This window comes from Paenibacillus sp. Z3-2, assembly GCF_054161325.1.
Genome location: NZ_CP096397.1, coordinates 3,228,554 through 3,343,896, shown reverse-complemented (window position 1 = coordinate 3,343,896; position 115,343 = coordinate 3,228,554). Strand labels below are relative to the sequence as shown.

100 protein-coding genes and 3 pseudogenes (2 of these 103 running past the window's edge) are annotated in these 115,343 nt (G+C 44.1%); 15 read left to right on the top strand and 88 right to left on the bottom strand.

Annotated elements, in window-relative coordinates:
- The 11 genes from M1D71_RS14985 to M1D71_RS14935 all read right to left on the bottom strand — a co-directional run.
- On the bottom strand, positions 1-2,682 hold the start of the coding sequence (locus M1D71_RS14985) for an SDR family NAD(P)-dependent oxidoreductase (protein ID WP_458122605.1). Its footprint begins 14,988 nt before the window's first position; only the first 2,682 of its 17,670 coding nucleotides appear in the window; the start codon lies at positions 2,680-2,682; the stop codon falls past the left edge of the window.
- 41 nt (positions 2,683-2,723) lie between these two features.
- Positions 2,724-8,603 (bottom strand): SDR family NAD(P)-dependent oxidoreductase, encoded by a 5,880-nt coding sequence (locus tag M1D71_RS14980; RefSeq protein ID WP_458122604.1) that lies wholly within the window; start codon positions 8,601-8,603, stop codon positions 2,724-2,726.
- 35 nt (positions 8,604-8,638) lie between these two features.
- On the bottom strand, positions 8,639-13,906 hold the full coding sequence (locus tag M1D71_RS14975) for an SDR family NAD(P)-dependent oxidoreductase (RefSeq protein WP_458122603.1): 5,268 nt from the start codon (positions 13,904-13,906) through the stop codon (positions 8,639-8,641).
- A 43-nt stretch (positions 13,907-13,949) separates the two neighbouring features.
- Positions 13,950-15,191 carry an FAD-dependent oxidoreductase gene (locus M1D71_RS14970; protein WP_458122602.1) on the bottom strand — a complete coding sequence of 414 codons (1,242 nt, stop codon included), beginning with the start codon at positions 15,189-15,191 and terminating at the stop codon, positions 13,950-13,952.
- Between the two features lie 54 nt (positions 15,192-15,245).
- Entirely contained in the window at positions 15,246-18,494 is a 3,249-nt protein-coding gene (fabD, locus tag M1D71_RS14965; RefSeq protein WP_458122601.1) for an ACP S-malonyltransferase, read from the bottom strand.
- A gap of 507 nt (positions 18,495-19,001) precedes the next feature.
- Complete coding sequence (locus M1D71_RS14960; protein WP_458122600.1) at positions 19,002-19,172, bottom strand: hypothetical protein; 171 nt, start codon at positions 19,170-19,172, stop codon at positions 19,002-19,004.
- Between the two features lie 223 nt (positions 19,173-19,395).
- Positions 19,396-20,166, bottom strand: coding sequence for an ABC transporter permease (locus M1D71_RS14955; protein WP_458122599.1), 771 nt, complete (start codon positions 20,164-20,166; stop codon positions 19,396-19,398).
- Positions 20,166-20,924 carry an ABC transporter ATP-binding protein gene (locus tag M1D71_RS14950; RefSeq protein ID WP_458122598.1) on the bottom strand — a complete coding sequence of 253 codons (759 nt, stop codon included), beginning with the start codon at positions 20,922-20,924 and terminating at the stop codon, positions 20,166-20,168. The genes M1D71_RS14955 and M1D71_RS14950 overlap by 1 nt, the downstream gene beginning before the upstream one ends.
- A 15-nt stretch (positions 20,925-20,939) precedes the next feature.
- On the bottom strand, positions 20,940-21,290 hold the full coding sequence (locus M1D71_RS14945; protein WP_458122597.1) for a DUF1048 domain-containing protein: 351 nt from the start codon (positions 21,288-21,290) through the stop codon (positions 20,940-20,942).
- Between the two features lie 12 nt (positions 21,291-21,302).
- The gene (locus M1D71_RS14940; protein WP_458122596.1) at positions 21,303-21,650 is read right to left on the bottom strand and encodes a DUF1048 domain-containing protein; all 348 of its coding nucleotides are present in this window, start codon (positions 21,648-21,650) and stop codon (positions 21,303-21,305) included.
- Positions 21,647-21,955, bottom strand: a complete 309-nt coding sequence (locus M1D71_RS14935; protein WP_458127258.1) for a PadR family transcriptional regulator — start codon at positions 21,953-21,955, stop codon at positions 21,647-21,649. Before M1D71_RS14935 ends, M1D71_RS14940 begins: the two co-directional genes overlap by 4 nt.
- 616 nt (positions 21,956-22,571) lie before the next feature.
- On the opposite strand from M1D71_RS14935, the gene M1D71_RS14930 reads away from it, so the two are divergent.
- Both M1D71_RS14930 and M1D71_RS14925 read left to right on the top strand, forming a co-directional pair.
- Positions 22,572-24,332 (top strand): ABC transporter ATP-binding protein, encoded by a 1,761-nt coding sequence (locus tag M1D71_RS14930; protein ID WP_458127120.1) that lies wholly within the window; start codon positions 22,572-22,574, stop codon positions 24,330-24,332.
- Entirely contained in the window at positions 24,325-26,088 is a 1,764-nt protein-coding gene (locus M1D71_RS14925) for an ABC transporter ATP-binding protein (RefSeq protein WP_458127119.1), read from the top strand. Before M1D71_RS14930 ends, M1D71_RS14925 begins: the two co-directional genes overlap by 8 nt.
- A 263-nt stretch (positions 26,089-26,351) precedes the next feature.
- On the opposite strand, the gene cntA is transcribed toward M1D71_RS14925, so the two are convergent.
- The 5 genes from cntA to M1D71_RS14900 form a co-directional block, all read right to left on the bottom strand.
- Positions 26,352-27,959: a staphylopine-dependent metal ABC transporter substrate-binding lipoprotein gene (gene cntA, locus M1D71_RS14920; RefSeq protein WP_458127118.1), complete on the bottom strand. Its 1,608-nt coding sequence runs from the start codon at positions 27,957-27,959 to the stop codon at positions 26,352-26,354.
- Between the two features lie 422 nt (positions 27,960-28,381).
- Positions 28,382-29,308: a GTP cyclohydrolase FolE2 gene (folE2, locus tag M1D71_RS14915; protein ID WP_458127117.1), complete on the bottom strand. Its 927-nt coding sequence runs from the start codon at positions 29,306-29,308 to the stop codon at positions 28,382-28,384.
- A 242-nt stretch (positions 29,309-29,550) separates the two neighbouring features.
- On the bottom strand, positions 29,551-29,820 hold the full coding sequence (gene rpsN, locus M1D71_RS14910) for a 30S ribosomal protein S14 (protein WP_063566651.1): 270 nt from the start codon (positions 29,818-29,820) through the stop codon (positions 29,551-29,553).
- Between the two features lie 292 nt (positions 29,821-30,112).
- On the bottom strand, positions 30,113-30,808 hold the full coding sequence (locus M1D71_RS14905) for an MBL fold metallo-hydrolase (protein ID WP_458127116.1): 696 nt from the start codon (positions 30,806-30,808) through the stop codon (positions 30,113-30,115).
- A gap of 105 nt (positions 30,809-30,913) precedes the next feature.
- A complete protein-coding gene (locus M1D71_RS14900) occupies positions 30,914-31,297 on the bottom strand; it encodes a Fur family transcriptional regulator (RefSeq protein WP_458127257.1) in 384 nt (127 codons plus the stop codon).
- A 337-nt stretch (positions 31,298-31,634) separates the two neighbouring features.
- On the opposite strand from M1D71_RS14900, the gene M1D71_RS14895 reads away from it, so the two are divergent.
- Positions 31,635-32,636 carry a CobW family GTP-binding protein gene (locus M1D71_RS14895; protein WP_458127115.1) on the top strand — a complete coding sequence of 334 codons (1,002 nt, stop codon included), beginning with the start codon at positions 31,635-31,637 and terminating at the stop codon, positions 32,634-32,636.
- A gap of 99 nt (positions 32,637-32,735) precedes the next feature.
- Here M1D71_RS14895 and M1D71_RS14890 read toward each other — a convergent pair whose 3' ends face one another.
- Positions 32,736-33,773, bottom strand: a complete 1,038-nt coding sequence (locus M1D71_RS14890; RefSeq protein ID WP_458127114.1) for a CobW family GTP-binding protein — start codon at positions 33,771-33,773, stop codon at positions 32,736-32,738.
- A gap of 144 nt (positions 33,774-33,917) precedes the next feature.
- Between M1D71_RS14890 and M1D71_RS14885 the strand changes: the two genes are divergently transcribed.
- Positions 33,918-34,649 (top strand): class I SAM-dependent methyltransferase, encoded by a 732-nt coding sequence (locus M1D71_RS14885; RefSeq protein WP_458127113.1) that lies wholly within the window; start codon positions 33,918-33,920, stop codon positions 34,647-34,649.
- A gap of 222 nt (positions 34,650-34,871) precedes the next feature.
- Here M1D71_RS14885 and M1D71_RS14880 read toward each other — a convergent pair whose 3' ends face one another.
- The 9 genes from M1D71_RS14880 to M1D71_RS14840 all read right to left on the bottom strand — a co-directional run bounded on the left by M1D71_RS14880 (position 34,872) and on the right by M1D71_RS14840 (position 46,057).
- A complete protein-coding gene (locus M1D71_RS14880) occupies positions 34,872-35,246 on the bottom strand; it encodes a (2Fe-2S) ferredoxin domain-containing protein (protein ID WP_458127112.1) in 375 nt (124 codons plus the stop codon).
- 427 nt (positions 35,247-35,673) lie between these two features.
- Complete coding sequence (locus M1D71_RS14875) at positions 35,674-36,795, bottom strand: acyltransferase family protein (protein ID WP_458127111.1); 1,122 nt, start codon at positions 36,793-36,795, stop codon at positions 35,674-35,676.
- A 245-nt stretch (positions 36,796-37,040) separates the two neighbouring features.
- A complete protein-coding gene (locus M1D71_RS14870) occupies positions 37,041-37,358 on the bottom strand; it encodes an NUDIX hydrolase (protein ID WP_458127256.1) in 318 nt (105 codons plus the stop codon).
- A 344-nt stretch (positions 37,359-37,702) separates the two neighbouring features.
- Positions 37,703-41,512: a GH32 C-terminal domain-containing protein gene (locus tag M1D71_RS14865; RefSeq protein ID WP_458127110.1), complete on the bottom strand. Its 3,810-nt coding sequence runs from the start codon at positions 41,510-41,512 to the stop codon at positions 37,703-37,705.
- Positions 41,513-41,527: 15 nt separating this feature from the next.
- Positions 41,528-41,941, bottom strand: coding sequence for a GH32 C-terminal domain-containing protein (locus tag M1D71_RS14860; protein WP_458127109.1), 414 nt, complete (start codon positions 41,939-41,941; stop codon positions 41,528-41,530).
- Positions 41,859-42,911 carry a glycoside hydrolase family 32 protein gene (locus tag M1D71_RS14855; RefSeq protein ID WP_458127108.1) on the bottom strand — a complete coding sequence of 351 codons (1,053 nt, stop codon included), beginning with the start codon at positions 42,909-42,911 and terminating at the stop codon, positions 41,859-41,861. Before M1D71_RS14855 ends, M1D71_RS14860 begins: the two co-directional genes overlap by 83 nt.
- 698 nt (positions 42,912-43,609) lie before the next feature.
- Complete coding sequence (locus M1D71_RS14850) at positions 43,610-44,041, bottom strand: universal stress protein (protein ID WP_458127107.1); 432 nt, start codon at positions 44,039-44,041, stop codon at positions 43,610-43,612.
- 5 nt (positions 44,042-44,046) lie between these two features.
- Positions 44,047-45,273, bottom strand: coding sequence for a CynX/NimT family MFS transporter (locus M1D71_RS14845; protein ID WP_458127106.1), 1,227 nt, complete (start codon positions 45,271-45,273; stop codon positions 44,047-44,049).
- A gap of 223 nt (positions 45,274-45,496) precedes the next feature.
- Positions 45,497-46,057 carry a helix-turn-helix domain-containing protein gene (locus M1D71_RS14840; RefSeq protein WP_458127105.1) on the bottom strand — a complete coding sequence of 187 codons (561 nt, stop codon included), beginning with the start codon at positions 46,055-46,057 and terminating at the stop codon, positions 45,497-45,499.
- A 95-nt stretch (positions 46,058-46,152) separates the two neighbouring features.
- On the opposite strand from M1D71_RS14840, the pseudogene M1D71_RS14835 reads away from it, so the two are divergent.
- Positions 46,153-46,365 (top strand): annotated as a pseudogene (locus tag M1D71_RS14835) (short-chain dehydrogenase); the annotation flags it as partial.
- Positions 46,366-46,722: 357 nt separating this feature from the next.
- On the opposite strand, the gene M1D71_RS14830 reads toward M1D71_RS14835, so the two are convergent.
- From M1D71_RS14830 to M1D71_RS14785, 10 genes are all read right to left on the bottom strand, one after another.
- Complete coding sequence (locus tag M1D71_RS14830; protein WP_458127104.1) at positions 46,723-47,376, bottom strand: GntR family transcriptional regulator; 654 nt, start codon at positions 47,374-47,376, stop codon at positions 46,723-46,725.
- Between the two features lie 155 nt (positions 47,377-47,531).
- Complete coding sequence (locus M1D71_RS14825; protein WP_458127103.1) at positions 47,532-48,536, bottom strand: tyrosine-protein phosphatase; 1,005 nt, start codon at positions 48,534-48,536, stop codon at positions 47,532-47,534.
- Positions 48,537-48,582: 46 nt separating this feature from the next.
- Positions 48,583-49,422, bottom strand: a complete 840-nt coding sequence (gene phnE, locus M1D71_RS14820) for a phosphonate ABC transporter, permease protein PhnE (RefSeq protein ID WP_458127102.1) — start codon at positions 49,420-49,422, stop codon at positions 48,583-48,585.
- The gene (phnE, locus tag M1D71_RS14815) at positions 49,419-50,210 is read right to left on the bottom strand and encodes a phosphonate ABC transporter, permease protein PhnE (protein WP_458127101.1); all 792 of its coding nucleotides are present in this window, start codon (positions 50,208-50,210) and stop codon (positions 49,419-49,421) included. The genes phnE (M1D71_RS14820) and phnE (M1D71_RS14815) overlap by 4 nt, the downstream gene beginning before the upstream one ends.
- A 1-nt stretch (position 50,211) precedes the next feature.
- Positions 50,212-50,979 (bottom strand): phosphonate ABC transporter ATP-binding protein, encoded by a 768-nt coding sequence (gene phnC, locus M1D71_RS14810; RefSeq protein WP_458127100.1) that lies wholly within the window; start codon positions 50,977-50,979, stop codon positions 50,212-50,214.
- A 30-nt stretch (positions 50,980-51,009) separates the two neighbouring features.
- A complete protein-coding gene (locus M1D71_RS14805) occupies positions 51,010-51,930 on the bottom strand; it encodes a phosphate/phosphite/phosphonate ABC transporter substrate-binding protein (protein WP_458127099.1) in 921 nt (306 codons plus the stop codon).
- A 632-nt stretch (positions 51,931-52,562) separates the two neighbouring features.
- Positions 52,563-54,035 (bottom strand): alpha/beta hydrolase family protein, encoded by a 1,473-nt coding sequence (locus M1D71_RS14800; protein ID WP_458127098.1) that lies wholly within the window; start codon positions 54,033-54,035, stop codon positions 52,563-52,565.
- Positions 54,032-54,838, bottom strand: coding sequence for a permease prefix domain 1-containing protein (locus tag M1D71_RS14795; protein WP_458127097.1), 807 nt, complete (start codon positions 54,836-54,838; stop codon positions 54,032-54,034). The genes M1D71_RS14800 and M1D71_RS14795 overlap by 4 nt, the downstream gene beginning before the upstream one ends.
- Complete coding sequence (locus M1D71_RS14790) at positions 54,825-55,163, bottom strand: PadR family transcriptional regulator (protein ID WP_458127096.1); 339 nt, start codon at positions 55,161-55,163, stop codon at positions 54,825-54,827. The genes M1D71_RS14795 and M1D71_RS14790 overlap by 14 nt, the downstream gene beginning before the upstream one ends.
- Positions 55,164-55,483: 320 nt before the next feature.
- Positions 55,484-56,365: a LysR family transcriptional regulator gene (locus tag M1D71_RS14785; protein WP_458127095.1), complete on the bottom strand. Its 882-nt coding sequence runs from the start codon at positions 56,363-56,365 to the stop codon at positions 55,484-55,486.
- Between the two features lie 175 nt (positions 56,366-56,540).
- Here M1D71_RS14785 and M1D71_RS14780 point away from each other — a divergent pair, with 175 nt between their 5' ends.
- Complete coding sequence (locus M1D71_RS14780) at positions 56,541-57,335, top strand: SDR family oxidoreductase (protein WP_458127094.1); 795 nt, start codon at positions 56,541-56,543, stop codon at positions 57,333-57,335.
- Between the two features lie 53 nt (positions 57,336-57,388).
- Here M1D71_RS14780 and M1D71_RS14775 read toward each other — a convergent pair whose 3' ends face one another.
- The 3 genes from M1D71_RS14775 to M1D71_RS14765 all read right to left on the bottom strand — a co-directional run bounded on the left by M1D71_RS14775 (position 57,389) and on the right by M1D71_RS14765 (position 59,344).
- Positions 57,389-58,003 (bottom strand): hypothetical protein, encoded by a 615-nt coding sequence (locus M1D71_RS14775; RefSeq protein ID WP_458127093.1) that lies wholly within the window; start codon positions 58,001-58,003, stop codon positions 57,389-57,391.
- A 761-nt stretch (positions 58,004-58,764) separates the two neighbouring features.
- On the bottom strand, positions 58,765-59,115 hold the full coding sequence (locus M1D71_RS14770) for a DUF2178 domain-containing protein (protein WP_458127092.1): 351 nt from the start codon (positions 59,113-59,115) through the stop codon (positions 58,765-58,767).
- A 1-nt stretch (position 59,116) separates the two neighbouring features.
- The gene (locus tag M1D71_RS14765; RefSeq protein WP_458127091.1) at positions 59,117-59,344 is read right to left on the bottom strand and encodes a helix-turn-helix transcriptional regulator; all 228 of its coding nucleotides are present in this window, start codon (positions 59,342-59,344) and stop codon (positions 59,117-59,119) included.
- Positions 59,345-59,727: 383 nt separating this feature from the next.
- Between M1D71_RS14765 and M1D71_RS14760 the strand changes: the two genes are divergently transcribed.
- Positions 59,728-60,339, top strand: a complete 612-nt coding sequence (locus M1D71_RS14760; protein ID WP_458127090.1) for a TetR/AcrR family transcriptional regulator — start codon at positions 59,728-59,730, stop codon at positions 60,337-60,339.
- Positions 60,340-60,488: 149 nt separating this feature from the next.
- Complete coding sequence (locus M1D71_RS14755; RefSeq protein WP_458127089.1) at positions 60,489-60,947, top strand: GNAT family N-acetyltransferase; 459 nt, start codon at positions 60,489-60,491, stop codon at positions 60,945-60,947.
- A gap of 208 nt (positions 60,948-61,155) precedes the next feature.
- Here the strand turns inward: M1D71_RS14755 and M1D71_RS14750 are convergent, their stop codons facing one another.
- The 17 genes and pseudogenes from M1D71_RS14750 to M1D71_RS14670 form a co-directional block, all read right to left on the bottom strand.
- The gene (locus M1D71_RS14750) at positions 61,156-61,326 is read right to left on the bottom strand and encodes a hypothetical protein (protein WP_458127088.1); all 171 of its coding nucleotides are present in this window, start codon (positions 61,324-61,326) and stop codon (positions 61,156-61,158) included.
- A complete protein-coding gene (locus tag M1D71_RS14745; protein WP_458127087.1) occupies positions 61,323-61,484 on the bottom strand; it encodes an antibiotic biosynthesis monooxygenase in 162 nt (53 codons plus the stop codon). Before M1D71_RS14745 ends, M1D71_RS14750 begins: the two co-directional genes overlap by 4 nt.
- A gap of 100 nt (positions 61,485-61,584) precedes the next feature.
- Positions 61,585-62,313, bottom strand: coding sequence for a hypothetical protein (locus M1D71_RS14740; RefSeq protein WP_458127086.1), 729 nt, complete (start codon positions 62,311-62,313; stop codon positions 61,585-61,587).
- A complete protein-coding gene (locus M1D71_RS14735; protein ID WP_458127085.1) occupies positions 62,310-63,023 on the bottom strand; it encodes a fluoroquinolone export ABC transporter permease subunit in 714 nt (237 codons plus the stop codon). The genes M1D71_RS14740 and M1D71_RS14735 overlap by 4 nt, the downstream gene beginning before the upstream one ends.
- Positions 63,020-63,874 carry an ABC transporter ATP-binding protein gene (locus M1D71_RS14730; RefSeq protein WP_458127084.1) on the bottom strand — a complete coding sequence of 285 codons (855 nt, stop codon included), beginning with the start codon at positions 63,872-63,874 and terminating at the stop codon, positions 63,020-63,022. The genes M1D71_RS14735 and M1D71_RS14730 overlap by 4 nt, the downstream gene beginning before the upstream one ends.
- A gap of 902 nt (positions 63,875-64,776) precedes the next feature.
- On the bottom strand, positions 64,777-65,685 hold the full coding sequence (locus M1D71_RS14725; protein ID WP_458127083.1) for a CPBP family intramembrane glutamic endopeptidase: 909 nt from the start codon (positions 65,683-65,685) through the stop codon (positions 64,777-64,779).
- Positions 65,686-65,840: 155 nt separating this feature from the next.
- Positions 65,841-65,960, bottom strand: coding sequence for a response regulator transcription factor (locus M1D71_RS14720; RefSeq protein WP_458127082.1), 120 nt, complete (start codon positions 65,958-65,960; stop codon positions 65,841-65,843).
- 51 nt (positions 65,961-66,011) lie between these two features.
- Positions 66,012-66,098, bottom strand: coding sequence for a hypothetical protein (locus M1D71_RS14715; RefSeq protein WP_458127255.1), 87 nt, complete (start codon positions 66,096-66,098; stop codon positions 66,012-66,014).
- A complete protein-coding gene (locus tag M1D71_RS14710; protein WP_458127081.1) occupies positions 66,098-66,259 on the bottom strand; it encodes a hypothetical protein in 162 nt (53 codons plus the stop codon). The genes M1D71_RS14715 and M1D71_RS14710 overlap by 1 nt, the downstream gene beginning before the upstream one ends.
- Positions 66,246-67,421, bottom strand: coding sequence for a sensor histidine kinase (locus M1D71_RS14705; protein WP_458127080.1), 1,176 nt, complete (start codon positions 67,419-67,421; stop codon positions 66,246-66,248). Before M1D71_RS14705 ends, M1D71_RS14710 begins: the two co-directional genes overlap by 14 nt.
- 429 nt (positions 67,422-67,850) lie before the next feature.
- Positions 67,851-69,080: pseudogene (locus M1D71_RS14700) on the bottom strand (serine hydrolase domain-containing protein).
- 47 nt (positions 69,081-69,127) lie between these two features.
- Entirely contained in the window at positions 69,128-70,246 is a 1,119-nt protein-coding gene (locus tag M1D71_RS14695) for a DUF418 domain-containing protein (protein WP_458127079.1), read from the bottom strand.
- Positions 70,247-70,557: 311 nt separating this feature from the next.
- Positions 70,558-71,148, bottom strand: coding sequence for a TetR/AcrR family transcriptional regulator (locus M1D71_RS14690; protein ID WP_458127078.1), 591 nt, complete (start codon positions 71,146-71,148; stop codon positions 70,558-70,560).
- Between the two features lie 267 nt (positions 71,149-71,415).
- Positions 71,416-72,093 carry a metallophosphoesterase gene (locus M1D71_RS14685; RefSeq protein WP_458127077.1) on the bottom strand — a complete coding sequence of 226 codons (678 nt, stop codon included), beginning with the start codon at positions 72,091-72,093 and terminating at the stop codon, positions 71,416-71,418.
- A 10-nt stretch (positions 72,094-72,103) separates the two neighbouring features.
- Positions 72,104-73,189 carry an ABC transporter ATP-binding protein gene (locus M1D71_RS14680; protein WP_458127076.1) on the bottom strand — a complete coding sequence of 362 codons (1,086 nt, stop codon included), beginning with the start codon at positions 73,187-73,189 and terminating at the stop codon, positions 72,104-72,106.
- Complete coding sequence (locus M1D71_RS14675; protein WP_458127075.1) at positions 73,173-74,954, bottom strand: ABC transporter permease; 1,782 nt, start codon at positions 74,952-74,954, stop codon at positions 73,173-73,175. Before M1D71_RS14675 ends, M1D71_RS14680 begins: the two co-directional genes overlap by 17 nt.
- Before the next feature lie 10 nt (positions 74,955-74,964).
- A complete protein-coding gene (locus tag M1D71_RS14670; RefSeq protein WP_458127074.1) occupies positions 74,965-76,065 on the bottom strand; it encodes an ABC transporter substrate-binding protein in 1,101 nt (366 codons plus the stop codon).
- A gap of 159 nt (positions 76,066-76,224) precedes the next feature.
- On the opposite strand from M1D71_RS14670, the gene M1D71_RS14665 reads away from it, so the two are divergent.
- Entirely contained in the window at positions 76,225-77,124 is a 900-nt protein-coding gene (locus M1D71_RS14665) for a LysR family transcriptional regulator (RefSeq protein ID WP_458127073.1), read from the top strand.
- A gap of 116 nt (positions 77,125-77,240) precedes the next feature.
- Here the strand turns inward: M1D71_RS14665 and M1D71_RS14660 are convergent, their stop codons facing one another.
- The gene (locus tag M1D71_RS14660) at positions 77,241-77,738 is read right to left on the bottom strand and encodes a DinB family protein (protein WP_458127072.1); all 498 of its coding nucleotides are present in this window, start codon (positions 77,736-77,738) and stop codon (positions 77,241-77,243) included.
- A 268-nt stretch (positions 77,739-78,006) separates the two neighbouring features.
- On the opposite strand from M1D71_RS14660, the gene M1D71_RS14655 reads away from it, so the two are divergent.
- On the top strand, positions 78,007-78,624 hold the full coding sequence (locus M1D71_RS14655) for a stalk domain-containing protein (protein WP_458127071.1): 618 nt from the start codon (positions 78,007-78,009) through the stop codon (positions 78,622-78,624).
- A 405-nt stretch (positions 78,625-79,029) separates the two neighbouring features.
- On the opposite strand, the gene M1D71_RS14650 is transcribed toward M1D71_RS14655, so the two are convergent.
- Together M1D71_RS14650 and M1D71_RS14645 are read right to left on the bottom strand one after the other, a co-directional pair.
- Positions 79,030-79,752, bottom strand: coding sequence for a CPBP family intramembrane glutamic endopeptidase (locus M1D71_RS14650; RefSeq protein ID WP_458127070.1), 723 nt, complete (start codon positions 79,750-79,752; stop codon positions 79,030-79,032).
- Positions 79,742-80,302 (bottom strand): PadR family transcriptional regulator, encoded by a 561-nt coding sequence (locus M1D71_RS14645; protein WP_458127069.1) that lies wholly within the window; start codon positions 80,300-80,302, stop codon positions 79,742-79,744. The genes M1D71_RS14650 and M1D71_RS14645 overlap by 11 nt, the downstream gene beginning before the upstream one ends.
- Before the next feature lie 253 nt (positions 80,303-80,555).
- Between M1D71_RS14645 and M1D71_RS14640 the strand changes: the two genes are divergently transcribed.
- A complete protein-coding gene (locus M1D71_RS14640; protein ID WP_458127068.1) occupies positions 80,556-80,918 on the top strand; it encodes an FAD-dependent monooxygenase in 363 nt (120 codons plus the stop codon).
- A 130-nt stretch (positions 80,919-81,048) separates the two neighbouring features.
- On the opposite strand, the gene M1D71_RS14635 is transcribed toward M1D71_RS14640, so the two are convergent.
- The 13 genes and pseudogenes from M1D71_RS14635 to M1D71_RS14575 form a co-directional block, all read right to left on the bottom strand.
- Positions 81,049-81,294, bottom strand: a complete 246-nt coding sequence (locus tag M1D71_RS14635; RefSeq protein WP_458127067.1) for a MerR family DNA-binding transcriptional regulator — start codon at positions 81,292-81,294, stop codon at positions 81,049-81,051.
- 246 nt (positions 81,295-81,540) lie between these two features.
- The gene (locus tag M1D71_RS14630) at positions 81,541-82,449 is read right to left on the bottom strand and encodes a stalk domain-containing protein (protein ID WP_458127066.1); all 909 of its coding nucleotides are present in this window, start codon (positions 82,447-82,449) and stop codon (positions 81,541-81,543) included.
- A 126-nt stretch (positions 82,450-82,575) separates the two neighbouring features.
- Entirely contained in the window at positions 82,576-82,833 is a 258-nt protein-coding gene (locus M1D71_RS14625) for a hypothetical protein (protein WP_458127386.1), read from the bottom strand.
- Positions 82,834-82,836: 3 nt separating this feature from the next.
- Positions 82,837-82,941: pseudogene (locus M1D71_RS14620) on the bottom strand (CPBP family intramembrane glutamate endopeptidase); the annotation flags it as partial.
- 747 nt (positions 82,942-83,688) lie between these two features.
- Positions 83,689-84,651: a glycosyl hydrolase gene (locus tag M1D71_RS14615; RefSeq protein ID WP_458127065.1), complete on the bottom strand. Its 963-nt coding sequence runs from the start codon at positions 84,649-84,651 to the stop codon at positions 83,689-83,691.
- 36 nt (positions 84,652-84,687) lie between these two features.
- Positions 84,688-86,367: an ABC transporter substrate-binding protein gene (locus tag M1D71_RS14610; RefSeq protein ID WP_458127064.1), complete on the bottom strand. Its 1,680-nt coding sequence runs from the start codon at positions 86,365-86,367 to the stop codon at positions 84,688-84,690.
- Between the two features lie 65 nt (positions 86,368-86,432).
- On the bottom strand, positions 86,433-87,371 hold the full coding sequence (locus tag M1D71_RS14605) for a carbohydrate ABC transporter permease (protein ID WP_458127063.1): 939 nt from the start codon (positions 87,369-87,371) through the stop codon (positions 86,433-86,435).
- Positions 87,372-87,386: 15 nt separating this feature from the next.
- A complete protein-coding gene (locus M1D71_RS14600) occupies positions 87,387-88,346 on the bottom strand; it encodes an ABC transporter permease (protein ID WP_458127062.1) in 960 nt (319 codons plus the stop codon).
- A 223-nt stretch (positions 88,347-88,569) separates the two neighbouring features.
- Entirely contained in the window at positions 88,570-90,732 is a 2,163-nt protein-coding gene (locus M1D71_RS14595) for an alpha-galactosidase (RefSeq protein WP_458127061.1), read from the bottom strand.
- Positions 90,733-90,798: 66 nt separating this feature from the next.
- Positions 90,799-92,361 (bottom strand): glycosyl hydrolase, encoded by a 1,563-nt coding sequence (locus tag M1D71_RS14590; protein ID WP_458127060.1) that lies wholly within the window; start codon positions 92,359-92,361, stop codon positions 90,799-90,801.
- Between the two features lie 233 nt (positions 92,362-92,594).
- Positions 92,595-94,142: a response regulator transcription factor gene (locus M1D71_RS14585; protein WP_458127059.1), complete on the bottom strand. Its 1,548-nt coding sequence runs from the start codon at positions 94,140-94,142 to the stop codon at positions 92,595-92,597.
- Positions 94,120-95,922, bottom strand: a complete 1,803-nt coding sequence (locus tag M1D71_RS14580) for a sensor histidine kinase (RefSeq protein ID WP_458127058.1) — start codon at positions 95,920-95,922, stop codon at positions 94,120-94,122. Before M1D71_RS14580 ends, M1D71_RS14585 begins: the two co-directional genes overlap by 23 nt.
- 40 nt (positions 95,923-95,962) lie before the next feature.
- Positions 95,963-96,328, bottom strand: coding sequence for a MerR family transcriptional regulator (locus M1D71_RS14575; protein WP_458127057.1), 366 nt, complete (start codon positions 96,326-96,328; stop codon positions 95,963-95,965).
- Positions 96,329-96,459: 131 nt separating this feature from the next.
- Here M1D71_RS14575 and M1D71_RS14570 point away from each other — a divergent pair, with 131 nt between their 5' ends.
- The gene (locus M1D71_RS14570; RefSeq protein ID WP_458127056.1) at positions 96,460-97,110 is read left to right on the top strand and encodes a nitroreductase family protein; all 651 of its coding nucleotides are present in this window, start codon (positions 96,460-96,462) and stop codon (positions 97,108-97,110) included.
- Positions 97,111-97,962: 852 nt separating this feature from the next.
- Here M1D71_RS14570 and M1D71_RS14565 read toward each other — a convergent pair.
- The 10 genes from M1D71_RS14565 to M1D71_RS14520 all read right to left on the bottom strand — a co-directional run bounded on the left by M1D71_RS14565 (position 97,963) and on the right by M1D71_RS14520 (position 105,128).
- A complete protein-coding gene (locus tag M1D71_RS14565) occupies positions 97,963-98,292 on the bottom strand; it encodes a metal-sensitive transcriptional regulator (protein ID WP_458127055.1) in 330 nt (109 codons plus the stop codon).
- Positions 98,293-98,428: 136 nt separating this feature from the next.
- Positions 98,429-98,668 carry a glutaredoxin family protein gene (locus M1D71_RS14560; RefSeq protein ID WP_458127054.1) on the bottom strand — a complete coding sequence of 80 codons (240 nt, stop codon included), beginning with the start codon at positions 98,666-98,668 and terminating at the stop codon, positions 98,429-98,431.
- A gap of 33 nt (positions 98,669-98,701) precedes the next feature.
- Complete coding sequence (locus M1D71_RS14555) at positions 98,702-98,905, bottom strand: heavy-metal-associated domain-containing protein (RefSeq protein WP_458127053.1); 204 nt, start codon at positions 98,903-98,905, stop codon at positions 98,702-98,704.
- Positions 98,906-98,910: 5 nt separating this feature from the next.
- Positions 98,911-99,540 carry a nitrite reductase gene (locus M1D71_RS14550; protein ID WP_458127052.1) on the bottom strand — a complete coding sequence of 210 codons (630 nt, stop codon included), beginning with the start codon at positions 99,538-99,540 and terminating at the stop codon, positions 98,911-98,913.
- A 16-nt stretch (positions 99,541-99,556) separates the two neighbouring features.
- A complete protein-coding gene (locus M1D71_RS14545) occupies positions 99,557-100,435 on the bottom strand; it encodes a hypothetical protein (protein WP_458127051.1) in 879 nt (292 codons plus the stop codon).
- A 28-nt stretch (positions 100,436-100,463) separates the two neighbouring features.
- Complete coding sequence (locus tag M1D71_RS14540; protein ID WP_458127254.1) at positions 100,464-102,851, bottom strand: heavy metal translocating P-type ATPase; 2,388 nt, start codon at positions 102,849-102,851, stop codon at positions 100,464-100,466.
- Positions 102,852-102,931: 80 nt separating this feature from the next.
- Complete coding sequence (locus tag M1D71_RS14535) at positions 102,932-103,132, bottom strand: cation transporter (RefSeq protein WP_047843207.1); 201 nt, start codon at positions 103,130-103,132, stop codon at positions 102,932-102,934.
- A gap of 364 nt (positions 103,133-103,496) precedes the next feature.
- Positions 103,497-103,733 (bottom strand): XRE family transcriptional regulator, encoded by a 237-nt coding sequence (locus tag M1D71_RS14530; protein WP_458127050.1) that lies wholly within the window; start codon positions 103,731-103,733, stop codon positions 103,497-103,499.
- Between the two features lie 29 nt (positions 103,734-103,762).
- Positions 103,763-103,993 (bottom strand): hypothetical protein, encoded by a 231-nt coding sequence (locus tag M1D71_RS14525; RefSeq protein WP_458127049.1) that lies wholly within the window; start codon positions 103,991-103,993, stop codon positions 103,763-103,765.
- A 25-nt stretch (positions 103,994-104,018) separates the two neighbouring features.
- Positions 104,019-105,128 carry an alkaline phosphatase family protein gene (locus tag M1D71_RS14520; RefSeq protein ID WP_458127253.1) on the bottom strand — a complete coding sequence of 370 codons (1,110 nt, stop codon included), beginning with the start codon at positions 105,126-105,128 and terminating at the stop codon, positions 104,019-104,021.
- Positions 105,129-106,111: 983 nt separating this feature from the next.
- Between M1D71_RS14520 and M1D71_RS14515 the strand changes: the two genes are divergently transcribed.
- On the top strand, positions 106,112-107,488 hold the full coding sequence (locus M1D71_RS14515; RefSeq protein WP_458127048.1) for an amino acid permease: 1,377 nt from the start codon (positions 106,112-106,114) through the stop codon (positions 107,486-107,488).
- 43 nt (positions 107,489-107,531) lie between these two features.
- On the opposite strand, the gene asnA is transcribed toward M1D71_RS14515, so the two are convergent.
- The 5 genes from asnA to M1D71_RS14490 all read right to left on the bottom strand — a co-directional run bounded on the left by asnA (position 107,532) and on the right by M1D71_RS14490 (position 113,036).
- Positions 107,532-108,545 (bottom strand): aspartate--ammonia ligase, encoded by a 1,014-nt coding sequence (gene asnA / locus M1D71_RS14510; protein WP_458127047.1) that lies wholly within the window; start codon positions 108,543-108,545, stop codon positions 107,532-107,534.
- Positions 108,546-108,680: 135 nt separating this feature from the next.
- Entirely contained in the window at positions 108,681-109,316 is a 636-nt protein-coding gene (locus M1D71_RS14505; RefSeq protein ID WP_458127046.1) for a LysE family transporter, read from the bottom strand.
- A 515-nt stretch (positions 109,317-109,831) separates the two neighbouring features.
- The gene (locus tag M1D71_RS14500; protein WP_458127045.1) at positions 109,832-110,155 is read right to left on the bottom strand and encodes a winged helix-turn-helix transcriptional regulator; all 324 of its coding nucleotides are present in this window, start codon (positions 110,153-110,155) and stop codon (positions 109,832-109,834) included.
- A gap of 114 nt (positions 110,156-110,269) precedes the next feature.
- On the bottom strand, positions 110,270-111,469 hold the full coding sequence (locus M1D71_RS14495; RefSeq protein WP_458127044.1) for an MFS transporter: 1,200 nt from the start codon (positions 111,467-111,469) through the stop codon (positions 110,270-110,272).
- A 373-nt stretch (positions 111,470-111,842) separates the two neighbouring features.
- Positions 111,843-113,036: an MFS transporter gene (locus M1D71_RS14490; protein WP_458127043.1), complete on the bottom strand. Its 1,194-nt coding sequence runs from the start codon at positions 113,034-113,036 to the stop codon at positions 111,843-111,845.
- A gap of 133 nt (positions 113,037-113,169) precedes the next feature.
- Between M1D71_RS14490 and M1D71_RS14485 the strand changes: the two genes are divergently transcribed.
- Together M1D71_RS14485 and M1D71_RS14480 are read left to right on the top strand one after the other, a co-directional pair.
- A protein-coding gene (locus M1D71_RS14485) for an IS3 family transposase (protein ID WP_458123683.1) occupies positions 113,170-114,290 on the top strand; the annotation gives its coding sequence in 2 pieces (ribosomal slippage) (positions 113,170-113,419 and positions 113,419-114,290; 1,122 coding nt in all).
- A 109-nt stretch (positions 114,291-114,399) separates the two neighbouring features.
- Positions 114,400-114,819: an Lrp/AsnC family transcriptional regulator gene (locus tag M1D71_RS14480; protein ID WP_458127042.1), complete on the top strand. Its 420-nt coding sequence runs from the start codon at positions 114,400-114,402 to the stop codon at positions 114,817-114,819.
- A 128-nt stretch (positions 114,820-114,947) separates the two neighbouring features.
- Here M1D71_RS14480 and M1D71_RS14475 read toward each other — a convergent pair whose 3' ends face one another.
- A protein-coding gene (locus M1D71_RS14475) for an LLM class flavin-dependent oxidoreductase (protein ID WP_458127041.1) crosses the window boundary here: on the bottom strand, positions 114,948-115,343 show its final stretch. Its footprint extends 606 nt past the window's final position; the window shows 396 of its 1,002 coding nt (coding positions 607-1,002); its start codon lies off the right edge, out of view; its stop codon occupies positions 114,948-114,950.

Here is a 115,343-nt window from a genome sequence, read left to right as displayed (position 1 = left end):
AGCTGGAAGAGCGGCAGCGGCAGACTGATAGCGCATATATTCCGGCACGTTAATGACAATTTTTCCGATATTTTTTCGTTGATCCATGCAGCGGTAGGCTTCCTGCAATCTGTCCATCGGGAATGTCTGACCGATCAGGGGACGGATGACCCCTTCTTCTACCCAATGCATCATCTCTTGCCTGTATTCCGCGAGCATTTCGGGTTGCTCCATGCCCAGCTTGCGCAGATCCAGACTGTAGAAGCTCTGATTGTGATTGAGTCCCGACAGGTTGACTGCATGGGCGCTTTTGAGAGCTGTCATCGCGATCTCGATGTATCTTCCGTTCCGCGCAAGACAGTTTAATCCTTTTTGCAGCGCCTCGCCTGGGAGGGTATTTAGAATGACATGTACCCCTTCTCCGTTCGTGAGCCGTTGTACTTCCTGTTCAAAGTCCGTAGTGGCATAGTTGATTACATAGCTGGCGCCCATTTCCCGCAAATAATCAAGCTTGTGCTGCATGCTGGCCGTGGCGAAAATTTCTGCACCAAGATGGCGGGCAAGCTGAATGGCTACAAGTCCGACACCTCCGGTTGCCGTTTGGATCAAGACCCGTTCGCCGGGTTGAATATTGGCTTTGCGGAAGGCGGCAATGACGGTCATGGCTACGACGGGCAGCGAGCAAGCTTCCTCATGAGTAAGCCGATCAGGTTTGGCAAACACTTGCTCTGCTTTACACGTAATAGCGGTGGCATGCGCTCCGAGAGAGGCATCTGCATAGAACACTACCTCATCGCCGGTTTTTACCGTTGTAACGGAGGCCCCTGTTTCGACTACAATACCTGCTGCCTCAAAGCCTGGTGTAAAAGGATACGGCGGCATGGTCGGATACAGACCCCGAATACAGAGCAAATCCCCAAAATTCAGGGAAAACGCTCTGACCGAAATGCGCACTTCGTCAGGCCGCAACTCCTGCACAAGGGTCTGATGAAGCTGAAGATCGTTGATCTCCGAGGGGCTTTCAATATGTGTCCGATAAAAATAAGAACCCGAAATTTTGACATTCATTTGAGTATTAGGTGCTTCCACGTTGCTGTTCGCAAAGGGAGTCGATTCATCATTGACAGATGTGGAAGGCAGTGATGTGCCCGGAAAAATGGTTGTCGTTTTATCTGATGCTATTGCAGCTACCGGTTCTGACCCCCAAGTCTGACTCTGAAAAAGCAGCGATTCAATCGTTTTTCCGTATTCCTGTAAAATGTGTTCTGCCAGACGATCCACATTGTTATAGTCGAACAGCACGGTCGTTTGCAAGGTCAGTTTGCACTTCTGATTAAGCACGTTGACCAGATGGACGGCAATAATGGAATCGACGCCATAGTCCGAGAAGCTGCGATTGTTCTGGATTCTGGACTGCTCCATCTTCAGGTCCTCCGCGATGCTTTCACAGATCGCCTTTTTCACAAATTGTTCAGTCATCTCCGCAGTGATGATCCCATGATTCGCAGCGGGCTGCTCCTGTTCATCGAATGATTCGTTCTGGTGTACGATATCGGCAGGACGACTGGGTTGAAAAACGTCCTTAACAACAGGTGCAGAACCGTTAGCGCGAATGACGATACCGTCACTTTTGGCGGCAATGATGTGCTGTCCATAGCGGTCTGCCTGTGCTGACGGGTAATGAACGGAATGATAGCCTTCCCGCTGAAGCATCTTTCTCCAGTTTGCGGCCGACAACGCCGGACACCCCGGGATGCGGACATTCTCATCCTTGTACTGCCACCAACCCTCCAGCAGTCCGAAGGTCAGGTGATTTATTACGGTTTTGCGCGTAATCTCGTTTAACAGCAATTGTCCATCCTTTTTGAGTGATGCCTTGATCATGCGAAGTGTGTCTCGGATATCCGGGGTGGTATGCAGTACGTTGCTCGCAATAATGAGATCATACCTACCCGGTTCGATGCCTTGCTCGGTAAAAGGAATTTTCAAATCGGCAATTTTGTATGTCAAATAGGGTACCGAGGGGCCATACTGTTGTTCAGCATGCATAAGAAAGGCACGGGATATATCGGAATAACAGTATTCCTGTATCTTGTGTGCGACAGGTTTTAACTTTTCAAAAACGACTTCGCTTGTGCCTCCCGTACCGGCGCCGATTTCCAGAATGCTTATTTTCCTGTGTCCTGTTATCTCGGACGTAAATTCATTGATTACGCTCAGTGCCTGTTCCGCAAGAGTTCCGTTGAAATAATCGGCAATGGCATGATGTTTATAAATACCTTCAACCATATGCATCGACGAGTCGGGAAACATCACCTCGGTAGCGGCCTTATGTCCTTTGAGAATGTCCGGAAGAGCACGAATCATCGAATCGGCCAATCTCGCATAAGCGCGCACATCGGGATGCGAGATCCAGCCCGGAAGTCTGCGCTCCCATTCCTCCCAGGATAACCGGGCCCATGCCGCATTCTCTTCTAATTGGAGGCTTTCAACCGGACCAGGCAACTCCTGGGCATATTCGGCAAGCATCAGGCGACTTTCGATCAGCCATTTCTGATAGAATGGGCGAACCGTTTTTTCAAACACAAAATGTTCGTCCATACATCCCGCATTGTGCAGCTGCCCCCATAATAACCGAATAAGAAGCCGTTCGATGCTGCTCATCTGCTCCTGAACCGAATCCATATGTTCTGTAATGATCATCTACTACACTCCCTTTGCATATCGGTCAATGTGCACTTGATCTAACGATATACCGTTAACATTTGATTTTCATTTAATACAAGCATTTCGGGTTTGCGGGTCATCTTGAGTATGACGGCCTGTTGCAGGGAACCTGACATCAGCCATTCCAGAATGGGATGGGCTTCCTCAGCTTCGATAGAACCAATGCCTTTCTGATGCATGCTTTGCCTTACCTGCTCAGATACGACCGAACCGACGCTGCCCCAATATCCCCAGTTGACCACTTTAATCCGTCCAGGCCATTTCCTGTTCATCTGCGAGGCCAGGGCATCGGCATAACAGCAGGCAGCTACATAGTTGCCCTGACCTGGCAGTTTCATCAAGGAGTTCAGCGAAGAGAAAAACAAGACAAAATCGGGTTGCTTCCGAAGCCGACTCATTAATGCATTCACTTGTTCACTAATTTGAACTTTGGCAGACAGCACGTTGTTGAAAGTCTCCTCATCCATACGCGCCAGGCTTCTGTCAGACAACACTAGTGCAGAGTGGATTATTCCATTCACCTGTCCAAACCGCTTTATGACAGACTCATAAGCCTGTTCCAGACGACCGGGGAGCGAAGCGTCTGCCTGGATATAAAGGGGCTCCGGCCCCAATAGGCCCAACTGTTCGATTTCACGGCGAATCTCGGGACTCATGGGGCTTCTTCCTAGCCAGATCACCTGGGCGTTGTAGGTCGCAATCATATAACGTGTCCAGACTTCGCCAATTCCTCCGGCTCCGCCAATAACCAAATAGACCCCTCCCTGCCGATAAGCGGCTAGTGGAACGGAATCGTATTCTACAGGCACTAATTCCTGACGATACCATTCCTGATCCCTCCACACATATGCGTTTCCGTGGGGGTCCGGGGTCATATCTTCAATAGCATCCATTGGGAGAATTTCGCCCCCATTCATATCAATGACGCGAATGGCCCAATGGGCATATTCCTTAGCAAGTGAACCCGTCAACCCATGAATAGCTGCCTGGTCCGGGTCGATGGTATCATCGAAGGAAAGCGCTTGAGCATTCGTTGTAATGACTGTGAGGTGAAGACTTCTGGAGCCGTATCCCAGGTGCAGAAGGCTTTTGACAAACCTGAAGAAACGAGTAAGTTCGGGTACGAAGCTTTCCTGTTCTTCCCTGATTGTTTCTGTCATGCGATTCTCGGACGGTCCAGGGCGACAAAGCCAGATCATATGATCGCAATCTCCTTCGGCCGCAAGCATATCCACCATCTGTGCCACAGATGGCTGTCTCGGAAAGACAATCTGCCGAAAAGCATCGCCTCTCGGGAAACGGATGTTCATGTCGGCATTTTCGCAGAGAATTAGAAGTCTTTCCGTCGGATACACCTCAGTGTTGGGAATGCCTTCATTTACTGATTGCTGCTCTAATGGGGCCCACACTGTTGTAAGAACAGCCAATTTAGCATCATTTTCGGATGTTGCCGCTGCCGCCGACATGGTCAGATCTCGTGTCCAGGGCTCCAGTGCATGCAGATTATTTAAATGATCCCCGAACTGGTTAGTCAAGGCAGCTTCCTCTCCGGTCCAATCCTGCTGGGATTGGGGCGCTGCAGACCACTTCCGTAACGCCAAACCTTCAAACTTCGCGCAAATCAATCCATCCTCACTATAGAGCGTGAGGTCATAACGAGGCATGGAATTCCCAGGACCACTGCCCGCGGTATAACGGACTTCTACCCACATCACAGAAGAACATGGTCTGTAAATCTCCGCTTGTTGCAGTGCATATGGCAGCCAGGGCTCAGGCGAAAGACCTTCTTCTTCCTGGCTCATATCCATAGCAAGTGCAAGACATGCCTGAAAAGCTGAATCTAGCATGGATGGGTGGAGTCCGTATTCCTCCAGGCTTTCTGTACCCGTCATGGGCATGACTAATCGTGCCATAACGCTGTGCTGTCCTGTATATAAATGTGAGATACAGCGGTGAGTGCTTCCATAAACCAGACCTATACGAGAAAAAAATCGATAACCTTTCTCAGATGGAACAATCTTGTTGCCATGACGCTCATGCCAATCAGCAGGTTGGAATAGAGGCGTGTCCCCTGTGGAGCGGATTAGGGAAACAAATCCTTGGCTGCATAATACAGATGGAGCCTCCGCTTTCGCATTGCTCGTAATTTCAAATCGGTACCCCTGCTGGTGTCGCTCGGCCTGCAATTCAAGATGTACAGACAACAGCTGATCCTCTACAGAAGCTGGATTCAGCCATACCAGATCATGCAGACGAATATGATCGTTGCCGTTTTGCTGTCTGTTATGTTCTTCGGGCGGCAGGGAATGCCGCAGAGCTGCTGCAACCATCTCCAGATGAGCCGCTCCGGGTAATATGCTCACTCCTCTTACTTGATGATCACGCAGAAATGATTCTTTTCCGGTAAAACGTGAGCTAAACCGCTGACTGCCCAAATAACTGGTGTTTTTATGCAGCAGCGGATGCAGCCATTCTGTCTGGCTTGGCGCTACGACGTTCTTGGTTTCAAAACCTTCATTCCCCGATGAGGAGGATAAAGAAGGTATCATGTAATGTTCTTCCGCAAAAGGGTATCCCGGCAGGCTGATTCGCCGTGGTTTAACCGTCCCATACCACTGCTGCCAATCCAGCTTCATTCCCCGAACCCATTGCTCCAGAAGCCGAACCGTTTTTCGTTTGCGCATCCAGCTGGCTGCCAGTTCCTGCATATCGTCATCGTCTACAAGTCGATTGTCATTCCGTGCAAGATCGATCTCTCCGGTGAATATCTGTTCATGTGCCGTTTCCCCCTTGAGATACGCCTGCAATTTGCCTAGCATCTCCTTGATGGTATACGCCGTGAAAGCGCATCTGCATTCCATCTCTTCTCTTCCGGTTTGCAGGGTGTAGGCGATCCTTGCGAGATGTAAGTCCGTATAAGCGTTGTCCTGAACGGCTTGCGCAAGCTGTCTCACCTTTATCCTGAGGCGATCTTCGGTTTTTGCGGATAGAACGATCATTACCGGTGCATCGGAATCCCCTACCATCACCGATTTCTGGTCCACCTTGTTTTCCATCCTATATTCTTCAAGAATGACATGAGCATTGGCGCCGCCTGCCCCGAATGAGGAGATACCCGCAATCCGTGGATATTCGCGCATGCCTTCAGGTGTATCCAGTACGGGACGAATCCATGGAGTCATGTGCTGCTGAACGTGAAATGGGGTTTGACTGAACCGGATATTCGGGTTGCTGCTCTCTGCATGCAGTGAAGGCACCAGGCAGCCGTGACGCATTTGCAACAGTATTTTGCTGACCCCGGCGATGCCGGCTGCACTCTCGGCATGGCCGATGTTCGACTTCACTGAGCCGATTGCACAAAATTGTCTATCCGCTGTATGTTTCTCAAATGCCCTGCGCAAGCCTTCGATTTCAATCGGGTCACCCAGTGCAGTGCCAGTGCCATGTGCCTCAATATAACTGATGGTCCGGGCATCTACTCCAGATCGTGAGATGGCTTCGCTGATCACCTTTGCCTGCTGGCCGGGATTGGGCACGGTGTACCCTTTTGTTCTACCCGCTGCATTAATCATGCTTCCTTTAAGGATGCCGTAAATAAAATCCCCGTCGGCCTCCGCCAGATGAAGCGGCTTGAGCAGTAATGCACCAACACCTTCCCCGTCCACAAAACCGTTGGCTCCCTCTCCAAAAGGACTGCACTCGTTGTCTGGAGACAGCATGACTTTTTCGGACAACCTGACATAATGAACCGGGTCAACGATCAGATTCACACCGCCTGCGATGGCTAGGTCGCAGGTGCCGTTGCGCAGACTTTCCATTGCCAGGTGAATGGCCGTCAAGGAGGAAGAGCATGCAGTATCCACGGCCAGACTTGGCCCCGTAAAATTAAACGTGTAGGATACCCGATTAGCTATGGACCAAAAGGAAGCTCCCGTAGGATAGTTGCCATTCATTACGCCTGCGTATACACCGACTGTACCCGCATCGGCAAGAGCCTGAGGCGTATAGCCTGCATCTTCGATGGCAACATAGACCGTTTGCAGGAACTGCCGCTCCTGAGGGTCCATTTGTTCGGCCTCTTTAGGAGAAATATGGAAGAACAACGGATCAAAGTGATAGATACCACGAATAAATCCTCCCCACTTGCTATAAGACGTTCCTTTTTGTCCTTTCTCTGAATGATAGTGGGTTCTCCAATCCCAACGTTGCGAAGGTATTTCAGTAATGCAATTTTTGCCCTGCATCAAATTGTTCCAAAATTCAGCCATATCATCAGCCTGAGCGTAACGCCCGGCAAGCCCGATGATGGCTACTTCACCTGTTGCCTCAGATGGTCGTTGCTGCTTGTAACTATCAGTTAGGTGAGTGGCAGCTTCTGCCGAAAATTCACCAATATTCAGTTCAGGCTCTGTTATCGATTCCGTTAACCCGAGCATCGAGATCAGTTCAAACCTGCGCTTTTCCACAAAATGGTTGACCAGTGCGTCAAGGGTTGTATATTCAAAAAAGAGCACGCTGCTCACATGCTCTCCCATTTCCTTATTTAGCTGCTCAGTTAACTGAATGATGAGAATCGAATCCAGCCCATACATTTCTAGAGCTTCAGCGGGATCGATCTGCTCTGGTTCTACATCCAGAATGGCACCGATCATCTTTTGAAAATACATCATGCATGTTTGTTTTAATTCCCTGTCATCTACAGCAGGCTCTTTCGGGGTTAACGCGTTTAAGGCTGGTTCTAGTTCTTGAACTGTAATAGTCTCTTGTGGCTGTAAAGGCTCTTGCCTTCCAGCTGTGGGCAGCATCTGAGCCGCTGATGAAAAGGTGTGTTTCTGCCGGACCATTCCGTCACTTGCTGCTCTTATAATTTGCTGGCCCAGTCCTTCGGCGGTAGATGCCGGAAATTGTACGTCAAAGTAACCCTCCAGCTCCAGTGCCGCTTTCCACTGATCCGGATGCAGCAGCGGCGTGCCGGGAATACGCACCTGTTCGTCTTCGAACAGCCACCACCCGGTCAGCAAGCCAAACGTGACGTGGTTAAACAGGGAATCCTCAATAATTTCGTTGATTAGCAGTTTACCTTTCAAGGTCAACAGCGCTTTGGCATTGCGCAAAGTATGGCGGATCTGACGTGTGGCGTGCAGTACATTGGTAGCCACAACTAGGTCATATCGTCCCGCTTCAATTCCCTGAGAATGCAAGGGCTCTTCAATATTGAGCAGACTATACGTAAGGTAGGGGTAATACGGCCCATATTGTTTCCTTGCATGCTGCAGAAAAGATTTGGAGACGTCCGTGTAACAGTATTCTTGAATAAGTTCACGGTAGGGCTCGAACTTTTGAAACAGCATGGAGCTTGTTCCTCCAGTTCCCGCGCCAATTTCAAGAATGCGGATCTTGCGATTGCCATGCCCGGGGAAATCCCTGATCAGCTCGATGGCTTCATCTGCAAGCAGTGCATTGAAATAATCTGCAATTGAATTTTGCTTGTATATTCCCTCCACTCTTGACATGGAGCCACCCGGAAACATGATCTCTGTTGCGGACTGTTTGCCTGTAACAATGTCGGGCAGCGCCCGGATCATCACGTCAGCGAGCTCCACCCTTGCTCTCATTCCCGGCTGCGTAATCCAGCGCTCCTTGTGCTCCTCCCAATCAGACCAAATGTTGGTACTTTCGAATTCACCGAGTTCCGGGTTACGCTGAAGAATGCGAAGCGTGTGGTCCATCCATCGTTGGTATGCAGGAAGCACACCAGGATAAGAACAGTGCGAAGTTCCTGCCATCGTTCTAACATCTCCAAGCTGTTCCATCTGAACAATCAACACATGCATCAGTATCTGGTTTAATGAATTCCACAGCTTGTGCTGTAAGGATAACCGCTCATTATCTTGCATGATTTCGCCCTCCTGTTGGATTACACGTTTCATGCCTAATATACTGTCATGAATTCTTGCTCGCTGATCGCGTATGGCTTTGCATCACCAATGATTTTGACCAGTCCCAGTTGAGGAAGTGAACTGGCCAGAAGCAGTTCTAGCGCAGTCATCGCTTCGGGAGGCTCAATCGAGCCAATGCCCTGTTTGGCCATCCGCTCACGATAAGCTGGAGAAGCCACCGTTCCGGTGCTTCCCCAATACCCCCAATTAATGGTTTTAACAGGGTATTGAAGACGACGATGAAGCCACTGGGCGAATGAGTCCTTGAATGTACACCCGGCCGTATAATTGCTTTGCCCGGCAGGTGTGGCAAACGCATTGATGGAGGAGAAAAACAGCATAAAATCAAGGGGTTCCTTCTCAAAGACCTCGAGCATTCCCGCGCATACGTTGACTTTTGCATATAATCCTTCATTGAATTGTGACAAGTCCATTTTCATTACACTGCTGTCTCTCAGTGCAATGGCAGCATGAATAACACCATGAATTGCTCCATGGCGTTGTTTGATTAACCTGTAAGCCTCATGCAAGGCCTCAGGACTGCCTGCATCTGCTGATATATATTCTGGAGCCGGACCAGTTAGAGCAAGCCTTTTCTGCTCTTTTGCAATATCGGGGTTGAGTGGTGTACGTCCGATCCAAATGATCTGAGCGTTGTAGCGACTAATCATATACTCGCTCCAAACTTTACCCAATCCGCCAGCACCGCCTATAACGACATATACGCCGCAGCGACGATAAGCCGATTGCTGGATGGAGGGCAGCTTAACAGGCAGCAATTCGCAGCGATGCCACTGTTTGGCCCGATAGACAGTCAGATTGCTCCATGTATTCTCAGGCACAATGGGTATGCCGCTCAGCGATGGCAGACTTCGATCTGCAAAATCCAGATCAACGACTCGAAACGTCCAGTTTTTGTATTCTTTGGCCAAAGAACCGAGAAAGCCATGTATGCTTGCATGGAGCGGATGCACTTCATCCTGCGCATGAATGGCTATGGCACTAAAAGTAACTACGGTCCATTGGAGAGGGATTCTGTCATACCCTAGCTGCAATAGACTTTTGACCAAACTGAATACAATAATCACGCCTTCCTGCTGGCTCTGAGTGATCGAGCTGGCATCCTTCCCTTCTGCGTTGCCTAACCCCGAGACCCACACCAGATGGTCAAACTGTCCGCAGTTTTCCAGTCTTTGGGCCGTTTGCTCCACAGTTTCGCCAGGCTTCAACAATATCAACGAAGCTCCCGGATAGTGCTGTCTAACCTCATCAAGGTATCCGCTCATCTCTACTGTCTCTGCAACAATGAGGGCCGTTCTGAGGCTCTCGAAAGAAATCCTGCTGTCTTTCTCCGATGGAAGCACGCTCCACACAGGAGCCAACAACTCTGTACCAGGTGGAAAATCTTCGTGCAAATCCCTCGTGATCGTTACCCGCTCCGCATCCTGCATCACTTGCTGCTGCCTCGTCTCTCCCGGCATGCTGCGGCACATGTAATTCCGAATCCGGACACAGACGGTTCCCTCAGCGTCCATTAGATCCATGTCCAGCCTCGCCACATTGCCTCCCATTGGACCACCATCACTGAAACGCACATGCACCCACATCTCCGCTGTACACGGTAACAAGCAATCCATTTCTTCCATATAAAAAGGAAGATTCGTTCCCTTCGCTTGATCCTGAAGGGTGGCGTTATCGTCAAGCAACAACATCGCTGTCTGCAAAGCCCCATCCATCAGGCTAGGGTGCAACGCATAATCGCCCAATGTATGCTCTATATGGGAAGGGATGTTCAGATGTGCCAGAGCCTGACCCGAACTGATGTACATTCGCTCAATCGCCTGATGACCTGGTCCATATTCCAGCCCTTGTTCTCGCAAGCAGGCATAGATGGTCTCATGATCCAACAGACTCTCCTCTCGCATTGCTGCAATCAGAGACGAAATATCAAGACGATCAACAGGGGCCAACGATTTCAAGGCGACGCGTCCTGTTCCGCAGCTCAGACGATCTAGGGATTCGCTGCCTTCCGCACTAATCTCATATCGCAGAATTCCCCGTTCCGTGTCTTCGTAATGTAGTCGAACGGATACCTCAACCGGACGATCATCCACGAAAATCGGACTTGTCCAGGCTGCATTCTTAATCTGGAACGCTTCAAAGGAGGAAGAAGGCGATTGGTTTACACTGTGAAAAGCCATGCGGGCCATCTCCAGATAAGCCACACCTGGAAGTACCCGTTGCCCTCGAACCCGATGATCGTTGAGAAAGAATTCATGCCCTGTAAAGTCCGAACAGAATCTTGTGTCCTGATTAGCCGAAAGGTTGCGGTGAAGCATTGGATGAAGCTGATCATGTTCTTTTTTGCTTTCCGTTTCTTGGAAGGAATCCTTCGCTTTTCTACCGAAGTTGGCAGACCAACGGAATGTTTTTCTTTGAAATGCATAACGTGGCAACCGTACTTTCTGGTAAGGCTCCTCTTCCGCAAGCTGACGCATATCGAGCTCCATGCCGGACAGCCATAATCGCAGTACATTTTCGTGAAATGGTAATTCCAAGGTCACTTCCTCTGCTTCTTGTCCGGTCTGCTTCATCCAATCTGTGGCTTTTTCTGAATGAGGTAGAGGTATCTTACGATCCTTTTCATTTTCACTACTGGATTGAAGGAAGTCATGTAGAAATTGGACTGCGTTGTCCTTTCCACCTGTCCGCTGTTGGTGCTGACGAATAAGTGTGTATGCGCGTTCTGGCAGCATGAGTCCGGAATTCTGGTTCAACTGCGCTGTGATCCGTGAAAGATCATGATGTTCCCCTGTCTCGTTCAACAACATCTCGATAATGTCTCTCCGGGTAATAACCTTATCCGCCAGAAGATCAAGCAGCTCCTGTACAGCCGGAATGTCTGACTCTTCAGATACCTGAAGCTGCCACTTTCGTTTCACCCTGCGTAGCGCATCCATGACTGCAATGCATAACACAGCCGACATGGAACGGGAAGATTCGCTTGTATTGCTGCTGTTGGGCGTTGGTTGCAACTGCCATGGAATGGTTGTTCCCGTGCTCTTCTGCCATTCGTCATTCCATTCATTTATGTAGTTCCTGAACGTATACTGATGCGTGTATAAACGAAGCGCACGATTCATCAATTCGTCTCGGAACCCGTCGTAAGCCTGTTCCTCCACGATCCGTACAGATTGAATCAAATCATGTACATAGGAATCATCAAAAGCAAAGGGCATGATTGGGGATGAGCTTCCCTCTTGCATGACAGGCCATATGGGGCTGCACAGTCTCACGTCTTCGGCACGCTTTTGCTTGAGCAGAACGGAGATCATATCTTCAACAGAAATGTGACCTCCAATGACCCATGCAATCAGCATGCCAATTCCTGTTCCCTGAACCCACCGAGGGGCAAAACCCAGTTGAATCAAGGAAGCAGCATGAACATATCCAGCTATAAAACAATACAGCTCTCGCCGGTCTTCATGCCACGTATCCTGATAATATCCTGCCATCAAGTCTTCCCATTCTTCCCTCATGCCGTTTGCTTTTAATGCTGCCTCGATTTGCCTTTCCGCCTTACGCAGTAATAACTGAGACGTATGTCCAGAGCATTTCAATTGGGCGTATCCTTCCCATGTGGGACTCTGAATGTTCAGATACCCTGCGGATGCTCCAATTTGCGGGCTGCCGTAACAGTCGGAATTCAGCAATGTCCCGAGCTCTTCCTGGGTGTTAACCCATCCGCCAAACCGATATTTGAAATGCTCTCTGCCTTTAAGCAGCGACAGGCTGATGGCCCGTAGAGTATCTTCTGTATTGGAATGCCTGTCGAACCACTGCTGCCAATCTGCGACATGCTCCTGCAAGCTTGCTTCCGACTTGGCAGACAGCAGAAATAATCGGGATGGCTCTCTGGAATCCTGCTGGACGGATAGCTTGGAGAGAACAAATGGTTTGGGAGCAGGTTCGTAGTTTTCGACCACAATGTGGGCGTTTACACCTCCGAAACCGAATGAACTGATCCCTGCGCGCAAAGGCTGTCCCTGCTCCTGACTGTGCCAAGTCTCTTGTTTTCGTGCAACCTCCAGCGGAGTACGCGAAAAAGGAATCATCGGATTCAGCGTCTTCACATGAAGAGAGGCCGGAATTTTCCGATGTTTCATCATCATCATCACTTTAATAAAACCAGCTATGCCCGCTGCACTCTCCAGATGACCGATGTTCGTTTTAACCGATCCGATCTTACAGAATGACCGATCCGGGGTATAGTGCCGAAATGCCTGGGTTAACGCCTCGACCTCAATCGGGTCCCCCAGCGAGGTACCAGTCCCGTGTGCTTCGATATAGGTAATGGTGCGAGGATCGATATCCGCTGCCTTCCACGCAGCTAAAATGACATCACGCTGTGCCTCCATGCGAGGTGCCGTAATGGATAAACTTTTCCCCGTGTGGTTGACAGCAGAGCCTTTAATGATGCCATAAACCGTATTCCCTTGCTCAACGGCTTCCTCCAATCGCTGCAGAAGCAATACAGCGACCCCGTCTCCCGGGACGTATCCGTCCGCGCTCTGGTCAAATGTTTTGCACTGCCCTGTTGGGCTTAACATTCTTGATTGGGAAAAGGAAACATATTTGAGCGGGTCGAGATTCAAATTTACGGCAGAAGCCAAGGCATAATCACATTCTCCCAGAATCAGGGCGCGTCTCGCCTCGTGAATAGCCACGAGTGAGGAAGCGCAGGCCGCATTAATCGGCAGGCTCATGCCACTGAAATTAAACGCGTAGGATATCCGGTTCGCAAGCAAGCTCTCATAATTGCCAAGACAGGCATAACTGTCTGCCTGCGAGGCTTCCATTTGCTGCAAATAACCCGCTGTCATCACGCCGGTATAAACAGCTGTCACCTTCTGCTGAAGCTCCGACAGAGAAATGCCTGAATCCTCGATGCAATGCCATGTATCTTCGAGGAGCAAACGCTGCTGTGGGTCCATGCTCGCAGCCTCGCGCGGGGAAATGTTAAAAAAGCTGTGGTCAAAATCATATGCTCCTTCCACCACCCCGCACCATTTGCTTGAGGTTTTGCCTGCGTCATTCAAGTTTGGCGAATAAAACTGCTCCAAGTCCCAGCGTTCCGGGGGAATCTCGGAGATGGAATTGCGGCCTTGAATCAGGTTTTCCCAAAATGAATCATATCCGCTGGCTCCCGGGAAACGGCAGGCCATACCCACAACGGCAATTTCCGTCCTTTTGCTTCCCATCTGAATGTCTCCTCTCCTTTTGTATCCGCATACTGACCTTTCATCAAGGCTTCATAAGTCCCGCAAAGCGCAGCATGTGTGAGAATGACGGCGGTTTGTCACTGTATCCCGAAGTAGTAAGCATTTGTTCCTTCAGCAGATTGGGACACTTGCCGATTCGACGAAAAGCAGCATTGCGAAGCGTTACAAAAGCGCGGTTCTTCACAAACCAGCAATAGGTATGAGCTGTGCTGTTGCGCTGGATGAGACGCACATATTTTCTTCTTTTTTTCTCATACAGGCGAAGCTGACTTTCCGAGCAGTTATCGGTAATAAGCGCTTCTTCCAACGTATTCGACAGTTCGACAGCACCCTGAATCGCCAGATTCATTCCCTGTCCCAGTGCCGGACTTAGAGCATGGCATGCATCTCCTAGCAGAACGGCGCCGTTAATCGCCCATTTTTCGGTATGCAGATAATAGGCCGGAATGGACTGAACCTGTTTGAAATCCACGATCTGCGATATTTCTTGCTGCAAGTGCGGACACAGGGACAGCAGCATGCCGCGCAACGACTCGATACCGTCCTCCCGGATGCGCTGCCATATATCCTTTCGCAAAGCGAGGTAGATCCGCAGTCTTTGGCCGGGCAAAGGAAAGACTCCGCAGCTTACACCTTCGCCAAAGAAAAAGCTGGCCTCTTCCCTGGTTTTTGTGACATCGTGAAAAGTAAAAGCAAACATTTTTGCCATCTTTTCCTCATAGGGATAAAGGTGATATTTAAGCCCCAGCTGATCACGAATTTTGGACTTGATGCCGTCTGACCCGACAAGGATTTTGCTGCCGATGCGTACTGTTTTGCCCGCCGAATCTGCTTCGATTCCGCTCACATAATGATCGGTGAACAACAGTTTGCCTGCGTTCATGCCGGGGTAGAAGCGTACATTGGGCATTTCCTCAATGGAATTAAACAGGCTTTGATGAATGTGGTGATGGTCCCCGTTCAGCGCATAACGCACAGGCATGTCCATTTCTTCATAGCTGCCCGTAAAACAGTTGACACCCCCAAGCGTGCCGTAGTTTACCCGTGCTACATGAGCGCAGTGTTTGGTTACTTCAGGAAGAACGCCAAGCTTGTCCAACAGATCAATCGTTACCGGCTGAAGAAAGTCGCCTTTTGGAATGTTGGGAAATTGTTTTGAGCGTTCAATCAACACTACCTGTCGACCTTTTCTGCCCATGGCAAGTGCCAGCGCCACGCCTGCAATACCCGCCCCCACGATAAGCACTTCACTTTCAATATCCATTCGATTCCTCCTTATTGGCTTGTTTCACTGCTCATCTAATGGTGCTGGACCGTTTTATACCTGTTGAAGCAGGCTTTCGTTAAGCAGTTGGGCTGTTTCTTCCATTAATTTCTCTCCGATCAGGTGCACATGGCGCTGTGTCCAGGATTCAAGTGTTGTTCCTCGTACCCACTGATTAAAAGCACCGAGTGCCGGACCGCAATATACCTGAAAGTTCACCCTGTGCTGATGATTCTCATCCCCCTGAAGCGCCAGTTTGGCGGAGTACTCCAGATACCATTTGAAGATAACGGCCATTCTGGCCTTGGGACTACGTTCAGCAAGTGCTTTCTCTTGGGTCGTAAGAGCGGATTCCATCTCCGCGTAAATGGTGTCAAAGCTCCTTTTGAAATACTGCTCCTGAAGCCTTGTTTTTGTTTTCTCATCAATCTCGTCGATGCTGTCATACTGGCGATACAGCTCATGTAATTTGTTAGCACGTGCAGGAAAATAAACCCCTTTCTTCAGCACCTGTACCTTGCCTCCCAGTTCAAAAATGCCTGCTGCGGGCGCATATCCGGTATCCTGGACGTTAATTTGCTGAAGCAGTTCCTTTACGAGTTGGCTAGTATTGGCTTCGACCGTACATTGATTAATTGAGCCGGTCAGAATAAAGTCCGCCCCCATGACGAATACTGCCGCAGCCGCTTGGGGTGTACCAATACCTCCAGCTGCACCGACCCGGATTGCTTTGGCGTAGCCATGTTTTTTCATCATCTGATTGCGCAGGGACAGCATGGCAGGCAGCAGGGTCATAGATACTGCACCATCGGTATATCCGGCACAGTCGGCTTCTGCACAGATGTCATCTGCCATCGGCAATTGCCGCGCCCATTGGGCCTGTTCAGCGGAAATGCGTCCTTCAACCAGCAATTGGTCCAGCATGTGTTGCGGAGCTGGACTCATAAACAGCTCTGCCACCTCTGGACGAGAGCATTTGGCGAGAAGAAGATGAGATGAAGCCACAGTACCATCGGATCTGCGATAGATCCCTTTGACCCGATAGTGGACAAGTGCTGGAGTCATGCCCAGAAATCCTTTTGCTTCGATCTTGTTCAGGCCCAATCTAAGCATTAACTCGATCATCTCTTCCTCGCGCTGAGGGTGGAGAGGATCATGAAGCACATTTAATCCCCAGCAATGTTGGACAGGCAATTCTTGGCGGATGGACATCACCGCCTCTTCTACCTCTTCAACGCGCAGTCCGCCTGTTCCGAGAAAGCCGACCAAACCAGCTTTTGCAAGTGTTGTGATCATCGCCACAGATGAAATGCCGCCAAACATGCCTCCCGCAACGTACGCTAGCCTGGCACCATAATCCTGCCTGAATTCAGCGCTGCCCATCCGTTCAGATCGGAAACGCCGCGAACTGCTGAACGGATGGGCAGCGGTCTCAGACACTCGCAATGATTCATCCTTAGGTCCGTCCTTTATCACTGCGGGTGAAGCCGCAGGCGGTTCAACAGATAATTTCTCCACAAAAAGTGGCTGAGTCTGAGCCTGGACAGCCTTTACGAGTTTGATTAGAGCCGTCCCGGGTCCTATCTGTACAATGTCGTTAACCCCTTTTCCCATCAGATATCGAATGGTATCGGTCCATTGCACAGAGGACGTCAACTGCTCCACCATGTTGTGTTGGAGATGATCAACTGTATAGGGTCTTGCCCCAACATTGGAAATAACGGATAGCGTCGGGGCAGCAAACTGAAATTGCTTGAGATATGCGGCAAATTGCTGCTTGGCTGCTTCCATATATCTGGAGTGAAATGCGCCGCTCACATTCAAGATGACGTAATTGGATGCACCTTCCTGCTCAAACACAGATTTCGCCTGGACTAGCAAGTCCTGCGGACCTGAAATAACGATCTGACTGGGACTGTTCATATTGGCGATATCCAAATGGTCAAGGCCATGCTGCGCAAGAATCTTACCCACCTCATCTGCCTGCAGCCCAATCACAGCAGCCATCCCACCGCCTTCTGACCTACCCATTAATTCACCGCGGAACTGGACGATATGTAGTCCGGTTGCAAAATCAAACACGCCTGCAGCCAGTAACGCATTAAATTCACCCAAACTGTGTCCCGCAGCATAGTCCGGCTTCCCCTGTTGCTCAAGTTCCCTGTAGTACATCAGGGCATTGACGGTGTACAGGGCCGGCTGGGTGTATTCCGTTCGTTTGAGTCGGTCTCCGGGGTCCTCAAGACACAGCTCTCGTATGGAATATCCCAATATTTCATCTGCGGTGCGGACCAAGTCCGGATAATGATTCCAAACGTCGTGCCCCATGCCCTTGAACTGCGAGCCTTGCCCTGGAAATACATAAGCCCTCATGCTCTGCTCTCCCCTCTGAATGTTCATGGACGGCTGTTGATATTGCCTGGCCACGCTCTCCAATTGTTCCTTATCCCTGTAAAAGGGAGATAATAATACGACCGCCGCTGATGAAGATCGTTTGTCTGCAAGCCGCTTCACAAAACCTGCAAGCGTACCGCCCGGACTGATATCGATATAGTGATGCGGTCCGGCAGATTCAAGCTTTTGTATTGCTTCGCGAAAGAGAATTGGTTTTCGTGCAACCTGCCAGAAGTGATTTTGTGCAATTCGGGCAGCCTTCCCTCCAGTCATACAGGAGATTAACGGTATATGAGGGGCGGCAAATGTAAATGCCTGCAAATCCTCTGTGTATGCTGTCTCTGCCCTATCAATCCATTGAGAATGATAGGCAAAAGAAACCGGGAGCATCTGACTTAGCACAGCATGCGATGTGAGCCACTCCTGTGCTTTTGTCAGTGCATGCCCCGGTCCGGAAATAACAAAATGCCCGTCATAATTGACGGACACCAAGGTACAATATTCAATTTCCGGGAGTTGCGGATATAAAGATGCATCTCCCAATATCGCTAACATCGCACCAGAAGGGCAATGTTGCTCGAATCGTATTGCCTGCTTCATAACACAGCGCAAGCCATCTTGTGCACTGAATACGCCCGCAATGGCAGCGGCGGCAAATTCCCCAAGGCTGTTGCCGAGGATGTAATCAGGTATCACACCACGAGTCAACAACGATTGGGCAAGTGCATATTCCACCATATAGATGGCGGGATGCGACAAAATCGTACGTTCGAAGCGGTCCTCATCGGTCGACGATTCGCCGTACATATACTGGACGATGGACTCGCCCCCGCATTCCAAAACCGTTTGATCCAGAGCGAGCATCGTTTCCCTGAACAATGCATCCTGCTCAAACAGCTCCTTCCCCATCCGCGGATACTGCGAACCTTGTCCAGAGAACATAAAAACAACGGAATCGCTCAGTCTGAGCACCTCCTTACAAGCGCATCAATAGACATATCAAATAAACTCCGTTATCCCGATGATAAGGGACAGAGTGTTGTGATTAAATGTAAAACTATCATCCTATGTGCATTTTCCTATCTTCAACGTGCCGAAACAACGATTGAATTAGTTGAAATGCTTGTTGAATATACTATACCCAATTTTGTAATTTTTGTAAATGATGGATTGTGTAAACAGAGGTATTGTATATCGTAAAATGATGAATGACATAGTAATATGAAAATAAATAGAGAAAAATGGTTTAATTTTGTTTCGGTTATCTTTCCATAAATAGGAGATATAGCTGGTTAAACGAATAGAAAACAATTAAATATATGACATTAAATGTAGTATTTTTCTGCTATAGTCGAACCACCCGTGCGGACCTCTCATTGAGTCAGATGTTCCATAACGATGTGAAACTGTCGTGTATTATGGTACATATTGAGGTTTGCGAACCGGTTTATTTCCCTGTACCGGATCGACTGAACCGGAGCCACTCAGCCTTAGCCGGTAGTATATACCCATCGGGTATAGCACACTAATCTGCCCGTTAGCTGAAAAAAAGCAGCCGATCACATGGATCAGCTGTTTTCTTGGCATTTGTTGAGTTATCGTTTCCCGTCAATTGAATGAATATTTTACTTTCACAATTCCCGAATCCCCTCTTCTCCAATCAACAATTAAAAGTGGAGTAATGGAACATCACTTCACATCGACGGCCATGATCTCAACGAGTAAAACTGGTGGAGGTGCACTTTGACAGTGCGGAAGGCTCTTTACTTGATGTTTTTATTGACCACTAGCATTTTAATGCATACAAACATTAAGCTGCATACCGTTTGTATGCACGCGCCGCAAAGATATAAGCTACGAACATGATCCCGAGGCACCATGTCAGAGCGACCCATATGTCATTGCCCACCGGCTGTTCTGACAGCAGGGCGCGAATAGCTTCAACGATCGAGGTCACCGGCTGATTTTCAGCAAAGATCCGAACAACTTTCGGCATCGACTCGGTCGGGACAAACGCCGAGCTGATGAATGGCAGGAAGATCAAAGGATAGGAAAAGGCGCTCGCACCTTCCAACGTTTTTGCGGACAGTCCCGCAATGGCTGCGACCCAAGTCAGAGCCAGCGTAAACAGCACGAGTATACCTGCTACGGCAAACCAAGATAGCACCCCCGCCGAGGAACGAAATCCCATAATGAGCGCTACGAGAATGATGACTACAATAGAAATGACGTTGGATACCACCGAGGTTAGCACATGCCCCCACAGCACAGTGGAACGCGCAATCGGCATGGAGCGGAACCGCTCAATGATGCCCCGTTGCTTATCCATAAACAGACGATAAGCAACGTAAGCCACCCCGCTCGCAATAGCCATGAGCAGTATGCCAGGCAACAGGTAGTTCACATAGTTTTCCGTACCGGTTTCGATTGCGCCACCAAGCACATAGACGAACAGCAGCATCATTGCAATCGGGGTGATACAGACCGTGAGGATGGTATCCATACTGCGGAAAATATGGCGCATGGAACGACCAAGCATAACGCTCATATCGCTGAAGAAATGTTTTATTGTTGTCTCCATTAAAGGGCCTCCTTTTTACCGATGATTGCGAGGAATATTTCCTCTAAAGTTGGCTGTTTTTCAACATACTCTACCTTTGGGGATGGAAATAGCTTTTTTAGTTCCGTGAGCGTGCCGCCCGCGATAATCCTGCCCTCGTGCAGAATAGATATTTGGTCGGCAAGCTGCTCGGCTTCCTCTAAATACTGTGTGGTCAAAAATACCGTCGTGCCGCTGTCTGACAGTTCCTTTACAATCTTCCATACTTCGATACGTGCCTCCGGGTCAAGCCCAGTGGTTGGCTCGTCAAGGAAAATGATCTGCGGTTTACCCACAAGGCTCAAGGCGATGTCAAGCCTACGGCGCATACCACCCGAATACGTAGATGGCTTACGATTGGCGGCGTCGGTTAAGCCGAAACGTCTCAGCAAATCGTCCACAACTTGTTGCGGATGATCCAGGTGCCGCAGCTTGGCAATCATGATCAGATTTTCCCGTCCGGTCAATATCTCGTCTACAGCGGCAAATTGCCCGGTCAGACTGATCACTTGCCGCACATTTTTGGGTTTTGACACAACGTCAAATCCGTTCACGGTGGCGGTGCCTCCATCTGGTTTGAGCAAAGTGGTGAGGATTCTAATAATCGTCGTTTTGCCTGCGCCGTTAGAGCCAAGCAGGGCGAAAATTTCACCTTGCTTCACTTCAAAATCGACACCCTTAAGGACTTCTGTATCCTTGAATGACTTTCGCAGACCCTTCACTTCAATTGTGTTTTCCATCCCGAAGGCCTCCCTTTACTTTGTTTGATCCGTACCCTTTTTCATGGCCTTTCTAGCTTCTTGGTCAACAGATTCTTGATAAATGTCCGCATAAGTTTTTGAATCTTTGATTAGACCATCGCAAAAAGCCGCTACATCACTGCCTGTAACTTCGAGCACGCTTTTCCCCGAGACCGCGCCCTCTTCAAAAAGATCGACAATTCCCGAGAGCAACCCCGTCCCGTTAGTTAGCTCAACAGGGCCGACTTTAAAGAGATATTTTTGAATCTCTTTATAAACAATCTGATAATCTTGCGGAAGTCCTTTGACACGCGCCACATGCGCTCTCCACTCTTTTTTTCCTTCAATAATATCTCGGATTTTCAATATACTCTCCTCCTATTTACCTAATTTTTTAACAACATTATTGTTGAGTTGCTCGCGCCACTTGTCCCGATAAGATTTTGCCCCTTCTTCGCCAGCCAGTGCAGAACAGAAGCCTTTGATATCGTCACCTAAAACCTCTTGGATCCGCTGCCCATCCGCTGCGGTTTCTTCTAACAGGCCAAGCACACCGTCCAAAATTGGCATGAGGTTGCGTCCGGTAAAATCGGAGTGTGGCCAAAGATGGTCATTAATTTCTTTCCATGCCGCTTGATAATCCGCCGGCAGTTTTTTGACTCGCACTTCAAAAGCTTTGAATTCTTTGGTCATGTCGTTTCCGGTGATTTTATCCCAAAAATTCATTGTTTTCTCTCCTTTAACTCGTTCATTTTTGATGATACGAATTCCCATTTTGCCCAGAACTTCCGCAGTTCCTCATGCCCTGCTTCATTGATCGCGAAAAACTTTCGCGGCGGTCCCATTTCGGAAGGCTTCTTGGTGGTTTCCACCAACTTGTTTTTTTCAAGCCGGATCAGGATCGTGTAAACCGTTCCCTCGACAACATCTGTGAAACCAAGGGCGTTCAGTCGCCGCGTGATTTCGTAGCCGTATGTTTCTTGGCGGCTTATAATTTCAAGAACACAGCCCTCAAGCACGCCTTTGAGCATTTCCGTTAAATTTTCCAGCACAATCACCCTTTACTATTCTGTATGACAGGTATGCAGTGTTACTTACTACTGCTATAAAGTAACACGTAGTAGTTGGATTGTCAATAGCGTGCAACTAATCCTCCATGTTGTTAATGAAACCCAAAATCGCAGATCTTAGAAAGTCATTTGACAAAAAAAATCCATAGTTCTATAATTTTTTAATAGTAATAATTACGAATAAAAAGGGGTGAAGCAACTTCCAAGTCTAGAATACATAAAAATACACGTATTCCAGTTACCCTTCTGACTGATTTTGCTAGGCACAGGATTAATAACACTGCTGAATTATATACTCACACCACCCATGACAAACAAATTGACGCTGCAGTAAATCAATGCGATGGAATGGATATCGATAGCAAAGGTATCGGGATATATTACAGGTGACTTAGCCGCTAAACGATTCCGATAACGAAAACAAAACCTCCTAGTCTGAAGATTGTACCAGCCCAGCTAGGAGGTCTCTTGTTGTACGGAATAATACTGACTCCCCCTACAACCTGAAATGAGGGCTCAGGAATTAGATATAACTGGCTTGTCGTTACAATTCATAGCACTGGGAAGGATGGTCTCCATGCAAGAAATATTAGGAGTTTATGCATATGCGAAGCAATACAGGAAGCAGATGTATAAAGCTATTATTTATTTAGGAATCAGTGGAGCGTTGAGTGTACTGCCTTTTTATTTCACCTACAATATGATCATACAATTGACCGGTGAGAGCAATGTGACGTTAAGTAATTTGGCTATGACTGCCTGTATGATGTTTATCGCCTTGGTACTTCGATCTTACACCCACAATAAAGGGCTGACTGCTTCCCACCATCTCGCTTACGACACCCTTATGGGCATGCGCAAGCGCTCCGCTGATAAACTGAGGATGATGCCGATGGGAGCAATACAACGACACGGTGCAGGCAGTTTGAAGAAAAACTTTGTCGAAAGTATCGAAGATATGGAGATCATTTTGGCACATAGTATTCCTGAAGGCATTTCCAATCTGCTTACCGTCCTCATTATAACCAGCACCCTATTGGTGATTGATTGGCGTCTCGCCCTGCTATCTCTTGGCACAGTACCTGTCGGTATTGCAGCCATCTCCTTCATGATGAAGAATAGTAAGAAAAGAATAGCTCCTTACTATCAAGCAGCCAAAGAGATGAACGATACAATTATTGAGTATATTTCCGGTATAGAAGTCATCAAGGTATTTAACCAGACAACAGCATCTTTTCGTAAATATTCTTCATCCGTAGAGCACTATAAGCGAACAGCGCTCGATTGGTATCGTATATCATGGCGCTATATGACTGTATACAGCATTGTCTTGCCATCAACCCTGCTTTTTCTTCTGCCCGTTGGAACGAGCTTATATAAAAACGGCTCGCTTACATTTGGCACATTTGTTCTATGTATCATGTTGGCACTCAGTATGGGGCAACCTCTGATCCGGCTGGTCGAATTCATTCCTCTACTCCCCAACCTGAAGGAGAAAGCCAAGAAAATCGAGCAATTCTTCGATGAGCCGGAGATACAGGAAGGCATGATTCGTGAAGCACCGTCTCACTTCACGATTGAATTCCGCGACGTTTCGTTTGGCTATTCGGATCAGAATGTAATTGAGAACCTGAGCTTTACTGCGGAAGCCAACCATGTAACGGCGTTGGTCGGCGAATCGGGCGCAGGTAAATCAACCATAGCCAAGCTGCTCGTTCGTTTCTGGGATGTGAAGAGCGGTGAAATTACGATCGGGGGAATTCCGGTCCAACACCTGACTTTCGAGACGTTAATGAACACCATCAGCTATGTATCGCAAGACGTGTATTTGTTCAATACGACCATCATAGAGAATATTCGGATGGGCAAGCCGGATGCTGCCGATGATGAAATTATTGAGATGGCCAAATATGCCCAATGCCATGATTTTATCATATCACTGGAGCACGGCTATCAGACCATTGTCGGCGAAGCGGGCGATAAGCTGTCAGGGGGCCAACGTCAGCGCCTCTCAATTGCGCGAGCCATGTTGAAGAATGCACCGATTGTTGTACTCGATGAAGCCACATCGGCAACTGACCCCGAGAACGAGGACAAGATTCAGGAAGCGCTCAATACCCTTATTGAAGGGAAAACACTGCTGGTTATCGCCCACCGCCTGTCGACGATTGTTGAAGCGAATAAGATTATTCTGATGGATAAAGGGAGAGTGGTTGCTCAAGGTACACACGCAGTGCTCCTCAGTTCTTCTCCACTCTATAAGCTGATGTGGGGGGCACATATGGAATCTATGAACTGGGATATTAAGGTGAAGGAAAGGAGTGAGCTGCGTGCTTAGGTTTATTGGCAGAATGCTTACTCTCGCAGGTGAATATTCGTGGCGAATCAAGCTCGCGTTTGTCTTCAGCTTCTTGGAAAGTCTGCTGGCAAACACCCCTGTCTTTGTATTGCTTTATATTTTCACAAAAATCATGGACCAGTCCTTAACAAGCATGGCTGGCTGGCTGAGCGGCGGTATTATGCTGGCTGCTATTCTGGCGCGATTTGCGCTGCGGCGTCTATTCCTTACCTTGCAAAGCGGCACGGGATATGAAATATGCGCCCGCGAACGACTAGTGATCGGTGACCTTCTTAAACGTTTTCCCATGAGCTACTTTACAGAAGGCAATCTGGGCAGGGTGACTTCTTCCATCTCAGTTGACCTGGTTTTTATCGAGGTACAGGGTATGAAGGCCATGGACAAGGTTGTGAACGGATTCAGTTCCTTATTAATTGGTTGTATTGTGTTACTCCTACTCGATTGGCGGATTGGACTTGTGACGGTCATCCTTGCCCTATTTGCCTTAGCTGCGCTCGAACGGCTGCAGCGAGTAGGCAAGATGCACTCACCAATCAGACAGGAACAGCAATCCAGGTTGACCTCGTCTATCCTGGAATACGTGCGCGGCATGTCTATTATCAAATCGTTGAACATGACTGGCGAAAAAGCCAAAGATGTCAACGAAACGATTGAGAATGCGCGCAATTATTCGATCGATTATGAAGAGAAATTCACACCGCCAAACTTCCATTATCAAATATGGCTTTCTCTCGCCACTGCATTAACGGTTTTTATGGCAGCAGCCTTCTATCATACCGGCACGATGAGCATCTCGCTGATGCTGATGCTCATCGTCTATGTACACTACATGTATCTTCCTGTCAGAGCGTTGAGCTCACTAGCTGGACAAATAAGGGGCATGGAGACAGCACTGAATCGGTATGAGCAGCTGCTTAACGTCAACATTATCGATGAGGATGGCTATGATATTCCCTTGAAGCGATTCGATATCGAGTTTAAGGATGTATCCTTCTCTTATGAGGAAAACCCAACATTGCGTAACATCAGCTTTCGCGTTCCCGAGAAGAGTATGACTGCAATTGTTGGAGCATCCGGATCGGGCAAAACAACGATAGCTAACCTGATCGTCCGCTTTTGGGATGTCCAGCAGGGCGAGGTCCTTGTTGGAGGTGTCAACGTAAAGGAGATGAACAGCAAAAGCCTGTTGCAGAATATCAGCATGGTTTTTCAGAAATTATATTTGTTCAATGATACAATCTATAAGAACATTCTATTCGGTAAACCAAACGCCACTTTTGAGGAGGTTGTTACAGCAGCAAAAAAAGCACGCTGCCACGAGTTCATCACCTCATTGGAATATGGCTACGATACAGTCGTTGGCGAAGGAGGCGGAAAGCTGTCAGGGGGCGAAAAACAGCGAATTTCAATTGCCAGGGCAATCTTGAAGGACGCGCCAATCGTCCTGCTTGATGAAGCTACCGCAAGCATCGACCCAGACAATGAGAAGCATATCCAGCAAGCGATCAGCGAACTGGTCAAGGATAAGACACTGATCATCATTGCTCACAGACTGTCTACAATTCGCAACGCAAATCAAATTATCGTTCTGGATAAAGGCAACCTGATTCAGAAAGGCACCCATAATGAGCTAATTCAGCATGAAGGCCAATATCGCCATCTATGGCACAAACGGCTGACATCCCGTAGTTGGAAAATCTCTTCCACCGCTGAATCTTCTGGAACGGATCGTTAAATTGTACTTGCTCAAAAAGCTGTAGCGTAACTCACGAATGAGCATAATGAATCACACCCCTGCAGCAACAAAATCTCAGCTCGTTAACAGGCAAACCGCCGATGACTGTTTGATCCTAAGTGAGGTGTTTTATCCTCTCTACGCATGCCAAATAACCTCCGTTAGTTAGGAGGTTATTTGGCATGTATGATTTAAGCGACGTAGCGCGCGTCTTTTTTCAAGATGGATTAAAATGGTGTGATACACGACGTGGATCAGAGACTTTAATCAAAGTGCATTCCCTCAAATGGCAGCACATATTGCGTTTGTTTAAATGAGATGCCTTGAAGGTTCTTCGGGGCCACAATAGTGACAACTCCATTGGTGATGGGAATAAAGACGGCTTCATCGTGAACAATTTTCAAAATATCCGAATATAACAATTGACGAACTTTCTCATCCATAGTACCCATAACCTGATCAATTTTCTGATAGAGCTTATCCGCTTCCGCAATGCCCTTGGTGGTATAGAAAAAAGATGATTTGGATGTAAAGGCAGCGACTGTACTTTGCGGATCATAAGCGAGCCCCCATGTATTGTTAAACAATAAATCATAATCACCTGTGGATCTCCTATTTGCGATAGAAGAAGCTTGTTCTCCGATAAGCTCCAGTCCAATCCCTATCTTTTTTGCGTTGTCTTGGATGAATTCCATTTGCTTTTTTTGGGAGGGAGAGTTGACGTCATAGAAAACCTTCATCGTTAATTTGCTTCCAGCTTTCATTCTGACTTCGCTGCCATTATCTAATTTCCATCCAGCCTCATCCAGTATCTTTTTCGCATTTTCTATATCATAGCCTCGTTCCTGCAACTCGACGTCGGCATAATTGACGTTGGAGGAAAATAGCGTATAGGCAGCCGTTTCGGTACCATGAAGAATTTGATTACTAATTGTTTCTCTGTCAATCGAATACCAGAGCGCTTCCCGAACAGCTGTTTCGTGTACAGGACTATCCACCTTGCTGCTATTGGCCACAATCATATTCGTATTCATTGCTTGACTTCTAACCAGTTGATAATCTCCTGATTCAACTAACTGATTCATCGCTTCCACATCTATACTGTTTGCGCCTCGATCATCCGTAAAAATAAAGTTGACTTCTCCCTTTTTCAGAGCCAAGAATGTCGTTTCGCCTGCAGGAAGTACTTTTGCCGTAATTTTTTTCACTTCTGCTGCTCTGCTCCAATAATTTTCATTGGCTTTAAACACGGCATATTGATCGATTTTATGTTCTGCTATTGAATAAGGACCTGTACCGTTATAACCGTTTACGCCATCCTTTGTTCCACCGTTCTTAAAATCTTTGGGTGAGATGAATACATAAGGTCGGGTCATCGACAATTCAAGCAAAGCCGGGTAATAAGGCTCTGATAGAATGATTTCAACGGTATACTCATCGATTGCTATGACGCTCACAATTTTTGTTGACAGCTTAATCCAAGAATGCGCGCTAGGATTATCATGCACGGCCTCAATATTTTTCTTTACAGCTTCTGCATTGAATGGCTCCCCATCATGAAACTTTACATCTCTTCTTAGATGGAAGGTATACACTTTTCCATCATCGGAAACCTTCCAGGATTCGGCCAACAATGGCTTGATTCCATCTTCTGTATTTTCAATCAATGACTCGTATACCATCCCTTGCGCTGACGTTGAGCCTATATACAGATGAGGATTCATATCATTAATATCTACTGCTGTAGCATATACTAGTTCTTTACCTTTATCTGTAGCTATCAAATCTGCAGCATTGCCCCCGCTGCAACCTGCCAACATAACAATAAAGATGATAGAAGTGTAAAATTGAACAACCCATTTTCTTGACATATAGTATATTCTCCTCTATGTACGCAAGTTTTAATATTTTAACTTCAATTGCATTAAGTTACTCCACAACTTTTCATCATTTCTTTCGCCTCCTTGCTAACATGGATGCCATTCACTTTCGAGTCCCGATGATCTGATCAAATCTTATGTGAGATTAAATTTCACAAAACGAGTTCTAGTTTTATTAGTGAATTGGCATAAAGTTATGCTTAACCGTAATAATTACGATTAAGCATAACTTTGATTGTAGATATAGTCAACCATTATGCCAACTAAATAATGTGAGTTTAAGACGAGACCATGTTACGACAGACAACCCAAAGGATATCATAACGAAAGAAGGATAAATTCATCATCAAAAAACGCCGTTGCAGAATATGCTACACGGCGTTTTTGGATATATAATCATCAGACAACGTACTCTACTGTTGCTTAAACTTATCATATACAATGCGGGCTACTGCATCATGTTGATGAATGGACTCCTCATTGCGGCAATCCACTTTAAATTTGCTTACCCAGTGTTTCTCGTACAAATCGGCTGCCACCAGCCTTACCATATCTTCAACAAACCTTGGGTTCTCATATGCACGTTCTGTAACCCGTTTCTCATCTGGTCTCTTTAAAACAGGATGGAGACAGCTACTTGCATTCGATTCAGCCGCATTCAACAGTTCTTCCTTCCAGTAGCCTGGCAAATTTTCGCTTGGTCTACTCTGCACCTGTATACGGAGCACGCCCCGCTGATTGTGCGCACTATATTCACTGATTTCCTTCGAGCAGGGACACAAAGTCGTGATTTGTATATGTAGACCGGCTCGGATAACCGGAGTCTTGCCAGCTTCCCAAATAACAGTCACCGTAGCGAGCGAATGGTTTAAACCTGAACCCCCCGTTACGGGTGCTACCCGTTCGTAGAACCAGGGATATGTGACTTTCAACTCTGCCTTCGGTTGATGCATCTGTTCAGCAATCTGCTGCGTTAACGTAATTAGATCCGGAATCCGATCACTCAGTCCGTGAGTGCGGCTACGCTGAAGCTGCTCCATCAGACGACTCATGTTAATCCCCTTGGATTCGCGGTCCAGCGATGTCGTCAGTCGAAAATTTCCGATACTAGACAACTTCTCAGGGTCCTTTGCCGAAATGACCTCTAAAGGATACTTCACGTTATCTATCCCAACCTGTTGCAGTTCAAACAGAAAGTCATTTTTTCTATTTTGCAAATCCTGCATCTCTTCTTTGCGAACCGGTTTATTTCCCTGTATCGGATCGACTGAGCCGAATAACCGAAGCCGCTCAGCCTTATCCGGTAGTACATACCCCTCGTGTCTAGCACTTTTATTCATTTTACATTGCTCCTTGTTAGGCACTTGCTTCAGCAACCGCACACTAGCTAGAACGCGTTCTAAACTAGCACGAAGGAGTAATGAGACGCATTTCCTTCGGCAATTCTAAAAGTCGCCCCCAATTTCATTGCATCCTGAAACGGTGAATTAAATCTAGTCTCGTAGGATAGAGGCCATGCCAAATTCCGGCTGGCCCCCTTCCAAAAAAATTACACATTCGTAATCATATTGATTCTTCCTTTTTACCAGCTTGATTTGGTAACACCCGGAATTTGGCCTTGATGAGCCAGTTCTCGGAAAACAATCCGTGATACCTTAAATTTGCGTAAATATCCTCTTGGGCGTCCCGTCAGTTCACAACGGTTTTTCAGTCGGGTCGGTGATGCATTACGTGGCAATTTTTGCAATGCCTCATAATCTCCCTTTTCTTTCAACTCCCGGCGTAACTCTGCATACTTGGCTACAGTCGCCTGACGTTGTTTTTCACGCACTACTTTTGACTTTTTGGCCATTCAAATACATCTCCTTATGAATGTATATTTGTATTCAGATTTCATATTAAACTGCTTCCACAAGCGAAGGCAGAGGATTATCAATACATGCCCCTGAGCAAGCTCTGATCCATAGGGTATCACCTGTGCCTATTATTAATGATGCAGACAAATATAGTCTTATTTAATCGTAATAATTACGATTAAATAAGACTATATCGTTGTTTAGTTTATATGTCAATACAATAACCAGAACGGGAAACGATTGCTGCTAACAAATCAAAGATGTATTGATACTTGCTCATTAACTTTATCAATCAAGAGAGTTAAGTAAAGTCTTAATCTGATTCTTTCCATCGGTACAAATGCCGCCATGGTAACAAATCAGCTCATCAAATTCATAGGTAAGTAATTTTTCGAGAGAGTAAATTGCTTCCTGTACGTTTACAGTTAGGTCATGCCCAGGAATGATCAACTGTCCTTCAATATAAAAGAGTGCATCACCAACTACGAGTTGGCCAGTTTCTTCAAGTAAAAAACTCACATGTCCATCCGTATGACCAGGTGTGTGAATTACCTTAATTCCACCTCCTATGTTCATCTTTTCGTGATCAGATAGTAGCTGATCCACTCTGCTAGAAGGTAAGGCATTCAGTTCGGACTGCCAGGGAACGATGTTATCCTTAATCAACTTTTCGTCGCCACGGATATATGGAGCATCTAAATTATGTGCACAGATGCTAGCAGAGGCATTTACCGCGGATAACTCGGGGAGACAACCGATATGATCCAGATCCTGATGTGTAATTAAAATATGAGTGAGTTGAGCAGCTGAAATTCCTGCGTTAAGCATTTCATTTTCCATGTGTTCAAACTGTTGTGGCAATCCTGCATCAATAAGTATTATTGAATTGCCATCTTGGATCAATATTGGATGGATAGTTCTGTGTTTACCCAAAAAAAACATATCAAGCTCTAACAAACTAACTTTATCTGCAATGGATATCATTCAGTTTTCCCCCCGATCTAGTTGGATGTACTGGTAACAAAACGTCGGCAACCATCACTGACGTTATTTATTCTAATATCTTGTATGGTTATTTTATTTGAACTCTTAAATACATTCCTTACATACTCCATGTATTTCCATGCTACGAGATAACACACGAACTGCCTCTGGTGGATGAACCTGTTCATGATTCGGAGTGAATTCGTTTTGGAAAGTTCGTCGGCAATCTGTACAAATAAAATAATAGGTCATGTTAATATGGTTAGATTTCAACGCAAACCGCACTCCTGATATCATATGGTATTCTTCAAGAACACTGATTTTCACCATTAATCTAAGATTTCTATATACGGTATCATAACTGACCCCTGGGATATATTTTGATAGATAGTCATGAATTTGACGCGGTGAAATGTTCTTATGGAAATTTATTATAGCCTCAGCGATCAGCTTTCGCTGAGTTGTAAGTTTTACTCCTCGAGAAGACATATCATCAATCAGCTTCTCGTACGTATACTCCATGACATTCGCTCCTTATCCAATGAACTAGGGGTAGATTTTAGATGCAGATTCCATGTTTCCAGAGTTTTAATCGTAATAATTACTATTAGTTAAACATAATCTGTTTTATCTGTTTATGTCAAGCTTATACATCCGTTTCTCCTCCTAAATCGTGTAGCCATCCCCTAAATCAATTTTTGTTAAATTCTAAATTGAGATTGGTTGCATGTTTATAGATGTGTTGCTGTAATTTGACAAAAAATAGTTATTCGAATATGATTTAATCGTAATAATTACTATTAATTATTTTAAAGGAGTAAACATTATGCCTACCATTCAGGATACTTCCATCCCTGTTACTGTTCTTACCGGTTTCCTAGGAGCAGGAAAAACCACTTTGCTCAATCATGTTTTAACCGCAAATCATGGTGAGAAGATCGCTGTCATTGTTAATGAGTTCGGAGAAGTTGGTATTGATAACCAACTTGTAGTTGGTGCAGACGAAGAAATTTTCGAAATGAACAACGGTTGCATTTGTTGTACGGTGAGAGGAGATCTTATCCGTATTCTTAGTGATTTGAAGAATGCGAAGCTCGGAATAAATGGTTCCCGTAAGGTAGATTTCAATCGTGTTTTAATTGAGACGACAGGTTTGGCAGATCCAGCTCCAGTGGCACAGACTTTTTTCGTGGATGAGGAGATTGCCGATTTTTACAAATTGGATGCAGTTGTTACGGTCGTAGATGCCAAACATGCTGGTCAGCATCTTGACGAAGGGCATGAGGCACAGGAACAAGTGGCTTTCGCGGATGTACTGCTATTGAACAAAACTGATCTTGTTTCACAAGAGGAATTGCTACAGCTTGAGCACCGCCTTCAGGGCATGAACAAGGCTGCTAAAATCTATCGAACGCAGCAATCTTCAATTGACGTGAAACAAATTCTAGGAATCGGTGCTTTCGACCTAGACAAAAAACTAGAAATAGAACCAGAATTCCTTGAGGAAGACCATCACCATCATCATGACGATGAGGTATCCTCCGTGTTTTTCCGAGAAACTCGACCACTTGATTTAAATAAACTCGAACGATTCATTAACGTATGGCTTCAAGATCACGGTACAGATACGTTTCGTTACAAGGGAATTTTGAACATCAAGGGTTCCAAGAAAAGAATAGTATTCCAGGGCATCCATATGTTATTTGGAGCGTTTCCCAATCGAGAATGGAAAACGAGCGAAGAACCGATTAGCGAATTTGTTATTATCGGGCGAAATTTGGACGAGAATTGGTTCCGTGAACAGTTTGCTGGTTGCGTAGCTGACTAAAAATATAATAAATTATCATTAATTTAATAACCAAGAAGGAGTCGCCCAATTCAGATTGGGCGACTCCTTAAGGATAGCATCGTGACGAAAACAACATAGTTAAACCTTAGTGTTTAATTTCAAACTTGTGGAAATAACCCATTCCAGTTTTCTGGTGATATCCTCTTTCGGAAAATGCTCACCAATAAATACGGCCACATCTTGTACTTTTCCTTTAGGCTGAATAGAAAACAGTTCCAACTCTTTAAACGCATATTGGAACATCATCCTTTTTCCGCTTTCCGTATCCGTAAAGATTCCCTTTGCGCGATAGATGTTATCGGGCAACATTTTAAACATCTGTTTAAAACTGACTTTATCTAAAGAGCAGGGAAAATAATGAGTATGTACCATCAAATGCTCATAAGAATGATGGTCATCGTGTAAGTGATGAGCATGGTTATGCCCATCTTCATGGTTGTTATTGTTATGAATGCACTGTTCTTCCTGCACATTCGCTGCGTATGGTAACATTGAGGTGTTATGACTACTCTCAAGGAATAGATTCCAATCGAGTTGACTCGAGATACTTTGAACAGTGGATATCATAGGAGCGACAGGGTTTAACGCTGCTACCTCTTCTTTTATCTGATTTAACTCCTCTATACTAACCAAATCACTCTTATTAAGTAAAAGGACTGATGCACATCGAATTTGATCTCTCATCAACCGGTAGGTCCTACCTTTCTTTTTGCCAAACCGATGCAAAAAGTCCCTCGCATCAACGATCGTGATATACGCCCTGATTTCAATTGCAGTGCCCATAGCCGTTTCCGTGATTGCATCCAAAATTTCAATTGGATTTCCAACCCCCGTTGATTCAATAATAACTAAATCGGGAGCCTCCTCTTCAATTAAATTCATCAACTCCATGGATAAATCTCCACGAATGGTACAGCATATACAACCATTGAGCATTTCACGCATCGGCACAACCTCTTCCACCATTTGACCATCGAGGTTAACTTCACCGACTTCATTCATAATAACCGCTGGGTTAATGCCCTTCTTATTGCATTCTTTTAGGATTTGTGATAGAAATGTCGTTTTTCCGCTCCCTAAAAAACCTGAGAGAACTAAAATAGGAACAGCGCTCATGTTGGTACTCCCCTTCCTTCCTTTCATTTGTTATGTTGAAAACAACATTCTTATTCGTAATCATTACGATTAAGTGTTATAATATAGCATATCCTATTTTTTTAATAAGTCAATTCATAGAAATAAAAAATGAAGGAGATCATTATGAACGAATGGTATGAAAATAGCTTTGGAGAAGACTACTTACTTGTATATAAACACCGTGACTCAAGAGGTGCTAGAAATGAAATTGATCAAATGATTAGTTGGCTAGAACTGTCTCCCGAGGCAAAAATATTGGATCTATGTTGCGGAACGGGACGTCACTCCTTGGCTCTTCAAGAAGCAGGTTATGTGGTTACAGGCTTGGATTTGTCTGAAGCCCTTCTGAGAGAAGCACGCAAACAAGATGGTGCAGAAGCCATAAACTGGCTACGTGGAGATATGCGTTCTTTACCTCTGGAAGGGGGATTTGATGCCGTAGTTAATTTATTTACCTCATTTGGTTATTTCGAAGAAGATGATGAGCATGTTCAAGTTTTACGTGAAATATGTAGAGTGCTAAAGCCGGGAGGGAAATTTGTTATCGACTTTCTTAATCCTGAATTTGTTGTTCGTCATTTAGTCCCCCACTCGGTCCGGAATGATGGCATATTCCAAATAGAAGAAATTAGAAAAATAGAAGATGGATGTGTAAAAAAGCGAATTAACATAAGCAACAAGATCGATAATACATCTCGTCAATATCATGAGCGAGTCAAACTTTATTCTTTTGACAAATTCGTGGAACTGATGAATAAAGCCGGCCTACAAGTTGACGCTGTATACGGAAGCTATAACAGGTGTAATTACAGCACATTCAATTCTCCACGTATGATACTTCAAGGCCGGCGATAGGTTTGGTAGCATTTTGTTACAACTCTTAATATAAGGTAGACAATTTGTATAAAAGTGAGGAGGAAGCCAGTCCAAAGATGGCTTCCTCCTCACTTTTGCTTGTATAAGAACATTCCTTAACAAGTCTTCTAAATTAATTTTCGTTGATTACTCCGGAATCGAAAGAACTTTCTGATCTGGATAAACCAATATTCATTTTACGAATGATAAGTTAACATAGCGTTATCCACTGTCTGTTTTTTTAGTTTTGCTTATTCCCTTAACTGCTGTACCTGTAGGAATAAAAGTTTGATCAAAATGATAGACCATATGAGAATCGAGGCGTTGACCCTGAAGGTGCTTTTGGACAAGTTCTTTCCCCGATTCAGGGGTGATGTCTTTGTACCATACCCCTTCTGGATAAGCAATAACGACACAAGCATCACTGCATCGACCATTACACTGTGTTCTTGAAGTATGGATGATCTCATGAGCATCTAGCCTTTGAATCTCATCCCGTATAGACCCAGTAATTTCATCTGCTCCAAGTTGCGTACAGCTACCACCATTACAAATTAACAAGTGACATTGCGTGTGTTCTAAATTCCAGGTTGCCAAGGTTTGTTTCTCTCCTTTATGTGTGCAAAATGGCTTCAAATTATGTTCTATGTGGGATAAAAGAATTCTATACTCAGCATAGGCATTACAATTAATCGTAATCATTACGATTAATTGTAATGCAAAAGAAATCATACTGCAACACCTTATTGTGCCGAGACATCAGAACCTTGTCCAAACAATGAATCTAACTGTATGAAAATTTTAATACATTCGAGATTAACTTGCGGGGGCTCGGGAAACGAACTTGTACCGATAACATAAAAAAGCCGCTAACTTAGCGACTCCAATGGGAATATGTTCTTGTCCCCCGACAAAAGAGTTTTTTACTCGCTTTATTGATTTCATTTTTTATAATACCGAGAGCAGCGGGAATCGCCACGGCACGAGATCGAGCCAATTGAGGGGTTCTGACTGTTAAAAATGGTTATAGTATCTTCTTGGCGTAAGGGATTTTCCGAATCAGCATAGCGAGCAAATAACTCGTGATCGTCCCTAACCCACCTAATATCAGAAACTCAATAAACGGTGGCATTAGCGCGCTGTGCAACCAAATGCTATAAGCGATCAATACGAGTGAATGGATGATATAAACCGTATACGAGGTAGCATCCACATTACGTTGAAATCCGTTCGTCTGATTGCTATATTTGCGGTACACTGCCAACAATAGTAGTGAGATGCCAAATCCGATAAAGGGCTCCCACATGGCATAAATGAAGGCATTTGTGTTTAGTCCTCCTCCGGTACTTAATGTCGGATTGATGATGAGAGCGGCGATCGGAAGTATCGGCAGGAAAACGAGTGCGATGATACCCATGATTTTCACGGTTCGACGTGGGATACTCGATAACCACTGATTGCGGTACGCCATGATCCCTGCAATAAAGAGTATGATATATGCAGGAAAATAACCAAAATTCAATCCAAATATCAGCGTACCTATCGGGAATATTTGCCGAATTCCAAAGGTTACAAGCCCGATGAGCGTGGCAGTAAGCAAAAGCACTTTCACCGATGGAAAAGGGATACTCTTCTTCGGTGCACTATCTTTCCTTACCATACTTACAAGCGTATAAACTGAATTAAACACAAGCAGTGCGAGCAAAAACCAGAGTGGACCAGGTTCTGTGATTGCAAAGCTGAGGATCTGTGTCCGATAAAACTCCCAAAATGACACTATTTTGCTAGCGTTTTCGCTGTAGTGGAGCGTAGTGGTATACAAAATCACTGGACTAATGAGGAAGATATAAACGATCAAAGGAATCCCCAAGCGCATCAGCCGATCTTTGAGAAAAGGCTTTGGTCCTTTGCGATCAAAAGATGAGGGCACGAAGTACCCCGCGATAAAGAAGAATAATCCCATAAAGAACGCTTGGTTGATAAAGACAAACAACAGCATCAGCACAAAACTCGCATCAGGCTTTTGTAGCGTATCAAAAAAATACCACGAACCCGGTACAGCATATGTCGTCGCTGCATGATGGAACACAACCAAAATCGTGAGAAATGTCCGCAGATGATCCATATAAAATAGACGATTGTTCATGGTGTTCCCCCTTTTACATATCGTCATACCAGTAAAGACGTTGTCAAAAGAATTCCCTTCAAACAGCCAAATGATTGGATCAATCATTAAGACAGCTATACACATTTCGAGAACTCCTGCTGCAATCGCAAAAAACCAAAGCAGATAAGATTATTTTTTAACCCCAGGCGGAATCCTCTTGTTGGTCGATCTGCTGCTTTCTTTGTATTATTGAGCTATGGTTTCCCGTTAGTTTAATAAACGAACTAGATACTCCTATCAAGCTTGACATTAAATTCTGTCGTTGACGCAGTGACATACTCCATATAATTCACAGAGCCGTTAAAGTTCAAATAAGCTTCATAACGCATGCGGATTCCAGGTAAAGTAATCAAGTCCAGAACATTTTCCTTTGGAACCCACCTGCATTCGCTCGTTTCATTAGAAGTAGCTAACTCTCCACCCACAGCTTTACACACGAAATCAAACATGACCTTCGTAGGGACATCAGTCACACCGTCATACCACTTATGGATTGCTGTATTCGAAACAACACTAATCAAATGGCTAACCGTGGCGTCTATTCCACTTTCCTCTTTGATTTCACGAATGACGCCATCAATCAGGTTCTCCTACTTCAGTTATCCCACCAGGATACACCCAACCATCGTCATGAGCTTTTACTAAAAGGATATTTCCAGTTCCATCTTCTACTATTCCGCCTGCAGATACAATATGTGTCGGGAACGCCATTTTACAACCTCCAAATAAGATAAAGTTGTATATTTATTCCACACAATTCTTGTACTTCCTCAAAACGCGGATCGTCAGAGAATTGGATCTGTGTGCGAGTTAAGCGTCTACTACATGCGGCAAAACAAAATCCTTTTCAGCAGAATATGTACTCTAGTCACTAAATAAATTTTGATTATTTAGCTAATACCCATTTTTGTCGATCAAGAGATGGATTCCGTTCATTTAGAAAGAGTACGCTTCCATCTTCCGATACTTCCAGCGCTTTTTGATGATGAACCGAGGTAACGTGGACGGACCCGTCTTCGTTCTTGTGAAGGACCCAACGCTGGTTGTTGTACCCTAAGTAATGATACAGCTGAAGTTTGTTTTGTCCTATATCCAGATCAAGCGTCTGACCGGCCGTAGTACGAATCGAATACGATCCTGCTTCGTCGCCTGTCGGAACAAATACCCACTTCTGGACGGAAGCTGCACTTGCAGCCTGCAAGGCAACGAGCTCCCCATTGACAAGGTTCACTGTATAAATGGATTTCTGTGCTGCGGCATTTACAAGGCTGGACATGATGATGTTTGCAGGTTCACCGTTGCTCACATTGACGTTTTGATAAGATGCGTAGCCACCAAATACATGAAGTCCAAAGTGGCCTTCTGCAAAAGTACCATCCATTACATCTATGACTTTTAGTCTATCCACATGAACGACAATATGCGGGCCATTCGCTTCTATTTTCACCTTATACGTTTGACCTGGCTGAATGAAAGTCGGTACTTTCGCAAGAACCTGCCGTTCTTCAAATCCTCCATTAATTTTATAGAACAGACGGATCGCCTTCATGTTAGGGTCTAGATTCAGATAGTATCCACTGCCCCCATCCTCGCTAGCCCTGAACAAAATAGAACCTGCCCCTCCTGCTTCACCAAGCATCATGTCTGCTTCATACGTAAAATTCCCAGCCTTCTCTTTAGCGATATAATTCGCATCGCTGAAATAATTACCACGAATCCCATTCTCACTAACTAACCATGAAGCAGCAGACAGATCTTTGGTCCATCCACTCAGGTTTGTCTGGAACTCGCCACCTGTGACTTTAACGAGCACACTTGCGGATGCTTTACCATTCGGAGCAGATACGGTGATCGTGGACGCCCCTTCTTTTTTCGCCTCAATAACCGCCTGTGATTTGTCTACTACGTCTATGGCAATTACTTCTATATTGCTGGACTCCCACTTAAGCGGTTGAACGCCAAAACCTGGTCCATACTCGACCATTGCCTGCAGTGTGTCCGACTCGCCTATACCCAGTTCCCGAACCCTCGTATCCATCTTTATCTGAGCTTTTGAAGGAATGTCCTCATTCCAGACGGATTGAAGTTGATGCACTTTCAAGGAAACAACGTTCACATTCCCGCCTTTCACGTAAAAACTCATCGCTCTACTGGCCGGATCCGGAAATATAACATCTGAAAAGACGACTTTGCCCCCATTACCAAAGGCTTCAACGGAAGACTCATCCACAAGAATACGCATCTTGACCCGATTATTCTCCATTTGCATCGGGGCTTCATGTTTTTTACTGAAAAGGCTGGAAAAATCTGTTACTCCGGATGCAGTTCGGTCCACAAACATTTTACTCTCGCTTGCGGCATAACCCGCTACCGTCTTCTGATTTCCACCCTCACGAATGTTAAAGCCGAACTCGGTCACCGTGCTGGCTTCAGGGATTTCAATTTCAGCTTCAATTTCGTAAGCACCTGAAATAATGCCTCTTAGCAGGTTCTCGGAAGAAGGACTCACCCCTTTGTTAGAAGCGGAGTACAACGTTTTACGCAATGATTCCAATTCTTTAATTGGACTTTGCACCATCCGAATTCCATCTTCGGTCGTTACCAATGATACTTCTCTCGGAATGGTTAGTTCACCTTTCCAATTAGACGTTGGGAAAGCGAACGGATAATCCCAATTTGTCATCCACGCCATCATCACTGTGCGATGATCAGGCATGTTAGCGAAAGACATCGAAGCGTAAAATTCTTTACCAAAATCTGTTCTTAGCACCTTACCCGCCGGATTATCGTTCACGAATTTACCATCAGCTGTTAAATCACCGATGAAATACTCGGCATCTGACCCGCCTGTTTTTGGATTCGCTCCTGTACTGATCATCATAACCCACTTCTTCTGTGACGTTCCGTCTACCGGAAGCTGGAACAAATCAGGGCATTCCCATACGCCTCCGCGGACATAAACACCGTATCCCCAATTATCTGTCAATGTCCAGTCAAGTAAATTCGTTGAAGTATAGAAACGAATATGATCTCCTCCGGACACAACCATAACCCATCGATTATTCTCATCATCATGGATCACTTTCGGATCGCGGAAATCCCAATTCCCAGCGTCTTCTCCGTTCTTTCCTGGGTTCTCGATCACGATCGGGCGCTCCTTCGAAAATTCCCAAGTACGACCTTGGTCTTTGCTGTAAGCCAGACCTATACGCTGGTTCCCATTCGGGCTATCCGGATTAAAAGAAGTGTAGTATGCAATAAGGCCCTTGCCTCCTGAATCTCCGAATAAACCAGATGCATTTGTCATATCCGCAACAGCCGATCCAGACCAGACATGTCCGTGATCATTCCACGGAAGTGCAATGGGAAGCCGTTTCCAGTTCAACATATCTTTACTTACAGCATGCGCCCATGTTCCTCCATCCTGATGGAAGAGATGATATTCTCCTTCGAAGTATACAAGTCCATTCGGATCACTAGCTGAACCACGTATTGGCGTGTAGTGGTACTGTGGACGATATATCTCATTATAATATTGGCTCAGTTCCGTCACATAAGTATCATGGAAGTAAGCCGTCCCCTTTTTGACGACGATTCCGGTATTTCCATTCGTGTAGGTTGAATCTTTCACGTCAATCGCGACCGTAGTGTATCCGTCCAGGAAGACCTGAATTCGATCTCCCTTTGCCTTGATTTCCAGATGATGTTTGGCTCCCATCTGACTCGGATAAGTACGTAGCGAACTTGCAATTAATGTTCCTTTCGTATTCGTCAAACTTACACGGATCTGATCCCCTTCCTTCATAAGAGTAGCTTCATATCCTTCAGCTCCATCGGTTGAAGATCGAAATGCGAGAGCTGCAATAGAATCCGGACGAAGGATAATATTCCCTTCATACACCATATCAGCTGCCTGTTTAGTATAGATTTGCTGTGCTTTGTTCTCATCAGCTCTCGTCCCTCTTTTGCCGCTAATATCAGGCTGCCAACTTCCCTTACTTGCAACTACCGTACCCAGATTACCATTCAGATCGCTCACCATGATGTTCGAGAACAAGGCGGATCCATCCCATACATGGAGCCCAAGTTTCCCGCTTTGATACGAGTTGTCCTGAACATCAATCAATGGTTTATATTGATTGCCCCAATATACTTTTAGCGATGAACCGACTGCCTTCACTTTGAGATGATAGATCTGACCCATTTCTACAGAAACTTTATGCTCCTCCTTTAATTTCCCATCTCCATTCCTTGCATCTCTTAACCGAATCAGACCTGCTTCCGGAATGATTTGGAGCATGTACGAGCTAAAGCCATCCTCATTAGAACGAAACAACAATGTTGCGTCTGCCTTCGTATCCCTGATCATGACACCAGCTTCATAGATAAAATCATCGGACACCGTCTCTGAGATGGCCATTACATTTTCTTTAGGCTGCGAAGTTACCAAGATTCCTTCTGAAGTATCCTCTAATACCCCTTTTCCTTTCACTTGCCAGCCTATCAAATTGGTGTTTAATTTGGATGCGCTTTCAAAAATGTCAAGCTCCTCCTTTGCCTGTTTATTTGTTTCCTGATCAGCGAGCACAGTACTAGCCGCAGCTGATTTAGATGTGAAAATACCGTTTGAAGTCATAGCTAATCCCATTGCCATCAGAAGACATATTGTGAATTTGAATTTAGATTTATCATTCATTCCTTACCCTCTTTTCTAATGGAATTGAAAAGTAACTTTTAACCTGTATAATCTCAGATCCACTTTTCGCTCCAACTTTAACGCAGGTGCCGAGGAGCTTACGGCAACTTCCAATCCGATGACTGTCTCCTGATTGGAAGAGGAAGACTTTCGCACCTTGAACCCGAATTCTATTGCAGTACCGATTTCAAATTCCGCAATAATTTCCATCTTTGCAGCAGAAACAGCAGACAAAACGTTCATATCTGGTTTAATCGTAATGTCTTGCAGAGACAGAATCGGTCTTCTAAGTTGATTTAACTCTGTTATGGGTGCTTGAGTTAGGCGAAGACCGTCCGAACACGTCCTAAGCTGAATCTCGCGTGGGATTGACATGTGGCCACGCCATTCCTTGGAAGGAAGAGCGGAAGCATAACGCCAATTGTTCATTCCAGCCAACCCAAATCTTTCGCCCGTCCTTATTCGGGATACCATCCCAGGTCACGGCCGCGTAAAAGTCAGATCCGTGATCTATCCATTTAATTGTATCGAATGATTCCAATGTTTCATCTAGTATAAAAACCTTACCATTAAAGTCACCTATAAAATACAGCATGCCAGAACCGCCTGCGGGTGGTTCTGAATCGTTTGGATTTACGCCATTTCTATCTCCGACACTTAGGATCAGAATCCACTTAGTGGTATTAGGATCATCATCCACTTGGATTTTAAAAACATCAGGACATTCAAATATTCCACGATGGATACCCGGAATATCGGAACCGAAATCGCTTACAAAAGACCATTCCTTAAGATTCGAAGATGTGTAAAATTCTACACGGTCTCTTACAGCAAGAACCATTACCCAGTTTGAAGATTCTTCATGCCAGAATACCTTTGGATCCCGAAAGTCTAGCGTTTCCGTGGGGAATAAAACCGGGTTACCTTCATATTTTGTCCAGGTTCGACCTTTATCCTTGCTATAAGCGATGCTTTGAACCTGTGGTTTACCGGGCTGAGCGCTGTTGCCATCATTAGTATAAATTGCAACCAATCCTGATCCTTCTTCGTTGAAGAATCCGCTTGTATTATTCTTATCAACTACTGCACTTCCCCAAAAGATCGCTCCATCTTCCCCAGGCGGGATGGCTGGTGGAAGTTCGGCCCAATGTACTAAATCATTACTTACAGCATGCCCCCAATGCATTCTGCCGAAGTCAGGCTGTGTATCATGAGGAGTATATTGATAGAAAAGGTGATATTCACCTTCATAGTAAACCATTCCGTTAGGATCGTTCATCCAATTTTCCTTAGGTGAATAATGTATTTGCGGTCTGTATTCATTTTTATAAATAATGTTTTCTGGCTCTTTGCTGATACTATTTTCCCCTGATAAAAGTACTTTTTTAATTTTATTCACTCTCCTTGAGGCTATTTTGCATGCCTTAATGAGTTTAAAATTGCATTCCTTATTAACAAAATAATCCAACTATTTTCAAACGTCAAAGTATTTTTGATTTATTGCACATATTTTTTTATATTTTTGTCTCTATAAAAGTTTACATTTGCACATTTTATAGCGGATTAATCGAAAATAACAACTTTTATTTAAATTGATCTAAATGTACTTCTGTATTTTCAAACTATATTATTTACAAATGTAAATTAAAGGTGGTTGAAAAGCGTTAATTTAATCTATCCTGTATCCCTGTTATCCCCGCGAGCGGAGCAACACTAGCGGTGGAACAAGCTTCCAAAGCGAAAAAGGCAATGCTCCTGCTTCCTTATTGCAGCCATACTAGATGGCATGTCTTGTAACCGCAGCGATACTCTTTTTGGTTGTTAACAAGAGTGTAACTTTTATCTCGCCATAGGAGCTCCATTATGATGCTATTTAGATAATTACCTAATCCGAAATCACATAATGTTCTTGTCCTCCAACAACCGTGTAGTGGTAGGTCCTCTTTCCGTCATCTTTAGCGTCAGCATTAGCAACTAAAGTAAATAGAAACAGCGGCATTGTAGGACACGAATACCCTAGAATGCCGCTGTATGATTCATTTCTTAAACGTTCCCCGCCAGTATAACAATGCATCATCTTAACAGTTCCCGGAGGAGTTAATGTATAATGAGGACTGGGCAACTTGATATCTGTGAAACCTTGTGACTGACACTTCCAAGCATCATTTCTTTTACCCCCCTTAGCCCACGGCTTCCGATAATAATAAGTTGCTGCTCCGTACCCCTTGCATAATTCAATATTTCATGCCCAGGATCTCCCTTAAGATGAACAGTTTCCGGGTTAATTCCCGCAGACTTTAATTTAGATTTGGCTTGGTGCAACTGTTCCAAACTCGCTTTCTCCATTTCGTTCAGTATGTCTTCCAAAAAATTCTCTGGTACAAATGTCATGCCGTTCCACACATAATCCTGGCTGACATTAACCAAGGTAACTTGAGTTTGTTTATTTTGGGCTATTTCAACGGTTGCATCAAGGAGTTTGTTCGTTATCTCAGCGTTATCAATGGCCACCAAAATTTTGTGAAACATAGTTATCATCCTTTCCGTGGCAGCTCGTAACTATTTCGGCTACCTACAAAACGATTACTTGCTGCTCCTAAACCAACAAAAAAGAGTAATACCGAAGCCCCAAGCAGAATGAAAAGTGGCAGGTTCCAACTATTTGTCGCATCATGCAGATATCCTATAAGGGCTGGACCGATTGCGGCAAGAAGATATCCGATCGATTGGGCCATGCCAGATAGTTCCGCTGCCTGATGCGCATTTTCAGTGCGCAACCCGAAAAACATCATGGACAAACTAAAGGCGAATCCACCACCAATTCCGAGTATGATGATCCACAACAGAATGATATTGGAGTTCCCGTAAAGAAGTCCGAGCGTTCCCGTCAAAAGTAAAATGGTTGTGATGACCACTAGCAAACGTTGATTAAGCATGCGCCCGGCAATAACGGGAACAATAAAGGTAAATGGAAGCATCGCTAGCTGCATGGTCGAGAGGTACCATCCTGATTGGTTGGAGTCAATTCCTTGCTGCTTTAAAATTTCAGGCAACCATGCGATCAGCACATAGAAAACCATGGACTGTATACCCATAAACAAGGTTACTTGCCAGGCAAGCGGGGATCGCCAAACATTCACATCGTTGCTGACCATCTTTTGACTCGTCTTGGCTGTTTGTTTCGTTTGATTTCTTAGTTGGGGTAACCAACAGAGGATCGATACAAAGCTTAGAATCCCCCATATTCCCAATGCTCCCTCCCATTTTAGACCTGCGTTCACAGCTAACGGTACACTGATTCCCGATGCAATTGCTCCACATAAATTCATAGAAATGGAGTAAACACCTGTCATGGAGCCAATTTTATTTGGGAAATCCCTTTTGATTATACTTGGCAATAATACATTACATACGGCAATTGCCAATCCAAGAACTGCTGTCCCAATAAACAGATTAACTGCACCAGATAACGAACGTATTACAATACCAGCAGTCAGAAAGATTAGGGCAATCAAAATGATACGCTCAACCCCATATCTTCTTCCTAATTTTGGTACTAGAGACGATAATAAAGCAAAGGCGAGCAAGGGTACCGTTGTGATCAGGCCTGCTAATGTATTTGAAATATGAACGTCATCCCTTATAAGACTCACTAAAGGACCGACTGAGGTTAAGGGAGTACGTAAATTAGCTGCAATAATAATAATGCCGAGAATGATCAGCCCTATAGAGGGCGGTACGTTTGTTTGTTTATTCGGCATTCTTCATTTCTCCTTCCTGAATTCTTAAGTATTTATATTTTGCTTCCTGCTGAATAAAAAACTTTGCTATAACATCCGCGCGAATAATAAAAGTATATTATAATATACTATAATAAACAATAAGTATTTTAAGATATACTAAAACTAATCTAAAAACAAAAATACAACTCTGAATTCCCATCATGGAATTCGGAGTTGTATTTAATAAGTGGACTTTCGACTTTTAGAAACCATATTTTAAAGATATATGGAGCACTGTTTCGCTATTCATATGATTGGTATAAGAGTGAGGATAATCTGCACGAAAACTGATCGTATCATATTGGTTCAATGTGTAAATCTCACCATTGACTTGTATCTCAATGGAACCAGTCATTACTGTCGCAATTTCAGTTGTATTCACATGATGACCTTCAGGGTAATACGAGCTATTTGGCTGTAAGTATGCCCGACACATTTCAATATCGTCGCTTTTAAAGACTGGTTCAATGATCCAGTTTTTTTCATCATTAGAAAACCGCAATCCCTCGCCTGCTCGATACAAACTAACAGGTTTCTCAGATTTGAACAAAGCCAAAAGCGGTAAAGATATTCCTTTTGAAATTTTCCATATCATTGCCAAAGTTGGATTTGTCTCGCCACGTTCGATATTTCCCAGAGTAAGTTTACTTACGCCCGTTAATTCCGATAAGTCGTCTAAGGTCATGTTTTTTTCTTTTCTGTACTTTTTCAATGCACCGCCGATTTGTAATACAATTTGTTTTGATTCATCGATTTCATTCATTTGATATTCACCTCACCAAGAAACTATATAGCTAGTATATTGTTTATCTAGATTCTTTTCCATACTTCCCTAACGTACTATATTGTCATCAACACCCGTGGGTTCAAAGCAACAACGATGAACCGCGTGCGATGCCACTTTCGTCATTCATTGATGCTACGATAAAGGTACTTGGTACGGATACAGATAAAGTTCTGGTCGAAGAAGCGAAAATGTTTCGAAATAACCCTGGCCCGAACCCGAACGAAGGTGTTTTTGTGACCCACCTTAACGATACGATGAAATCTGAACCTCCAAAGATTCATTAAATGTGTTGAACCCTTCCTTTACTCTGATTGGTGAGAGCCTCAATCGTTATGCCATAACGTTGAGACTGTAGATTTATTAATTTCCAGGAGCATTGGCGGATCATTCCGTTGTAGCACCCAACCGTTGTTACGTAAATATTAATTGAGTTTAAATTCTGACAGTATCATTATATAAAATGCAGTTAAGTCATATGAGCATCGAAGCATGTTTTTTGATCCTAATGCAGCAATTAATTCCCAGTACTCCTACAACAATCATTTTCCAAACCTTCCCCTAACAAAATAAGCTGCCCGTTAAGGCAGCCGCTTTTTAGTTCAGCAGAATTGACGTTAGCCATCCACCCACTAACTTCAAAATCAAAATTGCCCTGTAACAAGCATGCGTTCTCTGGTTATAGGAATGAGGGATAACACAACCTCTTGAGCTGCCTCATAATCATTACTGGATAATGCGTGCAGGGTATCCCGATTAATTCCGATCGCACTGTAGTGTTTGATATGCGGAGTTCGCTTGAAGCGGACGATGGAGTACATGTAAAGTTTATCCCGAAACGAGTCAAATGTGTTCAGCATTACGCCATTGTTCAAGGATTCAACGATCTCCCGCATGAAAAGAAAATGATGTTCGGTGTATAAGGCATAGTCATTCCTTTTCTCAGCGGTTCGCTGGACCTCAACATGAGCTGCAAGTGATTCAAGATTTAAGTAGATCTCTCGGTTCGGGTTTTTCATCATTTCGAAACAGTAAAAAAGCATGGATTGAATCTGTTCAATCAGATCAAGAAATTCCTTACCGCCTACATCCTTGACCAATACACCACGATTTTTGAGAGAAGTCACATAACCTTCTGATTCAAGGCGAGCAATGGCATGACGGATTGGTGTACGGCTCATTTGATACTCCTCCGCCAATTCGTTCTCTGAAAGCAGGGTTTCGGGCATTAATTCACCGCAAACCATTCGCTTACGAAGCATCATATATGCTGTATCGACAAGCGATATTTTGTTCATATTATATTCCCTTTCTCTCATTGATGAGGACTTCATTTGAATTTTAACGCGATCTACACATTTCATCCTATATTACCAGTCTTAGGAGAAGTTATGCAACCAGACTGAGGCAAGAAGGAGTCCAACACTGTATCCCAGTGTCTGGACTCCTTTTTTTAAACCAGATATTTGTTTTGAAGAGCTGTCCTTTGCTCGGCACTAATGCCTAGTCCCTCTTTAAGATACTGATCAAAAGAACCGTAGTTTTCGTCGACTGCTTCAAGTGCCGCTTGTATAAAGGCCGCTTTCATCATTTCCGGAATCACTCCCTTAAGTTCAGGCATTTGATCCATGTATTTTTGATAATCCTTGTTGCTTCCGGAGAGGAAGCGCTGCATGAGTCCATCCACCGCGAGATTCGTCAGTTCATAGTCTTCAATAACTACATCTTGCGGCACACCCAAGGTAAGAAGGATTACTGCACATACGACTCCGGTCCGATCTTTGCCGGCTGCACAGTGGAACAAGGAGGTATCCCGCTCTTCTTTTAATAGTTCATTTAGGATAAGTGCACATTTGTCCGTATTTAAGATCATGGCTTTGTAGCCTGCATGCAGATCATGTCCGATCTTCTGCATTTCCTCAGGACTTGCTTCCGCCATAAAGGGAATATTCGTGTTGATCGCATGGCCAATGGCTGGGCTTGGACGGCTAGCTACTTCAAAATCACTGCGCAGATCACAAATCCAGTCAATACCGAGCGCAGTGGCCGTATGCAGGTCCTGCTCACTAAGCTCATGCAGATCAGAAGACCGCAGCAGCATTCCCCATCGAGTTGTACGACCATCTTCTGTGAGATAACCGCCCATATCACGGAAATTAATTACTCCATCGGTGTAAATCATGCGATCGTTAATGGTTGATATCGACCCATTCGTGAACTTCACATGATAATAGTTTCGGCCAGGAGACACCGTTCTCGTAAATACGGTTCCTGCCGGGTCGATCTGTATATCAAGCAGCGTGCTGCTGGATTCAATCAATTCCGGTAGAACAGAATGGTAAACTGCCTCTGCCTCCATGTTCTCTTCCATATTCCAGGCTAACGTAATCCCGTTATTATCGCTATACCTGGCCTGAACCTGAGGGCCTTGTTTCAAAAGGGAATTAGATGTTGACATTGATATTCCTCCTCAAAGTGATATTCATCGTTATGAATTTGATGAATTAGTTTTGACGTGTTTTTAGCTTCATTTTGTATCGGTTTGCCACAAACTCCACGCTGAATACCATGACGAAAACGACCAATCCGACAAACAAAGCCGCCGCAAAGTTATAGGATTTCATGGCATGAGTCATCTCATATCCAATACCTCCCGCGCCAACCGCACCGAGAATAGTGGATTCGGCAATACCGCCTTCCAGCTGCAGCACGCACCAGGCAATAAAGGCTGTCTTCACGGTAGGCAAAATACCTTGCATGACAATCTGCAGCCAGCTGGCACCCGTAGACTGCATCGCTTCAAGTACGCCCTTATCGATTTCCTCCAGTGACTGGGCAAATACTTTGACAAGCATGCCTGCGGCAGAGACAGCAATCGCAAGCACTCCGGGGAGCGGTCCAAGACCAACGGACACGATAAAGATAAGGGCCCACACAATTGTGGGAATCGCACGAAGCAAGGAAGCAGCGCTTCGAATGATCCAAGCGACGAACGGATGAGGTGTCAAATTGCTTGCAGCCAAAAAGGAGAGAAAGAACGCTACGACGATACCCAGCACCGATCCAAGAATAGCAACTTGCAATGATTCTACAGCAGCGAGCAGGACATGGCGCCAGGCCGAGAAATCAGGTGGAAACATGGTTCCCATGTAACCGCCGAGTTTCGTAAAGCCTTGGGCAATCTTAGAATAGTCGAACTGCAGCTGAACGAGACTGAACACAAAAAGCACAGCAATAAGCGGCAGACCGATCACGAACAGCTTGTTTCTTTTTGGCTTGGGTGGCTCTGGTATGGAAGTATACAGCGTAAAAGATGGCTTCGTTTCGTTCATCTGCATACTCATATGATTCGCTCCCTTACACGATTGGTGATCATTTCCACAATGAGGACGATAACGAGTACAAGCAGAACGGCCATGCTGGCTTCCTGATACTGAAACAATTTCAATTTCGATTGCAAAATAAATCCGAGGCCACCGCCTCCAACCATGCCTACAATCGTAGAAGCACGTACGTTGATTTCGAAGTTGTACAAGCTCCAGCCGATAAACCCAGGTAAAAATTGTGGAAATACAGCTTGGGACAATACTTGAAAATAACTTCCGCCAGTAGCACGAACCGCTTCTACCTGCCCCATATCAATCTCTTCAAGCACCTCGGCAAAGGAACGAGTCAACATCCCGATCGAGATCAAGATCAGCGACATCGTACCAACTACAGCACCAAGTCCAAACGCAGCAACAAGCAGAATCGTCCAGATAATTACCGGAATGTTACGAAACAGTGATGTAGCCGCACGAACAAAGACCTGAAGGTAAGGGTGTGGGCTTGTCGTGGCCGCGGCTAAAAAGGATAACATCCCTGCTACAACCGACCCGATGACCATCGCCACCACACTCATATAAAGGGTCTGCATGGCAGGTTCAATGAGCTGGGAAAGTGAAGATAAATCAGGTGGAAGAAAATCAAAAAAGATAAATCGGAAGCTCTCTCCTACCCCTACGAACAAAGCTCCAAATGAAAACTCTGCGCCGATGGAAGACCAGATGATGAGAGCGAACAGCACGATAAAAAAGAATATCGTCTGAGTGCGTTTCATTTTTCGGGCAGATTGCAAATGAGCCGCATTCATGTCAGGCTGTCTCCTTCACTTTGGGATTGGTCTGGTTGTAAATGAGCCGGATTATATCTTCCGTCAGTTCATCAGGTGTCCCGTCAAACACCTTGGACCCTTTATGGATACCGATGATACGGGTTGCGTATTTCTTCGCGATATCTACCTGATGAAGATTGCACAGGCAGGCAATGCCTTCCTCTTTGCAAATCGTATACAAGTAATGCATAATCGTCTCTGAGGAAGCGGGGTCGAGACTGGCTATGGGTTCATCTGCCAATATCAAGTCCGGCTTTTGAGAAAGTGCACGTGCAATCCCCACTCTCTGCTGCTGACCTCCACTGAGTTCATCTGCCCTCTTATACATCTGTTCATGTAAACCAACACGGTGAAGCATAACCTTGGCGGCTTCTGTATCTGCTTTTGAGTAAAGACCCAGTGCCCCTTTCAGCGGATTCATGTAGCCTAATCGTCCATGCAGCACGTTATTAAGAACAGACACGCGGGTGACCAGGTTATATCCCTGAAAGATCATGCCCATATGGCGGCGAAGCTCACGGAGCTTTTTGCCCTTGATGCCCATCGTTTCACTGCCTTTAAACTGAATCTTTCCGTTTGTCGGCTCGATCATTCGGTTCAGGCTGCGTAGCAAGGTGCTCTTCCCGGCTCCGCTCGGTCCAATGACGACAACGAACTCTCCAGCATTAATCGTTAGGTTCAAGTTATCAAGAGCTTTTGTTCCGTCGGAATATACCTTGGACAACCCTTCCACCTGTAAAAGTGTCATTTTAATTTCTCCTCCTTTCAAGTTCGAATTCTACTTCTTCAGCAGTTCTTCAGGGGACATATCCAGTGCTTTGGCGACTTCCCGGATTGGATCAAAGTCACTGTCACTGCCTTCTACAAAACGGGCTGCGCCGACACTTTCCAAAAATTTAGGATTTTTCGTATCGTAATCCAGCATAAGATCACGCAGCTGTGTAACCAATTCCTCTGGCAAGTCTTGACGATAAAGCAGTGGAGCTCCACCGACGATCGGATCGGATTCGGCAATCACGCGGAAATCGTCCTCTTTAATAAGTCCTGATTCTGCCATCATCGGCACCATGAGACTTGACGTTCCAATCCCATCTGCATTACCGTTTGCCAGTGCAAGCAGTGATTTGTCATGTCCACCGGAGAACGCTACACTGCCGAAAAAGGAATCCAGTTCCTTATTGGAAAGACCAAGCTCTTTCATTAATGTGGCACGTGGGTACAGATTGCCTGATGTTGATGCCGGATCGGCAAACAAAAAATCTTTTCCTTTTAGGTCCTGTACACTTTGATATGGAGAGTCCTTACGAACAAGGATGACCGTATTTGATTGTTGATCACTTTCGGAACGGACAAGCAGTTTGGCATTGGCTCTTTCCGTAGCGATGATGTAACCAAACGGCCCGATCAGTCCAATTTCAATTTTGCCTGCACGCAGGGCTTCGATAACCATGTTATAGTCTTCAGCTACAAAAATTTGTGCAGGAATGCCGGTTGCTTCAGTAATGTCAGTTGCAAGCTGTTCCTGAGAACGGTTCATCTCGCCCTCTTCGCTTGGCATAATACCGATTCGGATTACTTCTGGCATGCCGCCTTCACTTGAGCTTGAACTTGCTGATGCCCCGCATCCAGACAGGATGACAAGCATAAATACAAGCGAGAGGATCAAGCTTTGATAACCTTTACGTTTACTATTTTTCACAATGTATACCCTCCTGAAATTTGGTTGCTTCCATACCGGATTCTCTGGTACACAAGTAGGATACAAGTTGAATGTAAGAAGAATGATTTGGTAAGTTACCGAATTTGTAAAACTTTATAAGGGTATCTGACGTCTCTTGATAATCGAGGGTATCAATTGCCTATTGTGGTTTGAACTACATGTGTATTTTTATTTAAATGTACATCTAATCGGTAATCAGACTATGTTCTTGTCCATTTCGGCAATCGGTACAAGTTCTAGTCCTTGGCTTGGGACAAGAACTTGTACCGATAAACTAAAAAAGCCGCTATAATAGCGACTTCAATGGAACCATGTTCTTGTCTCTCGACATCAATGGGAATATGTTCTTGTCCCCCGACACCGTTAAACTTTTGCAATTCGCAAAGTATTCCCTGGCTCGAACCACATAAGACGATTAGGGAAGTAACCCAGCAAAACATATAGTGTTCGGGACATAGAGTTAAGAAAGTGCGTGTTCGCTTTATCAATTTGTACCCTGCGGAGTATTTTTTATTTCGTATGGATAAATACGTAATTCGTGCTTTGCATTGAGAATAAAGCCCTCGTCGTCTAAGGTGGTCAGAATGATCCTCATGCATCTCGTTCATTATTTAAAACCTTTCAATATGATAAAGGTCACTTTCCAAATTGTCCATATGCAGCAATGCCCCTTCCTCGCCTACCAGGTTCTCTGTAAAGAAAGCCAGGAGCAGCTCGTTAATCGATTGGTGTAGCTTATTGTTATCGATCACCCTGTTTTCGAGTAAAGGGGAGTATAACGGCATATCCGTAAAATCCAGATGATCAGCTTCCGGAAACACAACCTTATATCCCCCATTACGAACTGTAGCTAGTATACCTTCAGATACTTGCTGCGCAATAGCTTCATATCTCATCTGAGAGGAAATCCCATATTCAGCAGGATCTGACCATATGCTCTCCGGCATAGTTGAACTCATAAAATATTCCGTATCACCCGTGATCATATACATGAAGGGCTGCTGTAAACCTTCTATCAGTTCTCCATAAGGGAAGCCATCCATATTAACGCCGGCTTTAATTCTTGGCTCCAGTCGCATAACTTGGGCCGTCAATGCGCCCCCCATCGAATGACCCAACATCCCGATTTTATTTAGGTTCAATTTACCGCTTAATCGACCATGCGGATCTTCTGTCTGAATCGTATTCAATTCATCGATAATAAATTGTATATCCTTCAACAACACCTCATCGATGGCGATCTTCATCAAGTCCCAATTGTCTGCCATCCCCAATTCCACCATTCCTGATGCAAGGCCACCTTCAGACAGCACAGAGGGCAGCATATTATAATGAGGGTGCTCAACACCAACTACGATAAATCCATGACTGGCTAATTCTTCGGCGAACGTTGTATTACTAAATCCCGACATTCCATACCCATGTGAAAGTATGAGTACGGGATATTGTTGTAGATCCTTTGCCACCGGAACAGCATCGTAAGCATGCCCTTCTACTTGATGAACTACATTGGCAAGCAGTTCATTTTCCAAAGAGAGGCTTGCGGAAAGGACATTTTCAATCTCCGATGCATATGGCGCCTTAATTGCATTTAGAGTGGTTTCTGCAGGATACCATACTCTGGATTTCAATTGTCGATTATCCTCCTCTGGGGTATTCACTTCTTCCCTGGATGAGTCTATCCAATGATAGTTAAGTACGCCTACTGCATGAGTACCTGTAGGTTTGGCAAGTTCCACATGTGGAACAACGTAGCCCGGAACTATGATGACTACTATTACAAGCAGTGTGCATAAGCATGCCAATAAAATACGAACCGACCGTCTTTTCACTTTACTCGGCAGAGATCTAGCACGGATAAGACGGCCTACGTTAAGCACAAGGAGTATTCCATAAAGGGTATACAAAGGAATCATAAAGAAGTTAAAGCTATCGAACACAAAATGGAATATCCCTACGATAATTCCCACAACTAAGCTGCTCAATCTTACCCCTAAGTTATACCGATGGAAATTGAGGAATAATTGTACCGCTAACACGATCAGTACAGCAAAAAGACCCATCTCCCACAAACTTGTATTCACACTAACTTCCCTCCCCTCCAAATAAACAGCCACAACTTCCGAAAGATTGAAACCCATAACCAGACCCGCTCCGATCCAATCCATTGCTGAAGGAATCCATATAACATCATGACGTAGAGGAAGATCAATTTGCTCTCAGGGCCTGGCAAATAACTATAGAACATCAGGGCAATGCCCACAAATGTCCAATACGTAAAGCTCACCTTGATAATTTTACCCCTGTGGCTAACGCACAATATAATCCAAAATCCATGAATTATACCCCATGTAAAAATGCTACTCACTTCTATGAACGATGTACCAAACCATAAATTCGTATCTTGAAATATTCGGTACATCGCATACAGGTATGCCAGCATGGATGCTAGAATGGGCAACATCAACCCTTGCAACTTATTAATAATTAAATGATAGAATAAGGAAGCCAACGTCATATAAACGATTGGACAGATTACATGATCAAGTTGGAATGAAGCGTTGTTTATGATGTAGGGTCCCAGCAACGCACAGATCATAATTACTATCCAAAGAAAGCTTTCTAGCAGAAGAAAATGTTGCACAGCAGGACCATAGGATCGGTTAATCTCACCCTGGAGATGGGCTACACCTCCAAATTGACGAAGCGTTTCTTCTGCCGCTTGCGGTGGTGACAATCCCCCCTCTAACCTACCGTAATAGCTTTCGTAGAGATGTTGACGGTACTCCTCTTCAATATCCCTTTTATCCTTCAAGCGTATGGTTAACCTTGTAACAAGCTTTCCGATGTAGTCTTCAATAACCTCAACGCGGTCATATTTGTGCATGTCGATCACCAATAAACCGATTCATTACTGTCTGGAATTTCTCCCATTCAATGGCTTTCATAGAAAATTGCTGGGTTCCCAAATCCGTAAGCGTGTAGTACTTGCGCCGTGGACCGTCCTTTGAGTCTACCCAATAGCTTCTCACCCAGCCTTGTCGCTCCAGCCGTTTCAAAGCCGGGTATAAGGTTCCTTCATTAAAACGAAGAAAGCCTTCACTTAAACGTTCAATTTCCAAAGCTATCTCATAACCATATCGATCCTGCTTCCTTAACAAGGACAATAAAATCGTTTCCGTATTCCCTTTCAAGAGTTCCGTACTTCCCATTATCCCAACCTCCAATCTACATAGAATCACGATATACCCCTACATTGTAATTCTATGTAGCCCTTATTACAATACCCTTTTACCTCATGCACACATATACGAGCAGTTTCATCCTTTTTCCAATACTTTGCATCTTGAAGGCACTGCCCGTTAGTTCAACAAAAGCAGCTGGTCCATTTAAAATGAATTAGCGTGCGAAAATCGACTAGATACCGTTTATTCGATAATAGGAACATGTCCTTGTCCCTCGACAGTAGGTGCTCTTCTTAATAATTTCAATCTCACACTTGAGCGTTATTTAGAAACTAAAATTTCCGGCTTCATTCTCCTTGATGTAAAGTTTCAACATATGTAATAAACCTTTTAGCTGCTGGGGAAATATGATGATCTTCTCTCCACTTCAATCCGATTTCCCAGTACCAACCTTCATCAATGATTGGGATCCAGACCAATCCATCTAACATCAAACCCAATGTCTTAGGCAATACTGATACACCAAGACCCGACTTTATAAAACCGGCTACAGTGATCAGGTCCTCCGCTTCATAGGCCGAAGCAAGAACAAATCCGGTATGTCGGAACCGGGACATAATCGTCGCTTTTAATCCGCAGTTGTTTTTCAATCCAATAAATGGCTCGCCAGACAGCTCAGCCAAACTAAGAGCGCTACAATCTGCATAACGATGTTGGGAGGGAACAACAATATATAAAGGAACATTTTGAACAGTCATCCAGTGATGATTATCCAAAGTAGATTCCCTCGATGTAATCATAACATCCGAAAATCCTTGCTCCAGATGTTCATCTATATCCCCTAAGTTCCCTTGTGTCAATTCGAACCGAACTTTGGGATACTCCAATTGATAACTCCGAATTAGGCCAGGGATCAATTCAACACCGAGAATGTTTAGATAAGACAACGTAATCACACCAGTATCCGGATTGGACCACTCTTCTATTTCCCTTAGGCCATTTTCAATATTTTGTAGGGCTCTACCAATCCATTTAGAAAACATGGTACCGTTTCGGTTCAGTTTTATATTTCGTCCATTTCGCTCAAATAAAGGAGCTCCTATTTCGTTTTCAAGCTTGGCAATTGCATGACTTAACGCTGGCTGAGTAATACCAAGTGTTTTGGAAGCTAAGGTCATATGTTCAAGCCGTGCAACGGTCATAAAGTATTCTAATTGTGTAAATTCCATTAAATTATCCCCTATACATTAATATTATTCATCATTTTCATTATTATAATAAATTGGACGTTATGAAAGTAGCAAGTGTAGTATTAGTTTTAGCTCCTCTCGAAAAACACATCAAGGTTAAGGGACAGAGCGATTCTAAATTAATCATTGAATACCATTACTAGGAGGAATAGATATGAATAAAGAATTTGAGTTCTCTGCATCAGAATTTGAAGGCAAGAAGGTGCTTGTAACCGGAGGAACAAAGGGAATGGGACAAGCCGTTGTAAGAAGGCTTGCAAACGGCGGAGCTACAGTCCTTACTACTGCCCGTTCTCTATCTACTGACTTGACGAATTCGGTCAAATTTGTTCAAGCTGATGTCACCACACCTGAAGGTATACAGCAAGTAATTACAGCAGTAAAAGAGCAACTTGGAGGTATCGATATTATTGTCCATTGCGTAGGTGGATCAACCACACCACCAGGAGGCTCACTTGTATTGAGTGATGAGGATTGGCTTCATGCATTAAATTGGAATTTACTCGCAGCAGTTCGACTTGATCGCGGCTTAATTCCACTTATGTTAGAAAATAATTCAGGCGTTATTCTTCATTTCACTTCCATTCAAAGACGTTTGCCTTTATATGAAACTACACTGGCTTATGCATCGGCAAAAGCCGCTTTGGCTAATTATAGCAAAGGATTATCGAATGAATTTTCTCCTCAGGGAATTCGAATAAATACTTTGTCTCCCGGGTTTATTCAGACAGAAGCAGCTGACGCATTAATTGATCGGATCGCAACGGAAACCGGAAGTCGAGAAAGTGCACTCGAACAACTTATGAGTTCACTCGGAGGTATTCCAATTGGTCGGCCAGGGTTTCCTGAAGAAGTCGCTGAACTGGTTGCATTTTTGGTCTCAGACCGAGCAGCATCCATTACAGGTAGTGAATATGTCATAGATGGGGGAACTATTCCTACAGTCTAATTAGCATTAATAAAGGGAGTGAACAATATGGATCTCAATCATTATCCCTTTTATTACTTTTCTCCAACATGAAACACACCAATTTCAGTTTCACCATCAACATCAAACAGCGGAATATCACGACCATCTGGTGATCTACTGTTCTGTATTGCAATGGCTTCCTCGGGTGATCTCGGTAACTCACCGTCTAAGTCTTTTTTTAGCACATATCCTGCAGTGCCATCCTCACCTATAGCACTGATTAATTCAGGTTCCGTTTCTGGAGAAGTAGCATCTGCGCTTGAACCGTAGGTCTGTCCGTTTTTATTTTTAGGATAGTTCATATTCTTAGGGCTAATATGAAAAGGACCAATTATGTTTTTCCCATAAACATCATACAGTGGGACATCACCAGGTTCACCGAGATAATCTTTTTTCAGCAAGTACCCTTTAATGCCATTCACACTTCCTGCATAGATTAAGTCAGGTAGTATTTCAAAGGAGTTGGACTCTTTAATCGTACCGAATGTCAGTCCATGTTCATTTTCAGAATAGTCGATAGGCGTTATGTGACTTGGATTAATCGTATTTTTAGCACTTGAATTCTGGAATACCATCAGACCGCCTGATACACTAATGATAAAAACCACAAAAAGCGATAATAGGGCGTCCTTAGAGTACATTTTCATAACTGTTCACTCCTCATTCTTTATTAGCTCTTTACTCTATAGCCACACTTCCGTGCTCTTCACATTCTAAACGTTACCAATCCATGGAGAGTTACGGTAATCTAATCGTTAATTAAACAAAAGCAACGATACACTTCAAGAAGTAATCCAATTATGGGGTAATTGCCTTCGATCCCTCGAACTATGGAAGGAACTTCGCGAACTTTGGTACAACACTTTATTGATAAATGGCATGGTCTATTTCGGTTGAGAGACTTAAAACCGGTACTCCACTCCATGAACCGGATCATACAACATTCTTTGGTGGGGACAGCAAGGTACACTGACTGTCCGACACTCAAATGAACAATAATCTTTTCAGTAAAGGAACCCAGTTCTTGCCCTTAGCTTGGGACAAGAACTGGGTTCCTTAAAACAAAAAAAGCCGCTTTAATAGCGACTTGAATGGAACAATGTTCTTGTCCCGCGACAAGTAAATCATCAAGGCAGCGTAATCATTTAAATGCTTCACACAAGAATATCTCCTGCCAGAAACATAATGAAGAAGCCTGATCCACATGGATCAGGCTTCTTCATTATGTTTCTGGTAGTCACCCTAATCCTGATGCGGGAAGCGCTTTTTCACACATTTATGGATCATTTTCATAAAGTTCATACAATACCTGTTTATGGTCTCTACAATTTACGGCGACGATCATAGCATATTTACTAGCATTGTCTAATCCTCAATCTATAGTTGAGTATCCTTCCCTGACCTTTTCTTATGAAAAATCTTTTTTATATTGGACGGCTAGGTAAATACCACCAGCTAAAAATGCCAGTGTATATTTGAACAAGAAAAAGATGGTCCACATATCGTCTTTAGGAAAAATCATGTCACATAGAATAATTGCCAACAGCATATATGAACCGCTTTTCAAAAAGATTTTATTTGTCCGTTCGTCGTCTTGCCCAATCTTCTTATAAAATACATAGGCGAAAATCGCACTACCCATAATCAGTAAAAAACCAACTCCAATGAGAATATTCCAATTTCCTGTGGATTGTTCAGCCCAGGACTTTAAAGGGGAAAAAATTGCGTTGTGGATATCTGAGATAGACTTAGTTATCATTTTAATCATTTCCTTTCACATAAGTAAAAATATCGTTTACATCAACACTAAAAAATTCGGCAATTCGAAAAGCTAACAGCAGAGTCGGAACATAATTTCCTTTTTCCATCACGAAGATGGTTTGTTTGGAAACCCCGACTTTCTCTGCTAATTCTTGCTGAGACATTCTGGCAAGTACACGATATTCATAGACCTTATTTGATATCGAATCACCAAAATCTTTCTTCATGACAACCACCTCTTGAATTAGATTATAAACTCGATTTTTATAAAAGTAAAGTAAACTTATATAAAAGAAATAAATGATTTTACTTATGGTTAGGTTACTTTGATCTAAAAGAGCCAGAATATTGAGAGGACTTCACGAAATCCATGATTCCGTCAGGTTCACATATCGATTGGGAAAAAGTCTGGTTTATAGTAGTGCCTAAATCATTGTGTTATCCTGCCCGTTAGCTGAACATAAACAGCCGATCACGGTGATGGGCTACCTTCGATTTGCTCGCGATTCTAACGGCTCATCTACCGCATTCTACTCCACGTTACACGTTGACTATTTGCTTCAATGATTTTATAATGAATAAAAATTCATTCATTAAAGGAGCGGCCAAAGTGCCCCGTACACCTGAACAATACGAGGCCATGCGCCTTGTAACCCGCACCAAAATCCAGACAGCGGCGATGCGGCTGTTCGTTCGTCAAGGATACGGCTCCACCAATGTGCAGCATATTGCCGATCAGGCAGGCATTAGCACCGGTCTGCTGTACCGCCATTACAAAACAAAGGATCAGCTATTCGAGGAACTGGTCCAGTTCGCCATGACCGGACTTGAGACGCTGATCGCGAAATTTCAGACCTGTGATGAGCCTGCTGAGGAACTTGCACGGTTCGCGAACGAGGTGTATCTCGATCTCTCTTCCGGCGATGACTTGGGACACCTCTTATTGCTGATGTCACAATCCTTCTTCTCCACGGAGACGGATGGTCGGAAAGAGGCTCTCAAGCAGATCAATACCGATCTACTGCAAGCGACTGCCGCGCTCATCGTCCAAGGACAGCGGCAGGGCAAGCTACGTGAAGGGAACGCTTTTGAGATGGCGCAATATTTCTTTTCCTCCATTCAGGGACTGGCGATGATGAAGGTGATGCTGGAGGAAAAATTCACGATGCCGTCGAGATCGCTCTTGACCTTAGTATTCGAAAAGGAAGGTGAAACGTTATGAAGTACTCGGGCGTATTTGAGGTTGTCCGCGCAGACCGCGCGGGTGTAGAGGTCAGAAACCAGATGGCGGAGATTTTCGCTGACGGCTTCTCGCAGTGGCTCACGTATTTCTCTAAAGACCGAGATGTCATCGCAAAGGCGTTCGCCCATATGTTCGTGCTAGATCAATTTTATGTGGCTCTTGATGGCGATCGGGTGACGGCCTTCGGCGCATGCACGGACTGTCAGAGCTTCTCCCTAGAACTTCAGAGCGCACCGCTCCGTCGACATCTGGGTTGGTTTAAGGGTTCGATGGCCGCACTCATTCTGAAGAGGGAGTTCCAAAAGCCGTTTGTTGACCCGCCGCCTGAAACGGGCTCAGTCGAGTTTATCTGTACTGCCTTATCCTTCCGCGGACAAGGAGCGGCTTCGGCAGTTATTACACATATGCTAGTTCATTTGCCATACCGTAACTATCTCATAGAAGAGGTTGCCGATACCAATGTCCCGGCCATCCGATTGTATGAGAAGCTGGGGTTCATGGAGTACAAACGCAAGTCGCTATCTCCCAGGCAGGCCCGCATATCTGGTATTAATCACATGGTCTCGTTGTGTTTGGAGAAGGCCTAAGCCACAACAAGCCTGAACAACTTGCGCTGATAACATTACGGAACGGCATTCCCCCATGATTTGAGGACTTGATCGAGCGCTTCGCCGAACATACCGTCGTAAGCCGGAGTATGGATCCCGTCGGGGCTCAGTACGTTCAGTCGTATTCCTGTACCTTTCAAATCCATGATCCAGCACCTGAACTTAAAGTGTTAAGGATTCAACGCCATCACGCATTCGTTATATGACTTCCCCATTCGCCCTTTGGTTGCAACCAGCTAACGCTTCTATCCACAATTAATTCGCCCAGTGCTTCTTCATAATTCTTACGATATGGCTTAATGAATTCTTCCGCTAGCCAGCTATCTCTCGTGCCCTGCCATGTTTCATAAATGATCAAGTCATCCGTCTATCCAGATCGTCCGAAACAATGGCACTAATGAATGCCTTCTCGGATGACATCTCTTCAATAAGGGAAGATAGCGCCTTGCGGAATTCTTCTTTTTTTCCTGGTTTAGCTTTGAATCGAATATTCAGTTGGACTTGTTGATTGGACATGTGGACTCCTCCTATAAGAGTTTCATATTTTTGCAGTCTAGTTGGAAACCCGCTTGCCCAATCCGTTATCATGAGAAGTGTCTTTTTTCGTGGAATATATCTAGTCTGCTCTTTTAACAAACACCCGGATTATCATCATCAGTATGGCAATATGAAAAATAAATCCTACACTAAAATAAGTCAATGCAGCAAATGATTCACCCGATATTCCTGTCATAAAAACCATTGCTGGCCAATAGGTAGGGATCCAAATGCCTACCCATTGCCATGGATGTGGCACAAAGAAAATAACAATAGGGCCAGCAATAAATAAAAGCGCACCTATCTTGTATAAAGCTAATCCCTCTACTTTATTGGCAGAGTAAGCCGCCACCAGCAGTGCAAACCATGGCGCTTCTATGGCCAATAACAATAGCATAAGCAAAATCTCCACACGGAACTCGGTTAGTCCTGAGCATATTATAAACATCACGGTCAGCACGGCACTTAAGATTGAAGGCAAAGTTAATCTGTAAGACAGATAACCTCTTTTCATAAGCGGGGTTACTGCAAAATAGGAGATGAGGTTTTCATCTCGTTCATCCAACATTAATAATCCAGTCATCATACCTAATAGCATGGGGATGGTTACAACCAGAAGAACTGCAGTAAAGTCTCTGAACTCGTTTAAATCGAAAGAGTAACTTGCCTGCAGCCATTGAGCTACCATTGGAAATCCAAACCGAGTGAGTAAGATTAAGATCACTGGGCCCAAAAAGCCAACCAGTAGTACCGGATCCGTTCCTGCGTGACGGATATCGTTCATCAAAAGTACTCGGTACCGATTCACTTTCCAGCTCCCCTTTCCCCAATTTCTCCTAAAACATACTTCTTATAAGAAAGTTTAGCCCAGCTATAGATCGCATAATTCCAAATGATCAAAACAAAAAAAGCATAAAGAATCTCTTGCATTGACAAAGGAGAGAATGCGGATCCTAAAAGAAGTAATGTACCCTCCGTTGGGAGAATCTGAAATAGCCAAGTATTCCATACATCAAAAAAAGCAAGCAAAGGAAGCAATAATGGCAACGCATAGACTTGAGACATCAGGATAAAACCGTTAATCGTCTGGTATCGAACGACAACCCCGATCGATAATAACGTCATCAGACTCGAAGTTAACACCACACCCGCTGAAAACAAAAAAGGGGATTCCGGAACTCCAGTTGATGTAGTATGAATCACCCACGCCGCGATCAGAGATAAAACAGATAATGAAGCTACTTTGGCGAATAAATAATCACGAATATGGATAGGTGTAACAAAAAGGGGATCGTGAACTCCCTGATCTCGCTCTAGAAGCAAGATCCCTCCAGCAAAAATCAATCCCAATGCACTCGGATCGCTAAAAGTTAACACAATGACGGTTTTTTCCAAGTACTCATCAGGGACAAAGTTCAGCAATGTCCAATAACAGGCACACACAAAGGCATACACGATATAAAATCCATGGCGCCACTGGAATCTGATATCAAAAGTAAAGGCAGAAATGAATCTCATACGAGCTCTCTCCCTGTAACTTCAATAAATATTTGCTCCAGTGAAGCCTCTTGGGAATGAATCGTCTCAATTGAATAATTTCGTATAAGACTTAAAAATATTTCATTATCCCCTAGTCCCTGCTGGGGAAAAGCTGCGCTAATTAATTCCCCTTCTTGACGATATTCAACCCTGATTCTTTTTTGTCCCTTACGCAGTTTAAGTTCCCGAGGGGAATCGATCAGTTTGATTTGTCCATCCACGATAAAAGCTACACGATCACATAATTCCTCTGCTGCTTGCATGTTGTGTGTTGTTATTAGAACCGTTTTACCTTCTTCTTTTTTCTCCAGAATGAGATCCTTCATCTGTTTGGCATTGACCGGATCCAAACCTGAGGTCGGTTCATCCAGGAAGAGAATATCAGGGTCATTCAAAAGTGCACGGCAAAAATTCAAACGCATCTTCATCCCTTTTGATAGTTGAGACACCCTCAGATTAGCTGCTTGATCCAAACCCACTTGCTCCAATAACCCTTTCGGGTCCTCTGTTCGCCCAGCATAAAGTGACCGGAAGAGTTTTAAATTTTCCAACACAGAAAACTTGGAGTAAAAGTTTGGAAATTCAAAGGCGACTCCAATTCGTTCATAGTAGTCAGGTCTGATATCCTTGATCTCTATATCCATCACCTTAACACTGCCTTGATACCCTTTCAGAACACCTATCAATATTTTTTGTGTTGTACTTTTTCCAGCTCCTGATGGACCAAGAAAACCAAAGATCTCACCCTTAGGAATATGGAAATCCATACTATGAATTGCAGGCTCTGTTTGTCCCGGATACGTAAATTTAAGGTTCCGTACATCAATCACACCCAATCATCCTTCCCGTCTTTCAACAATGGTTCAATGTACTTACAATTTCGCAACACTCCATCGATCGATAGATCCACAACTAAAATATGAAGATGGTCATTTGATCAGTCCTTCATAAAAACACATCATCTCCTTTTGAGAATTTACGTTAGTATTAAGCCAAAAAAAGACAAAAGGAGCCCGCTGTGTGCAGGCTCCTCCATTTACAACCATTTTCAGTTTATCCATTAAAGTGTTGATGTAAATTTAACACGTGTTAGATAATTTTGGCAACAAAATTTTATGGCATCACTTAATATTTCCGCTGCCTCTCCAATTATCTGTCTCTACCGTCCCTATAGGTAAACAAAAAGAATCGTCAGCATTACTGCAACGATCCTTCTGTCAGTACGTTAGTAAACAGCAGCGAGATTAACGGCTGCTGTTATTTTACATTTCTTTTGTGCCAAAGTTTCAAGTATACCGTTATCTCAATCTTGTACCTAAGAAGCAATAACCTTAATATTCTCTACCTTATAGCCATTAAGAGCATCTCGTCGAAACGTCATTTGAACTGTTTCTGGTTGTTCTCCTTTCATTACCGTCATCTCCAAAATAAACTTTAGTTCTGGGATGTCCGAACCTTGGATCGGCAACACATGGGTATTCGCGAACAAAAAGTTGTCGTGGTACTTTTGACGAAGAGTGCTCATTATTTGAGGATGCAGTTCGATTATCAATGCCTGCTGAATCAACGAACATTGATTAGTGTCTGCTATTGGCTGAGGCAATAATAGCAAGGCCATTAATACAAGCATAAAGGGAGGAAATCAACAAAGTGATTAAACGGGTCTTGAATGCAAAACCAATTTCTGCATCGGCTGCACGATTGTCCGTCATTTCTGGATTGATCTTCGTGGTTATTCTTGGAAGCCTTCACTTTTTGGAGACGGAATTCGACCCGACGGCAGATTGCGATTGCGAATAGCGCCATACAGCATGGGAATGGTAATCAGAAGGCTGATGATAACCGGAACTACAGACCCCTCAAGTCCAAAGTCACCTCCAGTGAGAAGTGAAGGACCGGTCACTTTCACAATAAACAGACCGTCTGAACTGTGTCCAGAAACAGGGATCCCAAGCAAACCTTCAAGTGCATTCCAGGAAAAATGTAGTCCCATGGCAAACCACAGGTTTCGTCGCCACATAAATGCGGCTCCAAGCAGAAGACCTGCTTCTAAAGTTATGGCGAATGCGCTCCATAATGTTGCTCCTGTATTCCCAAGATGGGCTATTCCAAAGAATAGAGAAGTCACAGCGAGTGCGGTCCAGTTTCCCAGCAATTTATGTATGGCTTGAAACATTAGTCCACGAAAGATAAGTTCCTCGACAATGGCTGCGCCTAAAGCAGCTTCAATTGAAGCGATTAGAACAGTAACCGTATCCGCCTCGTTCACCCATTGAAAGGAGTAACCTCCCAAGGAAACTATAATAATAGTGGATAAGGCAATAAACATAGCCCCGGTTAGTGCTCCCATAACAGCTTCAACCCCTGCACCCTTTCTGGATAACTCAGGAATGGACCGACGGGCCAAATATTTCATGGTGAGTATATAGACCATGATGGCGAGAAAGCCCAACGTTAGTGTCAACAGCAGAGAAAGCACGTCCGGTGCTTGCTCTGCTAGCGGTCGGATGGACGCATCCACAAGAATTATGCCGATAGCCCCCGCAATCATCCAGATGATTGGAAAGCGCCAAAACACACTCCATTTGCTTATTTTCTCACCCATCTGTGAATGTTCTTTGTGTGCAGATCTTTTCTTCATGTCTTGAGTCAGCTCCTCTATAATTTGATGATAGTTATGAGTATGGGCTGAAAAAGTCATAAAGTGACAGTGCGCTTTTGTCATGATAAAGTCATCTGACTATACCCCTAAGAAGCCGGAACTATATAAGTTACCGGCTTCTTAGGGGGCTTGTCTTAGTAATTCATGATTCCCGACTCTCTGGCTTTACGGGCTGCCTCTTGTCTTCCCTTAACATTAAGTTTTGAGTAGATCGTTGAAATGTAATTCTTGATCGTTCCTTCACTAAGAAACAAAGCCTCTGCAATATTTCAATTTCACGGCTACTAAGCCCGTATTCATTATTTTTAATAGCGGATCCCATATATAGGAATTCGCTCTTTGATCTGAGCTGTTGCGTCAACGCCATTCATGACGGGCATATTGATATCCATCAATACCATATCGGGCTGAAACTGATGGCAGCCCTGAACGGCTTCTCCCCATTTTTAGCTAATCCAACGATTTCAATATCTTCTTCCGTGGACAGCACGATATGTAGGCTCTCCAAAATTAATTCCTGATCATCTGCCAGTAATACTTTAAATTTCCCCATGCAGCCCCACTCCTTTCAGGGGAATTTCACATCTGACTTCGGTGATCGTTTCATCTCCTACCTCTGATGATACAAACAGGCTGCCCCCCAGCCGCTCAACTCGATGTTTCATCGTAGTCAACCCGAAGCCATATTTCAATTTGTCAATCGGTTTCCCATTATTTCGAACAACCAGGTGCAGAACGGATTCGGAAAATTGAAGCTCCAAATCCAGTTGAGACGCTTTTCCATGTTTTAGTGCGTTCGTAATAGACTCCTGGATGACTCGCAGAATCGCCTGTCGTACTTCAAAATGCGTGTGCTGCTCTATTCCTAGTACTTTTAACGTCAGGAGAATTCCTGTATGTTCCCGAAAATTGGCCACATGGGCCTCAATCTGCCGTACAAGATTCGACTCCGCTTCTTCTCCAATCTCATGGACAATACTTCTCATTTCGTCCAGATTTTGTTCAGCCAGTGCTCTTAAGCGAATTAACCGTTCCTTGACCTCGGCAGGCTTACGATCCATAAGAGCGATGGAAGCATCAAGACTCATAATGATTGAGATGAAGGAATGCCCCAGGGTATCATGAAGTTCCTTGGACATACGATTGCGTTCTTCAAGCAGAGTCATTTTCTCAATTTCAGCAGCGTAGTGGGTTAACAGCTTATTTTGCTGCTCTACTTCGACCACAAGTTCATTTTTTTGGTAATACGCTTTGGCCACGAAGCTGGCCCATATGCCGATGAAGCAGAATAATACATTATCTGTCCCGCTACTAAAGGCTTGTTCCCAAGGTAACTTTAAATAGTACTGGAAGATAAAGGGAATGAATAGAATTGCGGGAATGACCCAGAATGTCTTCTTGATCAATAAGTACCCCATTGTTAGACTCGGCAGCAGATAGTCTGCTTTGGAAGTCAGCTCCGGATGGATAACAGAGTTCACATAATAAGAACCACCCAGCATTAGCTCCGCGATACAAAACCAAACCTTGTTCATGCGCCGTTGAGGAAACCAGAAGATCATTGGAACGATAAGTGCTGCCATTAGCCAAATGACGTTTAACCATGTTCGGTTCGACATGTCACTCTCTGTAAACAGCCGTGATGACAGCAAAATGTAATGGTATAAACGAAGAGCAAAAATACCCCAATCCATAAAAGATAATATCTTTCTCATGTCATCATCCTATACTGTTTTTCAGTAAGAACATCAGTAGCTCTGAATCTAGTGTATCACTTTTTGTTAGTTTGTTTACTAATAATTACATTCTTCAATTTTCAAATCATCAGCAACATCTATATTCACTGACTCATACAGTTCATGGAAATACCAGATAAGCCCGAAATAAAATGATGATCATGTATCCGATGATTATCATTGAGATACGACAAGAACATATATACTTCAAACAAAAAAGCCGCATCGAATGTGACTTTCAAAGTATTCATATTCTTGTCTTCTGACAGGTCCACATGTGGCGTGTACACCACTGATTCAGGCAACTATCTGCTTAGTTTCGATGAAAGTCATATTCAGGTGAATGTACAACTTGATGTTGAAGGACGATTCATAGAGAAATTTGAGGAAGGAGCAAGGAGCAAGGAGTTAGTCTTCGATGATTGCCTGATAGACCATGGTCCAGAAGTCGTGGATAAGATGTGCAGAATCCGGGGTGGACATCCCGACCTGAGTGAGCATAATTCCTGAGTTGTTTGTCCGGGTCGGCATAAGCCGAGGTTCCGGTTCCGCCGTCCCAGCCGAACTGACCGATGGATGCATAGTCGCCGCGGTAGGTGCGTACCGCCATCCCGAAGCCCCAGCCTCCGTGCTGCCCTTGACCATGTGACAAATGGACGTTGTTTTTTGCCAAGTCCTCTCGGAATGCTTGTTGCTTGGGCGTAAGACGGTTAGTTGTCATCAGCTGGATGGCGGGCCGGGACAGGATCCGTTCGGTCCCATGTATTCCTTGGTTCAGCAGCATCTGTAAATACGCGTAATAGTCGTCAACCGTTGAGAGCAGCCCACCGCCGCCTGCTTGGAACATGGGAGGTTTATTGTAGCGTCCGCCTGCTGCCTCGTCCCATACGATGAACTCACCAGTCTGGGGATCGGGGATGTAGGCGGGAGGCAGCCGGTCAATCTTGCTCTCGGGCACGTAGAAGCCAGTGTCCTTCATCCCTAGGGGATCAAGGATACGTTCGCGCAGGAATGTCTCGAATGTCTGACCCGTGACCCTGGCAACGAGTACGCCGAGAACTTCGTTACTCATGTGGTATTGCCACCGCTCACCGGGCTGGTAGCAGAGCGGGAGTGTTCCCAGACGACGCATCCACTCATCGGGCTCTGGCATCTCCTGCCCTGGCGTGTCATATAACCCATTCTCGAAGATCGCGCTTATGATCGGAGAGCCCATTAACGTCATATCCACTCCGAGCCCGAACGTGGAGGTCAACAAGTCCCGGACAGTAACTGGTCGCCGTGCCGGCACGGTTTCGTCCAGTGGGCCACCTGGTCGTTTAAGCACCTGTCGGTTGGCGAGTTCAGGCAGCCATGGATCTACTGGGTCGTCGAGATGCAGTTTGCACTCGTCGAGCAGCACCATCACCGGAGCAACCGTAACGATCTTGGACGTGGATGCCATCCGGAAGATCGTGTCCCGGAGCATCGGCGCGCCATCGTCATGGCGCATCGTGCCGATCGCCTCGACGTGCGTCTCTCCGTTCCGGCTATTAGGGCGACGAAACCAGGAATCTTCCCGGACTCGACATGTCCTGACAGCACGTCGTGCATTCTTTGCAGGCCTGTTTCGGAGAAGCCTCTGTTGCTTTGTTCCATCTTCGTTTTCATTTCGTTTCCCTCACTTTCCTTTATCAAAAAAAACATTATCTTCTATCTGATACTTTCCGTTGTCGATAGATGAGTCTTCTCAGGAAAGCATCGACAGGGCCGCTCCATCCCCGTTTTTCTAGCCAGACAGCGAGGCAGACACTTGAGAACCAGATCAACACTGCAATTGCAAACACTCCAGCACCATTAAGCACACCTCCCAATCCAAGGGCGACTGGCGAGAGCAAGAGGACAAGCAGCGCTTCCTGGTAAATGTAAAACGTAAGTGATCGTTTGCCAACTGACGCAAGCGCATCCGTCATCCTCGGGGCCGTACGACGGGCTGATATGCTGAACAACGCAATAAGAGCCGTGTATCCTAATCCGCCTACAATGCCGGTCATGATATGGACGATTACAAACCAACTAATTAATTCAGGTTTCGGATTCCACATATTTGCACCAGTCAAAGCATAAGGAAGTGCTCCGATCAGCGATATACCAATTCCTCCAATTGTCATTCGTTTCAACTGGGGACGGAAGCGCTCAGGATTATCCAGCCACCGTTTATGGGCAGACCATACTCCTAAGGTGATAATTAGCAGCATCGGATAGAGCAGCAAATTAATCAGAATCATAATCGGAAATGCAATTATATGCTCCGAGACTAGAAGTAGGTAAGTGTGGGAAGGAGTTAACCCGATGTCCAGTTCTTCTCCCGTCAAAATCGGATATACCGCTACCCAGGCAGTCGGAATAATAGCCATGTATACTGCGCCAATTACGTTCATAGCCCTACGCTGCATCCACACCGGCTTAAACAGCATCCATCCGAGAACAAGACCGGAAATGCCATATACGGCGAGGATGTCTGCTCCTCCAATTATGACAAGATGTATAAACCCAAAAACGATCAATAACCATGAACGACGACGCAACAAGCGCTTCACTTCCATTATAGGTACGCCTTTATCCAGTTGGCGTGTTACCATAGAAGCCAGCCCGTAACCGAACAATGCTGCGAACATCGGATAAGCACGGTTATCCACGAACAACAGGCCAACCAAATTCACGAAGTCTTCAAGCCAATGCTCTCCAAGTGGACGGGTCAGCGTAAACGTCTGCGCTGTAAACAAATATATTGGAGCGTGAGCAATGACGATGAGCAGCAACATAAATCCGCGTCCTAAATCAGGGGCAAGCGATCTTTCCTTATTTGATATTGGGTTTAGACCCGGCAGTCTGCTCTTTCCTCCTTTTTTCAAAACAACCAAGCACCTCACTTTTTAAATTATTATTGATTGACTCAATCAGTCAACAATATGGTAAATTGGGTGCCAATTTTTGTCAACAAAAAAATTCCTTTTTGCTTTCCAAGAGTGAGGAAAGCAAAAAGGCTAAGTTCGTTTACAAACAGGATATGTAGATTGGCGGGGAGCATATTGGAGTGTAGATAGCAGTAGATTCACTTCACTAGCGGATTCTTTTATTTTTGAATAACTCTGAGCAGCATTCGTATATTCCAGTCCAAATTTTGATGAAGCCAGCCCACATCGTCAGCGATCAATCCCGACAATATCGTCAGATAGAGATTGGCAAGCATCTCAGGTTCTTCTTTAACGATTTCATCGCGAGTCTGCCCTTCAATAAGGATGGGTACTAGCAACAATACATATTTCTCACTTGTCTGGCTGATCAGTTTTCTTGTCTCTTCATCAAGTTCAGGATATTTCATACAGCTTTGAATCATTCGAAATACGTCATGACTTCCTGCTGTGATGGCTGACCGGGTGAAGTGTTCTATTTTCTCCAACGGTTTCGCTGACGAAGATCGAACCTCCTCGATCAAATGCTCAGCGCCTTCCATTGCCCAGAGCAGACTTTTTGTAAGTAATTCTTCTTTGGACGCGAAATAGTGGTACATAAGACCGTGGCTTAAATCAGCAGCCTTGGCGATCATGCTCATCTTCGTGCCCTCTATCCCATACTCCGCAAACACCCTTAGCGCTGCTTTTAAAATTTGATTCTTACGTGCTTCCCGAATATGTTTGGATTGCTCTTCCTTGTATCGTGCCATTATTTGAGACCTCTTTTTTGGATACAGTATAGCACATTCAAAATGGCTAGACAGCCCCTGATTAGGTCCCCGATCTCCCAAACACGACTAAATGGACATTCGTATCCTTCGGGCTTAAGGGAAAAGCAGGCAACTTCGTTCGTTGTGTTATATGACTCATTGCCCGCTGGGCAATTTCCAAGTTCAATCCCTATGCTTGCTACAAAAAATAAAGACATTGAAGGCTACTTAGCCTTTCAATGTCTTATTGCAATTATACGAATCTCTCTATCTTGTATCTGAGAACATATTTGGCTTTTGATGATATAACTGTATTGCTCTCTCGTTCTTCTCTAGCTCGGTGAGAGCTGCAGACTGAACTTGAAACGGTTCTTGCACGGACACATACCAACGATTTCGATTTGAAAAATCCACTAAACTGAGATAATGTCCGTGGCCAGCTCCAGTATCGATTCCCACTTTCCCATTACCTATCCAGATTTCCCAAGGTGGCACCTTGAACCGAAACGTGGAAGTATGACCGAAAACAACGGTATAGTTTGGATCAGCCGGGCTCGTAAAGAAAGGCTCTCGTATTTCGGTCAAATCCTCAGGCTTTTGAGCTCTCATAGGAACTCCTGGACGTACTCCGGCATGGACGAATAAGAAGCCATCGCTTAAGAAATACAACGGTAAACCCTCCAAAAAATCGCGATAATGTTCAATTGAAGTTTGATTTTCGGTATTAAGACTCGGCATAGAGGCCAGCCATTTCCGTTCATTGTTACCTTGCAGAGCGATTGCTCCATTCAAGGTTAATTCGTGTACGAGTTGCAGCGTTCCCCAAGAGTCAGGCCCTTTATTGACATAATCCCCAAGCAAAATCAATTGGTCCTGATCGGGACGATAACCCGCAGTATTCAGTAATTGTTTAAGAAGATGTCCGTACCCGTGAACGTCGGACACGGCAAGCAGTCTACCCCTGACCAGGTTCTTCGCCTCCTGGAAAGATCATGGTTTGCTTGGGTGATAATCGAATCCAGCACTCCGAACCGGGTTCGAGAGGTTCATTGCTGAATCCATGGACACTTTGGTTATCTTGGGTTTGCATGATGACTCTCCAATGAATACCTTCGAAAATGGATTGTTTCACTATTACCTGAATTTGATTCGTCGTCTCTTCTTCTCGCTCCAAAGAAATGATTAATTGTTGAGGGTGAGCCATAACAATGGCTTGTCCCCCTCTCGTTGCACGTTCCATCATTTGTCCGATGATAACCTGTTCTCCGATATGCACAGCAGAACCGTCCATCGTAAAGACAGCGCTCAGACGATTGTGATACCCCATCAGCTGGGCGACCCAAGGTGTCTTTGGGTGGTTGAAAAGTTGATGGGGTTCTGCGAACTGATCGATTCCCCCTGCCCGAAGCACCATGATTCGATCAGCCAGAGTGAAGGCTTCAAGCATATCGTGCGTAACATAAAGCACAGTTGTATCCAAATTGGATAAGAGGCTCGCCAACTCGCTGCGCATTTCAGTTCGAAGCTTGACGTCCAGATTGGACAGAGGTTCGTCCATCAGCAAAATGGAAGGTTCGGTGGCAAGCGCTCGAGCCATCCCAATCCGTTGCTGCTGACCACCAGAACATTCGGTAGGCAATCGATCCAGCAGTCCCTCCAATTGCAGCATCGATTGTAAATGATCCAATCGCTGCTTTCTTACCGATGAGTCCGTTCGGGACCTCTTCATACCATACTCAATGTTCTGTTGCACTGTCATGTGCGGCCATAACGCATAATCTTGGAATACCATATTAACGGGTCTCTTCTCTGGTGGCGTGAACTGTTTCTTGCCATCTACCGGTTGGCCGACCATTTCAATGACGCCGCCGTCGATTCTCAGCAATCCGGCGATCAGCTGCAGCAAGGTAGATTTCCCGCAGCCAGATGGACCAAGGATGCATATGCGTTCACCTTGGTTCATCTCAAACGATAGAGGTCTTAGAACTTCTTGCTTATCAAAAGACTTGTGAACCCCTTCAAGCTTAAGAATTGGTTTCATATTGCGAACCTCCATATGTCATGCGGTGGTTTGTGGCTGGACGGATCGCTACACTCTTCTGTAAGCGCCGATCGTTCCAACGAAAAACAGATTCACCTGCAATCTGGATGAGAATAATGATGAATAATAGAATTGAACCACTCAAGATTGTTGCTGCTGTTGCATAACCATATCTACCAAACTCAAAAGCCTGATCAATAACGAGAGGCATCAGGACATAGTTTGCAGGCTGTAACATTGAAGCCAGAGCGAGGTCAAACACGCTTGTGCCGAAAGCCGCCAATACGGCGAGAAGCAATGAACGGCGCGTCAAAGGCAACACGATATGTACCATTCGGCCAATCGTTCCCGCACCTTGCACCGCTGCCGCGTTTAGTACCGAAGAAGAAATGGTGCCGAACGAACCCAACTGAACACGAACAGCGTAAGGAATTGCTCCGGCTATGACCGCAATCACGAGTAAGGCAGGCGTTCCATACAGATGAAGGTTGACATACTCCAGCCATTTTTGATTCCAGACGAAAATGTAGCCGATCCCCATAACGATTCCCGGCACGGCAAGAGATACGATGGAAAATAGCTGCAGTCCGCCTTTCATCGGAAACTGTGTAAACGTAAGCACATATGCCACAATAAAGCCAATGATCATGCTGATCACTGCCGCAATCGCAGCAATGGATAATGAATGGATCATGCCATCCAAAAAATTCAGTCGAGTATGATCTGGCACGCTTGAGGAAAACAAAGAGGCATAATGGCTTAGCGTAAAATTCTGCAAAGCGAAGCCATCGCCCATCTTTTTCATCACTGAAACGCAAACACTACTACCGACGGGAATACCAATGCTGATGGTTAAAAACAAGATCGTAATCAAGTTTAATAGATAGGTTTTTTGAGGTTTAACTTTTATCGTTTTTCTGGCCCTGGAATTAAGGAAGTCAAATCTTGACTTGCGCAGGCTAATCATGAGCACGAACATGGCCAGACCCAGTAAAATAACGAGATAGAATGCAAGTACACCCGCCATATCAAACCGAACCGGTGATTGATAGATGGCGGAGTAAATTGAATACGTTAATGTCGGAAAACGATACACGGTGGACAATGCTGCAGGCAAACCGAAGTCTCCAACGGTATCAATAAAAACCAATGTGGCTCCAGCAGCGATGGAAGGTGCCGAAAGTGGTAATTCTACGGTCCGCCACACCGTCCAAGGACGCGCGCCGTTCAAGCGGGCAGCATGCCCGTATTGGCTGACATTCCACTCGGCTGAAGCTAGCACCGTCAGATAGGCTAAAGGAAATTTGCTTAAAGCCATGATGAACATAAGTCCCATAGGTTGAAACAATAGAGGTGTCACCCACCCCATACTGAGCGAACGGCTTGCGATCCCGTCTGCTCCGGCGAACAATATCCAGCCTTGTGCCAGCATAAACGATGGCATAATAAGCAGAAGCCACACACCGGCGTCCAACAAACGTCCTGCTGCATAATTCCACCTTGCTCTCACCATGGCGAGACAGGTACCGAACAGGGTCCCTAACAGTGCTGTTCCCACGCCTAGCCACATGGAGTTCATCAAGGATTGGCGCCACAAAGGACGATTAAAAATCTCGCCAAGCAACCCCAGTCCTTGGAAACGGATTTCTCCGAAAAATAATCCTGGTAAAAAAGCGTTAAGCAAAACGGCGAGTAACGGCAAGAAGATCACAATGAACAAAATAAGTGCAATGCCAACTCCCCAACGAGTTCCTGGATTTCTCATTGGATTTGTCCTAATTTACGTTCTGGTCGGCAAACCAGGTCTTGATGTCCACTTCGTGCTCAGCGGACCATTCGGCTGGAGGAAGCAGGAATGTTGGATTGGGCTCACGGTCTTTGCGCGACTCTACCCCTTGTACCAGCGGTGTGAAGAAACTGTCAGAAGAGTCCAGCGAAACGAGCATTTGCTGCGTTTCCGGTTGAAGCATAAATTCGATAAATGCTTTGGATGCCGCAGGATTTTTAGTGTATTTGCTGATTGCAGCCACCCGTAGACTACCAGGAGCCCCCTCTTCCGGCCAGATGAGATTCACTGGCTCGCCGGATTGCTTTAGATCATATGCGTTACTCTCTTGTAAAGCGGCAATATCAATCTCACCGGAAACTAATGCACTTCCTAATGGGCCGTTCTTGGGATAAACTCTCAATCCCTTATTCATCATTTGTCCATACTTTTGTTCGGCCTCAGGAATGCTCCAATGATAAAAAAGTGAGGAAACGAGCGGGTATGCGGGAGCGGCCACTGCTGGGTCGGCTTGTCCGGCTGTACCTTCATAATTGAAAAATTCCTCCCATGTCTTTGGTGCTTGTGCCTCAGTCAGACGATTGGTGTTGTAGGCAATGACGGCTGATGCATGAATGGTAACTGGAGTGTAAGCATGATCCTCAGGAACGAGCGATTCTCCATACTCACTGAGGTTATCCATATTTTCAGGTGTCCAATCCGTCATGAGGAACCCTCTGTCAGCCAGATTTCGAATGGAACCATGTCCGTCCATCATGACAACATCCCACTGAGGATTACCTTGTTCTGCTTCAATTTTGGCTAACGCCTCTCCCCCGCCATAATGGACTGCTTCAATTTTGTAGCCCGTTTGCTTTTCAAATTCGGGAGCTACGATATCGACAAAATCATTGCCATACAAATAGATCGTTTTCCCAGTATCTTCATTGGAAGAATTCAGATTCGCTGTCTCTTGAGATGAGGAGACGTTAGTTTCTGCACCTCCTGCAGAAGCATTTCCATTCGTACCCGTTCCTCCACCACATCCAGCAATCACCAGCACCAACGCAAGACTTAATCCACTTAATCGCTTTTTCCAAACGTTATTCATGTTTTTCCCCCTAAGATATTATTTAAGATCTACTATCTATCCTAAAGGAGTTGTTGGAGATTCATATTATGTTAAAGTTAAAGTTGTTTTAAATGATATTAATCAATTGTATGATATGATAGATATTATCTATGTTGAGGGTATAAGGAGTGTATATACATGAATTTGCAACAGTTGAAAGTGTTCGTGCATGTCGTTAACTTGAAAAAACTGTATTTGGTTGCAGAGAAGCTAAATATTACACAACCTACGGTGACATTTCATCTAAACAAGCTACAAGAGGACGCTGGGATGGCGTTGTTTCATACCAAAACCTATCATGTCATTAAACTGACTGAAGCCGGCAAATCCTTGTACCACTACGCCAAGCAAATTGTGGCTTTGGATGACGAAATGCGCCGAACGCTGGAGAATCACAAAGGGACAGCGGCCGAACACTTAAGAATTGGAAGCACACATACGCCTGCTACCTATATCCTCCCTGATTTGTTGTCAGTATTCAGACAAGAGCATGATATTTATTTAAGCCTCGACGTTAAACCAGCTGCTCAAATCGTAGAGAAAATAAAACTTTATGACCTGGATGTCGGTGTCATTTCACATACGGAACCGGATGATCCCGACTTGATTTATGAACCCTTGATGAAAGATGACCTCGTCATCATCTTCCACCCGGAACACGTTCTTGCTGCCAAATCCAAGGTTGAACCGCACGACTTGCAAAGTCTGCCACTGATTGCCCACGAAGAAGGTTCAAGCAGCCGGACAATCATTAACGAATGGGCTATCGAAAATGGTGTTCGGTTTACAGAAATTATGCAAGTTTCGGGATCGGAAGCATTGAAATCAATGATTCGCCAAAATATGGGGATCGGAATGGTTTCACAAGCTTCCATTATTCAAGAACTTGCCAAAGGGGAAATCATGTCTTGTGCCCTTCCGAATTGGAGTCCGATCAGAACGATTTATGCGGTGAGGCATCGTAACAAACTACTTACGCCTTGGCTTCGTCTCTTCTGGAACATGCTCATTGACCGTTTTTCCTCGGAGATTAAATAATATGAGCGGGGGAGTAAATCATCTGCTATGCCCTGTGAAAACGTTCATCAATAGAAAACAGTCGCAGAATACCGACGGTCATGTCGGTATCCTGCGACTGTTTGGTGAGTCTTAGTTCATTTGTATTCCTCGTCTGCCGAGGGTCCATAGAGGCCCGGCACCGGAATATCGAGAAGCCGCAAATAAACCCCGAGCTGCGCCCGGTGGTGGATCATGTGGCTTAATCCGAAGCTGCGAAACGCGATCGCGCGCGGTTGACACAGGATGATATGATCGCCGTTCCGCAAGGTCCAGTGCTCGCCGAGCGTTTTCTCGTCGCATTCGGCTAACAGCTTATCAAGCTTGACGACGTTCGCGTCGAATTCTTCCAGCACATCTTCGCGTCTCTTCAAAGCTTCCCGCCGAAGCGGTACCGTCGAAAGATCGAATTCCGGGTAAAGAAAAATTGCGACTTGCCAGTTCAGCAGGTTAATCAGGTGCGTGGCCAGCCCGCCCAACGTCATCGATTTCACGTGTGGCTTCCACGTCAAATACTCCTCGGGCAAGCGCTCTAGAATGCGGCGAGTATTGGCCAGTTCTTGCATGGCGTCTCCGACGATCAGTTGTTTCACCAAGTTTCCCTCTCCTCACTTGTATAACTGTACTCTATTCAATACTAGCATATATTGTAAGTTTTCTCTTTAACATTCTAATCGAACAAATCACAGATTAGTTATGCCCACCAGCTCCATACATCGTGAAAGATAATTTTTCGTCTTTATTCGACAAACTCCCGCGTACTGAGAGCAATTTTTCTTTGTAATTAGGGAAAAAGTCTCTTTTACTCGTATGGATGTTTCTCCAAAATATAATAGTATATTAAATATTATGAGGAGGATACATATGAAGAAACGATGGAAAGTGAGCCTGGTCCTTGCAGCTGGACTGCTCATTCCTACAACTGTCTGGGCAGCAGGGAAACAGATTACTGCCCAGTTTTCTCCGCAAATTATGATGCTCTTGGAGGGCCGAGTTATCGGGACGCCATCAGATGCGCCAATCTCCTATAATGGAAAAACGTATGTACCACTCCGCCTGGTCGGTGAGTCACTTGGTTATGAAGTCAAGTGGAATGGAGCAAACCAAACGATCTCCATTACAAATCCGGAAAAAGATTTTCCTCTTGTTAAAAATGATGCAGTAGAAATTCTGACATCAGAGGGAAAACATAACTTTGTCACTTCCATGGATAGCAAATCCTTCCTTGGCGGCATAAATCTGGACTTCACCTACACTCTGACCAAAGACGTATCACGACCGCCGGTTATAGTGATGGAAACACTCAATAAAGACCATACGGTTCTTGCAAGTGAAACGAAACTGCTTCAAACCAAAGCCGGCACATATAAGGATTTCATCATCGGGGATAAAAACCGTCTTCCATATAGCGTTAAAATGAAACGTGAAGACGTTATCAAGCAAATGAGCGAAGACTACTATTACCGTATCAAGATTAAATAATAGAACGATGCATAATCATACGGATACCGGCTTTGGCTATTGCACCCTAGAAACCTAATAGTCCACAAACAGAACTTTTACAACAGTAAGCAACCGAGTAACTAATCGGCTGTTTACTGTTGATCCTACCCAGATGAAATTTACTTTATTTCATATAGAACGGGTTGTTACGGTGAGTAACCCAATAGCTATCCTCATCATATCGGTCTCACGTCTTTTGGCTGGGGTCATCAGCGAAGCGCCGGGGATTATTGAGAACGCCCATTTCTGGCCACTTTTGCAGCGCATGAGCATTACATCTTGGGCAATATCTTCAGCGACACCAATATCACGCCCCATTCTAATCAAACGGAAAACGGCCTCCTCCATCTTTCGAACGAAAATGGTCATTATGCCTTTGAGTAGTTATTTCATAAACAAGGCACTGAATATAACGACATCCTGCAAGAAATGAATCGTCAGCGCCCAGAAGAATCCTTTCGTCTCTAACATCGATTTGGCTAAGAACCATCCGATAAAAGCAGCCATCAATACACCCGGTATCCCGCCTGGATTTCCAAAATAATGAACGACACCAAAGATCGCCGCTGCTAAGCCTTGCGCTACATACGGGGAGAATCCATATCTGCTAACAACGGCAACAAACGAAAACCGAAAGATGACTTCTTCTGAAAAAGCATTCATAAGCGCAAAAACAAGGATGAGTATAACTCCAGGATATAACTCTAGGCTCACGCTTCCTCCATAAACCACTTGGAAGTAGATGACGACAGCTGTAACCAACGTAATCACAACCGCAAAGTTTACACCTATGTTTTTCCACGTCTCCGTTTCTTTTGGTTTAATGCCAATCCACGCTTCAGGCCGAATCTTCCCATCTCGCTTTTTAAGGTTTAAATAAGCAAGTCCATCTTTACCTGCCATCCCATATACAATGCCAATTACAATAACAGCCAATAACAATACCGTGATTTGATAACTAATCTCTAGATTATACACATTGCTCTGGAATATCTTTAGTCCGAGGGGCGGACTGCTTCTAATCCATAGCAGGAGTGGGGCACAAGCGACCACTACGATCGTGATTAACAGAATGGGAACGATGTTGAACCGTCGTTTATGACTCATTTTCATGCCCGCCGTTTGGGTGATTTAATGTTATCAACGCATGTTGACACCATTCGATGGTCATTCGAAGATATCGCTCACCATAGTCTAGGGTCAACAACCAGAGCTGTACCTGTTTGCTTTCCCTATCCGAAACACTGTCTTTAATTCCTGCAAGCATTGTCATTAACTGCTTACTCACTACTAATTCTTCTTCGAGAAAAGTAACTAATTGAGGGATATGGCGTTCATCGGAGATAAAGACTTTCATAAGCAATTCGTTCCTCATCACAGATTCCTCAGGCGGTACCGTTAACCATGAATCAAGTTGGTCACATCCCTGTTCCGTGATGCCATAGACGATTTTACGTCTTCCCGTCTCTGCTTCTTCCACAACCGACACAGAGCCATCTAGCTCCAGTTGTTTGATGCTCTTATGAATATGTCCATAGGATTCGTTCCAGAATAGGCCGATACTTTCCTTCGAAAACTTAACAAGTTCATAAGCGCTCATGGGCTTAATACGAAGTAAACCGAGTATGGCAAAATGGGTAGTATTCATTCTTTTCATACGCCTCTCCTCGCATCCAATGTATCTTTAAGATATATAATTAGCATAATACTCCAATACCCTAAAGATTACAATCCATTGCAGAAAATAATATCCCGCTCTGAATGATTCACAGCACATTAAAAAATGTGGAGCCCTCGTTTGCCGTCAACAAGTGTAAGATAATATTTAAACTTGAATCCACTCTGAAGTAGCAAATCATGCTCCAGCTTTTTCATGTAAAGGGGTTTGAGCCGGTCACGGTTCAGGAATTATGTCACAGACAATCCTGATCATAGGTGGCGGAATTGCAGTCCCATGCGCCGCGATCACCTTGCAGCAAATAGGGATGAAGGTAAAAGTATACGAAAGAAATACCGCACCACCTGTTGCTGGCGCGGGTATCATTATCGCCCCGAATGCTTTGCAGGCGCTAAAGCCATACCGTATTTCCGACGAGATCATCCGCCAAGGTAATACAAGCGACGGCTTCCATATATTATCGGATCGAGGCCGATGCCTTCGCATACATGGCAATTATCGTGGAGCATTCTCAGATTACGATGCCAGACGCAGAGAGAGAATCGAACAAATATCAAATCAATCCTGGAAGATCAGAAAAATGGCGCAATCGTAAAGTTTCCCATTCATTAGTGTCAGAAATCGACTACTGAAGCATGCCCCTAAAAGGATTTATCGTAACCAAGCACAGCGCTTGTTCTCATCCAACACCTTACAGATAAAACCGCTTAGCGTTCGTAGCCGTTCTATCTCGGCTTCCATCTTGGAAACAGACTGTATAAGCAAACGCTGCATGTCGTCGGCGTCCCTTCATCTTTCCAATTCCGGATGGCTTGGACGGACAACCCCACCTTTCGGAGGAGCAAAATATGTGCAAGCTGCTGATACATCTCATCCAAGCTATACATCCGATATTGATTCTCATCGATGTAGGATGGGAGCAATATTCCTTTTTCTTCGAAATAACGAATTTGATGGACGGATACGCCCATCAGTTTCGCTAACTCGCTAATGGTGATTTCTTTTCATCTGCTTTCCCCCAGTCACCTTGAATTCCAATTAAGCATGTACCTTAGGGCAGACCTAAGATCAAGTCTTCAGAGTAAAAAACAAAATAGAACTAGTAAGTCCACGTTGAGTTGTACTCTTGTCCTTGATAAAGAATAAGTAACTTATCAATAAATCAAAAAAGCCGCTATAATAGCGACTCTCATTGGTCTATTATTCTTCTTCATAAACTACGACGGTTTTACTTTCTTCTTCCCATTGGACGTTTGATCCAATGCCTCACTTATAAAACGTACGGGTACATAAGTAATGCCTTTTGTAATGGTGGCTGGCGCATCCAAAGAGACGTCTTTGCCATTAACTTTTGCAGTCTTACTGTCAACTACAAGTTTAATACTCACCCCATCCTTCTCGACAGTGATAGATCGTTCTTCGGGATTCCATGCCACTTCGGCTTTCAAAGACTCAGCTATGGCGCGAAAAGGAACAAACGTGTTGCCTTTTTTGACAAAAGGTTCGGAGTCAGAAGCTTCCCCGTTCACATACAGCTTCACCCCATTCTTTTTCCCCGCCTTTTTATTGAGCTTTCCCATTGTTTTGTACAGGTCCAGGTTTTTAAAATTGGCTTTGATGGCTTCTTCCTGCAAATACATCGCGTCAGTCACACTACCGTTTTTTTCGAGCATTTCTGCTGCAGTTTCCAACGCCTTGTCCTTTTCAAGGATGGCTTCAAGTTCTTTGATTTGTTCGTCTGTCAGCTCAGTCGCATATTTTGTAAGCAAAATATCGGCTAGTACAGCACCTGCCGGTTTATCTTCCACATGTTGAATGGCATTTAGCAAACCATTGTATCCTTTAGAGCCTTTTTTCTTGGAATCGGTTGTATTGTTGGTTGTATTATCTGTCTCTGAAGTTGAGGAACCCTTAACTTTGTCATCTTCCGTGCTGACCGCTTCAGAAGACTCGACTTCTTCGGTCTTTTTCTCCTCAATTGGAGTTTCTTTTTCTTTGGGTACTTTTGACGATACCTCTTTACCCGATTGTCCGGGTGGGTTGTTTCCCGGTTTGGCTGAGGTTGTGCCTGCGGCGGTGGCAAGCATTAGCGCCAGACTGGTTAGCAAGATGACTGTTTTTTTCATTGACGATTCCTCCTGAAGTAAAAAATATATGCTCTTTCTTTATCGGAAGAACGGATATATTCTGATAGAGATTTTGCGATAGATTTTCAATGATTTAAGATGCATGATCCCGACGATACAAAAGCTTTAGATCGTGTTCTTTGGCTGATTGTGATTGCGAATAGCGCCATACAGCATGGGAATAGTAATCAGAAGGCTGATGATAACTGGAACTACAGACCCTTCAAGTCCAAAGTCACCTCCAGTGAGAAGTGAAGGACCGGTCACTTTCACAATAAACAGACCGTCTGAACTGTGTCCAGAAACAGGGATCCCAAGCAAACCTTCAAGTGCATTCCAGGAAAAATGTAGTCCCATGGCAAACCACAGGTTTCGTCGCCACATAAATGCGGCTCCAAGCAGAACACCTGCTTCTAAAGTTATGGCGAATGCGCTCCATAATGTTGCTCCTGTATTCCCAAGATGGGCTATTCCAAAGAATAGAGAAGTCACAGCGAGTGCGGTCCATTTTTCCCAGCAATTTATGTATGGCTTGAAACATTAGTCCACGAAAGATAAGTTCCTCGACAATGGCTGCGCCTAAAGCAGCTTCAATTGAAGCGATTAGAACAGTAACCGTATCCGCTTCATTCACCCATTGAAAGGAGTAACCTCCCAAGGAAACTATAATAATAGTGGATAAGGCAATAAACATAGCCCCGGTTAGTGCTCCCATAACAGCTTCAACCCCTGCGCCCTTTCTGGATAACTCAGGAATGGACCGACGGGCCAAATATTTCATGGTGAGTATATAGACCATGATGGCGAGAAAGCCCAACGTTAGTGTCAACAGCAGAGAAAGCACGTCCGGTGCTTGCTCTGCTAGCGGTCGGATGGACGCATCCACAAGAATTATGCCGATAGCCCCCGCAATCATCCAGATGATTGGAAAGCGCCAAAACACACTCCATTTGCTTATTTTCTCACCCATCTGTGAATGTTCTTTGTGTGCAGATCTTTTCTTCATGTCTTGAGTCAGCTCCTCTATAATTTGATGATAGTTATGAGTATGGGCTGAAAAAGTCATAAAGTGACAGTGTACTTTTGTCATGATAAAGTCATGTGACTATACCCCTAAGAAGCCTAATCATATACAGATAAAAATGCCCCCATCATTCTCATAAATGATGGGGGCATTCTCTTATCCTAAACTACTAAACCGCTAAATCAGCAGTTTCTATGGAAACTTCCCTAATGGTATTAATATAGCTTCGGTAGCTTATCCAATGTTATGGCATAGTCACAGTGATATGCGCTGCGCAGCTCCTCTTTTGTCGTAAACTTCTCCGTTTTACCAAAATCCTGAGACCATGTCATAAACCACAGCCACGGGATGCGCGAGGTGGACAAGCTTCTGACACTCGGAATCGGACCAATTTCCCCGATAGCAGCAAGTTTTGGAACTCTTGTTACACTAACTAGTTCTTCATATTCCTTACGTAAATCAGTATGTTGGTGAGCCGGAGGATACATATCTCTGGAAATAATGTCAACCACGTCATCCCCAACATAACCTTCGACTAACGGTGAGTTCCATACCCATATTAAATTCGTTAGATTATGATATTTCGTGTACCGCTCATACATGATACGATATAACTCTTTCGCAATGGCCGGACCTTGGCTACCCCACCAGAACCAGGTTCCTTCCGCTTCATGAAATGGTCTCCACAAGATCGGAATGCGTTTGTCGCAAAACTCGCGGAGGATTTCAGCCATATGATCCATATCGGACAGCAGAGCTTGGTATTCTTTTGTCCCTTCTGTAATCGCTTTACTCACGTTAAAGTCTGTATGCTCCGTGTAGAAGCTTTTATCCCGTCCGCCAAGCGGTGAAAACCAATGCCATGTAAATGTAAGCAATCCTCTGCATTTCTGCGTCCACTCCCAAGCTTTTTGCAGCGTGTCCTGATTTTCAGTAACTTCCAGCAAACACTCTTCGCCACTATCTTCATAATTAATGTTTGGAGAATACCCCAGAAGCTCGAATCCGCATAGTGCTGGCCACTTCCCTGTTACTTGATGAATGTAGTTCAATTCTTCTTGCGCCATGGTTTGTGTGTGCTGTCCCGTAATGATGCCATTCCCTTGAATCTCGTGGAAATAGTTGAGAACAGAACGTACTTCTTCCGATGCATTAGGATTGCAAGGTATCGATTTCATCTTATCCTGCCTTTCTGTTTATTCTCAATTGAACGGTTATTGACCACTCCACAGTTTAACGCGGTCTTTCACATATTGACCAAAAGCCTCTTCCATTTCTTCCACTCCAGCCTTTTCCAATTCAGCCATGTACTCATCCCAGACTTTATCGAAATTTTCCGGTTTGGCCATTACCGCTTCAGGAATCCGTTTCCATGTAATGTCCTTCATTTTGGCCATTAATATTGTCGCCTGGCTATCGCTTGGCAAAGCAATATTGTAAACCGCCCCGGCTTTTCTTTCAGGAAACTCTTCTTCTTGCGGGAAAAGATCTCTCCAGTGCTCGACTTTATAAGCGGCCAAAGCATCTTTTTCGGGTGCACTGTAGGTAGCCGTTAAAAGGTCACTGTTCGTTTTCGTATAATAATTGCCTGTTGAGTCCTTAATTCCGTCACCATAATGAACAGATAGGTTCCAATACAGGCCGAGACCCGATTCCTTCATGTAAGCACTACCTTCGTTGTCCATCTTTTCTTGAACATCCTTCGGTACGGTTCTTTTTCCATTCTCTACAACGTAATCTTGTCCTTCGATCCCCCAGTTCATCAGAATCTGTCCTTCTTCCGAAGCCAGGTAATCTAAAAATTTGATTGCAGCTACGGGATCTTTGCACTCGCTGGAAATTGCGATCCCATATCCTCCGTCAAACCCAGCGGACCAGAAATTTGTATCCTTATACTTTTCAGACAACGTTACTGGATAATGGCCATAAGTCTGGTCAAATTTCCTTGCTGCTTTCAATGCCTGTTGAGCATCACCATAGTCCCATGCAGGGTCGATCAGGCCAAGCACACGCCCAGATGAAACCTTGGATTTGAATTGATCCGTCTTTTGGACAAAGCTTTCCTTATCCAATAAACCTATATCGTTCATATGGTTCAACCAGCGGAAATATTCCCTTTCCTCTGTACGGCGGAAATGATAGGTTACATCAAATGTTTCTTGGTCCACATAGTATTCTCCATCATCAGGTGCACCTGTCGTAAAGAATCCCATGTTTGTCACCTGATACATATGCCAGTCATCCGCATTAATGGTTAGTCCGACATTTTTGTTACCGTTTTCATCTGTTGGGTGTTTAGCCAAATAGTCTGTAAGGACCCTTTCATAGTCCTTTACCGTACGAATTTCAGGATAACCAGCTTCTTTTACAACACGATGCTGAAGTTGGAAGCCGCCGTCGGCTTTGAATTTACGTTCATCGATAGCAGACCAAGTCGGAATGGCATAAATGGCTTGATCCTCCAAACTATATTTAGTACGAACAATCTTATCGCCAAGCATCTTTTTAATATTTGGGGCATGTTCTTCAATCAGGTCCGTCAAGTCAAGAACTGCACCTACATCCACTAGCTTGCCAAGATCTGCCTTAGCTGCTATGAGATCGGGAACTTCACCGGTGGCAGCCATGATGGATACCTTTTGCACAGGGTCCCCTACTGCGAATTCAGCATCCAAAACAACGCCTGTTTTCTCTGTGATGACTTTTCCTATACGGTCATTCATATTGTTCCAGTTAGGACTTCCATCCTCTGAAAAATAAGTAAGCGTGATAGGATTTGAGCCATCTTTACTTGCAGATTCCCCGCCACTACTTCCACTGCAGGCTGCGAGCTGACTGAGCAACAGACCAGCTGAAAGTAGTGTTACTGCTGTTTTTCGGGTTCGCTTTTTCATAAAACAAACACTCCCCATGATTCAGATAATTTAGGATACAAAGTCATTTACGGTTAAGTGTCTCATCAGCTTTTGACAGCACCCAGTGTCATCCCTTTAACAAAGTACTTCTGCAAGAATGGGTACACAATGAGAATAGGCACAGTTGCGATGATGGTAATCGCCATTTTTACAGCGTCAGGAGACACTTGTGACATCAATTGCGACATGTTTTCCCCACGTATATTGTTAGAGTTTGTGGTGGTACTCTGAAGCACTTTCATAAGCTCATACTGCAAGGTCGTCAGGGAGTCATTCGAACCATTATAAAGGTACGTATCAAACCAAGAATTCCATTGCCCGACAGCAAGGAACAAGGCTACGGTTGCAAGCGCAGGCTTGGTGAGCGGTAGTATGACACGCCAGTAAATGGTGAAATCATTTGCCCCATCGAGCTTGGCCGATTCTTGCAGAGCATAAGGAATTCCATCAATGAACGAACGTATGATGAATATATTGAAGGCGCTTACGAGTCCTGGCAAAATATAAACTGCGAACGTATTGATCAGATCCAGATTCTTTATCAAGATAAAACCAGGAATCAAACCGCCTGACACATACATTGTGATCGCCAGAAATACGGAAACAAACCGCCTTCCCTGAAATTCTCTACGAGCAAGTGTATAAGCAACCATTGAACCGCTTACAAGACCTGCCAGTGTTCCTATAACAGTTCGAAGCACCGATATTTTGAATCCCGTGATCAGCCCCTCATAACTAAAGATGAGCTTATAATTTTCAAGAGTGAATTGTCTAGGGAAAATTGATATACCGCCTCGAACAGTATCTACGGAATCGTTGAATGAAATGGCGAGCACATTCAAAAATGGATATAGCGTCGCTATAGTAACGATTCCAATGAAAACATAAACAAAGGTGTCAAATATCAAGTCTTGGGGAGATTTTGCACCGATCTTCGGTCGTTTGGGTGTGACGGAAGAAGTTGTCGGCTCGGATGCTTCCATGTCTGTTCCTCCTCTTTACATAATGCTTTCGTTAGCGAATTTTTTAAAGAGTCCATTCACGACGAACAGCAAAATCACGCTGATGACCGAATTGAAGATACTAATAGCGGTACCGAAAGAATATCTCCCCATTGATAAACCGTAGTTCAATGCGTATAGATCCAACACTTCGGAATAATCGCTAACCATGTGATTGCCGAGCAAGAATTGCTTTTCAAATCCAATACCTACGAGGTGGCCAATCGACATAATAAACAGTACGATGATTGTCGGCCTGATGCCAGGGAGTGTAATATGCCATATTTGTCTCAAGCGACTGGCACCGTCGACCCTTGCTGCCTCATACAGTTCAGGTCCAATCCCCGAAATGGCCGCCAAATAGATAATGGCGTTCCAACCTGTCTCCTTCCAAACATCGGCTCCGGTCACTATTCCCCAGAACAGTTGACCCTTGGCCATAAATTGTATCGGTTGGTCAATCAAATTCAGCCCCATAAGCAAGTCGTTTATCGCGCCTCCGTCGGTTGACAGCATTTTGATGACAATCCCCGCGGCCACGACCCAAGACACGAAGTGAGGCAGGTAAGAAACAGTCTGCACGAAACGCTTCATAAACTGAACCCGTACCTCGTTTAGAACCACTGCGAACAATACAGGAAACACGAACCCAGCCACAAGCCCCATAAGGCTCATTGCCAGCGTATTTCTTAGCACCAAATAGAAATGCTCATCCTGAAACAGTGCTTGGAAATGGTCAAATCCAACCCATTTTTGATCGAAAAACCCTTTGCCTGGTCTATAGTTTTGAAATGCCATCGTCCATCCCCACAGAGGCAAATACTGAAATACAAACACCCAGATCACAAACGGAAATGACATCATGTACAGATATTTCTGATTCTTAAAGACTTTCCACTTTTGTGAATTTTTGTGTTTGCGTGTGCGGAACCTTCTCTCTTCTGTTATCGCTTTCATTTCATCCCCCCCTTTCCTCTCCCATCATAAAACGATTATTATTTTGGCGACATATCGGAGATTTAGTAGAATTTCATTCGAAAATCTTTACTATTTTCAGAAAAATCAATTTTGTTTTCATAAGTTGGTATAATAAAAATCCCCTGCAGTAAAAATGCAGAGAATTTTTATAATTGAATCATTGAAAGTTAACGTTTAGAGAATACTTTTGGCTTCGCCATATTTATTGAGTAGCGCTTAACTTGAACCATACACTGGTATAATCTCCTGTAAGAGGAGGGATAATCAGGCCTGCTTGCATTAAACGATCCCCACCAAAAGTTCCCGTGTGTCCACTCTCTCCACTCACCTCATAAGTTAACGAATGATCCAATCCTTTGAGCTGAAGTACATCAGCAGCAGGATTGGGCTTGGCTAAAACTCGAAAGTAAAATACGATAGCTTCGGATCGATTGTCCGAAACGAACATCCAAGCAGTTTCATTACCTTGAAAAGGGCTCCGAAGTCTAAACAAATCACCTTTTTGGATGAGAGATCGATGTTCTTTGTACATGGCAACCTGTTTTTTTACCTGGTTTTTTTCGGCATCGGTGAATTTGGTCAGATCAAGTTCATAGCCAAAGTTCCCCGACATCGCAACGTCTCCTCTGAATTTAAGCGAGGTTTCGCGGTGGACTTGATGGTTCGGCACGGCAGAGATATGAGCTCCGATGGTACTGACGGGATAAACCAAACTGGTCCCATATTGTATTTTTAAGCGTTCCACGGCATCCGTGTTGTCACTTGTCCAAGTCTGCGGCATATAGTAGAGCATTCCGGGATCAAACCGACCTCCGCCGCTGGAACAACTTTCGAATAAAATTTCCGGAAATGCAGTAGTCAGTTTATTTAAAAGTTCATAGAGTCCAAGCACGTAACGATGTGCAACCTCCTGTTGATTCTCCGGTAAAGCCGTTGCGGAACCAATTTCGGTCAACGCGCGGTTCATGTCCCATTTTACGTAAGAAACAGGTACGTTGGTAAAGATTTCAGCCAGTGCATCATATAAATAATCACGGACTTCCGGCCGTGAAAGGTCCAATACCAATTGCCAGCGGGCTTCCGTCCGGCGACGGCCTTCAACGTGTAGGCACCAGTCGGGGTGCTTCCGGTACAGATCACTGTCGGGTGAAATCATTTCAGGTTCAAACCACAATCCGAATTGCAAGCCTTGGCGTTCAATCCGTTCCGCCAAATCACGCAAACCGTTAGGAAGCTTTCGACGATCTTCAACCCAATCCCCGAGGGAACTGTTGTCGCTGTCACGTTTGCCAAACCAGCCGTCATCAAGCACCAACAGTTCAATCCCCAGTTGAGAGCCTACCTCGGCAATCGCTTCAATCTTTTCTGCAGTGAAATTAAAATAAGTTGCCTCCCAATTATTCACAAGAATTGGTCGCTCCTTGTCCCTATGCACACCGCGGCATAAACGATTTCGGTAAAGTCGATGATAGATTCGGGACATGCCTCCGATCCCTCCATTTGAATATACCAATACAGCCTCAGGGGTTTGGAAGGATTCGCCGGGAGGAAGCATCCAACCAAAATCAAACGGATTCAATCCAATACCCAAACGAACGACTCCAAAAGCATCCACTTCAGCTTCAGCATGAAAATTACCACTATACACCAGATTTACTGCAAAGACCTCCCCGTGATCCTCATCGGCTCCCGGTCTAACGACAGCCGCAAAAGGATTGTGTTGATGACTGCTCATTCCTCGTCTGCTCCCAAGACTAGTACCTCCTGGTCCCAGGGGCCTGCGTTGAAGATGCGCCTCTCGTGCCCAATGACCCGCGAGGTATAACAATTCATAATTGCTCTTACCGTACAAATCCACATTGGCACTAAGCGCACGTAAAAGTTTGATCGTGCTTTCACCAGTGTTCTTAAAGTGAACTGACCTGGTAATAGCCCCATCCCTGAAGATGCAATATTTTAGAAGAACGGTCATTCCTGCATATGCATCCTCCAGTTCCAGCTCCAGGGTATCTGCTTCATGGTCCGTTTCCGTATACACATAAGGCAACCCTTCAAGTGCTGGTTTACCTGCCTTTGTTGAGTACCCTTTATAGCGAAGCTCTGTAATCCGGCTTCCATCTTCGAGTAGAACTTGATAGGCAGGCGACCTGAAGTCGCCTGTTCCGTATTGCGGATATTCATGAGGCATGGAGCCAGGCTCCATTTTTTCCAGACCTGGTACAAGTTTTTCCAGATTACCTTTCTCGGACAAACGTTGCCCCCAATATACCAATATTGGAAAGCCGTCTACGATTTGAATAACATAACTGGTTACATGGGATTGCAGATGAAAAATATGCTGTGACTCGTTAATATAAATTGCCATTACAGTATTCACTCCTTTTAAACTAGATTGTATCTGCTCAATAAAAAAATTGTATTCTATTTCGATTTAGGGACTGCCGTACAATCCTTCGGGAAGTTCATCTAGCGTGATTACGTTGTCATGATTGTATACCTTTTTCAAATATGCCTTTGTATTCGTTTTTCCGTCGCGCAGATAATCGCCTGTCCAGGTATTGAAAAAGCTCCAATGTGCACCGTAAGTCTGCAGCAGATCAGGATCTGGAATAGGCCCGTTTTCTGCAAGCGCTACAAGCTTTTTGTGCTTGCCCAGAATCAAGAGTTCATCAAACTTGGCAATGTTCGGGCTGTGATCACCCGCTGGATTGTAAACGTCGACACTCACGATGTCGACCATATCATCACCCGGGTACCACTCCTCCTTCACAGAGTTCCAAACCCAAATGAGATTGTTTAATTGATGGTGATGGGTCAAACGTTGGTACATTAGTCTATATAATTTTTTGGCAGGTTCAGGACCTTTGGCTCCCCACCAAAACCAGCCGCCCTCCGCTTCGTGCAGTGGTCTCCAAAGTACGGGAATGTTATGATCTTGTAATCGCTTCAACTGAACAGCGATGGCATCAATGTCTCGAATTAAAAGCTTGTAATCTTCCGATTCCGGATGATTCAGGGCATATTCTACATCGAATGTCGTGAACTCGGTATTAAAACCTCGCCACCATTCGCGGCCCGGTTCGTTGCCGCCTATTCCTTTCGGCGCATTCCAATGCCAGCTTAATGATACTATTCCTCCACGTTCGTACCATTCAATCATCTTCTCAACCTCGTTTGAGGTGCTTCCGTTTTCAACACGGGATGGAGAATAATCCATCAAATCACTGGAAACCAGCGCGGGGGATTTTCCTGTCTGCTTGTAGATCCACTTCGCATCCTCTATTGTTTGCTGCCCTGAAATTATCTTCTTTCCATACTGGCTGGTCATGAATTCCAAGAGTGCTTTCGTTTGCAGAGTTGCTTTAGAGTTACTTACGGTATTCCCCTCTATCTTCTGTCTGGATACGTAGGGATCTATCCGTTCGAACTTGATATACTCAATACCATAGTATCCCCACCCCCGTAAGATTTGGATGGAGTTGCTGCCGCGGTTCAGAAGTACTTTTGTCATCTTTTTTTCAGCTTGGACCTTCCCTTGGTTTGGAGCCTTGAGCGTCAATTCACCAGCACCTGAACCATTCACTAGTATAGAGGTCGTTTTATCTCCATTCCCTTCAGGAATGTAGTATCCCAAGCTCAACTCATACAGGCCATTTTCCGGTGCTTCAACCTTGAATGTAGCGCTTCCGTTCTCTGCTTTAGTTTCATGATCCTCTTCGAAAAAATAAGAAATGTAACCTTTACCATCATATGACTTGTCCACAGCTTTGGCAGTTGTCTTGTCCCGTTTCTCAATCCCGTATCCTTCAAGCTGAGCATCTTTAAATGTTACTATTAATGCTTGTGTTTGATCGGGAAAAGGTTTAGGATCAACAACAAATCCTGGTACCGTAATGGCTGCTTCCACCCTGGAATGAGTGAAACTCGACATGATAATACTCAAAAAGAAAATGGCCGATCCTAACATTAAATATGTGTTATTCGTTGCCCTCATTTTATTGCCTCCACTTCGTACAATGCATTCCTGTTATCGCTTTCAATTGTTATGGTCCCTCCTTTCGTATCAACTATATTTGCTAAGGAGGCTCTCGGACATATCACAAATTTCGAATCCTTTCATTCTAAAATCCTTTGTATTTTCAGAAAATCACATCTCTTTTCATGTAGAGATTAGAAAACTCCCCTACTGTTCGTTAACTTCCGTTAGTAGAGGAGCTTTGATTATGGTTATTCTTTTTTTTGATAAAAAGAAGGTGACTCCCCTTCTAGCTTCTTGAATTTGGTGTAGAAATAATTGACGTTTGAATATCCTACCCTTTCAGCCACTTCGTAAACCTTCATATCCTGAGCCAGTAATTCTTTCGCTTTATGAATCCGTATCCGATCAAGATAGGCGTTGAAATATTCCCCCGTGTAACTTTTGAATAGTTGGCCCAGATAGGAACTACTGTAATTAAACAATACGGCAAGCATTTCTAACCTTAAGTTCTCCCCATAGTGCCGATCTATATAATCCAGCAATCGCTTCATTTCATTGTCCTTACTATTATAATCTGCGCATCGAGCGAGCCTCTCCATAACAACAGAAATACGGTCAACGAGATCCCGAATATATCGGGAATGATATACTTCAGCAAGGAATTGGGCCGGGTCTTCTGGATAATCGCTCAAAGACCAGACACGGGAATGAATTTTCCGAACCGTTTCATTCGCGAGGTAGAAGAAACGGTCACGGATCTCTTTTTCTTCAGCCTGATCTGCTACTTGTTGTAATGCTATTTCGTTTAAAAAAGATGAAATCGCACTTGCATGCCCAACATCTACCAGATAATGCAACCTGAAAGCTTCTTCCTCCTTACTTGATAGAGATAATACGGAAGTCTGAACGATTTCTTTTTGAAAGGTTTCCGGAGTTTCCTCCGTTAGCAGCCTCCCTCTATCATAAAAGAAACTGCGCTCCAGAAGGGATCGTGCAGTTCTGAAAGAATGAATGATTTCTTCTAGAGACCGAACAGGTTGGCCTATCGCTACGTCCATTTCAAATCGAAGTTCTCCTGATAATAGCTGGAGATTCTTGTGAAGTTCAGTCCATCCCAATTCGCCGACAGGAGAATCACCAAGCAACAGGACAATGTATGGAGCAAAATATAAAACGATCCCTTTACGCTCCGAAGCATACGTTCTACTGAGTACCTCCTTGAAGTTATGAATCTGTTCGCTTTCTTCTTGATGTGAACCTGAAAACCCAATCAAAAGGATTTGAAATGTTTTCCAAATCACCTCAAATGAGTCGGACCATTCAATGAAAAGGGAATCCTCCGAAGCGTGTCTTTCAGATAGTAAAGAGTAAAGTATCCATTCTGGCGTTTTTGTCTTTTGTAACATGCTCTTTTCCTGCATTTTTGAGAGCTGTTCATGAATCTTTTGAAGCGATGCTGAGAGTTCTTCCTTGTTTACAGGTTTGAGCAGGTATGCTTCGACACCGAATTGAAGAGCTTGGCGCGCATACTCAAAATCGGCGTAACCACTGAGTATAATGACATGACTGATCCAGCCACGGTGACGGATCTGCTGAAGGAGTTCCAGTCCGTCCATGCCCGGCATACGTATATCAACCAACAATACGTCGGGAATCGTTTCTTCGAATATTCGAAGCGCCTCATTTCCACCAGCTGCCGTTCCAGTCACTTCAAACCCCAATTCCCTCCAAGGTATTAACGTTTGCAGCCCCAAACGTAGTTTCGGTTCATCATCAACAATGATCACTGAGAACATGAGGTTCCCCTCCCTCCTTCGGAATACAAAATCTGATGCAGGTGCCTTTGCCCTCTGTGCTTTCAATTGAAAGCCTTGAACCTATACCGTAGGTAAGTTCTAATCGGTCGTTCACGTTACGAAGACCAATACGATTCCCAGATTCATCGGAGTTCATTAACTGTTTTTTTAACTCATTCATTTTCACTGGCGGAATACCCGCACCATCATCATGGATTTCTACAAATAACATCCCTTGATCGTTAAGCTTCGTTCGAACAATGATCAACGTGGGACCTTCTTTCCGATCTAACCCATGGAGTATCGAGTTCTCGACCAAAGGTTGAATGATAAGTGGGGGAATTTCAATGTGTTTGGTTGCTGGGTCGATTTCCATAATGTATTGAAGTCTGTCTTCATATCGGAATTTTTGAAGTTCCAAGTAACACCGAACCATATTTAACTCATCTGAAAGTGGGATCTGGCGACTACCGACCTCTAAACTATTTCGGATCAACATGCTAAGTTGCCATACGGCTTGGGCCAAGCCCTCTTCCCCACGAAGATGTGCTTCCATTCTAATGGACTCAAGTGTATTAAACAGGAAGTGGGGATTGACCTGGCTCGCTAACATCTTAAATTTGATGTCATTTTGTTTTTGTAGTAGTAACTGTTTCTGCTGGTTACTTTCTTGCACCTCCAACATTAGTTCACTGATTCGATGAACCAGATCATTGAATTGTCTGGAAAGTTGTCCGATCTCATCTTTTCCGTCGAGGTCAAGATAAGTATCCCAGGACACCGTGCCTACTCGGGACATGTGTTTACTAAGTCGAAGTAATCTTCTAGCAATAAATGATGCCGAAACATAAACAAGCAAAACGGCTATGATTAGACATCCACCTATAACAAAAGTAGCCAACCGAATGATAGCGTTTGCATCATGCAGAATGTCAGACACCGTAAATACGGAAATGATACGTAGCCCATTCCAGCTATTCTGTGGGGTTATGTTTGCTATGACCACCTTCGAATTTTCCCCATCCATGACAGCTTCATAGCTGCCCTCTGTTTGAGACAACATATTGCTCCCAGCATGCACAGAGGCAAGGTTTTTACCGTAAAGATTTGGCCGGTTGGCTGCCACAATATTGTTGTTGTCATCCACGATCATCGTTGAAAAAGTCTCTTGGGATAGAATAGAGTTTAGCAAATCAGAATTCACATTAATCACCAAAACACTTTCATTTTTCAACTCATCAAGATTGATTTTTCGGACCAGACTTAGATAATGTTTATGATCACGCTCATCCTGAATATAGTCCCAACCTGCGAGCCCTTTTTGACTCAAGGCGGATCTATACCACTCGGACTGTTTCGTTTGGTCGTCTGGCTGCATAAATTCCCAGTTATTGAGCATTGTTGGATTGGATGTATATAACCGAATTGATTTTATTTCTTTATATAGCCGCATATAATCCCGAATGTCAGTATATTGACGATAGGTTTGGATAACTTCGTTATAACTTTCATAGTTGCGGCTTGCTATTGTCTTCATTCGGTTATCATTTGAGAGTTGATAGGAAATATCAATAGCTACATTGATAACTTCCTCTGTCCTTTTTTGGACACGCTCTACGTTATTGGTTGCTTGTTCAAAGGCGTTCGTGATCATTACTTCTCTCAGTTTGCTTGTTAGATAGATACCACTTACTAAAAGCGGGAGTACAGCCACGGTTATAAAAATCAATGATAGCTTACTTTTAAGTCTTATGTCATTTAGTATTCGGATAAAGCGCATAGCACGGTCCTCTTTCCTAAAGTTAGTTCTGTCCACTTCATTAATACTTACCAAAACCATCCTCACACGTGATATCCGATTTAAGAATTTCGTACAGATTTTGTTTGGAATTCTCTAATTTATTTTGTGCTTCTTCAATTTCTGATATTTTCGCTTGGATAATGCTTGCTTGATCATTACTTGAAAATCCATGTTTAGAGATCATAGATTGGATCTCTTGGATCGTAAAACCAACAGCTAAACATTGTTTGACCACTTCCAGATGCTGAATAATGCTCTGCGCGTATACCCGATAGTTATTTTGATCTCTCAGCACATGTTCATCCGTGATAATACCTATCTTCTCATAGTACCGGATAGTGGATATCGGAAGGTTTACCCTGTTCGCCACTTCACTAATTTTCATATGACAACACCCTCATTTCTTTCTCTTGCTATAAAGTATACTTCATAGTTTACAATCCTCATAGTGAGACGGAATGAAATATAACCCATAACCAACTCTCACCAATATTAGATATGAGGAGAGAAATCGATATGAATACAATTACCGGCCAATTCAACAAAACAAATGATTTTGATACCATCGTCTTGGAGCGACATTCCATTAAAGCCTACGACCCTGAAGTAAAGATCAGCCGCGAGGAAATGACTGAAATACTGGCGAAAGCTTCACGTGCCCCTTCGGCGATTAACATGCAACCGTGGCGTTTTCTTGTCATCGACAGTGCTGAAGGCAAAGAGAAACTTGCACCACTGGCCTCTTTTAACCAGACACAGGCACTAACGTCTTCGGCTGTCATTGCCGTATTTTACGATGCTAACAACGTTGAATATATGGAAGAGATCTTCAGTAAATCAGTGGAACTTGGGTACATGCCCCAAGACATCATGGATATGCAGATGCAGCAGGTAAGACCTTATTATGCAAACATCAACGCATCCGAACTGCGTGATATGAACCTCATTGATTCAGGCCTCATATCCATGCAACTCATGCTCGTTGCCCGTGCCCATGGCTATGATACGAACCCTATGGCCGGCTATGACAAAGGCAAGATCGCTGAAGCTTTCGGCCTGAATAAAGAACGCTTCCAGCCCGTGATGTTAATCTCCATAGGCAAAGCAGCCAAAGATGGCTATCCTTCCTATCGTCTCCCGGTTGAAACAATTACGACTTGGGCATAACCAACAGCAAACCTCAAAACAAACATGACAATGCAGAAGGCTATTCATGAGCATAATCCTGCTACCAGTCCAATTCTTTCATAAGAATAGCCTTACAATGATTTGGATAGGAATTTCAACTATAATGATGTGTTTATAACAAAAAGGGTCCTGATGACTTTTGTCATCAGGACCCTTTTTTACATAACTTAAATGTTTGTCAGGTGATAAAATCTTTGGAACTAACTCTGTTGGTTTTATGGGTTTTCAGATGCACGTGATGGATATGTCCGTGCATACTAGCAACCCTTGGCTATCCCAACTATAGGAGGCAGATTCAATGACAACGTTTCTTGACAAATCCCTAAAAACTAATTTTTCTACCAACTCCTCCTGATCCCGTAGGCGTTTGCTTAAAAAAACAATTGAGTCTTCCATCGTCTCCACATAAGTCCCTCTTGTGCCCTTGTTACCAATTGTTCGATTTCACGGATAATTTCTGCCGGAAGCGATTCAAATATCTTTATTTGTGGCAAAAATGATGTTATGTTTTCCCTCGCCTCATGATGTAACATTCTGCCCCTCCTTTCAATGTTACGAACGACAACCTCTCCACTCTCCGCAATGATGGTTATTCGTGTAATTGTGGAGTGTTACAATCATCATAAACGACCACAAATCCCTCTTCTGTAATCCAGATTACAAAGCTTTTCGCTTAAAATTCATAGTCGAACAAGAACCTATATCCCTACAAGTATTCACGAAAACTTGATTTTAGTTTGCTGCATTACTTGAAAATAAGCCATAGTTTGAAAGAGTATGCCTGAATAAAACAAGAGGGGAGTGCATACTCATGCACTCCCTGGTTCTAGCTTATTTAATTAACTTATTTACAGTTATCATCAGTTCATCCAAAACTTTGTGATCGCCTTCTGAAATTCGTTCAATGACACAGCTTTTCATATGATGTTCCAAAAGCTGCTTTCCTACTCCATTCAACGCAGATTGAATGGAGGCAATTTGATGCAACACGTCATCACAATACGTATCCTTCTCAATCATTCCTTTTACTCCACGCACTTGCCCTTCAATCCGATTCAACCGGCTAATTAATTTTCGCTTCGTACTCTCAGAATGATGACTTTTCCGCTTGTTTGAAGATGTATGGTCACATGAGGCGGCCTCAAGTATCGTATCATCCATGTAGATCAACTCCTTTATTACACCTTACCATCCCCCCTACCCTATGTAAAGGAAGCAAGAAATATCAAGTCTTCGAGCAAATCCGGATCTGGTACTGTTAATAACGCCGGTCAAAAGTTGACCGGAGCCATCAGAGTTACTTTACTAACTCAGTGATTTCGTTAAGATTTTCGGCAAAGCCTACAAATACCTTATCTCCAATTACAATGGTTGGAACAACCCGTTTGCCAGTCAAGTTCCAGACTTCCTCAGCGTACTTGGCATCTTCTTCACAATTGTAATCCGTATAGGGAAGCTCACGCTCTCTAAAGTAACGTTTAGCATGATTACAATCGCTACAGGTTGGGATTGAATAAATCTGAATGGATTCCGTCATGCCCAATTACTCTCCCTTGTAGTTCAATATATATTACGCTCCGACGTTATATCCTTTTTTACGGATCGCTTCTTCAATTTCAGCGATTTGAACTTTAGATTCGTCAAATCGAACTTCTACTGTTCCTTGTTCAAAATTAACGTGGCCTTCAGCGCCAATAGCGCTAATTGCACCTTCAATTTTAGATACACAAGAACGGCAAGACATACCTTGAATTTTTACGGTAGCTTCTTTCACTGTTTTCACCTCCTTTCAAGCGTCATCGCCTTCAAGTTCTCCAGTGTCATTCGATTTACGAATTTGCTGAATTTTTCTTTGCCTTTCGCATGCATCTTATAATAATCAATAATTGCGGTAACGAAGGGAATAAGCTGATCCTCCGTTAGTCCGGAACTTAGCAGCATGGCGAAGGAGGTTTTAAGCCCCTTCGACTCGCCACCAACATAAACATCGAACTTATCGCGCATCTTTACGACCCCAATATCCTTAATCAACGGTTCACTAGTGCCTAAGGCGCATCCTGCATATCCTATCTTGATTGGTGTAGGCGTATCGATACCGGAAATGGCCTGATTTAAATTTTTGGCTGTCTCCATGCCTGCTTCTTCTGCACCTCTGCAAAAATTGCAAGCGATCAGACTTTTGGTTACAAATCCTGCAGGATTTATTTCAAGTCCGTGATCCTCAAGTTCATTTTTGATCTGATCTCGTTGTTCAATCGATACTTCTGCGTAGAGTTGCTTAAAGGGTGTCATTTCCACTTTTGAATCTGGACCAATAATCTCACCAATTTTAACTAGTTGCTCCGGAGTGAATAAGCTTCCACCAAGTTGGATTGCTGGACTAATCGCTATTTTAATTTTATCTTCCATGCTCATACCTCTCTACTCACTTTACATCTACTACGAAAGGTACTGTAAAGACTTCCCCATCATGTTGGAATTGACCCCAGATTTTATAGATTCCGCTATGCGGGAAGGAGGTCATAAATTCCGCTTTTGGACCTGTTGCCTTTTCCTCTGTTGGATGAACATGCAGATATTGCTCTGCATCCTCAGAAAGGATAACAACATGACCTACAGCACCGAGGTATTTTTCCAGGTTATTGATCGCTTCGTTCGTTTTCGCATCCATAATATTAAAGGTCAAATTCACATCTTCGTTGGCCTTTTTGGTACTCAATGAAAGCTCGATTTTTTTACCATCCACTTCTTTTACAAGGTTGGAATCCGCTTGAACAGGCTCTTGGGCTTTTTCTGGACCCCCAACGTTCACCCATTCACTGGGTGTAGTACTCGCTCCACCTTTTGGAACAAAGTCGGCAAGGACTTTGTATTCTCCACCGGCTGGAAATGAAGTTTCAATCGCAAACTTTCCATTGCCTTTATAATCAGGATGAATGTGATTAAAATAAGAAAGATCTTTACTCACCACGATAAGGTGCATTAGTTTTTCGTGACCCATTTCAAATTCATTAACCGGATTTTCATCGGCGTCCGTGATTTGGATTGTCAGATGCGAATTTTCGTTGGCCTTCACATCTGATGCAAAGGAGAACGAGGTTTTAAGGGTACTTGCTGTTGAATCAGCATGAGGCCCTGCATGATCATGACTCGCACTTTCATTTTCAGAATTCATTTCAGTATGATTCATACCACCATGTCCATCTGTATGTGCACTTTCTTTAGGGGTTCCGCAAGCAGACAACACACCGAAAGCTAAAACACCGGTTAACATTAGCATGATTTTTTTACTCCTCATCATCATTATTTTCGCTCCTATTCTAGTACCTTGATTAGTGACGTACTTTTACGCGTTGCAATCGAAGGGCATTGAGAACGACGGATACCGAACTCAAGGCCATCGCTGCGCCTGCAACCCATGGGGCTAACAGACCGATAGCAGCAATAGGAATGCCTAAGGTGTTGTAACCAAGCGCCCAGAACAAGTTTTGCTTAATGTTGTTCATGGTTTTACGACTCATATAGATTGCATCAGGAATACTGGATAGATCGCCGCGCATGAGTGTTACATCAGCGGCTTCCATCGCCACATCTGTCCCCGTACCAATCGCCATACCAATATCTGCAGTTGCCAAAGCCGGTGCATCGTTGATACCATCGCCAACCATGGCCACTTTTTTACCTTGAGATTGTAGTTTTTTCACTTCTTCCGCTTTTCCTTCAGGCAAGACCTCTGCACGAACATGGTCAATACCTACTTGAGCAGCGATGGCTTTCGCCGTACGCTCATTGTCTCCTGTAATCATAATGACCTGAATGCCCATTTCTTTCAGACGGCTCACTGCAGCTTTCGAAGTTTCTTTAATCGTGTCCGCTACAGCGACCATACCTGCATACTGGCCATCAATGGCAACCAACATCGCGGTTTTGCCCGCTTCTTCCAAACGTGACATCGAATGATAAGCGGCTTTTGCATCGATGTTAACCTTTTCCATCAGTCGACGTGTACCCACGAGCAGTTGTTTACCATCAACCGTTGCTTGGATTCCGAAGCCCGGAATTGCTTCAAAGGATTGAGTTCCTGGTAGTTCGATATTTCGTTCTTGGATGCCAACAACGATGGCTTCCGCAAGTGGATGCTCAGAATTTTTCTCCGCAGCACCAACAAGTTTCAGGAATTCATTTTCATTGCCAAGAGCGACGACATCAGTCAATTCAGGTTTACCTTTTGTAACAGTACCGGTTTTATCCAGAATGATCGCATCAATTTTATGTGTCTGCTCTAGATGTTCCCCGCCTTTGAACAACACTCCTAGCTCAGCCGAACGACCAGACCCCGCCATAATGGATGTTGGTGTTGCAAGTCCAAGTGCACAAGGACAAGCGATAACAAGAATCGCAATTGCTTTTTCCAACGAACCTGCAAAATCGCCTGGTGTAACCCAGAAGTACCAAATCAAGAAAGCAACTATTGCAATACCTACAACGATCGGGACGAATATACCCGAGATCACATCGGCTACCCGTTGAATTGGTGCTTTTGATCCTTGAGCTTCTTCAACAACCTTAATAATTTGTGCAAGAGCAGTTTCTTTACCTACTTTGATTGCTTTGACCCGAAGAATACCATTTTTATTAATCGTAGCTCCAATCACAGCATCTCCGGCTTTTTTCTCTACTGGAAGGCTTTCACCCGTAAGCATGGATTCATCTACGGATGACATCCCTTCCAGCACCTCTCCGTCTACAGGTACTTTATCTCCTGGGCGAATAAGGACAACATCTCCTACAATGACTTCATCCACTGGAATGGTAACCTCTTTGCCATCCCGGACCACTAATGCCGTCTTCGCCTGCAGACTCATCAGTGATTTAATAGCCTCAGAAGTTCGACCTTTCGCAAGTGATTCAAACAATTTACCCATAAGAACCAGGGTAATAAGGACTGCACTCGTTTCATAATACAGGGATGGACCGTGATGCATGCCGTCAGCCATACTTGACCATTGAATGGTCAAATATAAACTATAGAAGTACGCTGCAGAGGTACCAAGTGATACCAACACATCCATGTTGGCACTCCCGTTCCGGAGAGCCTTATACGCACCCACATAGAACTGTCTACCAATATAAAATTGTACTGGTGTAGCCAGGATTAGTTGGAACCACGGATTCATAAACAATTCCGGTACATAGATCCATGTAGTGAACGAGAAGTGACCTACCATAGTCCACAACAGCGGCAAGGAAAGAATCGCGGAAATCAGTAATTTCCGTTTTTGATTACTCAGTTCTTTAGCACGATGGTCACTTGCACCATTACTGGTACCGTCTTGCTTGGCGATCGCCGTATAACCGAGTTTTTTCACCTTGTTTTTCATGTCTTCGATGGAAACTTCACCAGGGGAAAATTCAACTCGGGCAGTTTCCATGGCGAAGTTTACTGAAGCGTTAGTCACGCCGGGCAGCTTGTTCAGGCCTTTTTCAATTTTGTTCGCACACGCTGCACAGGTCATGCCTTCAAGATTGAATTGCGCAACCTCTGAAACGGAACCATATCCAAGTTTTTTGATTTTTTCCTCAAGTTCTTTCATTTCCACTTTCGTGGGATCATACGTTACACTTGCTTTTTCCAAAGCGAAGTTAACATTCGCTGATGTGACCCCGTCCATTTTGCCGAGGCCTTTTTCGATTTTGTTTGCACAAGCTGCACAGGTCATACCTGTAATTTGTATACTCGACTGTTTCGTCTGAGCCGCTGCTGTTGCCACAATAACTCACTCCCCTCATCGTCCATTACTTACGCTACTTCGTAGCCTTGTTCTTCAATAACTTCTTTAATTTGCTCCAAGGAGACTTGATTTTCATCATACGTTGCTTCAACCGAATCATCACTGAGGTTCACCTTGCCACTCACTCCGATTTCTTTTAGAGCACCTTCGATGGAGTTTACACAATGTTGGCAGCTCATACCTTGTACGTTCAATACAATGTTTTTCATCTTATTTCGTCCCTTCTTGTGGGTGATTTTTGGTTTAGTTTGACCTAAACGATGGGCTATACTCTCGAGGCCAGTTTTTCAGGTCTCATCGAGCTCTTGTACAATACTATACCCCCCTACCCTATTTTAGTCAACATATTTTTATACCCCCATACCCTATATTAACTATATCTCTCGTTAGCTCAATGAATTTTTGGGGAGAAGAACGGATTAGTTATACGCTGTTCGTAATCGGACCATGTTCTTGTCCTTCGCTCGGGACACGAACTTATACAGCAAACATAAAAAAGCCGCTAAAATAGCGACTCCAATGGGAATATTCTTGTCCCTCGACATTTAAATAAATAAGAAAGAACGAATTTCCTTAATCACCACCCTTTACTTCATCAACGATCGGAATTAATTCATACAAGGTACGAACATCACAACCGATGGAATCGGCGATTGATATGGCAATTTTGAGTGGCATTACTCTTTTGTTTTCAATAAAGTCGAAAATTCGTTCCGGTTTAAAAAGTAAGTCTTTTGCCAGCCATTCTGCTGACTTTCCGTATTCCATCAATCGTTCATTCAATAAGCAACGTCCTAGTTTAAATTTCAAGAAGCGATGACCTCCCACGTAACAAGAGCCTATTTTTGCAAAAGGTTTAGCAGATAAGTTTTTAAATCAACAATACGTAAATATTTAGGCTTTTGATCTGTACCACTGATTATCAAGGGGACAAGGGATTCCATTTTACGAATCGAACCGTGACCGCCTCCTCCCTTGTGCGTTGGTGAGCTACCACCAGTAAATTCATATCCTGGTTTTGCCGTAACAACCAAAAAATCGCCTTGATGTGAACGGAGCGCACTTGACAATCGTTTCAAAACATCCGGATACTGATCAACTCAATGAGTGTTTAGCCATATTTAAGCTTAAATCCAACACCTCTTCATCCTGTTCGACCGTCCATGATTGGTTGTATGGATCAGTCAGGTTGCCTCCTGCTTTAAATTTGATCTGTTTGGCTGTTGCTGCTTGAATGGCATAATTCCATTCCTTTTCTTTCCAGGAGATAAAATCGATGCGTGGATCTTTCATTAAAAGGTTTGCCGTATCTCTCAGGGAACGATCCACTTTCAATGAATATACATAGGCCATCGTTTCATTGACGGCAAGAATGATCTCAGTCTCCTTCGATACAGCTTCACCAGGACGTAAAACTTTGGCATCTCCAAGCAAGGAGGGCAGATCAATGACCGGATTCTGTTCTGCAGGCAGAATACGGGTCATTCCGCTGTCGCCTGCAATGATAAAGCTGGCATGATGCAAGGCTTTTTCCGGAGAACCGAATGAGTCCAAAACAGATTGAAGTTGTTGATCCAACTCTTTGACTCCATGAAGGCCCGTAGGGCCGTCTTTATGCAACTCCCGGTCTAAATCCGGCAAATAGACAAACAAAAAATCCGGCAGTTTATTGGATTGAACCAAATATTTCACAGCTTCAATAGCAAAATCATTATTGATACCCATCCGATTTGTTAGGCCATCCGGCATGTTTTTAATACCTTGAAACGGATTAGACAATGCACCCAGAGACAGGAAGTCCGGACCTTTAACATTGATTTCTTTTGGTAAGGAAGTAGCAGCTTGCATCCAATCAGGTATCGACAACTTATGAGCAGACGCCCCTCTGTAAACCAGGCCGTTAATCGAACCAGACTTTAACCCTTGCCGAGCCAAGTCCTCATAAATCGTGGGCAATTCCCTGTTCAAATGACTTTCATTCAAATGGAATAATGCATCAGTCATAACCGGACTAACTCCGAGTTTTAGCACTTCCATGGGTCCGGTTCCGTAATTGATCATTTTCTTATTGTCCGCAGAATACCAAGTTAGACCAGGGATACGGTGATTGTCCGAATACGCACCTGTAAGCAACGAGCTGTCGATCGTGACGGACATTGTGGGAAAAGAACTGACCAAATTTTTATAATATTGCCCGTGTTCGATCAGGAATTTTAATGCGGGAAGTTCCTGCTTACTAATTCCTTGGTCGAAGAGTCCACCAACAGGAAGATGACTTTCTTCGCATTTTCTCCATTCGTGGAGTTTATACGCATCAAGTCCTGTTCTTTAGGTTTCGAGTTCTGGCAACCGATGAGCATGATTATTAGTAAAATCGAAGCTAACATCTGTTTCCCTTTTTTCCTCATACAGTCACCTCATTTATGTAAATTGTGCATTACTTGCAGTTATTCAAGGTAAGCTGACTCTACTCCACAAATCTACCATTGGATCCTCTGCTATATGCTTAGGGACAATAAACCTTCCAATGTTTGTAAAAGATATTCCTGCAGGACTAAGACACTCTGCGACATATTCAGAAAACTGTAAGCATACAAAACAATAGGTTTAACATACCCAGCAATCACGCTTTCTATTATAAGAATGTGTAGAGCAGTGCTAAATACGTGTCCGTTAGTTAACAAAGAGAGCTGATCATGTTGGTCGGCTACCATGTTAGTCAAATTACTTCTAAGTTCAACTTGTAAATTGTCAATATGATGTTGTGATACCAATTTGAATTATTCACCTTAGCGAATTGCACTTGTTTTTCAATGGCATTTCTCTGTCTACTCCTTTCAATACGTTTATTAGTTTTAAATCAGTAAGAATATTTGAAAAGGGGAGAGATCTCATGTTGTTGAATATTTTGTTGGGTTTTGTAATCCCTATCGTTTTAGGATGCTGGATATTAAGTGGCAGTTCAAGATCTATGCGCTTCACTGGCATAAAGCAGCCTATCTCTTCTGAAACTAATCAAGCAAGAGAAAAACAAAATTGTGAGTATAACTGTAATCCAATACATTTCCTTACTTCAATGGAATCTGCATTCTTACCTAACATTCGCTCATGAAACAAGTTTTCTATGCATGTTACATATTTTATTCTCTAAAAGGCCACCTTATCTGCGAAGGAGAGGTGTACCTATATTGACGGATTTAAGTTGCGCTTCACAAGATGCTTCCTCTTCATCTGAAGGTAAGGAGAAGGGGCAGTTAAAATGGTGGCAGCTATCCCTGCTTGGCATTGGTTGTACGATTGGTACCGGATACTTTCTTGGTTCGGGAATAGGCATCAAGCAGACCGGACCTTCAATGGTGCTGTCCTTTCTGATCGCAGCGCTCGGTACCTATATTGTGTTTCATTTCCTGGCAAAAATGACTACTGCAGATCCTCAGGAAGGTTCGTTCTGTTATTATGCCGGTAAAGCTTTCGGTCGTTGGGCCCGTTTTGGTTGCGGGTGGAATTATTGGAGCACCAAAATTTTAATTATGGGAAGCCAGTTGACAGCCTTGTCCATTCTCTCTCGATTTTGGTTTCCAAATGTTCCGCTCTGGATTTTCGCGGCTGGTTACGCCTTGTTGTCCATTTTTGTTGTCTTACTTGGGACACAGTGGTTTGACAAAATTGAGAATGTTCTCGCTGTGGTTAAAACGGCAGCCATCGTCATGTTTATTCTGCTGGCTGCAGCTGCACTCTTTGGCTGGATTCATGGGGGAAGCAATGAACGGCCTGGCATGCCAAGTTCAGCAGTTGAACTGTTCCCCGGAAAGTTCCCTTCTTTTTGGTCCTCTCTTCTCTATGCGTTTTACGCATATGGCGGTGTAGAGACCATTGGGCTCATGTCCATTCAGTTACAGGATAAAAAGGATGCCCCCAAAGCTGGAAAGGTCATGCTGACAGGCCTTTCAATCCTTTACATGTTATCGATCGGCATGGCCGTATTCATGGTGCACTATACCAAGATGAATGAAAAGGAGAGCCCATTTGTCACGGCTCTATCGTCGTATCATTTGGCTTTCTTTCCCCATGTATTCAATGGGGCTATCATCTTGGCAGGCTTTTCAGCCATGAGTGCTTCGTTATTTGCTGTAGTGAACCTTTTGGTGACCATGTCCAAGGATGGAGACGCGCCTAAGCTATTCAAGGTCAAGTTAAAATTCAAACAACTCCCCCTACCTTCGCTTGCACTTGCTGCGGTTGGACTATGCGCCTCCATTGTGACAGCCCTGTTGCTTCCAGGGAAGATATATGAATACATCACTACCGCAGCAGGGATTTTACAGATGTATAACTGGTCCTTTATCATTATTGCGGCGTTCAAAATACTTCGAATCCGTACCCGGGATGTGATACTTGGCATATCAGGATTGATTCTATTATTGGGCGCCGTTAGCGGGACGCTAGTGAAACCGGACATCCGAGTGGGTTTTTTCGTAAGTCTAATCATGATTTTTGTCATTGCTCTGGTCACCTGGATCATGACAAGATGGTGGAAAAAGCACAAGGTCTCCACGTTGCAATAAAAAGAGGATATCCTTAATAGGATATCCTCTCCTGTTCAATGGACTATAACAGAGGAATATTGCCCTCCTCGCATTCCCGCCACGTTCTAGGGTTCCACACTGAAGCCTGCACCTCACCAACATGGGCTTTTCGCAGCAGAAACATACACAGTCTGGACTGACCAATCCCTCCTCCAATCGTGAAAGGTAGTTCACCATTTAAGACAGATTGATGAAATTCAAGAGCAGCCCGTTCATTCGCTTGACTGAGGCCTAATTGCTTTTCAAGTGCAGCCGCATCGACACGGATTCCCATGGATGAGACTTCCAAAGCCTGCTCCAGCACAGGATACCATAATAAAATATCTCCGTTTAAAGTCCAATCATCATAGTCCGGGGAGCGACCGTCATGAACACTTCCTGAATTCAGCAGTCCACCTACCTGCATGATAAAAACAGCACCGTGTTGGTGAGCGATCTCATTTTCACGCTCTTTTGGGGTGAGATCCGGATATTGGTTTTCTAACTCTTGAGTCGTAATAAAGAAAATCTGATTCGGCAGAATGGGTTCAAGGCATGTGTATTGAGTACAGAGTTCCTGCTCTGTGGCTTGAATCGAACGATAGATCTTGCGTACTTCTTCCTTCAGAGTCGCCAGGGTACGCCTATCTTCAGCAATGACCTTTTCCCAGTCCCATTGATCCACATAAATGGAATGCAGATTATCCATCATCTCATCCCGTCTGATTGCATTCATATCGGTGTATAATCCTTCACCCACCTGAAATCCATATGTCTTCAAAGCCATCCGTTTCCACTTGGCCAGTGATTGAACAACTTCAATCTGCTCCTCTTCCATATCCAATGCATCGAAAGAAACTGTACGTTCTACTCCGTTCAGATTATCATTAATTCCTGTACCTTCCTGCAACAGAACCGGTGAGGGTACCTGTATCAGATTTAAATGCTGCTCCAAACGTTCCTGAAATTTCTTTTTTGAAAAATGAATGGCCTCGGCAGTTTCCCTTAGATTCAGCATCGGTTTGTACTTGGTTGGCACAACAATCGTTCGCAGCATTATAGTACATCGTCCCTTCAGTTTGATTATCATGCAGTTCCCTGCATAACTGATGAGAGCAGTCTATGTGCCTATCATTGCTCTGTCGCGTTGTCCCACTCCGGAATTACTGCATTTGGGTATACGCCCATCCTTCTAAGAGAGCAACGCACGCAGCCCTTGAAGAGCAAAATAAACTCCGAACCCAACCAAAGACAAACCGGATACAACCGATATGATTGAGAGACTTTTTTGATTGAGATAACGCCGCATTCCTGTGGTTAGACCCGCCACCAGCAAATCCCAGAGCGTCAGTCCAATAAAGATCATGCTGCTGTAAATCAGCAAATGACTTGTCCCGAATGACACTGCCGTTTTGGCCAGAATTGATCCATAGATCCCTAACCAGAATATGATGGACATTGGGCTGGTGAGGGACATGAAAAATCCAAGCATGAAGCAGTGAAAGAGGGAATCTTTTTGATTTTTGTTCAAATGCAGCTTCAATTTGTTGATTTGCAGGATGCTTGCAATCCCGGTATAGGTTAATATGAAGCCGCCAACGAGCCAGAGGAGAATTTGTACCATGGGGATGTTGAGGAACTGAACCAAACCCAGATAAATCAAAATCATAAAGGCGGCATCGGCAATCATGGAACCTGCCCCGACCATCCAGGCATGCCAAAAGCCATTTTTGAGGCCTTTATCCAATCGGGCTGAATTGACCGGCCCAATGGGAGCAGCAAGCGTCAAACCAAGGAAAATATAACTGATTAGAAGTTGAACACTCAAGACTTCCTCACTCCTACTCGCTTGTCCAGTTTATTTCACATTTTATGATCCCTTTCTAGTTAAAATAACAAAATAAAATATTTATAAAAGAATTTTTTAAAGGGCTTCAACTTAAATTTCCTGATGGTCTAAATCCAACAGCGGGCGGCTCTTATTTATGATTAATAATTTCGGACAGTTCCTCCAAGAATAATTAGTAGGTGTACAGGACAAACTTATAGTTGATCCAATTAAATTAAGGGTCAGATACAACACACACAACACGGGGCTATTCGTAGCTCCGGTACCGACTCTCCTATCCTGAAATAACGTAAAGAGTACGATCATTTCCATCGATAATTGGTTATCTTATTGTCACTAAACATCGCATGTAAGCCGTAGAGGGAGGAATTGATCTCCCTCTATTTTTGCTTTAGCTATTAGATATCTTTTTTTCCACAACGGTTGATCTTATAACTTGATAAAAGGAGTGATGAACTTGACCATAGACTTTAATGGGGTTGTATCTAAGGAACTTACATATGTTGGAGACCCCAGTTTTTCAATTGTAATAAAATTGGGGTGAGACTATGTCCTTTATCTGTAAGAGAGTATTCAACACGAGGTGGCATTTCAGCATAAGCTACTCGTTGTACTAGTCCATCTTCCTCAAGTTCACGTAATTGACGTGTCAGTGTACGATGCGTCACGGTGGAGAGCAATTTTTGCAGTTCATTAAATCGTATAATATCCTTACTCAATAAATGGTACAAAATCAAAATTTTCCATTTCCCGCCGATCATATTAACAGTAAATTCAACCGGGCAAAGACTACAATTTCCCAGTGGTTCGACCTCCATATGTGTACCTCCGATTGTTAAAATTAGATTCAGTAACCGCATTCTAGAATAAGTTGCAATAATACTTTAATCTCTCAGTGATTGCGCTATAGTACGTTTCCTGTGAGATTATTCTTATTGGAGTGAGGTTTGATTGGATGTTCCTTTCCAGAATACCGTAAGTCCTAAACCGATGATCAGAACTATTCCTGCAAAAAGGTAAGGGTAATGAATATTTACATCAAATAGAATTCCACCCAATGCTGGGCCAAAAAAATTCCCCAAGCTAGTGTAAGTGGAGTTCATTCCTGCTACGAAACCTTGCTGTTTACCAGCAGTTTTAGATAAGAAGGTAGTTAGCGCAGGTCGTAACAAATCAAATGCTAAAAAAATAAAACAAGTTACAATTAAAACGGCCATGAAGCTCGTGACAATAGTAGATATTAATGCTAAAACCGAACCCATGATTAGGCAGACCTGAATCACCATTTTTTCGCCTAACTTATTTACTAATTTGCCGAACAATAAAATTTGAATAATTACTGCTACAATGGAACTTATGGTGATGATACTTGCGATATCCTTGGGAGTAAAGCCGAATTTCTCATCCGAAAACAAGCTGAAAACCGTTTCGTAGGCAGATAATCCGAAAGCAAGAACAAAGACCATAATAAACGCTATTAAGTAGATGGGTTGAATTGATTTCCTTAAATCCTTAACGAAGCTAGAACCCTTTGTGTTTAACGATAGTTGTTGCATCTCTTCATGTGACAGAGGCTCTTTTAATATAAGTGAAGAAGAGATCGCGGCTAAGAGTGCCATAGCAGCGGCAAAGAAAAATGGCATTCTAATTCCATAATCGGCTATAAACCCACCTACACCTGGCCCAATAATAAATCCGGTGCTGATCGCAGCGGAGACGTATCCCATCGCCTTTGGTCTGTCCTCTGTAGTAGTAATATCAGCCACGTATGCAGTTACAGCAGGCATGATAAAGGCAGCACTTATTCCTCCCAGCACTCTGGACAAATAAAGTATTGAAACATGTGTTCCCAATCCAAAAATCAGTTCTGATAAGCTAAATACCAGTAACCCGATAACGATCATTCTTTTTCTTCCAAAACGATCAACCCATCTTCCCGCAAAAGGCGAAATAATTAACTGGGACAAGGCATAAACTGCAACTAGATAGCCCATTGTACTACCGGATAAATCCAACATATCTTTGAAAGAAGGCATAACAGGAACAATTAATCCAATCCCCAGAAAGGCTGTGAAAATATTACTTAGTAAAATTACCATTACCGTTTTTTGATCTTTTATTGGCTTTTTCATCTGAAGACTCCTCTTACGGCGCACTTAATGGCATGTATTGTGATGTAAAATCGACTGAAGATTTCCTGCAATAAGACGATTTGTTGCCAAACACGAATAATTCAGATTGAAGTTAAAAAACTTCGCAACCAAAAGTAGAAAACAAAGGTCACTGCCCACTTTATCAAGCAAAGTGGGCAGTGACCTTTTGTTCATGAGAACTATATTTTTGCGCTCAAGATTCTTTCAGTGTATATGCTGGATGATCACCTCACCTGAATAACAATGAAGAAGTAGCTTTGGTTCCCAACCTGCTTCGCTTTCCATATATCCTGTGGGTGGCATGTTCTAGGATACGGTGCATTTACAGCAAGCCTTATAGCATAATTACCTATTATCGTTCTGTTATAGAGAGTTGTTTACGAAGTGCACTTTCTTTTCTACCATATAAGAAATAATAAGAAACAAGTGTTGCCAAAACAAGCAGGCCAAGAAATACGTACAAACCATCATATCCTGTATATGGAATGATCAAACCGATAACAGATGGTCCAAATCCGTTTCCTAAATCTATAAATATAAAAAAAGTGGCAGTTGCTAAACCAACTCGGTGAGGTTCGGCTAAACGGATAGATACCGCTTGAGATATAGAAGAAATGTTACCAAAACCTAGAGCGACCAGTGCTGCTGCCAGCAACAAAGTAACTCCACTAGTAACGGATCCTAAAACGAGTAAGCCTGCCCCGAAAAGGACAAAAGCGGGATACATGATTACGTTTGCTCCCTTTTTGTCCACGACCCGTCCAGTAAATGGTCTAGATATTAGGACAAAAACGGTATACACCATAAAGAAAAAACTTGCCGATTCTACTAAGTTCAATTCCAAAGCATAGACATTTAAGTACGAGATTATACCAGAAAAACAAAAACTCATCAGAAATGCAATGATTGCTATGGGTAACACTTTCAGTTCTATAAAGTCAGCAAGTTTTATTCCCGTTCCTTTTTTCGCTTCAGTGTTATTAGGCAAAGGAATTTTTATGAAAATTGCAATCACAAAATTAATAAGTCCCAGCACGAAACATAAATAATAAATCATATTGAAACTTACATTCTGACTCATATACATACCGATAAATGGACCTAAACCAGTCGCTAATGCCGTACTAATTGCAAAATAACTAATTCCTTCACCTTTTCGAGATGCTGGAAGAGTCAAGACGACAACTGTGCCTACAACAGTCTGTGCCACCCCTACCGTGAACCCATTTATCAATCGACTTAAAATGAGAAAAGAGATATTGTAATGAATGAGGTAAAGTAATGTTGTTAAAATAAACATAAGCAGTCCTGTTATCAAGATTTTTTTTGATTTTACAAGTCGTCCTGTTAATAACCGGCCTATTAATGATCCGATAATGAAAACACCTGCAATAATCCCTGCTTGGCTGGACGTTGCATTAAACTCATTAATGGCATACAGCGTAATTGTCGCGTTTAATAAAAAGAAAATTAAAGTTATAAAGAAATTTATAGCTGAAAGAGAAATGAACTCTCTTGTCCACAGTCTTGTATTTAACTGGCTCATGATGATTCTCCTTGGTTATTTATGAGTATCTTACATATTTGCGCGTGGTGTATTGGATCGGCTACACTTAGTTGGACAGAAAAAATAAGGGCTTGTAGAATAAAACTATCATGTTAAGGAGCGGATCTCTACAATGCCTAAACAACAACGACGCACATTCACAACCGAGTTCAAAAAACAAATGGTAGAGCTCTATGAAAATGGCAAGTCCAGAGCAGCCCTTGTGGAGGAGTACGACCTCACTGCTTCGGCTCTAGACCGCTGGATCAAGCAATCGCAGGCCACGGGCTCTTTCAGAGAGAAAGACAACCGTTCACCTGAAGAAAACGAATTAATGGCTATGCGTAAAGAGCTCCAACGTCTACGGATGGAGAACGATATTTTAAAGCAAGCCGCGCTGATCATGGGACGAAAGTAGCTATCATCCAAAATAACCGTGATAAATCCTCAGTATCAGCAATGTGTAACGTCCTCGAAATTGCCAAAAGCACGTTCTATTATGAAGCGAAGGAAAAGCCAAATGAAGACAAGCTAGCGGAAGCCATTGTGGGCATCTTTCGCAAAAATCGAAATGCCTACGGTACACGAAAGATAAAAGCCAAGCTTCAGGAAAGAGGAATCATCGTCTCTAGGCGTCGCATCGGTCGAATCATGCAAGAGCACAGTCTCGTCTCCACGTACACCATTGCTCAGTTTAAGCCTCTCAAAACAGCTTGTAATGAGGCGACAACAGCGAATGAATTAGATCGGGAGTTTAATCAGACGGAAGCGAAGCGTTTCGTGGTAAGCGATCTAACGTATGTGAAGGTCGGGCATCGGTGGCATTACGTTTGTGTCCTCATTGACCTGTTCAATCGCGAGATCATTGGTCATAGTGCAGGTCCACATAAGGACGCTGCTCTGGTTTCGCGTGCCTTTGCAACGGTAGAAGGCGACTTAAGCCAAATCCAGTGGTTTCATACCGATCGTGGAAGTGAGTTTAAAAACCACACGATGGACCAGCTTCTAGGTACGTTTGGTATTGGCCGATCACTCAGCAAGAAAGGATGTCCCTACGATAACGCCGTGGCCGAAGCCACCTACAAGGTCATGAAAACGGAGTTTATTTACCAGATGGAATTTAGAAACCTTCGTCATTTAGAACTGGAATTATACGACTACGTCAACTGGTTTAACAGGCATCGAGTTCATGGATCGCTGGGGTATTTGACGCCTGTTCAGTATCGCCAAACAGCCCTTAAAAAAGTTGTCTGATTTAATGTTGACAATCCATATTGTACTGAATCAGACTATACTTGTTGCATAGGGGATAGAATGAAATTAAAGATATCTGATCCTCAATTCATTAAAGAAAGGAATTCAAATGTTAGACAATACTGATCGTCGAATATTAGATGAATTATCCAATAACAGTCGAGTTACGATGAAAGAACTTGGCACAAAAATTCATATGACTGGACAAGCTACTGCGTCCAGAGTAGCAAAATTAGAAGACAATGGAGTTATTGAGGGATATACCATTAAAGTTAATCAAGCTAAATTAAGCTGCTATATACACGCATTTATTACAATATTCACAAAGGAAACAAACCATCAATTTTATCTCTCTTTTATAAAGACACAAAAGAACTATATAATAAATAATTATAGGATTAGTGGAGAGGGATGTTATATTTTGGAGTGCAGGTTTCCGTCAAATGAATATTTAAATGATTTTCTAGTTGATTTAAATAAACATGCCAATTACAAACTCTCCACTGTTATTAATAAAATGGATATTTGAAGCTTTGATGATAAATATTAAGTTTATGTGATAATTCCAGAAAAAAAGCGAGACTCATTAAGACCCGCTTCTTTCCTGGAATTATTGTTATTTCACAGATAACGGAATTAACTTTCTTCAAGTCTCTTTTAATCAAATAATTCATCAACAACGCTTTTTAAAATCTCATAAGAATGAATTTCCTTTTCAGAGTCGTATATATTTGATATCACAAGGAGTTCATCTACTTGATACGTCTGCTGAAAATTAATTAAATCACGCCGAAGAGTGTCCGCATCGCCCAGAATGGTATACCCTAGTCGATGATATATAATGTCCAATTCAGCTTGGGATAAAGATTGAAGGAATTGTTCAGTCGGTGGAACAAGCTGACTTAAATTATTTGTATAAATATCAATATATACTTGCAGATGGCTCGCAGAAATTAGTGTAGCCTCCTCCACTGAATCAGCTACGATCACACAGATACAAGCCATCACATATGGTTCCTGTAGATCGGCTGATGGTTTGAAGTTCTCGCGATA

Bases quoted from the DNA above. Each gene is read 5' to 3' on its own strand.
- M1D71_RS14980 (WP_458122604.1), bottom strand. From the start codon at position 8,603: ATGCAAGATAATGAGCGGTTATCCTTACAGCACAAGCTGTGGAATTCA.
- M1D71_RS14975 (WP_458122603.1), bottom strand. From the start codon at position 13,906: ATGGGAAGCAAAAGGACGGAAATTGCCGTTGTGGGTATGGCCTGCCGT.
- M1D71_RS14970 (WP_458122602.1), bottom strand. From the start codon at position 15,191: ATGGATATTGAAAGTGAAGTGCTTATCGTGGGGGCGGGTATTGCAGGC.
- fabD (WP_458122601.1), bottom strand. From the start codon at position 18,494: ATGGGGAAGGAGCTGTTTGAGCAGGATGCATTGTTCAGGGAAACGATG.
- M1D71_RS14960 (WP_458122600.1), bottom strand. From the start codon at position 19,172: ATGCCAAGAAAACAGCTGATCCATGTGATCGGCTGCTTTTTTTCAGCT.
- M1D71_RS14955 (WP_458122599.1), bottom strand. From the start codon at position 20,166: ATGGAGACAACAATAAAACATTTCTTCAGCGATATGAGCGTTATGCTT.
- M1D71_RS14950 (WP_458122598.1), bottom strand. From the start codon at position 20,924: ATGGAAAACACAATTGAAGTGAAGGGTCTGCGAAAGTCATTCAAGGAT.
- M1D71_RS14940 (WP_458122596.1), bottom strand. From the start codon at position 21,650: ATGAATTTTTGGGATAAAATCACCGGAAACGACATGACCAAAGAATTC.
- M1D71_RS14935 (WP_458127258.1), bottom strand. From the start codon at position 21,955: ATGCTCAAAGGCGTGCTTGAGGGCTGTGTTCTTGAAATTATAAGCCGC.
- M1D71_RS14930 (WP_458127120.1), top strand. From the start codon at position 22,572: ATGCAAGAAATATTAGGAGTTTATGCATATGCGAAGCAATACAGGAAG.
- cntA (WP_458127118.1), bottom strand. From the start codon at position 27,959: ATGTCAAGAAAATGGGTTGTTCAATTTTACACTTCTATCATCTTTATT.
- folE2 (WP_458127117.1), bottom strand. From the start codon at position 29,308: ATGAATAAAAGTGCTAGACACGAGGGGTATGTACTACCGGATAAGGCT.
- rpsN (WP_063566651.1), bottom strand. From the start codon at position 29,820: ATGGCCAAAAAGTCAAAAGTAGTGCGTGAAAAACAACGTCAGGCGACT.
- M1D71_RS14905 (WP_458127116.1), bottom strand. From the start codon at position 30,808: ATGATATCCATTGCAGATAAAGTTAGTTTGTTAGAGCTTGATATGTTT.
- M1D71_RS14900 (WP_458127257.1), bottom strand. From the start codon at position 31,297: ATGTCTTCTCGAGGAGTAAAACTTACAACTCAGCGAAAGCTGATCGCT.
- M1D71_RS14895 (WP_458127115.1), top strand. From the start codon at position 31,635: ATGCCTACCATTCAGGATACTTCCATCCCTGTTACTGTTCTTACCGGT.
- M1D71_RS14890 (WP_458127114.1), bottom strand. From the start codon at position 33,773: ATGAGCGCTGTTCCTATTTTAGTTCTCTCAGGTTTTTTAGGGAGCGGA.
- M1D71_RS14885 (WP_458127113.1), top strand. From the start codon at position 33,918: ATGAACGAATGGTATGAAAATAGCTTTGGAGAAGACTACTTACTTGTA.
- M1D71_RS14875 (WP_458127111.1), bottom strand. From the start codon at position 36,795: ATGAACAATCGTCTATTTTATATGGATCATCTGCGGACATTTCTCACG.
- M1D71_RS14865 (WP_458127110.1), bottom strand. From the start codon at position 41,512: ATGAATGATAAATCTAAATTCAAATTCACAATATGTCTTCTGATGGCA.
- M1D71_RS14860 (WP_458127109.1), bottom strand. From the start codon at position 41,941: ATGAACAATTGGCGTTATGCTTCCGCTCTTCCTTCCAAGGAATGGCGT.
- M1D71_RS14850 (WP_458127107.1), bottom strand. From the start codon at position 44,041: ATGTTTCACAAAATTTTGGTGGCCATTGATAACGCTGAGATAACGAAC.
- M1D71_RS14845 (WP_458127106.1), bottom strand. From the start codon at position 45,273: ATGCCGAATAAACAAACAAACGTACCGCCCTCTATAGGGCTGATCATT.
- M1D71_RS14840 (WP_458127105.1), bottom strand. From the start codon at position 46,057: ATGAATGAAATCGATGAATCAAAACAAATTGTATTACAAATCGGCGGT.
- M1D71_RS14830 (WP_458127104.1), bottom strand. From the start codon at position 47,376: ATGAACAAAATATCGCTTGTCGATACAGCATATATGATGCTTCGTAAG.
- M1D71_RS14825 (WP_458127103.1), bottom strand. From the start codon at position 48,536: ATGTCAACATCTAATTCCCTTTTGAAACAAGGCCCTCAGGTTCAGGCC.
- phnE (WP_458127102.1), bottom strand. From the start codon at position 49,422: ATGAGTATGCAGATGAACGAAACGAAGCCATCTTTTACGCTGTATACT.
- phnE (WP_458127101.1), bottom strand. From the start codon at position 50,210: ATGAATGCGGCTCATTTGCAATCTGCCCGAAAAATGAAACGCACTCAG.
- phnC (WP_458127100.1), bottom strand. From the start codon at position 50,979: ATGACACTTTTACAGGTGGAAGGGTTGTCCAAGGTATATTCCGACGGA.
- M1D71_RS14795 (WP_458127097.1), bottom strand. From the start codon at position 54,838: ATGCACAAATATGACCGCGTTGAGGTTATTGAAGACTACATCGGAAAG.
- M1D71_RS14790 (WP_458127096.1), bottom strand. From the start codon at position 55,163: ATGGGAAGTACGGAACTCTTGAAAGGGAATACGGAAACGATTTTATTG.
- M1D71_RS14785 (WP_458127095.1), bottom strand. From the start codon at position 56,365: ATGGAATTTACACAATTAGAATACTTTATGACCGTTGCACGGCTTGAA.
- M1D71_RS14780 (WP_458127094.1), top strand. From the start codon at position 56,541: ATGAATAAAGAATTTGAGTTCTCTGCATCAGAATTTGAAGGCAAGAAG.
- M1D71_RS14775 (WP_458127093.1), bottom strand. From the start codon at position 58,003: ATGAAAATGTACTCTAAGGACGCCCTATTATCGCTTTTTGTGGTTTTT.
- M1D71_RS14770 (WP_458127092.1), bottom strand. From the start codon at position 59,115: ATGATAACTAAGTCTATCTCAGATATCCACAACGCAATTTTTTCCCCT.
- M1D71_RS14765 (WP_458127091.1), bottom strand. From the start codon at position 59,344: ATGAAGAAAGATTTTGGTGATTCGATATCAAATAAGGTCTATGAATAT.
- M1D71_RS14755 (WP_458127089.1), top strand. From the start codon at position 60,489: ATGTTCGTGCTAGATCAATTTTATGTGGCTCTTGATGGCGATCGGGTG.
- M1D71_RS14745 (WP_458127087.1), bottom strand. From the start codon at position 61,484: ATGTCCAATCAACAAGTCCAACTGAATATTCGATTCAAAGCTAAACCA.
- M1D71_RS14735 (WP_458127085.1), bottom strand. From the start codon at position 63,023: ATGAGATTCATTTCTGCCTTTACTTTTGATATCAGATTCCAGTGGCGC.
- M1D71_RS14725 (WP_458127083.1), bottom strand. From the start codon at position 65,685: ATGAAGAAAAGATCTGCACACAAAGAACATTCACAGATGGGTGAGAAA.
- M1D71_RS14715 (WP_458127255.1), bottom strand. From the start codon at position 66,098: ATGGATATCAATATGCCCGTCATGAATGGCGTTGACGCAACAGCTCAG.
- M1D71_RS14710 (WP_458127081.1), bottom strand. From the start codon at position 66,259: ATGGGGAAATTTAAAGTATTACTGGCAGATGATCAGGAATTAATTTTG.
- M1D71_RS14705 (WP_458127080.1), bottom strand. From the start codon at position 67,421: ATGAGAAAGATATTATCTTTTATGGATTGGGGTATTTTTGCTCTTCGT.
- M1D71_RS14695 (WP_458127079.1), bottom strand. From the start codon at position 70,246: ATGTTGCTGCTCATCGTCATTGCTCACGCTCCAATATATTTGTTTACA.
- M1D71_RS14690 (WP_458127078.1), bottom strand. From the start codon at position 71,148: ATGGCACGATACAAGGAAGAGCAATCCAAACATATTCGGGAAGCACGT.
- M1D71_RS14680 (WP_458127076.1), bottom strand. From the start codon at position 73,189: ATGAAACCAATTCTTAAGCTTGAAGGGGTTCACAAGTCTTTTGATAAG.
- M1D71_RS14675 (WP_458127075.1), bottom strand. From the start codon at position 74,954: ATGAGAAATCCAGGAACTCGTTGGGGAGTTGGCATTGCACTTATTTTG.
- M1D71_RS14670 (WP_458127074.1), bottom strand. From the start codon at position 76,065: ATGAATAACGTTTGGAAAAAGCGATTAAGTGGATTAAGTCTTGCGTTG.
- M1D71_RS14665 (WP_458127073.1), top strand. From the start codon at position 76,225: ATGAATTTGCAACAGTTGAAAGTGTTCGTGCATGTCGTTAACTTGAAA.
- M1D71_RS14655 (WP_458127071.1), top strand. From the start codon at position 78,007: ATGAAGAAACGATGGAAAGTGAGCCTGGTCCTTGCAGCTGGACTGCTC.
- M1D71_RS14650 (WP_458127070.1), bottom strand. From the start codon at position 79,752: ATGAGTCATAAACGACGGTTCAACATCGTTCCCATTCTGTTAATCACG.
- M1D71_RS14645 (WP_458127069.1), bottom strand. From the start codon at position 80,302: ATGAAAAGAATGAATACTACCCATTTTGCCATACTCGGTTTACTTCGT.
- M1D71_RS14640 (WP_458127068.1), top strand. From the start codon at position 80,556: ATGTCACAGACAATCCTGATCATAGGTGGCGGAATTGCAGTCCCATGC.
- M1D71_RS14635 (WP_458127067.1), bottom strand. From the start codon at position 81,294: ATGGGCGTATCCGTCCATCAAATTCGTTATTTCGAAGAAAAAGGAATA.
- M1D71_RS14630 (WP_458127066.1), bottom strand. From the start codon at position 82,449: ATGAAAAAAACAGTCATCTTGCTAACCAGTCTGGCGCTAATGCTTGCC.
- M1D71_RS14625 (WP_458127386.1), bottom strand. From the start codon at position 82,833: ATGTGGCGACGAAACCTGTGGTTTGCCATGGGACTACATTTTTCCTGG.
- M1D71_RS14615 (WP_458127065.1), bottom strand. From the start codon at position 84,651: ATGAAATCGATACCTTGCAATCCTAATGCATCGGAAGAAGTACGTTCT.
- M1D71_RS14610 (WP_458127064.1), bottom strand. From the start codon at position 86,367: ATGAAAAAGCGAACCCGAAAAACAGCAGTAACACTACTTTCAGCTGGT.
- M1D71_RS14605 (WP_458127063.1), bottom strand. From the start codon at position 87,371: ATGGAAGCATCCGAGCCGACAACTTCTTCCGTCACACCCAAACGACCG.
- M1D71_RS14600 (WP_458127062.1), bottom strand. From the start codon at position 88,346: ATGAAAGCGATAACAGAAGAGAGAAGGTTCCGCACACGCAAACACAAA.
- M1D71_RS14595 (WP_458127061.1), bottom strand. From the start codon at position 90,732: ATGGCAATTTATATTAACGAGTCACAGCATATTTTTCATCTGCAATCC.
- M1D71_RS14590 (WP_458127060.1), bottom strand. From the start codon at position 92,361: ATGAGGGCAACGAATAACACATATTTAATGTTAGGATCGGCCATTTTC.
- M1D71_RS14585 (WP_458127059.1), bottom strand. From the start codon at position 94,142: ATGTTCTCAGTGATCATTGTTGATGATGAACCGAAACTACGTTTGGGG.
- M1D71_RS14580 (WP_458127058.1), bottom strand. From the start codon at position 95,922: ATGCGCTTTATCCGAATACTAAATGACATAAGACTTAAAAGTAAGCTA.
- M1D71_RS14575 (WP_458127057.1), bottom strand. From the start codon at position 96,328: ATGAAAATTAGTGAAGTGGCGAACAGGGTAAACCTTCCGATATCCACT.
- M1D71_RS14570 (WP_458127056.1), top strand. From the start codon at position 96,460: ATGAATACAATTACCGGCCAATTCAACAAAACAAATGATTTTGATACC.
- M1D71_RS14565 (WP_458127055.1), bottom strand. From the start codon at position 98,292: ATGGATGATACGATACTTGAGGCCGCCTCATGTGACCATACATCTTCA.
- M1D71_RS14560 (WP_458127054.1), bottom strand. From the start codon at position 98,668: ATGACGGAATCCATTCAGATTTATTCAATCCCAACCTGTAGCGATTGT.
- M1D71_RS14550 (WP_458127052.1), bottom strand. From the start codon at position 99,540: ATGGAAGATAAAATTAAAATAGCGATTAGTCCAGCAATCCAACTTGGT.
- M1D71_RS14545 (WP_458127051.1), bottom strand. From the start codon at position 100,435: ATGATGATGAGGAGTAAAAAAATCATGCTAATGTTAACCGGTGTTTTA.
- M1D71_RS14540 (WP_458127254.1), bottom strand. From the start codon at position 102,851: ATGACCTGTGCAGCTTGTGCAAACAAAATCGAAAAAGGCCTCGGCAAA.
- M1D71_RS14535 (WP_047843207.1), bottom strand. From the start codon at position 103,132: ATGAAAAACATTGTATTGAACGTACAAGGTATGAGCTGCCAACATTGT.
- asnA (WP_458127047.1), bottom strand. From the start codon at position 108,545: ATGCTGCGAACGATTGTTGTGCCAACCAAGTACAAACCGATGCTGAAT.
- M1D71_RS14500 (WP_458127045.1), bottom strand. From the start codon at position 110,155: ATGGAGGTCGAACCACTGGGAAATTGTAGTCTTTGCCCGGTTGAATTT.
- M1D71_RS14495 (WP_458127044.1), bottom strand. From the start codon at position 111,469: ATGAAAAAGCCAATAAAAGATCAAAAAACGGTAATGGTAATTTTACTA.
- M1D71_RS14490 (WP_458127043.1), bottom strand. From the start codon at position 113,036: ATGAGCCAGTTAAATACAAGACTGTGGACAAGAGAGTTCATTTCTCTT.
- M1D71_RS14480 (WP_458127042.1), top strand. From the start codon at position 114,400: ATGTTAGACAATACTGATCGTCGAATATTAGATGAATTATCCAATAAC.